The 111,864-nt window shown below is 66.1% G+C and carries 120 protein-coding genes, 4 tRNA genes and 3 pseudogenes (1 of these 127 only partly in view); 53 read left to right on the top strand and 74 right to left on the bottom strand.

The genetic code is table 11. The features are described 5' to 3' along the window. Together AU197_RS09385 and yajC are read right to left on the bottom strand one after the other, a co-directional pair. Positions 1–601 (bottom strand): annotated as a pseudogene (locus tag AU197_RS09385) (protein translocase subunit SecD); the annotation flags it as partial. Between the two features lie 79 nt (positions 602–680). Further along, complete coding sequence (gene yajC, locus AU197_RS09390; protein WP_064402280.1) at positions 681–1,016, bottom strand: preprotein translocase subunit YajC; 336 nt, start codon at positions 1,014–1,016, stop codon at positions 681–683. A gap of 361 nt (positions 1,017–1,377) precedes the next feature. Between yajC and AU197_RS09395 the strand changes: the two genes are divergently transcribed. Further along, complete coding sequence (locus AU197_RS09395) at positions 1,378–2,820, top strand: gamma-aminobutyraldehyde dehydrogenase (RefSeq protein ID WP_064402281.1); 1,443 nt, start codon at positions 1,378–1,380, stop codon at positions 2,818–2,820. A 69-nt stretch (positions 2,821–2,889) separates the two neighbouring features. On the opposite strand, the gene AU197_RS09400 is transcribed toward AU197_RS09395, so the two are convergent. Further along, on the bottom strand, positions 2,890–3,198 hold the full coding sequence (locus tag AU197_RS09400) for a cytochrome P450 family protein (protein ID WP_064402282.1): 309 nt from the start codon (positions 3,196–3,198) through the stop codon (positions 2,890–2,892). Positions 3,199–3,449: 251 nt separating this feature from the next. Then, on the bottom strand, positions 3,450–4,196 hold the full coding sequence (locus AU197_RS09405) for a hypothetical protein (protein WP_064402283.1): 747 nt from the start codon (positions 4,194–4,196) through the stop codon (positions 3,450–3,452). 190 nt (positions 4,197–4,386) lie between these two features. Here AU197_RS09405 and car point away from each other — a divergent pair, with 190 nt between their 5' ends. Further along, on the top strand, positions 4,387–7,908 hold the full coding sequence (gene car, locus AU197_RS09410; protein WP_064402842.1) for a carboxylic acid reductase: 3,522 nt from the start codon (positions 4,387–4,389) through the stop codon (positions 7,906–7,908). Between the two features lie 14 nt (positions 7,909–7,922). Here car and AU197_RS09415 read toward each other — a convergent pair whose 3' ends face one another. The 6 genes from AU197_RS09415 to AU197_RS09440 form a co-directional block, all read right to left on the bottom strand. Then, the gene (locus AU197_RS09415; RefSeq protein ID WP_064402284.1) at positions 7,923–8,309 is read right to left on the bottom strand and encodes a DUF1304 domain-containing protein; all 387 of its coding nucleotides are present in this window, start codon (positions 8,307–8,309) and stop codon (positions 7,923–7,925) included. Beyond that, positions 8,309–8,947: a hypothetical protein gene (locus AU197_RS09420; RefSeq protein ID WP_064402285.1), complete on the bottom strand. Its 639-nt coding sequence runs from the start codon at positions 8,945–8,947 to the stop codon at positions 8,309–8,311. Before AU197_RS09420 ends, AU197_RS09415 begins: the two co-directional genes overlap by 1 nt. Positions 8,948–8,959: 12 nt before the next feature. Beyond that, a complete protein-coding gene (gene ruvB / locus AU197_RS09425) occupies positions 8,960–10,027 on the bottom strand; it encodes a Holliday junction branch migration DNA helicase RuvB (protein ID WP_064402286.1) in 1,068 nt (355 codons plus the stop codon). Further along, positions 10,024–10,611 carry a Holliday junction branch migration protein RuvA gene (gene ruvA, locus AU197_RS09430; RefSeq protein ID WP_064402287.1) on the bottom strand — a complete coding sequence of 196 codons (588 nt, stop codon included), beginning with the start codon at positions 10,609–10,611 and terminating at the stop codon, positions 10,024–10,026. The genes ruvB and ruvA overlap by 4 nt, the downstream gene beginning before the upstream one ends. Continuing rightward, a complete protein-coding gene (gene ruvC, locus AU197_RS09435) occupies positions 10,608–11,174 on the bottom strand; it encodes a crossover junction endodeoxyribonuclease RuvC (protein ID WP_064402843.1) in 567 nt (188 codons plus the stop codon). The genes ruvA and ruvC overlap by 4 nt, the downstream gene beginning before the upstream one ends. Positions 11,175–11,249: 75 nt before the next feature. Beyond that, positions 11,250–11,558 (bottom strand): hypothetical protein, encoded by a 309-nt coding sequence (locus AU197_RS09440; protein WP_082696585.1) that lies wholly within the window; start codon positions 11,556–11,558, stop codon positions 11,250–11,252. 128 nt (positions 11,559–11,686) lie between these two features. Here AU197_RS09440 and AU197_RS09445 point away from each other — a divergent pair, with 128 nt between their 5' ends. Further along, positions 11,687–12,916: a mechanosensitive ion channel family protein gene (locus tag AU197_RS09445; RefSeq protein WP_064402288.1), complete on the top strand. Its 1,230-nt coding sequence runs from the start codon at positions 11,687–11,689 to the stop codon at positions 12,914–12,916. 7 nt (positions 12,917–12,923) lie between these two features. On the opposite strand, the gene AU197_RS09450 is transcribed toward AU197_RS09445, so the two are convergent. Then, positions 12,924–13,265 (bottom strand): hypothetical protein, encoded by a 342-nt coding sequence (locus AU197_RS09450; RefSeq protein ID WP_064402289.1) that lies wholly within the window; start codon positions 13,263–13,265, stop codon positions 12,924–12,926. Positions 13,266–13,311: 46 nt separating this feature from the next. Between AU197_RS09450 and AU197_RS09455 the strand changes: the two genes are divergently transcribed. After that, positions 13,312–13,713: a YybH family protein gene (locus AU197_RS09455; RefSeq protein WP_064402290.1), complete on the top strand. Its 402-nt coding sequence runs from the start codon at positions 13,312–13,314 to the stop codon at positions 13,711–13,713. Between the two features lie 3 nt (positions 13,714–13,716). Here the strand turns inward: AU197_RS09455 and AU197_RS09460 are convergent, their stop codons facing one another. Further along, a complete protein-coding gene (locus tag AU197_RS09460) occupies positions 13,717–14,475 on the bottom strand; it encodes a YebC/PmpR family DNA-binding transcriptional regulator (RefSeq protein ID WP_064402291.1) in 759 nt (252 codons plus the stop codon). Positions 14,476–14,560: 85 nt separating this feature from the next. Next, positions 14,561–14,995, bottom strand: a complete 435-nt coding sequence (locus tag AU197_RS09465) for a hypothetical protein (RefSeq protein ID WP_064402292.1) — start codon at positions 14,993–14,995, stop codon at positions 14,561–14,563. A gap of 80 nt (positions 14,996–15,075) precedes the next feature. Between AU197_RS09465 and AU197_RS09470 the strand changes: the two genes are divergently transcribed. Continuing rightward, positions 15,076–16,287, top strand: a complete 1,212-nt coding sequence (locus AU197_RS09470; protein ID WP_064402293.1) for an acyl-CoA dehydrogenase family protein — start codon at positions 15,076–15,078, stop codon at positions 16,285–16,287. 68 nt (positions 16,288–16,355) lie between these two features. On the opposite strand, the gene pdxT is transcribed toward AU197_RS09470, so the two are convergent. From pdxT to pdxS, 3 genes are read right to left on the bottom strand one after another with little or no spacing between them, the layout of a single operon-like run. Continuing rightward, positions 16,356–16,940, bottom strand: a complete 585-nt coding sequence (gene pdxT, locus AU197_RS09475; RefSeq protein WP_064402294.1) for a pyridoxal 5'-phosphate synthase glutaminase subunit PdxT — start codon at positions 16,938–16,940, stop codon at positions 16,356–16,358. Continuing rightward, on the bottom strand, positions 16,937–17,773 hold the full coding sequence (gene tesB / locus AU197_RS09480; protein ID WP_064402295.1) for an acyl-CoA thioesterase II: 837 nt from the start codon (positions 17,771–17,773) through the stop codon (positions 16,937–16,939). Before tesB ends, pdxT begins: the two co-directional genes overlap by 4 nt. A gap of 8 nt (positions 17,774–17,781) precedes the next feature. Beyond that, positions 17,782–18,702 carry a pyridoxal 5'-phosphate synthase lyase subunit PdxS gene (pdxS, locus tag AU197_RS09485; protein ID WP_064402296.1) on the bottom strand — a complete coding sequence of 307 codons (921 nt, stop codon included), beginning with the start codon at positions 18,700–18,702 and terminating at the stop codon, positions 17,782–17,784. 375 nt (positions 18,703–19,077) lie between these two features. On the opposite strand from pdxS, the gene AU197_RS09490 reads away from it, so the two are divergent. Further along, positions 19,078–19,797: a C39 family peptidase gene (locus AU197_RS09490; protein WP_064402297.1), complete on the top strand. Its 720-nt coding sequence runs from the start codon at positions 19,078–19,080 to the stop codon at positions 19,795–19,797. A 7-nt stretch (positions 19,798–19,804) separates the two neighbouring features. Here the strand turns inward: AU197_RS09490 and AU197_RS09495 are convergent. The 9 genes and pseudogenes from AU197_RS09495 to AU197_RS09535 form a co-directional block, all read right to left on the bottom strand. Continuing rightward, positions 19,805–20,829: pseudogene (locus tag AU197_RS09495) on the bottom strand (NUDIX hydrolase). Next, positions 20,829–22,016 (bottom strand): glycosyltransferase family 4 protein, encoded by a 1,188-nt coding sequence (locus tag AU197_RS09500; protein ID WP_064402298.1) that lies wholly within the window; start codon positions 22,014–22,016, stop codon positions 20,829–20,831. The pseudogene AU197_RS09495 and the gene AU197_RS09500 overlap by 1 nt, the downstream one beginning before the upstream one ends. Further along, the gene (locus tag AU197_RS09505; protein ID WP_064402299.1) at positions 22,013–22,951 is read right to left on the bottom strand and encodes a phosphatidylinositol mannoside acyltransferase; all 939 of its coding nucleotides are present in this window, start codon (positions 22,949–22,951) and stop codon (positions 22,013–22,015) included. Before AU197_RS09505 ends, AU197_RS09500 begins: the two co-directional genes overlap by 4 nt. Next, positions 22,948–23,625 (bottom strand): phosphatidylinositol phosphate synthase, encoded by a 678-nt coding sequence (gene pgsA, locus AU197_RS09510; protein WP_064402300.1) that lies wholly within the window; start codon positions 23,623–23,625, stop codon positions 22,948–22,950. The genes AU197_RS09505 and pgsA overlap by 4 nt, the downstream gene beginning before the upstream one ends. Beyond that, positions 23,622–24,182: an ATP adenylyltransferase gene (locus AU197_RS09515; protein ID WP_502687872.1), complete on the bottom strand. Its 561-nt coding sequence runs from the start codon at positions 24,180–24,182 to the stop codon at positions 23,622–23,624. Before AU197_RS09515 ends, pgsA begins: the two co-directional genes overlap by 4 nt. 26 nt (positions 24,183–24,208) lie before the next feature. Beyond that, positions 24,209–26,263 carry a threonine--tRNA ligase gene (gene thrS / locus AU197_RS09520; protein ID WP_064402302.1) on the bottom strand — a complete coding sequence of 685 codons (2,055 nt, stop codon included), beginning with the start codon at positions 26,261–26,263 and terminating at the stop codon, positions 24,209–24,211. Between the two features lie 77 nt (positions 26,264–26,340). Continuing rightward, complete coding sequence (locus tag AU197_RS26615) at positions 26,341–26,760, bottom strand: TIGR02611 family protein (RefSeq protein WP_064402303.1); 420 nt, start codon at positions 26,758–26,760, stop codon at positions 26,341–26,343. Continuing rightward, the gene (locus AU197_RS26620) at positions 26,757–27,374 is read right to left on the bottom strand and encodes a PaaI family thioesterase (RefSeq protein WP_064402304.1); all 618 of its coding nucleotides are present in this window, start codon (positions 27,372–27,374) and stop codon (positions 26,757–26,759) included. The genes AU197_RS26615 and AU197_RS26620 overlap by 4 nt, the downstream gene beginning before the upstream one ends. Positions 27,375–27,395: 21 nt before the next feature. Next, the gene (locus AU197_RS09535) at positions 27,396–28,262 is read right to left on the bottom strand and encodes an aldo/keto reductase (RefSeq protein ID WP_064402305.1); all 867 of its coding nucleotides are present in this window, start codon (positions 28,260–28,262) and stop codon (positions 27,396–27,398) included. A gap of 38 nt (positions 28,263–28,300) precedes the next feature. Here AU197_RS09535 and AU197_RS09540 point away from each other — a divergent pair, with 38 nt between their 5' ends. After that, entirely contained in the window at positions 28,301–28,798 is a 498-nt protein-coding gene (locus AU197_RS09540; RefSeq protein ID WP_064402306.1) for a DUF1990 domain-containing protein, read from the top strand. Positions 28,799–28,924: 126 nt separating this feature from the next. Further along, positions 28,925–29,626 carry a GAF and ANTAR domain-containing protein gene (locus tag AU197_RS09545; protein ID WP_064402307.1) on the top strand — a complete coding sequence of 234 codons (702 nt, stop codon included), beginning with the start codon at positions 28,925–28,927 and terminating at the stop codon, positions 29,624–29,626. 12 nt (positions 29,627–29,638) lie between these two features. On the opposite strand, the gene AU197_RS09550 is transcribed toward AU197_RS09545, so the two are convergent. After that, entirely contained in the window at positions 29,639–30,505 is an 867-nt protein-coding gene (locus AU197_RS09550) for a L,D-transpeptidase (RefSeq protein ID WP_064402308.1), read from the bottom strand. Positions 30,506–30,735: 230 nt separating this feature from the next. Beyond that, positions 30,736–31,227: a hypothetical protein gene (locus tag AU197_RS25960; RefSeq protein ID WP_082696586.1), complete on the bottom strand. Its 492-nt coding sequence runs from the start codon at positions 31,225–31,227 to the stop codon at positions 30,736–30,738. Between the two features lie 352 nt (positions 31,228–31,579). On the opposite strand from AU197_RS25960, the gene AU197_RS09555 reads away from it, so the two are divergent. Together AU197_RS09555 and AU197_RS09560 are read left to right on the top strand one after the other, a co-directional pair. Further along, positions 31,580–31,981, top strand: coding sequence for a phage holin family protein (locus AU197_RS09555; RefSeq protein WP_197415502.1), 402 nt, complete (start codon positions 31,580–31,582; stop codon positions 31,979–31,981). Then, positions 31,978–32,274, top strand: coding sequence for a DUF3618 domain-containing protein (locus AU197_RS09560; RefSeq protein ID WP_064402310.1), 297 nt, complete (start codon positions 31,978–31,980; stop codon positions 32,272–32,274). The genes AU197_RS09555 and AU197_RS09560 overlap by 4 nt, the downstream gene beginning before the upstream one ends. An 8-nt stretch (positions 32,275–32,282) precedes the next feature. Here AU197_RS09560 and AU197_RS09565 read toward each other — a convergent pair whose 3' ends face one another. Beyond that, positions 32,283–32,690, bottom strand: coding sequence for a pyridoxamine 5'-phosphate oxidase family protein (locus AU197_RS09565; protein WP_064402311.1), 408 nt, complete (start codon positions 32,688–32,690; stop codon positions 32,283–32,285). 176 nt (positions 32,691–32,866) lie between these two features. Between AU197_RS09565 and AU197_RS09570 the strand changes: the two genes are divergently transcribed. Continuing rightward, complete coding sequence (locus AU197_RS09570; RefSeq protein WP_064402312.1) at positions 32,867–33,160, top strand: hypothetical protein; 294 nt, start codon at positions 32,867–32,869, stop codon at positions 33,158–33,160. Between the two features lie 52 nt (positions 33,161–33,212). Here AU197_RS09570 and AU197_RS09575 read toward each other — a convergent pair whose 3' ends face one another. Both AU197_RS09575 and AU197_RS09580 read right to left on the bottom strand, forming a co-directional pair. Continuing rightward, positions 33,213–35,942, bottom strand: coding sequence for a helix-turn-helix transcriptional regulator (locus AU197_RS09575; protein ID WP_064402313.1), 2,730 nt, complete (start codon positions 35,940–35,942; stop codon positions 33,213–33,215). Positions 35,943–36,125: 183 nt separating this feature from the next. Further along, positions 36,126–36,200, bottom strand: a tRNA-Val gene (locus AU197_RS09580). Positions 36,201–36,499: 299 nt separating this feature from the next. Between AU197_RS09580 and AU197_RS09585 the strand changes: the two genes are divergently transcribed. The 6 genes from AU197_RS09585 (at position 36,500) to AU197_RS26885 (ending at position 37,856) form a co-directional block, all read left to right on the top strand. After that, positions 36,500–36,572 (top strand) — tRNA-Gly (locus AU197_RS09585). A gap of 27 nt (positions 36,573–36,599) precedes the next feature. Further along, positions 36,600–36,670: transfer RNA gene (locus AU197_RS09590), tRNA-Cys, on the top strand. A 13-nt stretch (positions 36,671–36,683) separates the two neighbouring features. Next, positions 36,684–36,758, top strand: a tRNA-Val gene (locus AU197_RS09595). 101 nt (positions 36,759–36,859) lie between these two features. After that, entirely contained in the window at positions 36,860–37,186 is a 327-nt protein-coding gene (locus AU197_RS09600; RefSeq protein ID WP_064402314.1) for a hypothetical protein, read from the top strand. Beyond that, on the top strand, positions 37,183–37,491 hold the full coding sequence (locus tag AU197_RS09605) for a hypothetical protein (RefSeq protein ID WP_064402315.1): 309 nt from the start codon (positions 37,183–37,185) through the stop codon (positions 37,489–37,491). The genes AU197_RS09600 and AU197_RS09605 overlap by 4 nt, the downstream gene beginning before the upstream one ends. A gap of 41 nt (positions 37,492–37,532) precedes the next feature. Then, the gene (locus AU197_RS26885) at positions 37,533–37,856 is read left to right on the top strand and encodes a DUF6907 domain-containing protein (protein ID WP_502687873.1); all 324 of its coding nucleotides are present in this window, start codon (positions 37,533–37,535) and stop codon (positions 37,854–37,856) included. 64 nt (positions 37,857–37,920) lie between these two features. Here AU197_RS26885 and AU197_RS26815 read toward each other — a convergent pair whose 3' ends face one another. The 7 genes from AU197_RS26815 to AU197_RS09640 form a co-directional block, all read right to left on the bottom strand. Further along, positions 37,921–38,235 carry a GNAT family N-acetyltransferase gene (locus tag AU197_RS26815; RefSeq protein ID WP_197415503.1) on the bottom strand — a complete coding sequence of 105 codons (315 nt, stop codon included), beginning with the start codon at positions 38,233–38,235 and terminating at the stop codon, positions 37,921–37,923. Between the two features lie 174 nt (positions 38,236–38,409). Continuing rightward, positions 38,410–38,877, bottom strand: a complete 468-nt coding sequence (locus AU197_RS09620; protein ID WP_064402318.1) for a hypothetical protein — start codon at positions 38,875–38,877, stop codon at positions 38,410–38,412. Positions 38,878–39,481: 604 nt separating this feature from the next. Further along, a complete protein-coding gene (locus AU197_RS26820) occupies positions 39,482–40,570 on the bottom strand; it encodes an MBL fold metallo-hydrolase (RefSeq protein WP_197415504.1) in 1,089 nt (362 codons plus the stop codon). After that, on the bottom strand, positions 40,563–41,201 hold the full coding sequence (locus tag AU197_RS26250) for a hypothetical protein (RefSeq protein ID WP_156434365.1): 639 nt from the start codon (positions 41,199–41,201) through the stop codon (positions 40,563–40,565). Before AU197_RS26250 ends, AU197_RS26820 begins: the two co-directional genes overlap by 8 nt. Further along, a complete protein-coding gene (locus AU197_RS09630) occupies positions 41,198–41,917 on the bottom strand; it encodes a hypothetical protein (RefSeq protein ID WP_064402320.1) in 720 nt (239 codons plus the stop codon). The genes AU197_RS26250 and AU197_RS09630 overlap by 4 nt, the downstream gene beginning before the upstream one ends. 135 nt (positions 41,918–42,052) lie before the next feature. Beyond that, a complete protein-coding gene (locus AU197_RS09635) occupies positions 42,053–42,268 on the bottom strand; it encodes a hypothetical protein (protein ID WP_156434366.1) in 216 nt (71 codons plus the stop codon). Further along, a complete protein-coding gene (locus AU197_RS09640) occupies positions 42,268–42,609 on the bottom strand; it encodes a hypothetical protein (protein ID WP_156434367.1) in 342 nt (113 codons plus the stop codon). The genes AU197_RS09635 and AU197_RS09640 overlap by 1 nt, the downstream gene beginning before the upstream one ends. Positions 42,610–42,792: 183 nt before the next feature. On the opposite strand from AU197_RS09640, the gene AU197_RS09645 reads away from it, so the two are divergent. Continuing rightward, the gene (locus tag AU197_RS09645) at positions 42,793–43,329 is read left to right on the top strand and encodes a hypothetical protein (protein ID WP_156434368.1); all 537 of its coding nucleotides are present in this window, start codon (positions 42,793–42,795) and stop codon (positions 43,327–43,329) included. A gap of 87 nt (positions 43,330–43,416) precedes the next feature. Here AU197_RS09645 and AU197_RS09650 read toward each other — a convergent pair whose 3' ends face one another. From AU197_RS09650 to AU197_RS09690, 10 genes are all read right to left on the bottom strand, one after another. After that, a complete protein-coding gene (locus tag AU197_RS09650; protein ID WP_064402324.1) occupies positions 43,417–44,229 on the bottom strand; it encodes a hypothetical protein in 813 nt (270 codons plus the stop codon). 3 nt (positions 44,230–44,232) lie between these two features. Continuing rightward, a complete protein-coding gene (locus tag AU197_RS09655; RefSeq protein ID WP_064402325.1) occupies positions 44,233–44,418 on the bottom strand; it encodes a hypothetical protein in 186 nt (61 codons plus the stop codon). Next, a complete protein-coding gene (locus AU197_RS09660; protein ID WP_064402326.1) occupies positions 44,400–44,783 on the bottom strand; it encodes a hypothetical protein in 384 nt (127 codons plus the stop codon). The genes AU197_RS09655 and AU197_RS09660 overlap by 19 nt, the downstream gene beginning before the upstream one ends. Further along, complete coding sequence (locus AU197_RS09665; protein WP_064402327.1) at positions 44,780–45,082, bottom strand: hypothetical protein; 303 nt, start codon at positions 45,080–45,082, stop codon at positions 44,780–44,782. Before AU197_RS09665 ends, AU197_RS09660 begins: the two co-directional genes overlap by 4 nt. Continuing rightward, entirely contained in the window at positions 45,079–46,032 is a 954-nt protein-coding gene (locus AU197_RS09670; RefSeq protein WP_197415505.1) for a P-loop NTPase family protein, read from the bottom strand. The genes AU197_RS09665 and AU197_RS09670 overlap by 4 nt, the downstream gene beginning before the upstream one ends. 233 nt (positions 46,033–46,265) lie before the next feature. Beyond that, positions 46,266–46,550 carry a hypothetical protein gene (locus tag AU197_RS09675; RefSeq protein WP_156434369.1) on the bottom strand — a complete coding sequence of 95 codons (285 nt, stop codon included), beginning with the start codon at positions 46,548–46,550 and terminating at the stop codon, positions 46,266–46,268. Positions 46,551–46,746: 196 nt separating this feature from the next. After that, positions 46,747–46,938: a helix-turn-helix transcriptional regulator gene (locus AU197_RS25975; protein ID WP_082696589.1), complete on the bottom strand. Its 192-nt coding sequence runs from the start codon at positions 46,936–46,938 to the stop codon at positions 46,747–46,749. A 233-nt stretch (positions 46,939–47,171) separates the two neighbouring features. Continuing rightward, positions 47,172–48,329, bottom strand: coding sequence for a tyrosine-type recombinase/integrase (locus AU197_RS09680; protein WP_064402329.1), 1,158 nt, complete (start codon positions 48,327–48,329; stop codon positions 47,172–47,174). 292 nt (positions 48,330–48,621) lie between these two features. After that, complete coding sequence (locus AU197_RS09685) at positions 48,622–49,284, bottom strand: hypothetical protein (RefSeq protein ID WP_064402330.1); 663 nt, start codon at positions 49,282–49,284, stop codon at positions 48,622–48,624. Between the two features lie 153 nt (positions 49,285–49,437). Beyond that, positions 49,438–49,719, bottom strand: a complete 282-nt coding sequence (locus AU197_RS09690) for a hypothetical protein (protein WP_231744881.1) — start codon at positions 49,717–49,719, stop codon at positions 49,438–49,440. Positions 49,720–49,963: 244 nt separating this feature from the next. On the opposite strand from AU197_RS09690, the gene AU197_RS09695 reads away from it, so the two are divergent. After that, a complete protein-coding gene (locus AU197_RS09695) occupies positions 49,964–50,389 on the top strand; it encodes a hypothetical protein (RefSeq protein ID WP_064402332.1) in 426 nt (141 codons plus the stop codon). A gap of 4 nt (positions 50,390–50,393) precedes the next feature. Here the strand turns inward: AU197_RS09695 and AU197_RS09700 are convergent, their stop codons facing one another. Continuing rightward, positions 50,394–50,747, bottom strand: coding sequence for a helix-turn-helix transcriptional regulator (locus AU197_RS09700; protein WP_064402333.1), 354 nt, complete (start codon positions 50,745–50,747; stop codon positions 50,394–50,396). Between the two features lie 76 nt (positions 50,748–50,823). On the opposite strand from AU197_RS09700, the gene AU197_RS09705 reads away from it, so the two are divergent. From AU197_RS09705 to AU197_RS09730, 6 genes are all read left to right on the top strand, one after another. Then, a complete protein-coding gene (locus AU197_RS09705; RefSeq protein WP_064402334.1) occupies positions 50,824–51,312 on the top strand; it encodes an SRPBCC family protein in 489 nt (162 codons plus the stop codon). A 33-nt stretch (positions 51,313–51,345) separates the two neighbouring features. Then, positions 51,346–52,071 carry a Clp protease N-terminal domain-containing protein gene (locus AU197_RS09710; RefSeq protein WP_064402335.1) on the top strand — a complete coding sequence of 242 codons (726 nt, stop codon included), beginning with the start codon at positions 51,346–51,348 and terminating at the stop codon, positions 52,069–52,071. 41 nt (positions 52,072–52,112) lie between these two features. Next, positions 52,113–52,589, top strand: a complete 477-nt coding sequence (locus tag AU197_RS09715; RefSeq protein WP_064402337.1) for an RNA polymerase sigma factor — start codon at positions 52,113–52,115, stop codon at positions 52,587–52,589. Next, entirely contained in the window at positions 52,586–53,179 is a 594-nt protein-coding gene (locus AU197_RS09720; RefSeq protein WP_064402338.1) for a methylated-DNA--[protein]-cysteine S-methyltransferase, read from the top strand. The genes AU197_RS09715 and AU197_RS09720 overlap by 4 nt, the downstream gene beginning before the upstream one ends. Before the next feature lie 85 nt (positions 53,180–53,264). Continuing rightward, complete coding sequence (locus AU197_RS09725; protein WP_064402340.1) at positions 53,265–53,756, top strand: hypothetical protein; 492 nt, start codon at positions 53,265–53,267, stop codon at positions 53,754–53,756. 6 nt (positions 53,757–53,762) lie between these two features. Then, entirely contained in the window at positions 53,763–54,293 is a 531-nt protein-coding gene (locus tag AU197_RS09730; protein WP_064402342.1) for a GNAT family N-acetyltransferase, read from the top strand. A 67-nt stretch (positions 54,294–54,360) separates the two neighbouring features. Here the strand turns inward: AU197_RS09730 and zapE are convergent, their stop codons facing one another. Continuing rightward, positions 54,361–55,380 carry a cell division protein ZapE gene (gene zapE / locus AU197_RS09735; RefSeq protein ID WP_064402343.1) on the bottom strand — a complete coding sequence of 340 codons (1,020 nt, stop codon included), beginning with the start codon at positions 55,378–55,380 and terminating at the stop codon, positions 54,361–54,363. Between the two features lie 34 nt (positions 55,381–55,414). Here zapE and AU197_RS09740 point away from each other — a divergent pair, with 34 nt between their 5' ends. The 6 genes from AU197_RS09740 (at position 55,415) to msrB (ending at position 71,450) form a co-directional block, all read left to right on the top strand. After that, positions 55,415–56,197: a pyrimidine reductase family protein gene (locus tag AU197_RS09740; RefSeq protein ID WP_064402845.1), complete on the top strand. Its 783-nt coding sequence runs from the start codon at positions 55,415–55,417 to the stop codon at positions 56,195–56,197. Positions 56,198–56,222: 25 nt separating this feature from the next. Further along, the gene (locus AU197_RS09745; RefSeq protein WP_064402846.1) at positions 56,223–57,788 is read left to right on the top strand and encodes an alpha/beta fold hydrolase; all 1,566 of its coding nucleotides are present in this window, start codon (positions 56,223–56,225) and stop codon (positions 57,786–57,788) included. Positions 57,789–57,824: 36 nt separating this feature from the next. Continuing rightward, entirely contained in the window at positions 57,825–59,138 is a 1,314-nt protein-coding gene (gene aftC / locus AU197_RS09750) for an arabinofuranan 3-O-arabinosyltransferase (protein ID WP_082696621.1), read from the top strand. 134 nt (positions 59,139–59,272) lie between these two features. Further along, positions 59,273–60,340 (top strand): protein kinase family protein, encoded by a 1,068-nt coding sequence (locus AU197_RS09755; RefSeq protein ID WP_064402344.1) that lies wholly within the window; start codon positions 59,273–59,275, stop codon positions 60,338–60,340. A 2-nt stretch (positions 60,341–60,342) separates the two neighbouring features. Then, complete coding sequence (locus AU197_RS09760) at positions 60,343–71,040, top strand: nuclear transport factor 2 family protein (RefSeq protein WP_082696590.1); 10,698 nt, start codon at positions 60,343–60,345, stop codon at positions 71,038–71,040. After that, entirely contained in the window at positions 71,037–71,450 is a 414-nt protein-coding gene (gene msrB, locus AU197_RS09765) for a peptide-methionine (R)-S-oxide reductase MsrB (RefSeq protein ID WP_064402346.1), read from the top strand. The genes AU197_RS09760 and msrB overlap by 4 nt, the downstream gene beginning before the upstream one ends. A gap of 42 nt (positions 71,451–71,492) precedes the next feature. Here the strand turns inward: msrB and AU197_RS09770 are convergent, their stop codons facing one another. From AU197_RS09770 to hemE, 4 genes are read right to left on the bottom strand one after another with little or no spacing between them, the layout of a single operon-like run. Then, positions 71,493–71,816 carry a hypothetical protein gene (locus AU197_RS09770; protein ID WP_156434370.1) on the bottom strand — a complete coding sequence of 108 codons (324 nt, stop codon included), beginning with the start codon at positions 71,814–71,816 and terminating at the stop codon, positions 71,493–71,495. A gap of 27 nt (positions 71,817–71,843) precedes the next feature. Next, positions 71,844–72,539, bottom strand: coding sequence for a hydrogen peroxide-dependent heme synthase (gene hemQ / locus AU197_RS09775; protein ID WP_064402347.1), 696 nt, complete (start codon positions 72,537–72,539; stop codon positions 71,844–71,846). A gap of 4 nt (positions 72,540–72,543) precedes the next feature. Then, entirely contained in the window at positions 72,544–73,899 is a 1,356-nt protein-coding gene (locus AU197_RS09780) for a protoporphyrinogen oxidase (RefSeq protein ID WP_064402349.1), read from the bottom strand. Beyond that, positions 73,896–74,960, bottom strand: a complete 1,065-nt coding sequence (gene hemE, locus AU197_RS09785; RefSeq protein ID WP_064402351.1) for a uroporphyrinogen decarboxylase — start codon at positions 74,958–74,960, stop codon at positions 73,896–73,898. The genes AU197_RS09780 and hemE overlap by 4 nt, the downstream gene beginning before the upstream one ends. Before the next feature lie 164 nt (positions 74,961–75,124). Between hemE and AU197_RS09790 the strand changes: the two genes are divergently transcribed. Together AU197_RS09790 and AU197_RS09795 are read left to right on the top strand one after the other, a co-directional pair. Next, on the top strand, positions 75,125–75,661 hold the full coding sequence (locus AU197_RS09790; RefSeq protein ID WP_231744895.1) for a DUF3000 domain-containing protein: 537 nt from the start codon (positions 75,125–75,127) through the stop codon (positions 75,659–75,661). 2 nt (positions 75,662–75,663) lie between these two features. Further along, a complete protein-coding gene (locus AU197_RS09795; protein WP_064402353.1) occupies positions 75,664–76,959 on the top strand; it encodes an HRDC domain-containing protein in 1,296 nt (431 codons plus the stop codon). On the opposite strand, the gene AU197_RS09800 is transcribed toward AU197_RS09795, so the two are convergent. After that, positions 76,929–77,870 (bottom strand): alpha/beta fold hydrolase, encoded by a 942-nt coding sequence (locus AU197_RS09800; protein ID WP_064402355.1) that lies wholly within the window; start codon positions 77,868–77,870, stop codon positions 76,929–76,931. The genes AU197_RS09795 and AU197_RS09800 overlap by 31 nt on opposite strands. 65 nt (positions 77,871–77,935) lie before the next feature. Between AU197_RS09800 and AU197_RS09805 the strand changes: the two genes are divergently transcribed. After that, a complete protein-coding gene (locus AU197_RS09805; protein ID WP_064402357.1) occupies positions 77,936–78,442 on the top strand; it encodes a phosphate-starvation-inducible PsiE family protein in 507 nt (168 codons plus the stop codon). 4 nt (positions 78,443–78,446) lie between these two features. Here the strand turns inward: AU197_RS09805 and dxs are convergent, their stop codons facing one another. The 5 genes from dxs to AU197_RS09830 form a co-directional block, all read right to left on the bottom strand. After that, entirely contained in the window at positions 78,447–80,360 is a 1,914-nt protein-coding gene (gene dxs, locus AU197_RS09810) for a 1-deoxy-D-xylulose-5-phosphate synthase (RefSeq protein ID WP_064402359.1), read from the bottom strand. Positions 80,361–80,388: 28 nt separating this feature from the next. Then, on the bottom strand, positions 80,389–81,717 hold the full coding sequence (gene nhaA, locus AU197_RS09815; RefSeq protein ID WP_064402361.1) for a Na+/H+ antiporter NhaA: 1,329 nt from the start codon (positions 81,715–81,717) through the stop codon (positions 80,389–80,391). Positions 81,718–81,846: 129 nt separating this feature from the next. Beyond that, positions 81,847–82,326, bottom strand: a complete 480-nt coding sequence (locus AU197_RS09820; RefSeq protein WP_064402363.1) for an MSMEG_6728 family protein — start codon at positions 82,324–82,326, stop codon at positions 81,847–81,849. Between the two features lie 18 nt (positions 82,327–82,344). Further along, the gene (locus AU197_RS09825; protein WP_064402365.1) at positions 82,345–83,565 is read right to left on the bottom strand and encodes a class I SAM-dependent RNA methyltransferase; all 1,221 of its coding nucleotides are present in this window, start codon (positions 83,563–83,565) and stop codon (positions 82,345–82,347) included. Next, positions 83,562–85,556, bottom strand: a complete 1,995-nt coding sequence (locus AU197_RS09830; protein WP_064402849.1) for an APC family permease — start codon at positions 85,554–85,556, stop codon at positions 83,562–83,564. The genes AU197_RS09825 and AU197_RS09830 overlap by 4 nt, the downstream gene beginning before the upstream one ends. Positions 85,557–85,641: 85 nt before the next feature. Here AU197_RS09830 and AU197_RS09835 point away from each other — a divergent pair, with 85 nt between their 5' ends. Together AU197_RS09835 and AU197_RS09840 are read left to right on the top strand one after the other, a co-directional pair. Beyond that, entirely contained in the window at positions 85,642–86,313 is a 672-nt protein-coding gene (locus AU197_RS09835; protein WP_082696591.1) for a potassium channel family protein, read from the top strand. Then, the gene (locus tag AU197_RS09840; protein ID WP_064402366.1) at positions 86,310–86,975 is read left to right on the top strand and encodes a potassium channel family protein; all 666 of its coding nucleotides are present in this window, start codon (positions 86,310–86,312) and stop codon (positions 86,973–86,975) included. Before AU197_RS09835 ends, AU197_RS09840 begins: the two co-directional genes overlap by 4 nt. Positions 86,976–86,977: 2 nt before the next feature. Here AU197_RS09840 and AU197_RS09845 read toward each other — a convergent pair whose 3' ends face one another. Both AU197_RS09845 and AU197_RS09850 read right to left on the bottom strand, forming a co-directional pair. Continuing rightward, positions 86,978–87,661: a DUF3159 domain-containing protein gene (locus AU197_RS09845; protein ID WP_064402368.1), complete on the bottom strand. Its 684-nt coding sequence runs from the start codon at positions 87,659–87,661 to the stop codon at positions 86,978–86,980. Then, on the bottom strand, positions 87,658–88,029 hold the full coding sequence (locus AU197_RS09850; protein ID WP_064402369.1) for an OB-fold nucleic acid binding domain-containing protein: 372 nt from the start codon (positions 88,027–88,029) through the stop codon (positions 87,658–87,660). Before AU197_RS09850 ends, AU197_RS09845 begins: the two co-directional genes overlap by 4 nt. A gap of 135 nt (positions 88,030–88,164) precedes the next feature. Between AU197_RS09850 and AU197_RS09855 the strand changes: the two genes are divergently transcribed. After that, the gene (locus AU197_RS09855; protein ID WP_064402371.1) at positions 88,165–88,863 is read left to right on the top strand and encodes a serine aminopeptidase domain-containing protein; all 699 of its coding nucleotides are present in this window, start codon (positions 88,165–88,167) and stop codon (positions 88,861–88,863) included. Between the two features lie 90 nt (positions 88,864–88,953). On the opposite strand, the gene AU197_RS09860 is transcribed toward AU197_RS09855, so the two are convergent. Further along, positions 88,954–89,730: a DUF3710 domain-containing protein gene (locus AU197_RS09860; protein WP_064402373.1), complete on the bottom strand. Its 777-nt coding sequence runs from the start codon at positions 89,728–89,730 to the stop codon at positions 88,954–88,956. Then, complete coding sequence (gene dut / locus AU197_RS09865) at positions 89,730–90,194, bottom strand: dUTP diphosphatase (protein ID WP_064402375.1); 465 nt, start codon at positions 90,192–90,194, stop codon at positions 89,730–89,732. The genes AU197_RS09860 and dut overlap by 1 nt, the downstream gene beginning before the upstream one ends. 25 nt (positions 90,195–90,219) lie before the next feature. Here dut and AU197_RS09870 point away from each other — a divergent pair, with 25 nt between their 5' ends. After that, complete coding sequence (locus tag AU197_RS09870; protein WP_064402377.1) at positions 90,220–90,696, top strand: DUF3093 domain-containing protein; 477 nt, start codon at positions 90,220–90,222, stop codon at positions 90,694–90,696. 105 nt (positions 90,697–90,801) lie between these two features. On the opposite strand, the gene AU197_RS09875 is transcribed toward AU197_RS09870, so the two are convergent. Further along, positions 90,802–91,104, bottom strand: a complete 303-nt coding sequence (locus tag AU197_RS09875; RefSeq protein WP_064350907.1) for a DUF4193 domain-containing protein — start codon at positions 91,102–91,104, stop codon at positions 90,802–90,804. A 166-nt stretch (positions 91,105–91,270) separates the two neighbouring features. On the opposite strand from AU197_RS09875, the gene cei reads away from it, so the two are divergent. After that, on the top strand, positions 91,271–91,927 hold the full coding sequence (gene cei, locus AU197_RS09880; protein WP_064402379.1) for an envelope integrity protein Cei: 657 nt from the start codon (positions 91,271–91,273) through the stop codon (positions 91,925–91,927). Between the two features lie 37 nt (positions 91,928–91,964). Here the strand turns inward: cei and AU197_RS09885 are convergent, their stop codons facing one another. Beyond that, a complete protein-coding gene (locus tag AU197_RS09885) occupies positions 91,965–92,813 on the bottom strand; it encodes an inositol monophosphatase family protein (RefSeq protein WP_064402380.1) in 849 nt (282 codons plus the stop codon). A 137-nt stretch (positions 92,814–92,950) separates the two neighbouring features. Between AU197_RS09885 and ppgK the strand changes: the two genes are divergently transcribed. Beyond that, positions 92,951–93,757 (top strand): polyphosphate--glucose phosphotransferase, encoded by an 807-nt coding sequence (ppgK, locus tag AU197_RS09890; protein WP_064402382.1) that lies wholly within the window; start codon positions 92,951–92,953, stop codon positions 93,755–93,757. A 179-nt stretch (positions 93,758–93,936) separates the two neighbouring features. Then, positions 93,937–95,427, top strand: coding sequence for an RNA polymerase sigma factor (locus AU197_RS09895; RefSeq protein WP_082696623.1), 1,491 nt, complete (start codon positions 93,937–93,939; stop codon positions 95,425–95,427). A 169-nt stretch (positions 95,428–95,596) separates the two neighbouring features. On the opposite strand, the gene AU197_RS09900 is transcribed toward AU197_RS09895, so the two are convergent. After that, a complete protein-coding gene (locus AU197_RS09900) occupies positions 95,597–96,289 on the bottom strand; it encodes a hypothetical protein (protein WP_064402385.1) in 693 nt (230 codons plus the stop codon). A gap of 290 nt (positions 96,290–96,579) precedes the next feature. Beyond that, entirely contained in the window at positions 96,580–97,065 is a 486-nt protein-coding gene (locus AU197_RS09905; protein WP_156434371.1) for a hypothetical protein, read from the bottom strand. A 184-nt stretch (positions 97,066–97,249) separates the two neighbouring features. On the opposite strand from AU197_RS09905, the gene AU197_RS09910 reads away from it, so the two are divergent. After that, on the top strand, positions 97,250–98,368 hold the full coding sequence (locus AU197_RS09910; protein ID WP_064402390.1) for a methyltransferase: 1,119 nt from the start codon (positions 97,250–97,252) through the stop codon (positions 98,366–98,368). An 11-nt stretch (positions 98,369–98,379) separates the two neighbouring features. On the opposite strand, the gene AU197_RS09915 is transcribed toward AU197_RS09910, so the two are convergent. Then, positions 98,380–99,162: a hypothetical protein gene (locus AU197_RS09915; RefSeq protein WP_064402392.1), complete on the bottom strand. Its 783-nt coding sequence runs from the start codon at positions 99,160–99,162 to the stop codon at positions 98,380–98,382. A 93-nt stretch (positions 99,163–99,255) separates the two neighbouring features. On the opposite strand from AU197_RS09915, the pseudogene AU197_RS25980 reads away from it, so the two are divergent. Continuing rightward, a pseudogene (locus tag AU197_RS25980) lies at positions 99,256–99,447 on the top strand (Rid family hydrolase); the annotation flags it as partial. Here AU197_RS25980 and AU197_RS09920 read toward each other — a convergent pair. After that, positions 99,395–99,754, bottom strand: coding sequence for a DUF952 domain-containing protein (locus tag AU197_RS09920; protein ID WP_064402393.1), 360 nt, complete (start codon positions 99,752–99,754; stop codon positions 99,395–99,397). The pseudogene AU197_RS25980 and the gene AU197_RS09920 overlap by 53 nt on opposite strands. 130 nt (positions 99,755–99,884) lie before the next feature. Here AU197_RS09920 and AU197_RS09925 point away from each other — a divergent pair, with 130 nt between their 5' ends. Together AU197_RS09925 and AU197_RS09930 are read left to right on the top strand one after the other, a co-directional pair. After that, the gene (locus tag AU197_RS09925; protein ID WP_064350917.1) at positions 99,885–100,079 is read left to right on the top strand and encodes a DUF7455 domain-containing protein; all 195 of its coding nucleotides are present in this window, start codon (positions 99,885–99,887) and stop codon (positions 100,077–100,079) included. Between the two features lie 64 nt (positions 100,080–100,143). After that, positions 100,144–101,172, top strand: coding sequence for a YihY/virulence factor BrkB family protein (locus tag AU197_RS09930; RefSeq protein WP_064402395.1), 1,029 nt, complete (start codon positions 100,144–100,146; stop codon positions 101,170–101,172). Here AU197_RS09930 and AU197_RS09935 read toward each other — a convergent pair. Then, complete coding sequence (locus AU197_RS09935) at positions 101,162–101,398, bottom strand: DUF3039 domain-containing protein (protein WP_064402851.1); 237 nt, start codon at positions 101,396–101,398, stop codon at positions 101,162–101,164. The two genes, AU197_RS09930 and AU197_RS09935, sit on opposite strands and share 11 nt — an antisense overlap. Before the next feature lie 66 nt (positions 101,399–101,464). Here AU197_RS09935 and AU197_RS09940 point away from each other — a divergent pair, with 66 nt between their 5' ends. The 3 genes from AU197_RS09940 (at position 101,465) to AU197_RS09950 (ending at position 103,803) form a co-directional block, all read left to right on the top strand. Beyond that, the gene (locus tag AU197_RS09940) at positions 101,465–101,866 is read left to right on the top strand and encodes a DUF3099 domain-containing protein (RefSeq protein WP_156434372.1); all 402 of its coding nucleotides are present in this window, start codon (positions 101,465–101,467) and stop codon (positions 101,864–101,866) included. A 147-nt stretch (positions 101,867–102,013) separates the two neighbouring features. Next, positions 102,014–102,973: a sigma-70 family RNA polymerase sigma factor SigB gene (gene sigB, locus AU197_RS09945; RefSeq protein ID WP_064350920.1), complete on the top strand. Its 960-nt coding sequence runs from the start codon at positions 102,014–102,016 to the stop codon at positions 102,971–102,973. 134 nt (positions 102,974–103,107) lie between these two features. After that, on the top strand, positions 103,108–103,803 hold the full coding sequence (locus AU197_RS09950; protein ID WP_064402400.1) for an iron-dependent transcriptional repressor DtxR: 696 nt from the start codon (positions 103,108–103,110) through the stop codon (positions 103,801–103,803). A gap of 25 nt (positions 103,804–103,828) precedes the next feature. Here AU197_RS09950 and AU197_RS09955 read toward each other — a convergent pair whose 3' ends face one another. Further along, a complete protein-coding gene (locus tag AU197_RS09955; RefSeq protein WP_064402402.1) occupies positions 103,829–104,869 on the bottom strand; it encodes a DUF4192 domain-containing protein in 1,041 nt (346 codons plus the stop codon). A 162-nt stretch (positions 104,870–105,031) separates the two neighbouring features. Here AU197_RS09955 and sthA point away from each other — a divergent pair, with 162 nt between their 5' ends. From sthA to AU197_RS09975, 4 genes are all read left to right on the top strand, one after another. Further along, positions 105,032–106,438, top strand: a complete 1,407-nt coding sequence (gene sthA / locus AU197_RS09960) for a Si-specific NAD(P)(+) transhydrogenase (RefSeq protein ID WP_156434383.1) — start codon at positions 105,032–105,034, stop codon at positions 106,436–106,438. Between the two features lie 135 nt (positions 106,439–106,573). Beyond that, a complete protein-coding gene (locus tag AU197_RS09965) occupies positions 106,574–107,563 on the top strand; it encodes a proteasome assembly chaperone family protein (RefSeq protein WP_064402405.1) in 990 nt (329 codons plus the stop codon). A gap of 66 nt (positions 107,564–107,629) precedes the next feature. Next, positions 107,630–108,652, top strand: a complete 1,023-nt coding sequence (locus tag AU197_RS09970; protein ID WP_064402407.1) for an alpha/beta fold hydrolase — start codon at positions 107,630–107,632, stop codon at positions 108,650–108,652. Between the two features lie 58 nt (positions 108,653–108,710). Continuing rightward, positions 108,711–109,397: a PhzF family phenazine biosynthesis protein gene (locus tag AU197_RS09975; protein WP_064402409.1), complete on the top strand. Its 687-nt coding sequence runs from the start codon at positions 108,711–108,713 to the stop codon at positions 109,395–109,397. A 20-nt stretch (positions 109,398–109,417) separates the two neighbouring features. Here the strand turns inward: AU197_RS09975 and nrdR are convergent, their stop codons facing one another. Beyond that, entirely contained in the window at positions 109,418–109,888 is a 471-nt protein-coding gene (gene nrdR / locus AU197_RS09980; RefSeq protein WP_064402852.1) for a transcriptional regulator NrdR, read from the bottom strand. A 162-nt stretch (positions 109,889–110,050) separates the two neighbouring features. After that, complete coding sequence (locus tag AU197_RS09985; RefSeq protein ID WP_064402411.1) at positions 110,051–110,506, bottom strand: LysM peptidoglycan-binding domain-containing protein; 456 nt, start codon at positions 110,504–110,506, stop codon at positions 110,051–110,053. Positions 110,507–110,725: 219 nt separating this feature from the next. Between AU197_RS09985 and lexA the strand changes: the two genes are divergently transcribed. Continuing rightward, positions 110,726–111,421 carry a transcriptional repressor LexA gene (gene lexA / locus AU197_RS09990; RefSeq protein ID WP_064402413.1) on the top strand — a complete coding sequence of 232 codons (696 nt, stop codon included), beginning with the start codon at positions 110,726–110,728 and terminating at the stop codon, positions 111,419–111,421. Here the strand turns inward: lexA and AU197_RS09995 are convergent. Next, on the bottom strand, positions 111,418–111,864 hold the end of the coding sequence (locus tag AU197_RS09995) for an LGFP repeat-containing protein (protein WP_064402414.1). Its footprint extends 1,746 nt past the window's final position; only the last 447 of its 2,193 coding nucleotides appear in the window; its start codon lies beyond the right edge, outside the window — the gene reads right to left on this strand; the stop codon is at positions 111,418–111,420. The genes lexA and AU197_RS09995 overlap by 4 nt on opposite strands.

Genomic DNA, 111,864 nt, shown 5'->3' on the forward strand with positions numbered 1-111,864 from the left:
GTGCGGGCTGGGCAGGCGGGTCCTGGGGATAGGGACGCGGCTGCGGGGCCGGCGGAGCAGCGGGCTCGGTAGGAGGCTGCTCACCAGCCGGCGGCTGCTCACCAGGGGGCGCTGGGCTGCCCGGCATACCCGGGATCGGCCCGCCCGGCATCCCGGGAATCGGACCCCCCGGAGGTGCACCCGCCGGCCCCTCCGTCGGGGGCTGCTGGCCCGGCATCTCGGCGGGCATCACATGCACGACCGGGCGGATGTACAGGCGTGCCGTCTGGCCGAGGTTGCGGGCGTCGCTGCTCTCGCTGCCCGGCACCGTGATGACGAGGTTGTTGCCGTCGATGATCACCTCGGAGCCGGACACGCCGAGACCGTTGACGCGGTCGTTGATGATCTGCTGCGCCTGGCTCAGCGCTTCGCGGGTGGGCGGCGATCCGTCGGGCGTGCGTGCGGTGAGGGTGACGCGGGTACCGCCCTGCAGATCAATGCCGAGTTTGGGTTCGGGCTTCTTGTCTCCGGTCAAAAAGACCAGGCAGTAGGCGCCGACAAGCAACACCAAAAAGAGCGAGAGGTAGCGGGCAGGGTGCACCGGCGTCGAAGACGATGCCACGTTTTGTCAGGTCTCCTCGGAATCGGTTCGTCAGCACCGCAGAGATTACGGGCTTCAGCTGTGAAGATCGCCCGCGGACTCAGCCGTCGGTCTTGGTGTTCGGGCTTTCGGTGAGCTCGGTCGCGGTCGATTCGGGCTCGTCGTCGTCGAACTCGTCGTCGTCGGTGATGCGGTCGCGCACCGCGAGCTTCATCCAGGTGGTGACGACACCCGGGGCGATCTCGAGTTCCACCTCGTCGTCGCTGATGGCCTTGACGGTCCCGACCAGACCGGAGGTGGTGTGCACCCGGTCGTCGATCTGAAGCGAATTGTGCAGGTCGATGGTGGCCTGCATGGCCTTCTTCTGTCGGCGGGACGCGAAGAACATGAATGCGCCCAACACGATGAGCAGGGGAAGGAAGACAACCAAATCCATGGCGACAAAGTCTTTCGTTAGGTCATGTGGTCACGGCGCAGCGCCGGTCCGGGCGCGCACCCATAAGTGACCAGTGTGCCATTGCGGTCTCACTCGGCGACCAGCCCACCGCGATGAGACCGCGAATTGCCAGGGCCGCAACTCAGCCGAGGCGCTCCAGGGCATCGGCGTTCAACGGATTCCGTCGCAATCCCGCCTAATGACAGCGGAACACACCGTATCCCCCGGTGGTTGCCAACCGGATCAGTGCTGTCTTGGTTAGGCTCGTGCTCAATGAGCATCGTCGAACAAAGCCGGTGGGCGTGACCGGGTTGTCGCGCTCGCCGATGTTCTCGGCGCCGGTAACCGAAGAGAGGATCGAATGACCAGCGACTTCAAGGTCCAGAACTTCATCGGCGGCGAAAGTGTCGACTCGGCCGGCGGCGCCAGCATGCCGCTGGTCGATCCGTCGACCGGTGAGCGGTACGGCAGCGCGCCGATCTCCAACGAGGCCGACATCGACCATGCGTACGCGGCCGCGTCGAAGGCGTTCGCCGACTGGAAGCGCACCACCCCGTCGGTGCGGCAGAAAGCGCTGCTCGACTTCGCCGACGACGTCGAGGCGAGTGCCCAGGCGCTGGTCGAAGCCGAGGGACGCAACACCGGTAAGCCCAACCACGTCACGATGGCCGAAGAGATCCCCCCGATGGTGGACCAGATCCGCTTCTTCGCAGGCGCGGCGCGAATGCTGGAGGGCAAGTCGGCCGGCGAGTACATGGAGAACCACACCTCGTGGATCCGCCGCGAACCGGTCGGGGTCATCGGGCAGGTGGCCCCCTGGAACTACCCGATGATGATGGCGATCTGGAAGTTCGTGCCCGCTGTCGCGGCGGGCAACACCGTCGTCATCAAGCCCAGCGACACGACCCCGGTGACGACGGTGATGCTGGCCCAGATCGCCGCCAGGCACTTTCCGCCCGGAGTGCTGAATGTCGTTTGCGGAGACCGGGAAACCGGCGCCGCCGTCGTGGCGCACCCGACTCCGCAGATGGTGTCGATCACCGGTTCGGTCGCCGCGGGCCGCGCGGTGGCGGTCAGCGCGGGCGGACACCTCAAGCGCACGCACCTGGAGTTGGGCGGCAAGGCGCCCGTGATCGTGTTCGACGACAGCGACATCGCATCGGCGGCCGAAGGCATCGCGACGGCGGGCTATTTCAACGCCGGACAGGACTGCACAGCGGCCACGCGCGTGCTTGCGACGGCCCGGGTGGCCTCGGACCTGACCGAGGCGCTGGCCGAGCAGGCGCGCAGTGCGCACACGACGTACGGCAGGCCCGCCGACGACGAGGACGCGTGGGTGCCGCCGGTGAACAACGCCGCTCAATTGGAGCGGGTGCTCGGGTTTCTGGGAGACGTGCCGTCACATGCCTCGGTCGCGGTCGGCGGAGGACGCCAGGGCGCCAAGGGTTTCTACGTTGAACCGACGGTGATCGGCGGCCTGCGGCAGAACGACAGGCTGGTTCAGCAGGAGATCTTCGGGCCGGTCATCACCGTGCAGGAGTTCTCCGATGAGGACGAGGCGATCGCGTGGGCCAACGGCACCGAATACGGGTTAGCGTCATCGGTGTGGACGCGCGATGTGTCACGCGCACTACGGGTTTCGGCGGCCCTCGATTTCGGCTGTGTGTGGATCAACACGCATATTCCGTTGGTGGCAGAGATGCCGCACGGCGGGTTCAAGTCGTCGGGCCACGGTAAGGACCTGTCGATGTACGGCTTCGAGGAGTACACCCGCATCAAGCACGTCATGGCCTACACGGGCTGACGTCCCGTCGCAATTTGTGGAGCGTCAGCGGCGCTGACCGCCGGTGCGGCTCCACAAATCGCTGATGGGTCAGAAGACCCTGACGTCGATCAGCGTGGAGACGAAGCGGTAGATGTCGTCGACGGTCAGTTCGGTGCCGTCGACCTCGACGTCGATCAGGTTGGACAACAAGTCGTCGGTCGGCTTCCAGCAGCGCTCGGCGATCTTGACGTCGATGTATTGGTACAGCGCTTCTTCGTCGTGAGGCGTCGTCGGGCCGCCGGCCAGGCGGGCGAACAGCGGCCAGTCCTCCTGGGGGAAGCCGAACGCCTCACACACCGCGGTTGCCGAATTCTGCCGCGCAACAACGGAATCAGTGATACCAGGCCTATCGGACATGGTTGGGCCTCCTGACAAGTTTGACGTCGACATCGAACGCCGTTGACCGAGTTCAACCGAAAGGCGCACGTCGAGTGGATTACCTAGCCAGGCTAGCTTCAACTCCTGATGCACGGCAGTCATCCGAGTCACAGTGACGCGGTGAAACTCGTCGCATGAGCAGGTATTTGGGATCCACGTCACCCGCGCGGCCCCGTGACACGCAAAGCGCCCCACAACCTGTGTGGGGCGCCTTGTGGTTGTGCTGATGGTTACCGGTGTGCGAGCCGACCGCCACGATGGCCGCGCGAGCGGAACCTGTCGAGCAAGCCGCGGCGACGCGGTTTTGCGGCCTCTGCCGTGGGCCCGATGACCTCGGTTCGCTGCTCGGCCATCGCCGGCTGCCCGGCGGTGTGTGGAGTGTGGCCGGGGGCCGGAGCGGGTTCGGCCGCAGCAACCGGCGCGTGGGTGGCCGGTGCGGGTTCGTGGGCAACGGTGTTCGCGGTGTCCGCGGCCAGCGGACGATCTGCCCATTCGACGTCGCGGACACTTCGCACCGAGATGCGGCCGAGCGCCGCCGCGCCCAGGAACACGATCAGCGCGCCCAGACCGTAGAAGTACGTCAACTCCAGCGCGATGCGCTTGGCTTCGGTGGCGGCGACGGGCACGCCCGCGTCACCCATACCCAACGGGCCCGCCAGAGCGCGACCGATGATGAACCAGACGCCACCAGCCACAGCGAGCCATCCGCCGAGCGATGCTGTCGCACGGTTACGCGACATCAGCAGGAGCAGGCCGCCCAGCAGCGTCACCACGCCGGGCAGCACCTCCAGCCAGCCCCGGCCGGTCGTCCACGTCCACGCCTGGTCGGGGCTGTACGCGAAGTTGAACAGGGGCCCGATGAAGGGGGCCAGTGCGCCCCACGCACCCAACAGGATCAACAGGAATCCACTCGTGGCGCCGCGACTGCGCGGCATTCGCATACGCCCACCTCGGGGGTGTACTCGCGTATCGGTCATGATGCCTCCTTGGTCGTGAGGCGTGGTTACCCGCGCTGACGCATCCGTAACCGGCGTCAGCGGAAAAGCGCTGCTGCCGCTCACAGCAGGCTCCCAGCCAGGGCGGGAATAGTTTTTATATCGACTATCGATGTTTTTGGTGGACGCAACGGCGCGCCCCGCAGTCCACGCTCGTCCGAAGGATTTCTCGATGACGACCAATACCCGTGAGGCGCGCCTCGAGCGCCGTATCTCCGATTTGTTCCAGACCGACCCGCAGTTCGCCGCTGCGCGCCCCTTGGTGAGGATCACCAACGCGATCGAACAACCCGGTCTGCCTCTGCCCCAACTCATCCAGACGGTCTTCGACGGCTACGCCGACCGACCCGCGCTCGGTGCGCGCGCCGTCGAATTCGTCACAGACCCGGACACCGGACGCACCTCAACCCAGCTCCTGTCGCGCTTCAACACCATCACCTACCGCGACCTGTCCAAGCGTGCCGCAGCCGTCGCCGCGACACTGACAGACGCTGGGGTCCAACCCGGCGACCGCGTGGCCATCGTGGGCTTCACCAGCGTCGACTACGTGACCGTCGACTTGGCGCTCATCCACCTGGGAGCGGTCTCGGTGCCGCTTCAGACCAGCGCGACCGTGGCGCAATTGCGGCCCATCGTCGCCGAAACCGAACCTGTCGCCGTGGCCTCGAGTGTCGACTTCCTCGACGACGCGGTTGAATTGATCACCAACGGCCCTGTCCCCCAACGCCTGCTCGTGTTCGACTACCACCACCAGGATGACGACCACCGCGCGGCGATCGATGCCGCCACGGCTCGTCTCGACGGAACCGGTGTGCACATCGAGACGTTGACCGACGTCCTGAGTCGCGGCCGTGCACTGCCCGTTCCTCGGCCCGCCGACGTGGCCCAGGACGAACTCGCGCTGCTGATCTACACGTCGGGCAGCACGGGCGCACCCAAAGGCGCGATGTACCAACGCGAGATGGTGGCGAACTTCTGGCGTCGCGCGAGCATGGCCACATGGGGTGGCGGACCGGCGCTTCCGTCGATCACCCTGAACTTCATGCCGATGAGCCACGTGATGGGCCGCGGCGTCCTCTACGCCACCCTCGGCGCCGGCGGTACCGGGTATTTCGTTGCCAAAAGCGACCTGTCGACACTGCTTGAAGACCTATCGCTCGTACGCCCCACCCAATTGAGCTTCGTCCCGCGGATCTGGGACATGATGTTTCAGCGGTATCAAAGCGATGTCGACCGCCGCACCGCCGACGGTGTCGATCGCTGGGTCGCCGAAACCGATGTGTCGGCCGATTTCCGACAGCGCGTGCTGGGCGGGCGCTTCATCTCCGCGATGACGGGATCGGCCCCCATCTCGCCGGAGATGAAGGAGTTCGTCGAAACACTTCTCGACCTCCACCTGACCGACGGTTACGGATCCACTGAAGCCGGTTCCGTCTTCGCCGACGGGCATGTCAACCGCCCGCCGGTCATCGACTACCGGCTGGTCGACGTCCCCGATCTCGGCTACTACCGCACCGACCGCCCTTATCCGCGAGGCGAACTGCTGGTCAAGTCGGAGACGATGTTCCCCGGTTACTACAAGCGCCCAGAGATCACCGCATCGGTGTTCGACGCGGACGGCTACTACAAAACCGGCGACATCGTGGCCGAGGTCGGTCCGGACCAGTTGGTCTACCTCGACCGACGCAACAACGTGCTCAAGCTGTCGCAGGGTGAGTTCGTCACGGTCGCCAAACTCGAAGCTGCGTTCGGCACCAGCCCGCTGATTCGCCAGATCTTCATCTACGGCAACAGCGCTCGTTCCTACCTGCTGGCGGTGATCGTGCCGACCGAGAATGCGCTGGCCCGCTACGACGGTGGTGAATTGAGGTCCGCGCTCGCCGAGTCGCTGCAGGACGTGGCCAGGACCGCGGGGCTCCAGTCGTATGAGATCCCCCGCGACTTCATCGTGGAGACGACGCCGTTCACGCTCGAGAACGGTCTGCTCACCGGTATTCGCAAGCTCGCGCGCCCGGCACTCAAGGAGCGCTACGGCATTCGGCTGGAGGCGCTCTACACCGAGCTCGCCGACAGCCAGGCCGCCGAGCTGCAGGCCCTGCGTCAGCACGGCGCCGAGCGTCCCGTCATCGAGACGATCAGCCGGGCCGCCGGTGCCCTGCTGGGCGCCACCGCGACCGAGCTGCAGCCCGATGCGCACTTCACCGACCTCGGTGGTGACTCCTTGTCGGCGTTGACTTTCGGCAACCTACTGAACGAGATCTACGACATCGAGGTGCCCGTCGGCGTCATCGTCAGCCCTGCCACTGACCTGGCCGCGCTCGCCGCCTACATCGAGTCCGCGCGCCAACCGGGTTCCAAGAGGCCGACATTCGCTTCGGTGCACGGCCGTGACGCCACCGAGGTCCACGCGAGTGACTTGACATTGAACAAGTTCGTCGACGACCGCGCTCTGGCCGCCGCACCCGCGCTGCCGGGTCCGAGCACCGAGGTGCGCACGGTGCTGCTGACCGGTGCGACCGGCTTTCTGGGCCGCTATTTGGCGCTGGAGTGGCTCGAGCGGATGGCCATGGTCGGAGGAACGGTGATCTGCCTGGTCCGCGGGAAGGACGATGCCTCGGCGCGCAACCGCTTGGATCGGACCTTCGACTCGGGAGACCCCGAATTGCTGTGCCACTACCGGGAATTGGCCGCCGATCATCTCGAGGTCATCGCCGGGGACAAGGGCGAGCCCGATCTGGGACTCGATCGTCAGACCTGGCAGCGGCTCGCCGACACCGTCGACCTGATCGTCGATCCGGCTGCGCTGGTCAACCACGTGTTGCCCTACAGCCAGCTGTTCGGCCCCAACGCCCTCGGCACCGCGGAGCTGATCCGCATCGCCGTGACGACGAAGATCAAGCCGTTCGTCTATGTGTCCACGATCGGTGTCGGCGCGGGCATCGCACCCGGTCGGTTCACCGAGGACGGCGATATCCGGCTGATCAGCCCGACACGCAGGGTCGACGACAGCTACGCCAACGGGTACAGCAACAGCAAGTGGGCCGGTGAGGTGTTGCTGCGCGAAGCGCACGACCTGTGCGGGCTGCCGGTCGCCGTGTTTCGTTGCGACATGATCCTGGCCGACACCACCTACGCGGGCCAGCTCAATGTGCCGGACATGTTCACGCGCCTGATCCTGAGCCTCGTCGCGACCGGAATCGCGCCGTTCTCGTTCTATGAGGTCGACGAGGAGGGTCGTCGCCAACGCGCGCACTACGACGGGCTTCCCGTCGAGTTCATCGCCGAGGCCATCTCGACGCTGGGAGCGCAGGTCGGCCACGATGCCGAACCGGGTTTCGAGACCTACCACGTCATGAACCCCTACGACGACGGCATCGGGCTCGACGAGTTCGTCGACTGGTTGATCGATGCGGGTCATCCGATCGAACGCGTCGGCGACTACGCCACGTGGCTGCAGCGATTCGAGACCGCGATGCGCGGGTTGCCCGAACGGCAGCGGCAGGCGTCGCTGCTTCCGCTGCTGCACAACTATCAGCGGCCCGAGACCCCGATCCGGGGTTCGATCGCCCCGACAGAGCGGTTCCGTACGGCGGTGCAGAACGCGAAGATCGGCCCGGACAAGGACATTCCGCACGTGACGCGCGAGGTCATCGTCAAGTACGCCACCGATCTGGAACTGTTGGGGCTGCTGTGAGACGACGCACGCGGCTACAGCGTGACCGCCACGGCCAACAGCACTATCGCGATCAACGGGAAGATGCCCTGCGTGACGGCGGCCTTCGCCTTGTCCGGTGACGACACCAACAACACCAGCGCCGCCGCGAGCATCGACCCGACACCGGCGAAGATCAACGCGATGCCGACCCAGTTGTAGCCGATGGCGCCGATCACGATTCCAGCGAGCGTGACGATGGCCAGAAACAGGTTGTAGAAGCCCTGGTTGAAGGCCAACTCCTTGGTGGCCAGCGCTTCTTCCTCGGTGAGACCGAAGGTCGCTCTGGTGCGCGCCGACGTCCACGTCAGCGACTCCATCACCCAGATGTAGATGTGCAGGAGGGCAGCGAGGCCCGCGAAGAACAACCCGACGAATCCCATTACGCGACCACGCTTTCCACTCGCACCACCGGCGGTATTGCCAACATGACCAGACCGGTCATCGCGATCCAGGCCACCACGCTGTACGCGCCGGGCAGCCCGATCCAGGTGTGCAGCAGCGCGGGCAGCCCCAGCACCGCGAGGACCGCCGACCACTTGGGCAGCACGCCGGTACGCCACACGATGTATGCGGTGGCGAAAATCAATGCGGCCGAACCGATATGGCTGTAGTGGTACAGCCATACCGCCAGGCCGAGGAACGGTTGTGAGTACGACGTCACGGTGAGGTCGTCGAACCGCACGATGGCGGCGGGCACGGCGACCTCGGCGGCCAGACCGGCCGCGGTCAGCGCGAGGAACACCGTTCCGCCGATCGCGGCGGTGTAGACCGCGCCGGTGGGCCCGGCCGCCGACCGCAGCATCGACACGAGCACTCCGAGGAAGAGCAGGCCGAACAGCAGGTGCAGTAGCGCAAGCGTGCCGTTGAGCGTGAGAAACGTTGCTGCACTGTCGAAGTAGGCGTCCACCCCGCCGGCGTCCTTCGGCGTCTCCGGCGAGCCGACCAGATACGCCGGCACGATCACGCCGGCACAGGCCACGCCGAGCAGACCGCCCAGCCTGATCGTGCCGCTGCCCATTTGCGCTCCCCCTCAGTCGAAAAGACCCACCTGGCCGAGACCGGTGACTCCGCTCGGCGGGGTCAGGCCCAGGTGCGTCCAGGCCTGCGCGGTGGCCACGCGTCCCCTCGGTGTGCGCGCGATCATCCCGGCGCGCACGAGGAACGGCTCGCACACCTCTTCGACGGTCGTCGCCTCCTCGCCGACCGCGACCGCCAGCGTGGAGACACCGACCGGTCCCCCACCGAAACTGCGTGTCAGCGCGGACAACACGGCGCGGTCGAGGCGGTCAAGCCCGAGCTCGTCGACGTCGTAGACCTCCAGCGCCGCCTTGGCGATATCGCGGGTGATCACCCCGTCGGCGCGGACCTCGGCGTAGTCGCGGACCCGGCGCAGCAGCCGGTTGGCGATGCGCGGTGTGCCTCGCGACCGGCGTGCGATCTCTGCACCCGCGTCGGCGCCCAATTCGATGCCGAGAATTCCCGCCGAACGCGCCAACACCCGCTCGAGTTCTGCCGGCTCGTAGAAGTCCATGTGAGCGGTGAAGCCGAACCGGTCACGCAACGGCCCGGTCAGCGCACCCGAGCGGGTGGTCGCCCCCACGAGCGTGAACGGAGCGACATCGAGCGGAATCGACGTCGCACCGGGACCCTTTCCGACCACGACGTCGACGCGGAAGTCCTCCATCGCCAGGTACAACATCTCCTCGGCGGGCCGCGCGATGCGGTGAATCTCGTCGATGAACAGGACGTCGTGCTCGACCAGGTTGGACAACATCGCGGCCAGATCGCCTGCCCGCTCGAGCGCCGGTCCGGAGGTGACCCGCAGCGACGAGCCCAGTTCGGCGGCGATGATCATCGCCAGCGACGTCTTGCCCAACCCGGGTGGACCCGACAGCAGGATGTGATCCGGTGTGCCGCCACGGTTCTTGGCGCCCTCGATGACCAGCTGCAGCTGCTCGCGGACGCGCGGTTGCCCGATGAACTCGTGCAGCGACCGCGGGCGCAGGCTCGCGTCGATGTCACCCTCGCCGACCGTCAGCGCCGGGGAGACCTCGCGTTCGTCGGCGTCGCCGGCGTCGTCGTCGGTGAATCTGCTCATTTGTTGCCCAGCATCGAGAGCGCCGCCCGCAGCGCGGTCGACTGATTCGCTTCGGGGTCGTTGGCCAACACCTTGTCGGTGGCCTCTTCAGCCTGTTTGGCCGCGAACCCGAGCCCGACGAGCGCCTCCACCACCGGGCCGCGCACCGCATGGCCGGTCGCGGTCGCCGCGCCGGACGGCGAGACGGCGCCCACCTTGTCGCGCAGGCTCAAGGCCATCAACTCGGCGGTCTTCTTACCCACCTTGGGAATCCGCGTCAGTGCCGTGATGTCGGCATCGCCGATGGCCTGGCGCAAGGTCGGCCCGTCGTACATCGCCAGCGCGCCGAGCGCGATGCTGGGGCCGATTCCCGACACCCCGAGCAGGGTCAGGAAGAGGTCGCGGGCGTCGCCGTCGGCGAAGCCGTAGAGCGTCTGGGAGTCTTCGCGCACGATCATCGCGGTGATCAGCCGTGCCTCGGTGCCGCGGCGCAGGGTGGCCAACGTCGACGGGGTGGCCATCACCTTGTAGCCGACCCCGCCGGCCTCGATCACGACGTGGTCGAGTGCGATGTCGAGAACCTCACCGCGAACGGACGCGATCATCGTGCCGCCTTCGCTTTCGCCTTGAGCGTGGCCTTGTACTTGCGTTGTTGTTCGGCGGCCAGCGCTTCGGCCGCCGCCATCCTGGCGATCATCGGCGCCCGCCAACAGTGGCAGATCGCCAGGGCCAGCGCGTCGGCGGCGTCGGCCGGAGTCGGTTTGGCCTGCAGCGCAAGGATTCTGGTGACCATCGCGGTCACCTGCGCCTTGTCGGCGTTGCCGTTGCCGGTGACCGCGGCCTTGACCTCGCTGGGCGTGTGGAAGTGCACGTCGATGTCGCGGCGGGCGGCCGCGAGCGCGATCACTCCGCCGGCCTGTGCGGTGCCCATGACGGTGGAGACGTTCTGTTGGGAGAACACCCGCTCGATGGCGATCACGTCGGGTTTGTGGGTGTCCATCCAGTACTCCACGGCCTCGCTGATGGCCAACAGGCGCCGGTGCAGCGGATCGCCCGACGGGGTGCGGACCACGTCGACGTCGAGCGCGGTGACCTGCCGGCCTGTGCCGCCCTCGATGACGGACAGGCCGCAGCGCGTCAACCCGGGGTCGACTCCCATCACCCGCACGTCCGGCCCTTCTGTGAACACTTGTTCGAGAGCTTAGCCGCCCGGAGGCGCGAGACCCGACAGGGACACGCCCGCTCAGATGACGAACTGACCGCCGCGTCCGCCCGCGGTGATCTCCAGCGCGATCTCGCTCATGCGGCCCTTCGACCTGTTCCAGCCGCGCACCAGTTCGCGGCCCACCTGGTGCCCGTCGCGCTCGATGGTGATCACCCAGCGCACGCCGCAGAATTTGGCGAGCAACCAGAACGGCCACAGCACCAGAAACAGCGCGCCGACGAGGATCTCCAGCCATCCGAACGTCAGGTCGAGCGCGTCGCCGGGAAACGGCCACCACCGCCTGCTGATCTGCCACTCGGTGCCGACTGTGTCGCGTACCACTGCCACCCGCCAATTGTGCTTGTGGGAGGGCTGAATCCGCGTTCGACGCCCCGAAGCCGATGTTTCCGTGCGCGGCAACACGGCTACCGTCGATTGAGGACCTGACCCCGATTCGTGGAGTTGACCTCATCCCCATGCCCGACGAGACCGAACTGCAGACTGCAAGCAACATCGCCGTCACCCTGGCCTGGGCGGCTGGAGCGATCGCCGCCGTGTACGTGTTCGGGGTGCTGCTGACCTGGCTGATGGCGCGCATCAGCCGTCGCAGCGCGCTGATCAAGGACATCGAGGTGCTCACCCGCAAGCCGGTGCGCATGCTGTTGATGGTGATCGCGGCCACGGTCGCGGTGCGACGGACCTCCGACACTGCCGACTCGTGGCGCGGCTGGGTGGACCACTGGCTGCTGATCCTGCTGATCGCGTCGATCACCTGGCTGGTCACGGGCTTTGTCCGCGTGGCCGAGCGGCGCATGATCGCCCGCTACGGCGGCGGCGGTGAGGAAATCTCGGACGCCGACCGGTTGTGGCGCCGGGTCCGGACGCAGGTGACCGTGCTGCGCAGGCTCGCGATCGCAATCGTCGTCATCCTCGGCGGTGCGGCGATCCTGATGACGTTCCCGTCGTTCTCCGACATCGGCACCACGGTGTTCGCCTCCGCCGGTGTGTTGTCGGTGGTGGCCGGTCTGGCCGCGCAGACGTCACTGGGCGCGGTCTTCGCCGGGATGCAGATCGCGTTCTCCGGGGCGATTCGCGTCGGCGACATCGTCCAGCTCGAGAACGGTCAGTGGTGGGGTCGCATCGAGGAGATCACGCTGACGTACGTCGTCGTGCGCATCTGGGACGAGCGCCGGCTCGTGCTGCCCTCCACCTATTTCACCACCGAGCCGTTCGAGAACTGGACCCGCAGCGCCACCGAGATCATGGGCACCGTCGAATTCGACGTCGACTTCAACGTCCCGTTCAACGACATGCGTGCCGAGTTGGACCGGCTGCTGGCCGAAAGCGACCTGTGGGACGGCCGGCGCGGCGTCCTGCAGGTGACCGACGCGGTCGGCGGTGTGGTGCGGGTGCGAGTCGTGGTCAGCGCACACAACGCGGGTGCGCTCTACGACCTGCAGTGCGCGGTGCGCGAAGGGCTCGTCGACTGGGTGCAACGCACCGGCGGCGTGGTCCCGATCCATCGCATCCAGCCCGCGGAAGCGGCTCCGGAACCGCAGACCGGTGGTGAGGTCGCCGGCGAGACCAAGCGCGTTGCGGCGGGGATGTTCTCCGGCAGCCCCGAAGCCGAGGAGCGTGCCAAGGCGTTCGACCACACCATCGACTGCGACGACGACGAGCTGGTGCGGACAAACGGCAGGGGCTGAGGCGCCGTCAGGACGCCGCGGGCTCCTCGACCGGGTCGACGGGATCGAGCGGGTATGTGCCCGCCTGCACGGAGGCAGCGATCTCGTGAATACGCTCGCCGGACCGGCGCCACCCGCGCACGCGTTCGCGGCCGACCCGCAAGCCGTCACGTTCGATGACGATCTTCCACGACACGCCGAGCCACTTCAACGCCAGCCAGACCGGCCACATCACCAGGAACGGCAACATGAGCAGAAAGAAGAACGTGTCCAAGGTGTCGAATCCGGTCTGCCACGGCAGGGTGCGCCACCACCAGCGCCGCACCGTCACTGTCTCGCCCTCCGGGTCGGTCACCGTCACCCTGGCCATCCCCGCGTCCTCCGCTCGTTGAAGTGGTCATCCCGATAATGAGCGAATGACGTTCAGCGGGCCGGCCGAAGACAGGCAACTCATTCGAGAGCGACTCGAAATCTACAGCGACGCAGTCACCCGCAAGGACCGTGACACGTATCTGGCCTGCTGGACCGAGGACGGCCGCCGAACGGGTTCAGGCGGCGAGTGCCATGGCAGGAGCGAACTGCGCGACCATTGGGACGGCATCTTCGGAGCCATCGAGCAGATGGCGTTCTTCACTCAGATGGCGTCGCTGGCGGTGCGTGGTGATCGGGCCGAGGCACGGTCGTACTGCCTGGAGTTCCTGAAGCTGCGCGACCAACCGGTACGCCAGTTGGTCGGCGAGTACGTCGACCAACTGGTGCGCGTCGACGGGACCTGGCTGTTCGCCCACCGCCACTACCGGGTGGCCCTGACGGTCTAGTCTTCAGTCCTCGGCGTCGAGCTCGGCGGCGACCTCGTCGGGGACGTCGATGTTGGTGTAGACGTCCTGGACGTCGTCGAGGTCTTCGAGCGCGTCGACCAACTTCATGATCTTGCGAGCGCCGTCGGCGTCCAGCGGCACGCTCACCGAGGGCACGAATCCGGCTTCGGCCGACTCGTAGTCGATGCCCGCATCCTGCAGCGCTGTGCGCACCGCAACGAGATCAGTTGGCTCGCAGATGATCTCGAATGAATCACCGAGATCGTTGACGTCTTCGGCTCCGGCGTCGAGCACCGCCATCAACACGTCGTCCTCGGTGAGGTCGTTCTTGTCGAGGGTGATGACACCTTTGCGCGAGAAGAGATAGGCCACCGAACCCGGATCGGCCATGCTGCCACCGTTGCGCGTCATCGCCACGCGCACCTCGCCTGCCGCCCGGTTGCGGTTGTCGGTCAGGCATTCGATCAGGACCGCAACGCCGTTGGGCCCGTACCCCTCGTAGGTGATGTTCTGGTACTCGGCGCCGCCGGCTTCCTCACCGCTGCCGCGCTTGCGGGCGCGTTCGATGTTGTCGTTGGGCACCGACGACTTCTTGGCCTTCTGGATCGCGTCGTACAGCGTGGGGTTGCCCGCCGGGTCGCCGCCGCCCACGCGCGCCGCGACCTCGACGTTTTTGATCAATTTGGCGAACATCTTGCCCCGGCGGGCGTCGATGACGGCTTTCTTGTGCTTGGTGGTGGCCCACTTGGAATGGCCGCTCATGCAGGTAGTACCTCTCCGTGCGCTTTCGGGCGCCAAGTTTTCGTGCGTTGAGTCCGCCCGACGAGTCTACGTGGACGTTTGCGTCCTACCGAACCGCGTCGGGCGACGTCAGCGCGATGACGCGGTAGCCGACGGCGGCCGGCCAGCCGATGTGACCGTGCACGTGCAACTGCAGCCAGGTCGGCGCGCCCGACGGGTCATCGGTGAACGTCGCGGCGGCATCGACGATCGCGCCGGTCTCACCGGAGGCCTGCAGGACAACCGACACGGACAGCGTCGCGCCGGCCAGCGAGGCCCGGTCGTACGGGAGGCTGTCGGGAAGGAAGAACGACGCCGAGAAGTTCGGCGTGCGGATGCCTTTGGGCGCGTTCGGCGCTCTGCGCAACGCCAGACCGGACACTTGCGGTTTGCCGTCGAACCAGGCGGTTCCGGTGTACTCGGTGCGCCGCGCCTCGCCGCCGCCCGGGGTCGTGACCAGGGTGTCGATGCGTGGTTGCGGCTCGACTTCGACCATCGTCATCGCGGCGTCCCCGTCCTGCCGGCGCTGTTAGGTGTGCCACACTACTTCGCCGCTATCTTACTCCGCAGTAAGATAGCGGCATGTCCTTCTCGCTCGAGCTTTCGCCGGATCTCATCCACGTCCGCGACTGGGTGCACGAATTCGCCGCAGACGTCGTCCGCCCCGCCGCCGCGGAGTGGGACGAACGCGAAGAGACGCCGTGGCCGATCATTCAGGAGGCCGCGAAGGTCGGCTTGTACTCGATGGAGTTCTTCGCCGAGCAGGCGGGCGAACCGTCGGGTCTGGGCATGCTCGTCGCGTTCGAGGAGATGTTCTGGGGCGACGCGGGTATCGCGCTGTCCATCCTGGGCACCGGCCTGGCAGCGGCGTCGTTGGCCGCCAACGGCACCCCCGAGCAGATGGCCGAATGGCTGCCGCAGATGTTCGGCAGCGTCAACGAACCGAAGGTCGCGTCGTTCTGCTCGTCGGAACCCGGCGCGGGGTCCGACGTCGGCGCCATCCTCACCCGCGCCCGCTACGACGAGGCCACCGATGAGTGGGTGCTCAACGGCACCAAGACCTGGGCCACCAACGGCGGTATCGCCGAGGTGCACATCGTGGTCGCGTCGGTGTATCCGGAACTGGGCACCCGCGGGCAGGCCACGTTCATCATCCCGCCGAACACCCCCGGCTTCCGGCAGGGACAGAAGTTCCTCAAGCACGGCATTCGCGCCTCACACACCGCCGAGGTGGTGCTCGAGGACGTCCGCATCCCCGGCAACCTGATCGTTGGTGGCCGCGAGAAGTTCGAGGAGCGCATCGCGCGGGTGCGCGAGGGCAAGAGATCCAAGAGCCAGGCCGCGTTGGCGACGTTCGAGCGCACGCGACCCACCGTCGGCGCCATGGCCGTCGGCGTGGCGCGTGCGGCCTATGAGTACGCGCTCGAGTACGCGCTGCAGCGCGAGCAGTTCGGCCGCAAGATCGGCGAGTTCCAGGCCATCGCATTCAAGTTGGCCGATATGAAGGCCCGCATCGACGCCGCCCGGATGCTGGTCTGGCGGGCCGGCTGGATGGCGCGCAACGGCAAGGCATTCGAGAACGCCGAGGGTTCGATGGCCAAGCTGGTGGCCAGCGAGACCGCCGTGTACGTCACCGATGAGGCGATCCAGATCCTCGGCGGCAACGGCTACACCCGCGAGTACCCCGTCGAGCGGATGCACCGCGACGCCAAGATCTTCACGATCTTCGAGGGCACCAGCGAGATTCAGCGCCTGGTGATCGGCCGCGCGGTCACCGGCCTCGAAATCCGCTAGCTTTCCCGGCGATTTGTGAGTGAAAACGTTCGCCTAGCGATCGGAATCACTCACAAATCGCTCGGGAACTAGAGCATGTCGACGAACAGTTTGTGGATCCGACGGTCGCCGGTCATCTCCGGGTGGAAGGCCGTCGCGAGCCGCTTGCCGTGTCGCACCGCGACGATGTGACCGGCGGCCTCGGCGAGCACCTCGACCTCCGGGCCGACACGTTCGACCCACGGCGCGCGGATGAACACGGCGTGCACCGGCCCGTCGACGCCACCGAAGGCGATGTCGTCTTCGAACGAGTCGACTTGGCGGCCGAATGCATTGCGCCGCACCGTCATATCGATGCCCTTCAGCGGGGTGGCCTCCCGGCCCGTCGATCCGGCATCCAGGATCTCCGAGGCCAGCAGGATCATCCCCGCGCACGAGCCGTAGGCCGGCATACCGTCGGCCAGTCGCGACCGCAGCGGTTCGAGCAGATCGAGTTCGCGCAGCAGATGGCTCATCGCGGTGGACTCCCCGCCCGGGATCACCAGCGCGTCGACAACTTCAAGTTCGCGCACCCGCCGCACGGTGGAGGCCGCCGCCCCGGCCTCGCGCAGCGCCGCCAGGTGTTCGCGGGTGTCGCCTTGTAGCGCAAGGACACCGACGTGCGCGGTGCTCACGGTGTGTAGTCGCGTTTGAAGCGGGTCAGCCCCTCCTGCATGACCGCCGCCACCATCTCGCCGTACTGGTTGAAGATCTTGCCCTGACACAACGACCGGCCACCGGAGGCCGACGGCGAAGACTGGTCGTAGAGCAGCCACTCGTCGGCGCGGAACGACCGCATGAACCACATCGCGTGATCGAGCGAGGCCACCTGCAGATGCGCGCGCTCCCCGGAGTGGTGGACCTGCGCCGAACCCAGCAGCGTCAGATCGCTCATGTAGGCCAGCGCACAAATGTGCAGCACATAGTCGTCAGGCAGCGGATCGCGATGACGGAACCACACCTGCTGCTGAGAAGCCTTGCCGGGCAACCGGGTCAGCTTCTCCTGCGGCACGATGCGAACGTCCCACTCGGCGAACTGGTTGAAGCCCGCGTCGTCGAACGCCTTGATCTCGGTCAGTCCCGGACAGTCCTCGGGCGGGGGCGCCACCGGCATCGCGTCCTGGTGCTCGATTCCGCTCTGGTCGGTCTGGAAGGAGGCCGACATCGAGAAGATGGTCTCGCCGTGCTGGATCGCGTTGACCCGACGGGTGATGAACGAGCCACCGTCGCGCAACCGCTCGACGATGTAGACCGTCGGCGTCTTGGCATCCCCGGGACGAAGGAAGTAGCCGTGCAGGGAATGCACCTGAAACTGCGGGTCGACCGTGCGCACCGCCGACACCAGCGACTGCCCCGCCACGTGTCCACCGAAAGTGCGCTGCAGGAAACCGGATTCGGGGCTGAACACGCTTCCCCGATAGATGTTGACCTCGAGTTGTTCGAGATCGAGGATCTGTTCGATCGCCATTCGGCCCGTTACCAGCCGCGTTCGGCGAGCCGGTGTGGCGCAGCGACGCTCTCCACGTTGATGCCGACCATCGGCTCGCCAAGGCCGCGCGACACCTTCGCCAACACGTCGGGGTCGTCGTAGAACGTGGTGGCCTTGACGATGGCCGCGGCACGCGCTGCCGGGTCGCCGGACTTGAAGATCCCCGAGCCGACGAACACGCCCTCGGCGCCCAGCTGCATCATCATCGCCGCATCCGCCGGCGTGGCGATGCCGCCTGCGGTGAACAGCGTCACCGGCAGCTTCCCGGCGCGAGCCACCTCGACCACGAGGTCGTAAGGAGCCTGCAGTTCCTTGGCCGCGACATACAGCTCGTCCTCCGACAGCGAGGTCAGCCGACGGATCTCACCGCCGATCTGCCGCATGTGGGTGGTCGCGTTGGACACGTCGCCCGTGCCGGCCTCGCCCTTCGAGCGGATCATCGCCGCGCCCTCGGTGATGCGCCGCAGCGCCTCGCCGAGATTGGTCGCACCACACACGAACGGAACGGTGAACTTCCACTTGTCGATGTGGTGGGTGTAGTCGGCGGGGGTCAGCACCTCGGACTCGTCGATGTAGTCGACGCCGAGGCTCTGCAGGATCTGCGCCTCCACGAAGTGGCCGATGCGGACCTTGGCCATCACCGGGATGGTGACCGCCGAGATGATCCCTTCGATGAGGTCGGGATCGCTCATGCGCGCGACGCCACCCTGAGCCCGGATGTCGGCGGGCACTCGCTCGAGCGCCATGACCGCCACCGCACCGGCGCCCTCGGCGATCTTGGCCTGCTCGGGCGTGACCACGTCCATGATCACGCCGCCCTTGAGCATCTCGGCCATGCCGCGCTTCACCCGGGCTGTTCCGGTCTGCCCCGAGCCGTTGCGATGCGAGCCGTTCGGTGCGGTTTCCACTGCTATCTCCTCCGAATTACTACTGATCCAGTCTAGTGGGGCCCGCCAAATCAATTGAATCCGCAGTTCGCGGGCTGTGACTTGCGAACCGTTGCCGGGACGGCTCCCCCACCGGGAAATCAGTTCAGATGCCATTGTCTCATCACCCCGGTGAGAGCCGACAATCCAGCAGCTCTCGGGTGACCCATGCTGGACTGGCGTGGCCGGAAGCCGGGGATGGCGCCGCCGCGTCACCTGGCGTCGCCGCTCCCTGCCGAACATCGCCCGATGCGCTGACGCCCGCGATCCCCGGACGATAAGCTGCCCGCGCAAAAGCTGGGAGCCGACTGGCTGTCCGCTGTGATTCTGGGTCCGGGGAACGACAGGAGCGGGCAGATGACAAGCACTCCCATCGGTTTCACGTCGCTGGTGGCCGCCGTGGCGCTGGGCGTCTGGGGCGTCGGCGCCGTGGACGTCGCGCCCGAGGTCGCACTCGCCTCTGTGGGGTCACACGGTGTCGCGGAGAGCCCGATGCTGCCGACGGAGATGCACGGTGATCCCGACGCGGCGAGCAACTACTGGAGCCAGCAGAACTTCCAGGACTGCGGCCTGATGGCGGTTGCCACGGTCGTCGGCCTGACCACCGGAAAGGCACCCACGGAGCAGGAGATCGTGGCGGTGGCCTCGAGCCTCAAGAGCCCCGGCAGCGACCGGCCGATCTACACACCGCCCAATCCGAACGATCCGAACTCCGACAACGGAACCGACTCCGACGACCAGGTACTCCTTTTGAAGCACTATGGAGTCAACGCCACCGCCACCGACGATGATCTGGCTGCCCAGACCGGCTTGGCCACCGGCATGCCCGCGCTCATCACCTACCTCGACAGCGGACGTCGACTGATCGCGGGCGTCAACTCCGAGACGATCTGGGCGGAGGAGGGCAGCCACACCGAGGACGACCACTCCGTCGTCGTCAGCGGTGTCGACCCGGAGGCGGGAATCGTCTACCTCTCCGACAGCGGGAGCGAGGACGGCGACGGCGAACAAGTGCCCATCGACGTCTTCGAGAAGGCGTGGGCACCCGGTGCGCACGATTTGATCGTGGCCGGCTGACAACTCGTCAGCGGATCTGCACGGCCTGCCCCGTGGGGCGGGCCGGCCCGTCGGCCAGCACACCGGCCTGATCGAGCAGTTCGCCCAGTTGCAGCGGGTAGACGGTCTGGCCATCGGCGACCAGTTCCTGAATCACTGTCGCATCACACCAGCGGTAGCCGTGAATCGTGCGCCGTTCCAGCGCGGTATGACCACCCAGCGTCGGCTCGAATCGTGTTGTGCGATAGACGAAGAACAACTCTTGGCTGCGGATCACCGAACCGTCGAACTCGAATACGGCCTGGCGCCGCCACAGCGGCCCCACCAGGTCGGTGGCGGCCACCCGCAGACCGGTCTCCTCGCCGACCTCCCGCGCGGCGGCGACCGCAAGCTCCTCCCCCGCCTCCACGGCACCGCCGACGGTGAACCACCATCGCGGCGCGTCGGCCAGCGCCGGGTCCGAGCCGCAAAACAGCAGCACAGCGCCGGCCTCGTCGAGCAGAATCACCCGCGCCGAGGTGCGCCAGCTCACCTCCGACCGCCCTCCGGTACTGTTTCGATTCGCTCGACGATCTCGAAATACGTTGGCAGCGCGGCGGTTCCACCGAGCCGCAACATGCGAACCACCGGACGTTCGCGCAGCGCGAGGGTGTCGCGCACCGCGTCATTGTGGAAGCGGCGGGCCAGCACCACCCGCGCTTCGGCGTCGGCCAGCTCGGTGACCAGGGGCTGCGGCAGCGACGCCGGGTCCACCTGGGCCAGCGCCGCGGACAGGTCGTTCTCGGCGCCCTCGCGGGCAGATCTCGGTGCCCGTTCGGCGGCGTCGGCCAGCACCGCCAGCCGCGTGGCTTGCGGACCGTCACCGTAGGCGTCGACGGCGACGGCGCGAGCGACGACGGCGCGGCGGGCCAGCGCTCCGTCGAGCGCCTGCCATGACAGGTCATATCGCACATGGAGCCGGTCGAGTCGGTTGGCCGTCTGCAACGCCCATCCGCCGACCGCCAGGATGGCCACGACCAGTATCACCAGCGTGATCACGACGATCCAGGTGATCACCGGACGCCTCCGGTCGCCTTCCTGGCCCTCGCCGTCGCCCTGGCCCTGCCGGCACCGTCACCGCCGGAAACCGTCACCGTGGTGCCCGACCCGGAGACCGTGTCGTACACCCGCATGATCTGTCGGGCCACCACCGACCAGTCGTAACGCCCAACCGCTCGGGTGGCCGCGGCGACATAGCGTTCGCGCACCGCATCGTCGGCAAGTATCTCGATCAGCCCGTCGGCGAGCGCCGCCGCGTCGTCGACCGGGACGAGGCGGCCGGCCTTGCCGTCGTCGAGCACCTGGCGGAACGCGTCGAGGTCGCTGGCGACCACGGCGGTGCCTGCGGCCATCGCCTCGACGAGCACGATGCCGAAGCTCTCGCCGCCCGTGTGGGGCGCGCAGTACACGTCGGCGCTGCGCATCGCCGACGCCTTGGCCACGTCATCGACCTGACCGAGGAAGCGCAGGTGCGACGCGAGATCACCGGCGTCCTCACGCAGTTCGTCCTCGTCACCGCGGCCGACGACGAGGATCTCGACATCGGGGAAGCGTTCGACCAGCGTCGGTAGCGCACGCAGTAGCACCGCCATGCCCTTGCGGGGCTCGTCGAAGCGGCCCAGGAACAACACCGACCTGCCCGCGCGGGGATAGCCGTCGAGCCGCGGCGCGGACGCGAACGCGGTCACGTCCACCCCGTTGGGGATGACGACGGCGTCGCTGCCCAACGCCTCCATCTGCCAGCGCCGGGCCAGGTCCGATACCGCGATGCGCCCGACGATCTTCTCGTGCATCGGCCGCAGGATGGGCTCGAACACGGTGAGCGTCAACGATTTCGTGGTCGACGTGTGGAACGTCGCGATGATCGGGCCCTCGGCGATGTTGAGGGCCAGCATCGACAGGCTGGGGGCGTTGGGCTCGTGTAGGTGCAGCACGTCGAAGTCGCCCTCGGCCAGCCAGCGCTTCACCAGGCGGTGCGTGGCGGGCCCGAACCGCAGGCGTGCGACCGATCCGTTGTACGGGATCGGTACGGCCTTGCCGCCGGAGACGACGTAGTCGGGCAGTTGCGCGCCCGGCGAGGACGGGGCGAGGACGCTGACGTGGTGGCCCAGGCGGTTCATCACCTCGGCGAGCTGCAACACGTGCGACTGCACCCCACCGGGCACGTCGAACGAGTACGGGCAGACCATGCCGATTCTCACGGGCTGGCCTCCAGCCGCGCGCGTCGCTCCGCCGACAGGTCGGCCAGCCACTGCGGTTGCATCATGTGCCAGTCGGCCGGGTGGGCGGCGATGTTGCGGGCGAACCGGTCGGCCAACGCCTGGGTGATGACGGTGACGTCGCCCGACGATGTGTCGATCTCGGGAAACACCCGCATGCCCCACCCATCGCCCTCGAACCAGCAGTGCACCGGGAACAGTGCGGCCCCGGTCTCGATCGCGAGTTTGGCCGAGCCGGCGGGCATGCGCGTGGGTTCGCCGAAGAAATCCACCTCGACCCCGCTGCGACTGAGGTCGCGCTCGGCCATCAGGCATACCGGCCGGTTGTCGCGCAACCGCTCGGCGAGTACCTCGAACGGCGGCCGGTCGCCGCCGGTCAGGGGAACGACCTCGAAACCCAGACCCTCGCGGTACGCGACGAAGCGGTTGTACAGCGACTCGGGCTTGAGGCGTTCGGCAACGGTGGTGAACGTGCCGTAGTTCTGAACCAGCCAGACCCCGGCCATGTCCCAGTTGCCGCTGTGCGGCAGGGACAACACCGCACCGCGGCCGGCGTCCAATGCCGCCCACAGCAGGTCGACGTCGTCCACCACCAGCTCGCGGCCGAGCGCCTCGTGGTCCATCGTCGGCAACCGGAAAGCCTCCCGCCAGTATCGGGCGTAGGAGGCAAGCGAAGCACGGATCAGACCGTCGGGCACCTGCTCGGGTGGTACGCCGACGACACGGGCCAGGTTGTTACGCAGCTGTTCGGGCCCGCCGCCGCGCGCGGCGAAGTGGGCGCCGGCATCGAAAGTGTTGCGCGCGAAGAACTCCGGCATCGCGCGCACCATCCGCCAGCCGGCCGCGTACCCCCAGTCCGCCAGCCGGCCGCCCAACGGATTGGCGCTGGCCGTCGGTCCCGAGGGAGTGGTGGTCACGGCTTACCGGCCTCCGGTTGGTCCCGGCCGGTGTCGGGGTCGTCGGGTTTGGCGATCCGATCCATCGCCCCCGGCGACGTCCGCACGCTGTGCACGCGCTGCCCCAGCGTCACCAGGCTGGTCACCGCGAGCACCCACATCGCGATGTGCAGCAGCCACACCACACCGAACAAACCGGACAGTCCCGCACCGACCAGCACGATGATCAGCCGCTCCGGACGCTCGATGAGACCGCCCTCGGCCGACAATCCACTGGCTTCGGCCCTGGCCTTGATGTAGGAGATGACCTGCGAGGTCACCAGGCAGATCATCGTCGCGACCACGAGCGACGTGCTCTGCAGCCCGAACGCCGCCCACCACAGCAGCCCGCAGAAGATGGCGCCGTCGCTGATGCGGTCACAGGTGGCGTCCAGCACCGACCCGAACCGGGTGCCGCCGCCGCGCTGGCGCGCCATCGCGCCGTCGAGCATGTCGGCGAGCACGAAGAGCCACACGGCGACCGAACCCCACCACAGATGACCGATCGGGTACAGCGTCAAGGCCCCCAGCACCGACCCCGCCGTACCCAGGATCGTGATGCTGTCCGGGGTGAAGCCCGCACGCAGCGCACCCTTGGCGATCGGCGTGCTGATCTTCTCGTACGCCGCCCGGGTCATCAGGTAGAAGTTGCTCACTGCTGTCTCGCCCATTCGGAGGCGAGCAGTTCACGGGTCTCACGCAGCAACTGCGGCACCGCCTTCGAGCCGCCGATGATCGTGATGAAGTTCGCGTCACCACTCCAGCGCGGTACCACGTGCATGTGCAGGTGGTCGGCCAGCGAGCCGCCCGCTGACTGTCCGAGGTTGAGCCCGACGTTGAAACCGTGCGGGTGGGAGACCGACTTGATCACGCGAATCAGCTTCTGGGTGAACGAGATCAGCTCAAAACTCTCGTCGGGGGTGAGGTCTTCCAACTCCGAGACTCGCCGATAGGGCACCACCATCGAGTGCCCCGGGTTGTACGGGTAGAGGTTGAGCACGATGTAGACGGACTCGCCGCGCGCCACGACCAGCCCCTCTTCGTCGGGCATCGTGGGGATGTCGGTGAACGGCTGGCGCGATTTACCCGAACCCGCGGACCCGCCCTTCATGGGCGCCTCGGCGATGTAGCTCATCCGGTGCGGGGTCCACAGCCGCTGCAGATGGTCGGGGTCACCGGCACCGCGGTCGATCACCGTGTGCTCGTTGTCGATGCCGCTGTCGGCCCGCTCGTCGGCGCTCACTTGGCTGTGTCCACCTCGAGCAGTTCGGCTGTGGGAGTGGCGTTTCGACGGCTGGCGATCCAGTCGGTGATCGCGTCGACGGCCTTGTCGCGGGGGACGCCGTTGATCTGGGTGCGGTCGCCGAAGCGGAAGCTGACGGCGTCGGCCTCGACGTCGCGGTCTCCTGCCACCAACATGAACGGCACCTTCTGGTTGGTGTGGTTGACGATCTTCTTGGCCATCCGGTCGTCGCTGGCGTCCACCTCGGCCCGGACACCCTTCATCTTCAGTTGCGTCGCAAGGCCGTTCAGGTAGGGAACGTGGTCGTCGGATACGGGAATGCCGACCACCTGCACGGGCGAGAGCCAGGCCGGGAAGGCTCCGGCGTAGTGCTCGGTGAGGATGCCGAAGAACCGCTCGATGGACCCGAAGAGCGCGCGGTGGATCATCACCGGCCGCTGCCGCGACCCGTCCGCCGCGGTGTACTCCAGCTCGAAGCGCTCCGGGAAGTTGAAGTCCAGCTGGATGGTCGACATCTGCCAGCTGCGACCGAGCGCGTCTTTGACCTGTACCGAGATCTTCGGGCCGTAGAACGCCGCACCACCCGGATCGGGCACGAGGTCGAGCCCCGATGCGGCGCCGACTTCGGCCAGCACGTTGGTGGCCTCCTCCCACAGCTCGTCGGAACCGACGAACTTTTCGGGGTCCTTGGTCGACAGCTCGAGGTAGAAGTCGGTCAGGCCGTAGTCGGCGAGCAGGTCGAGGATGAAGCGGAGCAACGAGGTCAGCTCGCCGCGCATCTGTTCGCGGGTGCAGTAGATGTGCGAGTCGTCCATCGTCAGCCCGCGCACCCGCGTCAACCCGTGCACGACGCCGGAGAGCTCGTAGCGGTACACGGTGCCGAATTCGAAGAGCCGCAAAGGAAGTTCGCGGTACGAACGCCCACGCGAACCAAAGATCAGGCAGTGCATGGGGCAGTTCATCGGCTTGAGGTAGTAGTCCTGGCCGGGTTTACGCACGGTCCCGTCGGGGTTGAGTTCCGCGTCGAGGTGCATGGGCGGAAACATGCCGTCGGCGTACCAATCGAGGTGCCCGGAGATCTTGAACAGCTCGGCCTTGGTGATGTGCGGGGTGTTGACGAACTGATAACCCGCCTCGATGTGCTTGCGCCGCGAGTAGTCCTCGAGCTCGCGCCGGATGATTCCACCCTTGGGATGGAAAACCGCCAGGCCCGAACCGATTTCGTCGGGGAAGCTGAACAGGTCGAGCTCTGCGCCCAGCTTGCGGTGGTCGCGGCGTTGCGCCTCCTCGATGAACTCGAGGTGCTTGTCGAGCGCTTCCTGCGATTCCCAGGCCGTGCCGTAGATGCGTTGCAGGCTGGCGTTGTTCTGGTTGCCGCGCCAGTAGGCCGCCGAGCTGCGGGTGAGCTTGAACGCCGGGATGTACTTCGTCGTCGGGATGTGCGGACCGCGGCACAGATCGCCCCATTCCCGTTCGCGGGTACGGGGATTGAGGTTGTCGTAGGCGGTCAGCTCGTCGCCACCGACCTCCATCACGTCGGGGTCGCCGGACTTGTCGTCCACCAGTTCGAGCTTGTACGGCTCGTTGGCGAGTTCTTCGCGCGCTTGGTCTTTCGACTCGTAGACGCGCCGGGAGAACAGCTGGCCCTCCTTGACGATCTGGCGCATGCGCTTCTCCAGCGCAGCAAGGTCGTCGGGGGTGAACGCGCGCTCCACGTCGAAGTCGTAATAGAACCCGTCGGTGATCGGCGGACCGATGCCGAGCTTGGCCTGCGGGAAGAGGTCCTGTACGGCCTGGGCCAGCACATGCGCCGTGGAGTGCCGAAGAACGCTGCGGCCGTCGTCGGTGTCGGCGGGCACGGGAGTCACCTCGACGTCGGTGTCGGGCACCCATGACAGGTCGCGTAGCCGGCCTTCGGCATCGCGGACGACGACGATCGCGTCGGGCGCGCCCCGGCTCGGAAGGCCCGCCTCGCGCACCGCCTCCCCCGCAGTGGTCCCGGCAGCGACCCGGATCGGGGCTGCTGGGGTGCGGTTGGTGGCGGCGCTCATCGGTGACTCTCCAGTTTCATTGTCAACAGACTCGAGGACGCGACCATGCTATCGGGGCCCACCTGCGGGCGGCCTCGTCAGGACCCGATGCCCAGAGGGCTCTGAAGCAGCTTGTGCTCCAACCCGACGAGGTCTCCGAAGAAGTGGACCGCACCCAACAGCCACAGGGTCGCGAACACCACCAGGGCGGTGAGCACGCCGCCGAGGATCTGCACGGCGCTGTGTTGACGGTGAAACCAGTCCATCGCCTTGTCGTAGCGCTCCTTGGCGTAGGCCAGCAGCCGCTGTGCCCACGCGAACTCCGTGGCCAGGATGCCCAGGCCGACGAAGACGATCGCCCAGCCCGGGCCCGGGTACGGGATGGCCAGGATGCCCAGCCCGAGGACCACAACACCGACGACACCAACCCCGATGCGGTAGGCGAAGTTCATCGTGCGTCGTTGCCGGATCCCGTCGCGCCACCGCCCGAGGCGCCGTTTGACCGCGGCGGCGTTCACGGCTGGCCCGGTTTGAGTTTGACGAACAAGGCGTGTGCCTCGGCCAGCAAGGCGTCGCCGTCGAGCAGACGCCCGGAGACGAAGATCTTGCGACCCTCGATCCGGTCGATCTCCGCCTGTACCTGAAACTGCCTGTCGATGTGCGCGATCTGCCGGTAGTCGATGTGCAGGAAGGCCGTGCGCTGGGCCTTGCTGCCGCTGAGCTTGAACGCGGTGAAACCCAGCAGGGCGTCGAACAGCTGCGCGATGCTGCCGCCGTGCGCCGCGCCGTTGCGGCCGAGGTGGAAGCGGCGGAACTGGGCGGTGCCTTCGATGCGCTGGTCTTCGGTGATGTGCACGTCGAGCGGGATCGCCAGCACGTTGCCGCGACCCGGCAGGTCCATCCGCCGGCCGGACGGCGAGGACCATTCATCGGCGTAATAGGGAGCGAGAAGTTGTGACACCTTCTCGATCTGGTCGGCGGCTTCGCTGATGACGTCGTCGGGCGCATCGGCGGCGCGGGCGTGGTCCTGCAGCGTGCGGACGGCTTCGATGAAGCGCCCGTAGTCGGGTCCGCCGCGGTCGGTTGCGATCGGCGGGTTGAAGCCACCACCGGGCGGCCGCTCAGAGCTCACCCGTCCACCGTATTGCCTCGGTCAGTCTTCGGAGGCTCCGGCTTTGCTCAACGTGTCGAACTCGTCGTCGGTCAGCTCGATTTCGGCCGCGGCCACGTTCTCCTCCAGGTGGGCCACCTTGGAGGTGCCCGGGATCGGCAGCATCACCGGCGAACGTTTGAGCAGCCACGCCAACGCCAGCTGCGAGGCAGTGGCGTGATGGTCGGCGGCGATGCGCTGCAGTGGCCCGCCGGGTGCGGCCAACGGCCCCGCGGCCAGCGGAAACCATGGAATGAACCCGATCTCGCGGGCCGCGCAGGCCTCGAGCACCGGCTCGGCGGTGCGGGCGCTGACGTTGTACATGTTCTGCACGGTCACGATCGGGGCCACCTGCTGCGCGGCCTCGAGCTGTTCGACGGTGACCTCGGACAGGCCGATATGGCGGATCTTGCCCTCTTGTTGCAGCTTGAGCAGTTCGCCGACCTGGTCCTCGGCGGGAAACTTGGTGTCGATGCGGTGCAGCTGGAACAGGTCGATGGTGTCGACTCCGAGGCGACGCAGGCTCATCTCGCACTCCTGGCGCAGATACTGCGGGTAGCCGAGCACCGGCCACACGTCGGGCCCGGTGCGCAGCAACCCCGCCTTGGTCGCGACCACGACCCCGTCGTAGGGGTGCAGTGCCTCGTGGATCAGCTCCTCGGACACGTAGGGACCGTAGGAGTTGGCGGTGTCGATGAAGTTGATCCCGAGTTCGACGGCGCGACGCAGGACCCGCAGGCATTCGTCGCGGTCCTGAGGCGGACCCCAGACTCCCTTGCCGGTCAGGCGCATCGCGCCGAATCCGAGCCGGTTGACCGTCAGGTCGCCGATGGTGAAGGTGCCGGATTGCTGCGCGACGGAAGGAGCCATGTCCGAAACCGTACGCCGACGATGGCAAGGTAGCGCGGGTGAGACTCAGCGATCTGGCCGCGCTCCCGCTGACGTATTCCGAGGTGGGTGCCACCGTCGGCCCGCTGCCGCCCGGTTACCACCATGTGCACAAGACCGCCGTCATCGGCCATGGCCGCGACCGCTTCGATGCGGCCGCGGCGGCCGGGATGCGGTGGGGCATGTTGCGCGGCGCGGGGGTGCGGGTCGAGGCGACGACGGAGGTCGCGCAGGTCGGCTCGGAGGTTCTCGTACACCTCGGACCGATCGCCGCACCCTGTCGCGTCGTCTACGTCGTCGACGAACAGCACGCCCGCGGATTCGCATACGGCACCCTGCCCGGCCACGCCGAGTCAGGCGAGGAATTGTTCCTGGTCCGCTACGACCCGAGTTCTGGTGAGGTGTCGGCCGTGGTCACGGCGTTCTCCCGGCATGCGACCTGGTGGAGTCGCCTCGGGTCACCGGTGACGTCGCTGGTTCAGCGGGTGGTCACGGACCGGTATCTGAGGGCGCTGTAACGCGCGGATCTGCGGTGGGGGCGAAAATGTATCAGCGACGGGTTTCGTCACCGATAATTACGACCTGTCGGCAAGGTCCATCGTGAGCTTGTGCGCGTAATCTGGAACGACGGTGAAGGACTCCCCATGGTGATGGCGAACAAACCCGACGAACGCGAGGATGCGCACCTGCGCATCGCAGAGTTGGTGCGCGGGCTCTACAGCCGACCCGATGCGGACACCGTGATCGCGGAGCTGGCCGAACATGCGGCCGTCGAAATTCCCGGGGCCCAGTACGCCGGCATCACGATCACCCGCAAGCCCAAGAGCGTCGAGACGCCTGCGGCGACGCACATGTATCCGATGCTGTTGGACAAGATTCAGCAGCGCCACCAGCAGGGCCCGTGCCTGACCGCGGCGTGGGACAAGAAGGTCGTCTACGTCGCCGATCTCGAGACCGACGACAGATTCCCTCAATATCGCCAGGATGCCTTGGCGGAGACGCCGATTCGCTCGATCATGGCGTTCCAGCTGTTCATCGAAGGTGAGACGATGGGCGCGCTCAACGTCTATTCCGAGGAGCCCGACGCCTTCGGCGAGGAGGCCAGAAGCCTGGGGCTGGTGTTCGCCGCCCATTCGTCGGTGGCCTGGAACGCCGCCCGCCGAGACGAACAGTTCCGGCAGGCCCTGGCCAGCCGGGACATGATCGGCCAGGCGAAGGGCATGATGATGGAACGTTACGGCGTTGATGCGGTGCAGGCGTTTGACCTGCTACGCAAGCTGTCGCAGGACTCCAATGTGCCGCTGGTCCAGGTCGCGAAGGACATCGTCGACAAGTCGCGCGCCTGAGCCCGCAGCGCCCTACCGGGCGATCACCCGCGGAACCTCTGGATTCGCCGGTTCGACGCGTGGTCGTGGCACCTCGATGTTGTTCTCCTGCACCAGAACCGGGTCTCCAACCTTGACGTTCTCGAAGTACCACTCGGCGTCTTCGGGGCTCAGGCTGATGCACCCGTGGCTGACGTTTTCATGTCCGAGGGAATTGATCGCCCAGGGCGCCGAATGCACGAAGATGCCGCGCCTGGTGAGCCGGACAGCCCATTCCACGTCGAGCAGGTAGCCGTCGTCCGCGGTCACCGGGATGCCGACGCTGCTCGAATCCATCTTCACGTCGCGTTCTTTGGCCAACACGGGGAAGGTGCCCACGGGCGTCGGGTACTCGGGCCGGCCCATCGTGGCCGGGAAGACCCCGGGCTTACCGAAGAAGGGCCGGTGGTGCGGCGAGGGGAGCTTGTCCGGTGGGACGCCGTCGACGGTGACCGTGAAGGTGTGCTCGGCGATGTTGGCGACGGCGACGACCGCGGCGCCGGTGGCGATGTTCGTCTTGAAGCCGCCGACCGACAGCGCAATTGTGCTGTGGGCGGGCCAGAATTCGTCAGGGGACCAGTGGACCGTCTTGGCGTCGAGCCACTCGAACGTGCCCGTCATCGGGGGTGTCGAGGTGATATCGAGCGATCGCTCGGCCGCATCCCTGTCGACGACGGGTTGCTTGAACGTCACCACCACGGGATGGGCGATCCCGACGATCTGACCTTGTGCAGGCGCTATGGAGGCGATGGTGCTTCTCACCGCCTGGTTAGCGGCCGCCGCACCTTCTCCGGCCGGCCCCACCACCACACTGGTGGCGACGACGACAGCAGCAAGAACACACCGAAGTACAGCACGCAATCTTGGTGCCTCCCTTGAAATTACAACGATGTCAATAATGGTAGGTCAGTCGGAACGCTTTACGACCAAGAGCGCGTGGGCAATTCGATTAAGTCTCCGTCACGGTTCGGCCACAACGCCTGGACCCCTTGCCGATGTCACTCAAATTCATTGTCGGTCAATGAATTTGGCCCGGCAGCGAGACTTGCTCGCCGCCGGGCCAAACCGGAGGGACTATCCTCGGTGGTCCGTCAGGTCACCGGTCCTGGCGGAGTGGGCTGACCCGGCACGGGTGCCCCGGGCGCCGGTGGGCGGGACGGGTCTCCCTTGCCCTTTCCGGCCAGCCCACCCATCTCGGTGAGCGGGGCGCCGACCACTGCGGGAGCGCCTCCCACAATCGGGGCTCCGGCCACCGGCGGCACCAGCGGCGGGGGCACCAGCGGCGGCACGAGGGGCGGGGGCACCAGCGGCGGCACCAGGGGCGGGGGCACGACGGGTGGCACCAGGGGCGGTGCGATAGGCGGCGGGCCGGGAAGTGCCATCGGCACGCCGGCCATGTCCGTCAGCGGAGCACAAACGGGTGCCCCCGGTGCGCCGGCAGGCGCCTGCCCGGTCGCCGATTCGACGCACTCATATCCCCCGGCCAGGGCTGTCGGACTCAATGCGATGGCCACTCCGATGGCCGCACCTATCAATCCAGCCCCCACAGCTGCCGCGATGTTGACTCCTCTAAAGGTCGTCATCGACGTTGATCCCTCCACTCACGCTCACACTTTCGTTCAACCGAGGCAGCAGACGTTGCATGCCGTACCGAGGTCGCGTCCATACGACCGCGTTAATATCAACAGGCAGTCGTCAAGGACACGCCACGCCGCACCGCGCCGTTTCCAAATGGTGACCGGTTCGGCATGGTAGAGCCGCATTGGACCTCCGCCGCGAACTCGATACGGTTCTCACCTGCGATTCCGCGGGCATTCACCGTCGCCACAGAGATCACGATCGGGAGATGCATTCAAAGGCGACTAGGGGTTTCGGCCCTGCTGACCACGGGCATCACTGTCGCGACAGGTCAGACAAGTCAGAGGTTGGTATGTGATGACGGTGGAATCGAGACCTAGCGCCGACGCGTCGATCGGCGAGTTGATGAGCCAGTTGTCGACGCAGACGTCGCGGTTGATCCGCGACGAAATGCGCTTGGCGCAGAAGGAATTTCAGGAATCAGCCAAACATGCCGGGATCGGCGCGGGCTTGTTCAGTGTGGCGGGCTTGCTGGCCTTCTTCGGCGCGGCGACGTTGATCGCCGCGGGCGTGGCGGCGTTGTCTCTCGTGCTGCCGGTATGGGCCGCGGCACTGATCGTCGCAGCGGTGCTGTTCGTGATCGCGGGCATCGCGGCTCTGGTGGGACGCAACCAGGCTCGCGAGGTCACGCCGGCGGCGCCGAAGACAGTCGAGACGGTGAAGGCCGACATCCAGGAACTGAAGGACGCCCGATCATGACCGCACCGACTCCACGCCCCGAGCCAGGACCGGATGCGGGCGTCGACGACATCCAGGCCGACATCGAACAGACCCGCCACGAACTCGGCGAGACCGTCGAGGCGCTACAGGCCAAGCTGGATGTGAAGACGCGCGCGAAGGAGAAGGTCGACGAGACCAAGGAGCGCGTCGCCGAGAAGGCGGACACGCTGCGGCATACGGCCACCGACAACCCGAAGCAGACGGTGCCGGTCGCAGCGATCGTCGCGATCCTCGCGGTGGTCGGGATCATTGTGTGGCGGCGAAGGCGCTAGAGCGTCCGTTACGACCCGAAGCGGAAGCGACGGCCGGTGACACGTCGCGGAAGCACGCGGATGTAGTGGTCCTTGATGTGCGCGGTCCACGGCAGTAGTTGCGCGCTTTTCGCTTCCTCGAGGTCGTCATCGTCGTGAACGGTGCGTGCGACGCCTCGAACGATCACGCTCCAACCTTCGGCGACGTTGTGATCGTCGGCTTCGAAGAGCACGTCGCGGTTGACCGCAGTGCTGACCAACTTGGTGCCCTGCGCCGTGCGAAACAGCAGCGTCTTGCGCTGGACGACGAAGTTCACCGGAAAGATCTCGGGAACCCCGTCAGCGCTGGTGACCAGTCGCCCCAATGACACGCTGCCCAACAGGCTCCAGCATTCGCTTTCGGGAAGGATCTCGCCGGGCGGCTTCTCTTCAGACATGACGGCTTGCGCGCTTCGCGCCGATGGCTACAGGCATGGTGCGAGTCTAGGGAGGTGAGGGGGCGTAGCGCGTGCCGAGGGAGGTGCGGCGTGGTCGGTCGGGCCGCGCGCTCTGAACCCTCAAAGTAGGGAATCTCCCGATTCCTTGTCATCCGGTTCCGCATAGCGTGCGGGACATGGATGCTTCGGTGGGTTGCGCTTCGTGCTATTTCGCAGAGTGGTATCTGGCGAACTTGTCTCAGGACGCGGTGGAGCGCCTGGTTACGAGGCTGCAGGCGGCATTGGAGAACAGCGACGGCGAGATCAGTGTGGTGCGCCTCGTGGGTGCGGTGGCGGTACCCGAGGACGAGGTCTTCTACGGCGTATTCGCGGCGACGTCGGCGGAGATTGTCACCGAGGTTTGCGGGCGTATTGGGATGCCGCCGGGACGGCTCACGGCCAGTGTGGGAGCGTGGTTTGCGTCAGCTTGATTCGGAGGATCGGCGCGCGCACTTCGTCCGCCGACCTCAGTCCGCGCCGGTGCTAGCGATGTGGGGCCATACGCCTGCCCAGTTCAGCGCGGGTGCGAATACCCAACTTGCGGTAGACCCGGCTCAAGTGATGTTCCACCGTTTTCGCGCTGATGAACAAGGTCGATGCGATGTCACGGTTGGTCATTCCGGTAGCGGCCAGTTCGGCTACTCGCTGTTCGGTTGAGGTGAGTATCGATTCGCCGGCGCGGCTGCTCTTGGCGCGGGACAATTCGGCACGCGTGCGCTCGGCCCATATCGAGGCGCCCGTGTCTTCGAAAGTTTTCAGCGTTTCTCGGAGGGTATTTGCCGCTGCCTCTTTCAGGCGCTGGCGCCGCTGCAGCTGACCGAGGAGCAACCGAGTGCGCGCAAGTTCAAATGGCATCGAAGTCCGTTCATGTTCCGCAAGCGCCTCACGAGCAAGTTTTTCTGCCTCGGTCAGATCACCCTTCGTCGCAGTGAGCATTGCTCGACAGCGCAGGGCGGCCGCAATCATCCAAGCGCGGTCCAGACGGTGTCCATTGCTCTCCAACAGATCGGTCACCGCTGCAGCGTCTGTGACGTTGCCCAGGTTGATCATCGCCTCGGCGGCGTAGGGCGCCCACCAGGCCGTTATCAATTCTGTACCCGGCGGTGTCGAGCCCAGGCACGCCAGAGCCGGTTCGAAATGACACATGGCCTCGGCATGGTTGCCAAGCGACACCTCGAGAAACCCCAAGATCATGTGCGGCCAATTCTCAACCCCCGGCGCCCCGCATCGCCGCGCAGCGACCAGAGCGGAGTGCGCGGCGTCGCGGGTGTCTTGCTCGCGACCGGTGAAGGCCGACACGGCGGCAGTGACGGTGCCCGCAATGGCCAACGGGTGGTCCCCGCCGAGTTGTTGGGCGCGTTGCATCGAATCCTCGGCGATTCGTGTCGCCTCCGCAAAGCGGCTCTGCCAGATCTCCATCAGGGTCGCATGGATGGCGATGAACAGGATCTCGCTATCGGAACCACGCTCCTCGCAGGAGCCCCGCAACGACTCGGCATACGCGCGGGCGGCGTCGAATTCCCCGGCCCACGACAGCACCTGGAGTGCGGCAGCTCGTGCACACAATGGCACCGGCACGTCGCTGCTCTCATCGTCCAGCTGCAGTGCCCGCTCAAGCGCAGTGAAGTCAATTCCATTGCCGTACAGGGCGTTTACGGTCACATAAGTCGCCAAGGCTTGGCTGATCAGGCCGGGTTCCTCGAGAGAGTCGGCGATCGCGGTTCCCTCCGCGGCGTTACGCAGGGCAGCCTCGTAGTGAGTGGCGGTGGCCTGTGCGAAGGAAAGCATCAGCAGAGCACGCACCCTGATAGCGGGATGATCCGCGGCATTGTCCAGGGCTCGCTCAAGTTGTACGGCCGCTTCATCGAACGTGTTGTCGTACACGAGAATGCCGCCATGCAGGATCAGTGCCAGGGCTCGTAGCGGTCCGTCCTCCAGCTCAACCAACGCAGGCCGCAGCACCTCTGCGGCCCGTTGGGTGTTCCCGGCACGCAGGTGATGTTCGGCCGCCCGCATTCGGCGCATCGGTGTGCCGCCGCCCAGGTTGATCACGAATTCAAGCAGTTCGGCCGCGGCCGCAGGCGCGCCGCGATGCCGAGTCGCCTCGGCTGCTGAGTCCAGGGTCGCGAAAGTCGCCTCGTCGGCAGTCGTAGCGGCAAGTGCAAGATGGCGCGCTTTGAGTTCCGGCTGCACTTCGACGGACGCCAAGGCACGATGCATGGCTCGGCGACTGGCCGCAGAAGCCTCGCTGTACACCCCGTAGGCGAGCAAGGGATGCGCGAAGCGGACCCGGCTGCCCTCTATCTCGACGACGCCATCGGATTCGACGGCTTCGAGTACCTCCATAACGTGTTCGACGGTCGAGTCGGTGACCCGGGCCAAGAGGTCGACAGTGGGCGCCGCCACAGACGCCGCGGCTAGCAAGACCCGCTTGAGGTCCCCGTCGAGTCGCCCGACGCGCATGCGTACCAAGTCGGCCAGGGTGGCGGGTAGACCCGGGCCGGCGGGTGGTTCGCTTCCGTCGATCACACGAGCGAGTTCAAGAGCATAGAAGGGATTGCCGCCCGATATTTCTGCGATTCGCACGAGCACCACGCGGCTGAAGGAATGCCCGATTCTCTGCAACAGCAACTGATGTAGAGCACCAAGACTCAACGGCTGCAGCCGGATTCGAGCCATCTGTTCGGCGCTACTTAAAGTCAGCCACTCCTCTGCACGGCCCTGCCCAGGATCGCAGCGTTCGGTGGCCAGCACACCGATGCGGCCGCGTAGGCGGCGGATGACGAAGCCGAGCACCACGCGGCTGGATGCATCCAGCCACTGCACGTCATCGATCGCCACCAGCAGCGGTGCGGCCGCCGCGAGGTGTTCGAGAAGCGTGCCCACGGCGGCGGCTACGACGCGGTGATCGATGGGTGGACCGTCGCCGTCTGCACGCAAGAGCACCCGGTTCACGGCAAGTTGCTGGAGCTTTGGCAGTTCGTCGATGGTCGCGGTGTCGATGTCGGCGAGCAGATCTGCCACGGCGGCGTAGGCCAGCACCGACTCGGTCTGATGTCCGCGTGCGGAGAGGGCCCGAAAGCCCCGTCCCGATGCGGCATCCAAGACATTCAGCCAGGCGGTGGTCTTACCGATACCCGCTTCACCCTCGACGAGGAGTCCCGCTGGCTTGATCTGAGCCGCTGTGAGAAGCCGTTCAGCAGCCTCCTGCATCGCGGGACTTCCCCCAGCCGCCATAGGCCACATAATCGCAGCATCGTTGCTGTTCGCGCGGGTAAACCTCGAACGGAGGGCAGATCGAATCGCCGGTGAGATATGCGCGCCGACCCCTTCGGAGGGCGTCACTGAAGGCAACCGTCATGTCGGGCTGTAAAGCAACGAGTGCACTTTTGCTGTTGGTGGTCCCGGCTGGGTTCGAACCAGCGACCTTCCGCGTGTGAGGCGGACGCTCTCCCACTGAGCTACGAGACCGGAGAGTCGACCGAACGGCCGAACGACGTCGAACACTAGCACGATCAGCATCGCGGCCCGAATCCACCGACGGGGATCAGCGCCGATGGCTGGGTGATTTCGGCCGGCCGCGCCGGGTTGCCGAAGTGGGGTCGCGTGATGTCGGCTCGATGCGCAGATTCTTCGTCTCTCGCGAGCCGTACCAGCCGTTTTGCGATGTGAACGGGCAGCGACGCACCGGCGAACGTCGGGATTTGTGCAGCTACACTTTGGTGGACTATCGTCGTCCTTCGCGACGGGCGACGAGTCGTTCGTGGCGCGCGGATGTAGCGCAGTTGGTAGCGCATCACCTTGCCAAGGTGAGGGTCGCGGGTTCGAATCCCGTCATCCGCTCGAAGGTGCAGTGGCATCAACCCCAGCGGTGGAGTGGCCGAGTGGTGAGGCAACGGCCTGCAAAGCCGTGCACACGGGTTCGATTCCCGTCTCCACCTCTACGAAGGTTCGGCGCGATTAGCTCAGCGGGAGAGCGCTTCCCTGACACGGAAGAGGTCACTGGTTCAATCCCAGTATCGCGCACCACTGTTTGTGCAGTTCAGAAGCTGTTTCTCAGCCGACGAACGGGCGGCGTGCAATAAACGTGCAATAGCTCCGGTGTCAGACCGACCCGAGAGGATGCACGCATGACCACCACCACCACCACTCCGCCTATCCCCTGGCCCCTCGGCGCAACCCAGGTCACCGACTGGGCCGACGTCGGCAAGCCCGATCAGTTCCGTTGCTTTGCCGGCCCCATCCGCCGGGTCCCGGAGATCTGCTATGAGGACGGCACGCCAGCCACCGTTTCAATCGACGGCACTCAACTTTTCGACGACACAGTAGAGGAACGCTGCATCCGCCTTGCGGGTGTGTCGTGGGAGGACATGATCACGAGCGAAGTGGCGCGGAAGCTCGCTACCGCGCTCTTGGGGGCAGCGGATGACCTCGACCGGCTGGAGGGTCCCCGATGAGCACGACCACCATCCCCGACATGCCGCTCCCTCCCGGAGCGCACACCCTCAGCACGTGGGCTGACTGGGACTACAAGTATCGAGTCGTGTGGACTGAAGACCGATCGCTGGAGGGCCACGACGCAACCGTCCTCGGCGCGGCAATACAGATGGCAGACGGCCACATCGACGACGGCACCCTCGAAGAAGCGCCCGGAGTCCATATCGAGGTCACGTCAGCGCAGATGACTACCGAGCAAGCCCGCCGGTTCGCCGCCCTGGCCCTTGCGACGGCCGACGAACTCGACCAGTGGGTTCAGAAGTGAACACCACACTGCACCTTGTGCCCAACCCTGTGCAGCCAATCGTGTGCACGCCCTGGTGCGGCCGCGGGGATGGCCACCTGGACGAGTGGTGCCGCGAGGATCAAAGCTGCTGGGGACCGGCTGACTACGTCGAGCTGGAGTTGGAACCGGCGGAAGTCGAGGCGGCGGGGAGGTTCCCGACGAGGTTTGGTGTCATGCCGCACCGCCAACACGACGACGCGCCCGTCGACTGCTACCTGCACATCGAGCTGCCGGGGCGGGACGTCGACACCTCCGCCCGTCTCACGCCCCCCGAGGCGCGGAGACTCGCTGACGCCCTTATCGCTGTCGCCGACATGCTCGAAGGAACCGAACCCATCACCTGAACGTGTTGTCAGATATCTGACACCTGTTCGGCCCGCCATCTTCTCTCCTGATGGCGGGCCGAACCTATACGTGCCTAATAAAGAGCGTGCGGTAGAACTGCGGCTCGGTTGGATGGTAGTAACGCCGCCACCGCAGCGAGGTCCAGAACTCGTCAGCCTCTTCGCTGAACGCGACGAGCGTTCGACTCGGATGGTCGGCTTCCAGTCGGCGGATGATCTCGGTGCCAATCCCTTGCCGTCGGCATTGCTTCGATACCTCGATGAACTGGATCTCAAGAGCGTTTCGTTCGAAGCCGGCGTCAACGCCGTAATGCGCGAAGTGCACACTGTCATCCAGCTCTACCCTCCCCACCTCGCAATCGCCGCGGAGCACCTGCAAGTACCACGGGTCATCTCGTAGGTAAGGCGGGTTGTCCCACCAATCGGCGGTGAAATCCTCGGAGTGCTCGAACGGCGTCCAGTCTGTACTTGCTCGCCCGCCGCGCCGCGCTCGACCAGTCGAATAGTCACGGCTTCAGGTTCTCTCTTCGAAAACGACTCGAGTGGTCGCTCGTCAGTCAATCAACTCGTATGGCACTTGGTTGTAATACCTCTCGAAGCCGCGGTGCCCCGCTAATTCGTCTAGGAGTCGGGCGACGCTGTAGTCGTAGCGCGTGATGCGCAGCCCTTGGTGACCTTCACCGAGGGGAAGGATGCATCGGGCCCCATCGACATATACGTAGTTGATTCGATCGACCAGCGATCCTCGCCAGAACACGTCAACGATGCTGATGTGCCGAATCTCTTGATCAGGGAATGCCTTGGACCACTCGAAGTTGAGTCCTTCTCGGTGCGCACTCTCCGGCATCCCGTAGGCGATTGTGAGGTCGATGTCAGGCATATAGACCGCCACCTCGGAGTGACTGTCGGTTTCGATTCCCGATGTGTCACCGGGACCGGTCCATGAGCCGAACCGGTAGCGGTAGGTACTGCCGATGCGATTTATCCTGTGCCACTCCGATGCAGTGGAGTCGGTGATCATCCTGCGCAGTTGATGGAATTCCAATGGTGTCCCCCACGATGTTGGCTATTCGCATCGCGATGATACGAGTGACCTGCCGTAGCGGTTGGGGGAATCTACTTAAGTCTCTCCCTCTTGTTGGGCTTCGAAGATTCGGTCGTAGCACCATTGCTTGACTCCTTCGTCACCGGCAGCGCCGGCCAATGCGCGACGGACATTGTTTGTGAGGCGTTGACGCATAGCTTCAAAGCCTCCCGGTGGTCATCCGCCGACTGGCTCACCGCCTTTGGTGCCGTCCTATTGGACTGGCTTGTACGGCCGGCTGCCCGGAGTCGGGTGACCACCGGGTCTCTTGGACGGGTAGGGGTCCGGGGGGTGGCCCGAGATGACGATCATCGGGATGGATGCCCATAAGTGCACGCGCATGCTGGTGCTATTGACAGTGGCGGACGGAAGCTCGCTCAGAAGACTGTCACCGCAACCACTGGCGATGCCGAGGCGGTCCATTGGGCGACAACTCGTTCGGCCAACTAGCGCATGCCAACCCAGTAGAGGTCTTGTGTTTGATGAGCGGGGGCGGGTGTAAACCGCCATAGAAAGTGCGCGTACCCAGCCCTGGGTTTCGTTAGAGTTGCAGTGCCGGTGCGAACGTCTCAACCCTCCAACTTTCACTACCGCAAACTTTGCGAGCTCTTACTTGGCCGGCGTAGCCCCAGGCCCGAACATCGGCCGCAATGGTGGTAAGCGCGGCACGAGTGGTCCGTAGTGCCTTTGACGGAGCTGGCGGCCTCGGATTCGCGGAGCAGTAGACCGCCGTCGAGAGGCGCTTCAAGCGTTGAATGTCGTCGGGTGCTGGACGCGGCTTTCTTCCCGCCCGGAACGGGGCGAGCAGTGATATCACCTCGCCGGAGACGAGTTGAGTCCAGACTTCGTCATGATGGGCGTTCGGCGACCCATGGTGAGGAATCTTGAAGACCGATGCGAGCGGGTCTGGTCGAAAGGTTGCTAAGACGGCCTGCCATCCGCAGTTGGTTGGTCCCTCGAGCAAATCTGCTCCGAGGAGCACCGCTGTATCTCCCACAACTACGAGCAGAGCTACGGCGAGTTCGTTGGGGTCCCTCCCACCAAGGCGCCGTCGGTCTTCGGCCTTCGCAAGCCCAGCCTCCAGGGCGACTCGAGCACGCTCTACAGCGTGATCAGATGGCGAAAGTGCGGTAATGGATACTTCCGGTCGGTCCCCTGTCGGCTCTCGCTTAAGCAATGGGCGCTCTTCAATCGCTTTCTTGAGCGTCTTTCCCGATCGCCTTTTAACTTCTGCGAAGATCGCGCGATATTCGCTACGGATTGACTGGCGTAGGCGCTCTTCAATCGCTTTGTCCGCTTCCAAATCTCTAAAGAATTCCTCCGCAGTCAGCGCAACAGAACATACGAATGTTGCGGCTCGGCATGCTTCGAAGACGCGACCGAGCCCGGCTATATGGTCATCATGAGCATGAGTACCCACCACCAACTTGACATCAGTCGAGACGTTGACACCAATGCTCGCGAGATATTCAAGAGCCGGGATCTGATTCGTCTGCTGATCGATACAGGAGTCAACGATTATCCACTCGCCGCCTCCAATGTGGAGGGCGATAGACTCACCTTTGCCTGGACCGAAAATCGAAACTTCGATCTCGTCAGGCCTCGGCGGAGGCAAACGAGAATCAGTCAATATAGCGAGCCATCTCGATTAGCTCGTCCTTCGCCCGTCGAGTCTGCTCCGCTACTTCGTCCGCCGTCCACGTTCCTAGCCTGCGCAGTCGAATGGTCGATGTGTCATGGGGACCAGTTTCGTCGCGAATCGTACGTACGGTGACATACACCACGTCACCCCTCTGTAGGTCTTCTTCGTCGGACAACCGGTCCCGCGTGAAATCGGCTATCACCTCAAGACCGCCGCCGAAGGGAGTCATCGCAACGGAGAAGAAGTCTTCATCTACGTCCAAAACCCTCCCTTCCCATTTCCGGAGACCCGTGACTCGATAGGCTGGCGGCGGTTCCCAGAACTCATCTTCCCGATTCCCTGACCCTCGAGAACGGGATTGCAGCTTGTCGGCCAATTTGTTGATCCGGCGCAACGTCAGCTCAGCCGAAAAGGAGCCAGCCTGCGTCTGTCCCTGATCACGGCCGATGGCCGTCTCCGTCTCAGCCGAAGACCGATCCTTGGGTTCATTAGTCGTCGTATTGGGGAGAGTCCCGAATCGATGCGGGACTTCGCGAACCAACCGGCGCCGAAAGTTCTTTAGCTTCTCCGAAGCATCTCGATCAGTGGCGTCTGCACGGCGTTGCTCGACTACCGTCATCCGATCCTCGCTATCGCGTTAACCGCTGCATTAGACCGCTCAATGCTTGATTCCCAATTGTTAAGTAAAATTTCGGTCACCACGGGGATATTGCTCGCTGATGGTTCTATCGGCTTAGCTTCTTGTGCTTGAGCCCAAGCCTGTTGGCGTGTCTTCGGGTGTTCCTCAACAACTTCGAGACTGAAGTGGTCATTGTGCGAGACGTAGACGTGGCCCGGGAACCTCAGTGAGGGCTCCACCCGGATCTGAACTCGCCCGCCGAACTTGTCAGGTCGCTGACCCCATACCACGACATCCCGTGTTACCGGCAGCGATACCAGATCCTCCCAGAATGCCTTCGGCACAAGCTGATCACCAATAGCGTGATACTGCTCGGTATCGCGCGGAGCGAAGTGAAGATGTCGGTTGATGCCCAAGGCGCCAACCGGCGTGTGAGGAAGCGCATTCAATATGCCAACGACAACGTCCCGAGCGCGCTCAAAATCGGCTGGATCCATAACGTTAGCCTGCAATGCGTCACTGGCTACTTGGCAGTTGAGCCAGCCCGTCGAGAAGGAAGCGAAGTCGCTTGTAATAACGTCGATGCTCGCAGTTGTGAAGTCCCTAGCACCTATCAATTCCTGCTGCAGCAACCACAACGGCGAGAAGATTGCAGCGTTGAAGTGACCTCTTACGACGACCGCCACCCCGTCAAGGGCTACGTCAGCCTTGATCACGGTCGAACCCCGCCACCCGGCACCCGTACATGATTGCATACAGGAGATTCCTTCGACGTGACGACGCGGATCATCGCAGGCGCCAGCGCCGCACTCTAACGCAACTCAATTCCTGGAGCTACTGTGTGGCTTCCCTCAATTCCAGAGCATCAAACTGCCCGCTTCCGTACCGCGCAGGCTGTCCACATGCGCCGCCGCCTCGCCTGCGCTCAACCCGCGTCGATCCACCAGGTACGCCGCCACCTCCTGCGGCGTCATCCGGTCCCAAAGCAAGCCCGCCGACTCTGCCCACTCGACGTTCGCCGGCTTATGACTCGCACTCGTCGTCGACTTCTCCGCTTCGCGGGCCATCACGCCTCCCGATTCCAGCGATAATTGGCCGCCCGCTGATGCCGATCCGACTTCGCCTTGCCGTCCCGGAACTCCAGCCGCGACAACAAGTCCACGACCGTCTTGTCGAGCAGCCGCAACTCCCCCGACAACGACACCAGCACCGTCGGCCGCGCATCACCGGCACGCTCAGCGTCGAAGACCGCCCGCACCACCTCAGCTCGGTCGGCCGTCGCCGCAGCACGTTCAATCACATCCAGCTCAAGTTCTGACCACTCGAGCTGCTTGCCCAACTGACGAGACGCAGCCGCGAGCGCCTTATCGACATCCCTGCGGATACGCTGACCAGCACTAACAGTCATCGCGCCACCTCAGAACTTTTCTGAGCATTGCATCGTGGCAGGCACGCTTTGCCGACCGCGCCCCTAGTCCGGACGTGCTGGGGGACTACCCCCCTCGGTCGATTCGGCTTCGTCTGACAAGAGGCGAGGATTTTTGAGAACATCGCAGCGGCCGATTCGGCAAATCCGCGAAAGGTTATCAAATTGAATACAGCGAACATTGACCTCGCGAATGTGGTCGCGGCGCTCGCGGCCGTGGTCGCCTTGGCCCTGTCGATCCTCACCTGGCGGCGCCAGAACGCGCAAGAACAGAAGGCGTACCTAGTACTGGCTTTAGAGCTCGAGCGTGTCAGCACCCATCGGCTGATAGCGCATACATCACTCGAGAACCGTTCGCCAACGGTAAAGCACCTCGACACCGTATTCCTGCTTGTTTGTCCCCACAACGAGGAGGCCATCGATGCCTGCAGGACGCTGACGGCCGAACGCTTCGGCGAAGTGAACGAATACAACGACCTGTGCGGGCTCGCCTTGAGGGAACCAGTCATTGACGATCACCGAATGCTAATGCCGCTCGACTACTACACCCAGGAAAATGTTGAGGTTGCCGATGAAGTGCTGACCTACGGAGCGGTGATCGACGTCGAAAAGCTCTCTCCGGGTGACGCCTATAGCGTGAGATTGATCCTGTTTGGTCCCGACCGATTACACCGGGTTGTTCACAGAGCTTTCGTTCGCTGACTTTCAGTCGCTCGAGCGGACGGCGGCGCACCTGGTCAAACCTTCTGCGAGACAACGGCCAAGAAAACAGTGTCTCTCCTTTCTTTCTCACGAGATCGGTTGCGCCTCAGACGACTCGCTGTCTTCGGGGTCGATAACGGTGCGCCGCCACTGCCCCCGTCCGACTTCTTGGTGCCGCTCTTCGAGGGGTTTCGCCTTGCGGTAGGCCGTGATGTTGTCGAGGTCGGCGGCTCGGATGGTGGCGCCGAGTCGGATGAGTGCGCCCCATCTGCCGGTGCGTCCGTCGGTGGTGTTCCAGGCTTCCCACACTTGGCGGCGGTGTAGGCCAGATGTGTCGGCGGTGAGTGGTATCAGGACTTCGTCGGTGTTGGCGCGGATGCCGGCGAGGGTGGCTGCTGCTACCAGTGCCGGCAGGGTGGCGTTGAGTTGTGCTGCGAGTTGTTGTGCGTCGGACCAGGCGGTGCGGCACTTGCTGTCCGCGGTGACGATCTGATCGGGTTCGGTATCTGGGTCGATGACGCGCATGGCCGCCGCGAGTTTGGTTGCGGTGTTGGTGAAGGATTCAGCTAGCTGCTGGTAGTTGGGTTGCGCGTGTGGGGCGTAGATGTCGCGGAGTCGGGCGAGTACAGCGGCGCGGACGCTGGCGGTGACTTGCGCTTCGGCGGGTGGGAGTGCGGTGGCTTCGGCGAGGGCTTGGGCGCGTAGGCCTGCGATGGTGGACTCATCGGTGCCGTCGATGATCGCGTTGGAGAGCGTCGTCAGCGTGGGTGCTTGCAGCATCGTGTAGTTCAGGAAGTTGTTTTGGACCTGCGCCCAGGTTTCGGGTGGTTCGACACCCGCGGCGGCGAGTGTGTCGACAGCGCCGGTGTGGGCGTCGTAGGGGTCTTGATGGTGGAGCATTGGTCAGTCTCCTAAAGCTGCGCGAGTAAGGGCGTCGGAGTTGTTGAGTGCGTTTGGGTCTTTTGCGAGTTCGCGTTCGATGAGGGACTTCACGTCGACTGTGAGGCCGGTGCGGGCTTCGGTGACGAGTTCACCGAACTCGGAGTCGGTGAGGCTGGCCAGGATGCGTGTCAGTTCCCGTCGGTCCACTGCCGGCCCTCTCTGTGTTCGTCGATGGCTTGCTGGTCGAGTAGCCACCGGCCGTTGATACGTCGACCGCCGAGCTTGAGGGCGAGGCGACGAACTTGCCGACCTGACAACCCCAATTGCTGAGCTGCTTCGTTGACTTCCACTGTCGGAACAGACTGCACCGCAACCGTTTCGCCGACGTCCATGTGTCCATTTGCGGACGCGTGGGCGAGGGCTTCGGCCAGCTCGAGGTAGAGGCGGCTCTCAGGCAGACCCGAGAGGCGCCGTGATCGGATTCCGATCTTCACGGCGTCGAACGCCGCCCGCAGCGCCGACCCCTGCAACAGGACAACACCGGGCCACACTTGAATTTCGGGTCTGCTCATTGCGGGTGTTCCCCGTCATTCGGCCTGACCAGCCGCAGTTGCGGAGGTGGTTTGGTCGCTTCGTCATAGCCGGCGATCGCTGCGCGTAGCCGTTCGATGTCGGCCCGGTCGAGTGAGTACGGGCCGAGTTCGAGGTGGAAGTCGGCGGCCTGATCATGCACCAGCCGCAACGGCATCGCACACCAGCCGTCAGTCTCTTCGAGGTGTGGTTCGACGTAGCCGTAGTGGTCGAGGATGACGCGGCCGTACTCCGCAGTTGCGTGGCTGTAGGCGCTGTCAAGGATCGGGAAGTCAGTCATGAGTTGTCTCCGTTCGGTTGTGTGCGTTGTTCGCGCCATGCGCGGAGCGCGTTGGCTGCTCTTTGTCTGCGCCACTTGAGGCGGCTCTGTACGTCATCGACACTTTCGGGTGGCGGGTCAAGGGTGTCGATTGCGGCGATGTCCTCCGCGGGTGCGGACTCATCGTCATTGCGCTCGCCGTCGGCCGGCGGATAGATCGCCCACTCCAGAAGCCCTTCGCTGAAGGCCAGCAGCTTGAAGGTGCCTGCGACTGGTTCGCGGTCACCAACAGGGCAGTGTTTCCGTAGTCCGCCGTGGCGGTCCTTATTGATGACGAGGGTGGCGCTGCCGCCGTGGTCCGGGGTGAATGGCTGTTTGGCCTTTACCCGTAGTGAAACCCCGCCGATAGCGCGTCGTTTGGCGGCTGTGCCGCCTGGGCCGACTGCGCGCGAGTCGGCGCTTTTCGCGAGGTGATCGACTGCAAGCACTGCAGACCCGGCCTTGGCCAATGGCTTCAACACGTAGGAGTGCGTTGTGGTGAAGTCATCCGCGGAGTTCGAGCTGGACCCGTACATCGGCAGCAGCTCGCCGACAGAGTCCACGATCGCGACTGCGGGCCGCCAGAGTTGAGCGTCGTCAACAACCTGCCGAAGCTCGATCCGGTCCTCGGGTTCGCAGTAGCGAAATCTGTTGATATCGCGGAGGGCGTCTTGTGGCGCCCCGAGGTCGAGCAGGCGGGCGGCTGTCGCGTCGGGACCGTTGTGGTCGAGGTCGATGATCAGTCCGCTGCGGCCGTCCCGCAGCGCCTCTACGAGGGCGACCATGCACAGCCACGTCTTGCCCGATTCGGGATCACCGAACACCCAATTGACTTGCCCCGCATAGAAGAGGCAGTGGCCATCGGTGCGTCGCCCGAGGACCGGCGCCGGCGGTTCCGGGCGCGTCCCATCGAGCAGAGCGGAAAAGTCCACGTAGAGCGGCTTTTCGTCTGCGGTTCCCGGTTCCCGCAATAGGGGTTGGGAACCGGGAACCGGGGATTCCGCTACGTGGCTCCTGGTTCCGTTGTGGTTCCGGGAACCGGGAACTTCTGCGGTTCCCGGTTCCGTACATACGTTGCGGGAACCGGGAACCGCGGCAGGTTCGTCCGGGAACCGCTGTCTTCGTTCGGCAATGGCCTTGCCGTGAGCAGCCATAATGGGGTCAGTCATGCCACCAACCCCTGAGTTCGGGCGTCGACCTCGACGGCGCGGTCACGGGAACCGATGCGCCACATGGCTCGGCAGGTGTCTCGGTCGAGCAGACCAGGTGTGCCCATCTCGTCGAGGTGCTCGATGGCAGCGGCGGCGGCCTCGGCTTGCTTGTCGCTGATCGCGTTACCGCAACGGTGTCTGTCGACTTCGGGGTGGCGGATGCACCCGCATGGCTCTAGGGGTGGCATCCTGCGGGATGCCAGCCAGGCGCGCCGCCGTTGGCTCAGTTGATCGGTCATGCCGCTACCGCCTCCGCGCGGAGGACGCGGTAGCACCGCCAACCACATCCCCGCGACACCGCCACGTTCGCTCGCAAGGGTCGGCGGCAGCGGCGGCAGCGGATAGTAGACTTGGTTGCATCCGCTGTGGTGGTGGTGATGTTTCTATGAGAGGGCCGGTTCCCTGTGGCGGGGGCCGGTTCTCTTTTTGTTTGACTCACACCGCACCGCCAATCGGCTGCTTGAGTGCCTCAAGGTCAGCGCGGTTGATCCGGATTAGCCGAGATCCCTTAAGCCGGTACGCCGGCAGGCTGCCGTCAGCAATACGACGACGAATGAACTTCTCAGAAACGCCAAGCTCGGTTGCCGATTCGGCAATGTCGACGAAGCTTGTTGCGGATTTTGACATGGCTCGCTCCAAGGGTGATGCCTTGGGACGGCCTGAATATCAGGTTAAGGCCGGACATTTGGCGGCTCCAAGGCATAGGTAGTCAGGGACTACGGCCTCTGGCGTCGCGCGGCCCGGTCCATCGCAGATCCGGGTCCCCCTTGTCGGGGTGTCCAGCCGAACCACTTGGGACCATCGCGGTCCTAGCAGTAGCCCGAAGCTACCACGAACACCCGTTCGAGGACGATAGCGCCCTACTTTGGCGTGTCGCCGACCATCCGTGACAGGGCAGCCGCTATCTGTTTGTCACGGCCCTGGGCGGCGTGCTGGTAGCGCATCGCGGCCTGCGGTGTGGAATGACCAAGCCTCTGCATCAATTCAGCCAAAGTGGCGCCGGTTTGAGCGGCCAGTACCGCCCCGGAATGCCGTAAGTCGTGCCAACGGAGGTCTTCTCGTTTGGCCTTCGTCCGCGCCCGATAAAAGTGCCGGTAGAGCGTTGAGGGTTGCAGGTGCCCCCCTGATTTGGCTGGGAACAACAGCGCGTCCTGCTTCGCGGCTACGTGATTCTTCAAGTGATGTTCGATAGCGGGTACAACGTGGGGTGGCAGGGCAACGTCTCTGACGCCGGCATCGGATTTTGGGCTGCCGATCACCCATCCTCCGTCAACACGCACGGCTGCTCGACGTACCTTGATTACCCCGTCGTCGAGATCGATGTCCTTGCGCCGGAGTTCGACTAGTTCGCCGAATCGCAGCGCGCCCCAACATGCCAGCAGCGTCATCGCTTGGTATTGCTCGGGCATCTCCGTCACCAGAGCGGCGAGCTGGTCCGGGTGGAGCGGTTTGGGTTTCACCTTCCGCTCGGCTGTTCCCGCACCGTCGATAAGGCACGGGTTGACCTCGATGAGCCGGTTGCGGCTTTTTCGCGCCGATTCGAAGATCGTCCGCAGCAGCGAATAGGCGTGGGCACGAAGCGTCGGCGTCTCCGTGGCGGTCTTGGCGTACCACTTGTCGACCATCTCGGGTGTGATCGAGCGCAGCGGCTTCTTACCGAAGGTCGGCAGGATGTGTTGCTTCAATAGCTTCTCGTAGTGTTCGCGTGTGCGCGGCCGCAACGGGCGCCCCTTAACGGTGCGGTTGTCGACCCATGTCTCCGCGAACTCCGCGAAGGTCACATCGGGCTTCCGTTTCGTCTCCTGCCCCGCGCCGGGGTTCCACAGTTCGCGGTCGATCTCTTTTCGGCGATCGGACAGCCAGCTTTCGGCGTCGACCTTCGCTGCGAAGGTGCGTGGCGCGGTGTGGAGTTGGTTATCGGGGCCAAGGTATGAGGCTTGGTACCGCCCCGAGGGGAGCTTGCGGAGGCGTCCGAATCCGCGTCGGCTGCGCGTCACTGTTTCCTCTCGGCGTGCAATAAACGTGCAATAGCAGACTACACGGGAGGGTACTTGCGTCCACTCGCGTCTATGGGTACTGTTTGCCGTGTTGCCAGTTCAAAGGCCTTTTGATGCTGGTCAGACACACACCGGGGCTTTGCATAGGTACAGGTTCAATCCCAGTATCGCGCACCACAGTTTGTGCAGCTCAGCGGTTTGCAGACCGGACCGACGTCGCCGCACGGGGTACAGACTCCGTTCACCAGACTGATGAAGCGCGCAGAAGGTGCCCTGCGACAAACTCGGTCGGTGCTTCAACAAAACCGCGGCGCTAATCCGTCTCTACGCCGTAGCCACCACGGAGATCCTTGTGGGCGGCCTTCAAGAGTTGCTTGCAGAGCTCCACCAGCGCCTCGACGTCAAGTTCCGACTCATCGCCGAGTCTCTTGAGCCATGACCCCTCTTCTTCTTTGAGCTCATCCCACTTGCGCTCCGCAAAGATCGCTTGTTCGTCGGTCGGCGCGAGGTCGCCTGCGGTCTGGATGAGGCGCCTCTTGCATGCATCCAGTTGTGCCAGTGAGTAGCCATGCTCACGGAACTGGCGGTCCCATTCGTCGAGCATCAACTCCGTGAGGTCGCGAACCGGCTCCGCGGCATAGATCATCAACTCAGCTATTCCGTCATCCATCCCCAGCCGCACACGGAATTCATACAGCTGCCGGATGGCCTCGGCCCGCCGTTGGCTGAGGCTTTGTTCGGCTCCAGCAAGATGTTCGGCCCCGCGCTTGAGGTGCAGAGTCGCTGAGATGAGGCGCTTCAACGCCGCCTTCTTGTCCTCGCCAGCCCGCTTCTCGTAGTCCAGGACCAGCGCGTGATCCCGTTCCTCTTTCTTGGTTCTCGCGTCGATGCGCTTGGTCCAGATCGCCACGGCCGCAGTCGATGTGACCGACGCGAACGGCACCAACGTGGTGGTCACCGTGGTCGCCCAACTCATCGGATCGAGCGTCGTCGTCGGACCTGCACAGACGCGCCGCAGGTGTGCACGTCGCAGTGGTGATCTCCCACGCCGGTCAGTCTGCCTGACCTGGCCTGAGCGCAGGAAAGGTTTGGACCTATCGCTGCTATCCGAACGCCGGCTCAGCGCGCACTACACCATGGCGGTGACGAATGACAGCAGCGCGAGCGTCAGGATGACAAGCCCAACCAGGACGCAGAAGGCGCCGGTCGCCGTCAACTTCTCGGGCCGCTGTGCGTCGTCGTTCAGCATGTCTTTGACTGACGTCTTCATCCGCCCGAACAGCTCTCTCCACGAGATTCGCCCTAGCCCCTCTCGAGTGGCCGCCGGGTCACGACCAGGCTCGTCGGGAACCGTGCCGACGCCGTTGCCGTAGAGCACGACGCCGAACACGATGAAAACAGCCGCCGACATCAGTAGCACCACCGCGATTGCAATCAATTGCCGCGTTCCTCACCGAATCGAAAATCGTAGGGCCGAACGCCTCGTGACGCGCAGTCACGTGCCGTCGGTTACAAGTGAGGCTTCCCGGTGATCGCGAAGTTGAATCGCGACCACCTTCGGTGTTCTGCCGTCCGTGGCGGGAAAAGGCTCGGCGGCCCTGTCGCACCTACTACGCTTTGCGAAGACCGACCGGTCCTGACATCGAGGGTGGGACATGATTCGCCAACTGCTCGCCGCCGCCGCGATCGCCGGCGCCGCCATCTGCGCGGCGCCGTTCGCCTCCGCTGATGACACCGACTACCCCGACACCCCGGGCCGCTACGCCTCCGACGTACCGGGCATGAACTACGACGCCCACCTGACCGGGCCGTGTTTCAACCTCGAGCGATTCACCTTCGGGCGCGGCCCCGGGGGTGAAGTGCTGCAGTGCCGCTGGATCGAGAACCAGTGGCCGCCGATCCCGACCAATCAAGGCTTCTGGCAAGCCTCCTACGAACTGTTCGGCGTGCAGGATGTCGGCGCACCCTGCCCCAAGCCTCAAGCGGCCGCCCAGACGCCCGACGGCCGCCCGATGCTGTGCCTGGGCGCGCGCGGTTGGCAGCCCGGCTTCTTCACTCGCGAAGGCTTCTTCCCGAGATAACGCCTCAGGCCCGGAGGGTCTCGCTTGGCGCAGTCCCGTAGGTGCGCTTGTACACACCACTGAACCGGCCCGCGTGAGTGAATCCCCAGCGTCCCGCGATCGCCATCACGGTGTCGCTGCGCGGGTCCGCTGTTTGCAGTTCGCGGTGCGCTCGATCGAGTCGTACACGCCGGAGATACTCCAGCGGCGTGGTGCCCAGATGTCGACGAAACGCGTACTGCACCGAGCGGGGCGTCACATTGACGGCGGTGGCAATATCTCTGAGTGTTATTTCCCTGTGGGCGTTCTCGTTGATGAAGGTGATCGCGCGCCGCAGCAGGGCGGACTGAACACGAGCCGGGTCCACATGGTTGCGCATAGCACTGGGCGAGTACCCCGACGGCCATGGCCGAAACAGCCTCCGGCACGTTCCACATCCGAGGCATGATTTGCTGATGACCGATCGCATCGAAGTCCAGCGGACCATCGCAGCACCCGCACCCGCCATCTTCGCCGTGCTGACCGACCCCCAGGGCCACGTCGCGATCGACGCGTCGGGGATGCTGCAGGACGCCGAGGGCGAACCGGTGCGCGCCGCGGGGGACAGCTTCGTCGTGCACATGGACCGCGAAGCACTCAACGACTTCCCCATGGGCAAGTACGACGTCACCGTCTCGATCCGCGAGTTCGAGCAGGACCGCCTGATCTCGTGGACGATCCTGGGCCGGATCCGCCCGCAGATCGGCCACGTCTACGGCTATCGCCTCGAACCGACCGCCGACGGCACGTTGGTCACCTCGTTCTACGACTGGACGGACATCGACCAGCACTGGCGCGATGCGGGCATCTTCCCCGTCATTTCCGAAAGCGCGCTGCGCGCGACGCTGGGCATCCTCGACCGCACGGTCAGACGCGGATACCCGCGATCGTCAACCACCAGTTGACGCATAGCGTAGCGTCAACCTAGGGTTGACGCTATGACGCGACCCGCCAAGATCACCAACCCGGTCCGGCTCGACGACCTCATCGACGTCATCAAGACGGTGCACTCCGAACCCCTCGACCAGCTCACCGACGCGGTGCTGGCGGCGGAATCACTCGGCGAGATCGCCGACCACCTGATCGGACATTTCGTCGATCAAGCCCGCCGCTCGGGTGCGTCGTGGACCGACATCGGCAAGTGCATGGGCGTCACCAAGCAGGCCGCACAGAAGCGCTTCGTCCCGAAGACACCCACCGATGCCGAACTCCTCGACCCCAACGCGGGCTTCGGCCGGTTCACTCCTCGCGCCCGCAACGTCGTCGTCGAGGCCCAGAACATCGCACACGCGGCGGGCAACGCCGAGATCGGATCGGATCACCTCCTGCTCGGATTGTTCAAGGATTCCGACGGACTGGCCGCCAAGCTGCTCGCCGGCCAGGGCGTCGACTTGGAAGCGGTGTCGAAGGTGGTTTCCCTGCCGTCTCGGCTCGACGGGGAGCTCCCCACGCTGATCCCGTTCAGCAGCGACGCCAAGAAGGTGCTCGAGCTGACATTTCGTCAGGCACTTCGGTTGGGGCACAACTACGTCGGGACCGAGCACATCCTGCTGGCCCTGTGGGAGGCCGAGGACGACGCCGGACCGCTGCACCGCGTCGGCGTCGACAAAGACCGCTTCGAGACCGAACTCCTCGACGCGTTGCGGGCGTTCACCAAAGACTGATCTCACAGTCGGTCATCCGTCGACGTCTTCATGATGTGAGGGTGCGACCGTTCGAAGACGTGGTGGCCGAGCACGGTCCGACCGTGCTGCGAGTCTGCCGCGCGGTCGTCGGTCCCGTCGACGCCGAAGACGCCTGGTCGGAGACGTTCCTGTCGGCGGTGCGGGCCTACCCGCAGTTGCCGGCCGACGCCAATGTCCAGGCGTGGCTCGTCACGATCGCGCACCGCCGCGCCCTCGACGTCGGCCGCGCCCGCTCCCGCAGGCCCACGCCCACCGACTCGGTGCCGGACCGGCCGTCGCCGCGGGCGGACCCCGCGTCCCGCGACCCCGACCTGTGGGACGCCCTGGCGCGACTGCCCGCCAAGCAGCGCCAGGCCGTCGCCTACCACCACCTCGCGGGCCTGCCGTTCGCCGAGATCGCCGGGCTGCTCGGCAACTCCCCCGAGGCTGCGCGCCGCGCCGCGGCCGACGGCATCAAGACCCTTCGTAAGAGCTACCGTGAGGACCAAAGCCGATGACCGCCAGCATGTTCGATGAACTGAACCCCGACGGCCATACCCTCGACCGCTTGCACCGGCGGCTGGAACGCGCCGCCGACGATCAGGGTGTGCTCGACGTCGCCTACCGCATGGTCGAGAGCCCCGTCGGCCCGCTCCTGCTGGCCGCCACCACCGTCGGACTGGTCCGGGTCGCGTTCGACGTCGAGGGCCACGACGCGGTGCTCACCCGATTGGCGGAGGTCGTCAGTCCCCGCATCCTCGATTCGCCCGCGCGACTCGACACCGTCGCACGCCAACTCGACGAATACTTCGCCAAGCAACGCACCGCGTTCGAAGTGCCGGTCGACCTACGGTTGGCCGCGGGTTTCCGGCGAAGCGTGATCGAACACCTCCGCGACATCGGCTACGGACAGCGGGCAAGCTACGCCAGCGTCGCCGCCGCCGTCGGCAACCCCCGCGCGGTGCGGGCGGTGGGCAGCGCCTGTGCCCACAATCCCCTACCGGTGGTGATCCCATGCCATCGCGTCGTGCGCTCAGACGGATCACCCGGACAGTACGTCGGCGGACCCGACGCGAAGTCGACGCTGCTGAGCCTGGAGGCCGCCTGAGGACGTGAATCGGCGGCATCGGATCGTGGTGCGTCCTGACCTGGAAGCGTCTGTAACAGGTTTCAGTTTGTGCGATCATCTGGGGATGCGTCGCTGGTTCGTGCTCCTCGTGGTCGCCATGGCGACTGCCGCCGGGGTGGTCGCTGCGCCCGCATCGGCGGTCACCGCCCCGATCGGCAGGCTCGGGGACACCTTGCAGGTGAAGTTCAAGGGTTTGGTCGCCGACATCACCGTGCACAGCGTTGATCCGTCCCCGATCCCGCCGGGCTTCGGTTATCCCCCGCGGCCTCCGCGTCAGCAGGTCTGGCGGGCCTGGGTGACCGTGCACTCCGTCCAGGTGCCCACGCCGTACGCGCAGTCGATCACCTACAGCTTCCGTGGTGTGACGCCGACGGGCGACAGCTACGAACCGCGCAACACCGACGCCCCGGACGCATTGCAACCGCAACTGAACAACGCACCGGCCGGGTCGACGGTCAGCGGCGCCGTGTTCTGGGATTGCTATCGCGACCTGGTGTCCAACGTGGTGCTGCTGGACAAGATCACCGGCGAACATCTGGCTCAGTGGAACGTGTAGTCGCCGTTGGGCATTGACGTCGCGAGGGCTGTCGACGCCGACCTGCGCGATCTGGCCGACGTCGCCGCCCGCACCTTTCCGCTCGCCTGTCCGCCGGAGGTGACTCCCGACGACGTCGCTGCGTTCATCGAGGAGAACCTGGCCGAATCGCGCTTCGGCGACTACCTTCATGACCCCGATCGGGTGGTGCTCGTCGCACGCACCGGTGCTTGTCTCACCGGCTACGCCATGCTGATTCGCGGTGTGCCCGACGACCCCGACGTCCACCGTGCGGTCGAGCCTCGCCCCGCGGTCGAGGTGTCGAAGATCTATGTGCTGCCCGAGCACCACGGCTCCGGTGTGGCGACCGCGCTGATGACCGAGGCGCTGCGGACGGCCGCAGACGTGGGCGCCGCGGTCGTGTGGCTGGGTGTCAATCAGCAGAACCGGCGTGCGCAGCGGTTCTACGCCAAGCACGGGTTCGCCGTCAGCGGGACGAAGACCTTCCGGTTGGGCGCGGCGATCGAAGACGATTTCGTGATGGTGCGGACGCTGTAGCGGGGCCGAGTGTGGGCCCGACGCACGTGCCGGGCGCCAACTGCGTGCGGGTAACCCACGTTCGCGATCAAAGGGGGGGCCGCGACAACGCGAGCAACCGGGACATCGCCCGCAGGTACTTCTTGCGGAAACCGCCCGCCAGCATCTCGTCGCTGAAGATGGTGTCGAGCTTGGCGCCTGACGCCACGACCGGGATCCCCGCGTCGTAGAGCCGGTCGGTCAGCGACACCAGCCGCAAGGCCACATTCTGGTCGTCGACCGTATGCACCCCGGTGAGGTAGACCGCCGCGACGCCCTCGATCAACGTCAGATATCGCGAGGGGTGCATGGTGGCCAGATGCGCGCACAGTGCGTCGAAGTCGTCGAGCGTCGCACCCGGTGACCGCGCGGCACGCTCGCGGACCTCGGTGTCGCCCAGCGGCTCGGGAGCCGGCGGAAGATCGCGGTGACGGTAATCCGGCCCGTCGATGCGCACCGTCTCGAAAATCGCTGCCAGAGTGTTGATCTCACGCAGGAAGTCCTGCGCGGCGAACCGGCCCTCCCCCAGCTGCTCGGGCAGCGTGTTCGACGTGGCGGCCACCGACACCCCGCGCTCGACGAGCTGCGAAAGCAACCGAGAGATCAGCGTCGTGTTGCCCGGGTCGTCGAGCTCGAACTCGTCGATACAGACCACCACGTAGTCGGCCAGCAGCTCGATGCACTCGACGAAACCGAAAACACTTGCCAGCTGGGTTAATTCACCGAAGGTGGCGAACGCCTTCGGTTCCGGCAGCCGGTAGTACGACGACGCCAGCAGGTGCGTCTTGCCGACCCCGAAGCCGCCGTCGAGATACAGCCCGACACCGGGCAGCACCTCACGGCGGCCGAACAGCTTCTTCTTGCCCTCCCGACGCTGCACCGCCTGCTCGCAGAACCGCACACACCTGTCGACGGCCGCGGCCTGTGACGGCTGGGCGGGATCAGGGATGTAGGTGTCGAAGCTGACGTCGGAGAACGTGGGTGGCGGCACGAGTTGGGCGATCAGCCGGTCCGGGGTGACGTCGGGGTGGCGGTCGACCAGATGCTGCACCGCGCCGGACCCGTCCATGCACGCACCCTATCGACGTGCTGCAATCATCTTCATGCCCGATACCGCCGCTGCGGCGCACTTCACAGTGCTCGGGCCCGACGGCGACCGCATCGACGGCGCCGACGGGCGGCTGGCCGACTTCTACGCCTACCCCGCCGACCTGGACAGGTGCTGGGTGCGCGGCAACATGATCGCCAGCATCGACGGCGGAGCGACCGCCGGCGGCAAGACCGCGGCGCTCGGCGGGGCCGGCGACCGCAGCGTCTTCGAGCAGATGCGCTACGCCGCCGACGTGATCCTCGTCGGCGCCGAAACCGTGCGCACCGAGAACTACTCCGGCGCGCAGGTGCCCGTAACGCAGCGCGGCGCCCGGCAAGCGCGCGGCCAGGCGGAGGTGCCGCCGATCGCCGTCCTCACCCGCTCGGGCAACCTCGACCCCGACGCCCGGTTCTTCACCCGCACCGAGGTGCCGCCGCTGATCCTGACGCCCACCGCCGCATACGACGACACCCGCAAGCGCCTCGGCGGGGTCGCTGAGGTGATTGACGCCTCGGGCCCTCGACCCGACGAGGTGGACGCCGCGACCGCGCTGCACGCGCTGGCCGAACGCAAGCTGGTGCGGGTGCTCACCGAGGGAGGCCCGCTGATTTTGAGCCTGCTGATAGAGAGCGACCTGCTCGACGAGCTGTGTGTGACGGTGGCCCCGTTCCTGCTTGGCGGCAAAGCGCGGCGCATCGCATCGGGTCCCGGTGAGGTGCTGACCCGGATGCGTCCGGCGCATGTGCTGACCGACGACGACGGCTATCTCTACACCCGTTACGTGCGGCTCGGCTGAGCCGCCGGTCAGTACTGTGGTCGGCATGCATCGGCGTGGTCAGCTGGTTCGGCTTCTCAGCCTGGCGTCCGTCGTGGCGTTCGTCGCGGCGTGCTCGCCGGGCCTTGCCGCCAATCCCCGCTTCGCCACCGACTCCGGGGCGGGACCTCAGGGCGAGCCCCAGACGACCAACCCCGCCGAGGGCCCGCCGGCCATCGAGGCACCGAAGAACGACCTGGCCTGGCGGGACTGCACCTCGCGGGTCTTCAGCGATGCCGCCGTGCCCGCCGTGCCGGGTGTGACGCTGGACTGCGCCACCTACGACGCCGACCTCGACCCGATCAACGGCGCGTCGGGCTCGGTCAGCATCGGGGTGGTGCGCGCACGCGGCGCGCAGACTCCGGATGACGCCGGCCCCTTGGTGATGACCACCGGTTCGGATCTGCCGTCGTCACTGCAGCTGCCGGTGTGGCTGTCGCGCGCGGGCGCCGACGTTCTCAACAGTCATCCGGTCGTCGCCGTCGACCGCCGCGGGATGGGAATGTCCGGGGCACTGGACTGCCGCGACCTGTTCGATCGCCAGGAGATGCTGGACCAGGCGCAGTTCCAGTCCGGCGACGATCCGGTGGCGAACCTGGGCGCCATCGTTCAGACGGCGACCACAAGCTGCACCGACACCATCGCCCCCGGCGACTCGGCCTACGACAACTCCCACGCGGCCGAGGACCTCGAGCGGCTGCGCAGCACCTGGGACGTGCCCACCCTCGCGCTCCTGGGCGTCGGAAACGGCGCGCAGGTGGCACTCGCATACGCCGGGTCGCATCCCAACAAGGTCGCGCGCCTGGTGCTCGATTCCCCGCTGCCGCTGGGCATCGCCGCCGAGGCCGCGATGGAGCAGCGGGTCAAGGGCGAGCAGGCCGCGCTCGACGCCTGGGCCGCGCAGTGCGCCGCGACCAACTGCGCGCTGGGCCCGGACCCGAAAGCGGCGGTGGACGCGCTGCTGTCGGCCTCACGTCAGGGCCGCGGACCCAACGGCGCTGCCGTCGCGACCGTGGCCAACGCGATCTCGACCGCGCTGGCCTACCCCCGCGGCGACCGCATCGAGTCGGGTAATGCGCTGGCAGCGGCGATCGCGGCCGCGCAGTCGGGCGATTCCGCGCCCTTCACCGAGCTGATCACGCGGGCCGAGAGCCTGCGGAACACCGACGGCCAGTTCGTCAACGGCTGCAGCGACTCGCTGAACCGGCCCACCCCCGACCGCGTGCGAGAACTGGTCGTGGCCTGGAACAAGCTGTATCCGCAGTTCGGCACGGTCGGCGCGCTGAACCTGGTCGATTGCCTGAACTGGCCGAGCGGTTCGACACCCCAGCAGCCGGAGAACCTCAAGATCCCGGTGCTGCTGCTCGGCACGCAGAACGATCCGATCGTCGGCAATGAGGGCGTCGCCGCCGTCGCGGCCACGGTGATCAACGCCGGGTCGGCCAACAGGCGGGTGATGTGGCAGGGCATCGGGCACGGGGCCTCGATCTACTCACCGTGTGCGCTGCCGCCGGTCGTGGGCTACCTCGACAGCGGCAACCTGCCGGACACCGATACGTTCTGCCCTGCCTGACGCCTGACCTCGACGGTGGTCGGGTACCGTGCGGTCGTGCGCGATCTTGTGGCCAGTTCGTTGACGACACCCTTCCGGCCCCGGACCTCCCCACCCAGCGTTGCGTCGGTGTTGAAGGTGATCCTGTGGCCGTTGGCGATTCTGTTCATCATCCACCGCAGCTACGTGCTGGCGACCAACGGCTACATCACCGACGACTACGGGCCCGTCTACCGTGCGGTCGTCAATTTCAAGATGGGCTGGGACATCTACAACGAGCACTTCAACCACGTCGACCCGCACTATCTGTATCCGCCGGGTGGGACGTTGTTGATGGCGCCGTTCGGCTACCTTCCCGTCGACGCGTCGCGGTACTGGTTCATCTTCTTCAACACTGTGGCGATCGTGCTGGCCGCCTACTTCCTGGTGCGGCTCTTCGGTTACGGCTTCCGTTCGGTCGCGCTGCCCGCGCTGCTGGCCGCGATGTTCTGCACCGAAAGCGTGATCAACACACTGGTTTTCGGCAATATCAACGGCTGCATCCTGCTGGCGGAGGTGCTGTTCTTCCGCTGGCTGCTTGACGGGAAGCGCAACCATGAATGGTTGGCGGGTGTTGCGATCGGGTTGACGTTGGTGGTCAAACCGCTTCTGGCGCCGCTGTTGTTGCTGCCGCTGCTGAATCGCCAATGGCGCGCGCTGGTGGCCGCCTTCGTGGTGCCGCTGGTCTTCAACGTCGCGGCGTGGCCGTTGATCAGCGACCCGATGAGCTTTTTCACCCGCACCGTTCCCTACATCATGACCACCCGCGACTACTTCAACAGCTCGATCGCCGGCAACGGCATCTATTACGGCCTTCCGACATGGCTGATCCTGTTGTTGCGCATCGCCTTTGTCGTGATCGCCGTGATTTCGCTGTGGCTGTTGTACAAGTACTACCGCACCCGCGATCCGCTCTTCTGGATGACAACGTCGTCGGGCGTGCTGCTGATCACCTCGTTCCTGGTACTGTCCCTGGGGCAGGGCTACTACTCGATGATGTTGTTCCCGTTCCTGATGACGGTGGTGCTGCCGAACTCGGTGCTGCGCAATTGGCCTGCGTGGCTGGCGATCTACGGGTTCATGAGCGCCGACCGCTGGCTGCTCGGACACTGGCCGACGACGGGTCGGTTCCTCGAGTACATGAAGTTCACCTACGGCTGGGGCCTGATGCTGGTCGTCGTCTTCTCGGTGCTGTACTTCCGCTATCTGGACGCCAAGTCGGACGGCCGTCTCGACGATGGAATCGACCCGACGTGGCTGAAGAAACCGCCGCCCTCGGATCCGGATGCTGCGGCAGAACCGGCACGGCCGGTCGCGCCACCGATCAGCTGACGCCGTTTACGGCTCCGACAGTATTTGCCAACGCAAGGTCTTGGCTCGGGTTCGGGGCCCTATACCAGTGCTGTCGCGCCTTTGATCTCGTACGATTGATTCGCTCACGGGGGTGGTCTACAGGGGAGGCGCAAATGCCGAGAATCCCGGTAGATCCGCAGTCCATCACGGCGGAATGGTTGAGCGAGGTTCTCGACGCTGACGTGCGGGTCTGCAAGCTCGAGCAGTTCGGGATCGGCTATGGGCTTCTCGGGGGCCTCTATCGGGCCCATCTCGATGGCGACCCGGACCTACCGCCCACTGTCGTGGTCAAGCTGCCGACGCTGGACACGACCGCGCGGACCCACCTGTGCGAAGACCTGGAGTTCTACCGACGAGAGGTCCGGTTCTACCAGGAGATCGGCCTGTCGAATCCGCTGCCACCCGCCCGGCCGTATTTCGCGGCCATCGACGAAGCCACCCACGATTTCGTCCTGGTGCTCGAGGATCTGGGTCGGCTCCGCAACGTCGACCAGCTCGTCGGCTGCTCGGTCGCTGACGCTGAAACCGTCGTCGACGCGATCGCCCGCCACCACGCGTACTGGTGGGAAAGCGATCGCCTCGCGTCGCTGCCGTGGCTGAAGGCGCATACAGAACCGCCATTTCCCGATGTAGCCATCAGCAACTACCACGCCGCCTGGCCCAAGTGTGTCGCGCGGCTGGGCTCGGAGTTGACGCCGGCGGTCCGCGACTACGGCGACCGGTTCGCGACGTTGATGCCGTGGTTCCTGGCGCAGGTCTCCCGGGCACCTCAGACCTTCCTGCACGGCGATCTCCGGTTGGATCAGTTGTTTTTCGCCGTGGACGCCGGGGATCCACCGCTCACAGTTCTGGACTGGCAAGTCACGAACCGGGGCCGGGGCGCCTACGACGTCGGCTACTTCCTCAGCCAGAGCCTCACTCCCGACACTCGGCGTGGTTGCGAGCACCAGCTACTCGACCGCTATCGCACGCGTCTTGCCGGGTACGGAATCGACTATCCCGCAGACCAACTGAACCGGGATTACCGGATCGCCGTCGCATGGTGCTTCGTCTATCCCGTCATGGCCGAGGGTCGAATCGAGATCGTCAACGACCGCAATGCACGGCTGGCCCGCTTGATGTTCCGCCGTGCGGTCGCGGCCCTGGAAGACCACGACGCATTCTCCCTGGGACCGGACTGACCATGGCCGAGAACCGCCGTACCTGCGCCTCCTGCGGGACGGCGAACGAGGAGGATGCGCGCTTCTGCGAGGGATGCGGTGGATCACTCGCGCGGGTCTGCGCGACCTGCGGCCTGGAGGCCAGAGCGACCGCTCGGTTCTGTCGCGGCTGCGGCTCTCCACTTGACGAACTGGCCACTCCCACAACGGAATCGCCCATCGCGGGTCCGGCGCGCAAGACCGTCACGGTGATGTTCGCCGATCTGGCCGGATCGACCACCTTCGAGGAACGGGTCGACGCCGAGACCGCACGTGAGGTGATCGGCCGTTACCACGAGCTGTTGCGGTCGACCGCGCAGCGACACCGCGCGGGCGTCACGAAGTACATCGGCGACGGCTTCATGGCCGTCTGGGGTGTTCCCGAAATCGGTCCCGAGGATGCGCTGCGCGCCGTCGACGCCGCGGTCGAACTGCAGGACCGGTTCGTCGACCTGGCCGCCCGGGTCGCCGAGACGCACCGCACCGAGTTGGCGCTGCGTGTCGCCGTGAACACCGGCGAAGTCGTTGTCGGCGCGGGTGACGCCGACCTGGTGGGCGACGCGCTCAACGTCGGCGCTCGCCTCGAAGCCGAGTGTCCGCGCGGCCGCGTGGTGGTCGGTGAGGAGACCTGGCGGGCGACGCGCGGGCGATACGGCTACGAATCGCTCGGCCAGGTACAGGTGAAGGGCCGTCTTGCGCCGGTTGCGGTGTACCAGTGGCTCGGAAGGCATTCGGATGTTGCCGACGCCGCACCGTTTGTCGGTCGGTCGCAAGAAGTGCGGCGCCTTCAGGCCGTCCTCGACGACGCGATCGCGGTGCGCACGGCGCGGCTGGTGACCGTCATCGGCGACCCCGGTGTCGGCAAGAGCCGCCTGGCCACCGAATTCCTTGGCGCCCAGACTGATGCGCGCGTTGTTCAGGCTCGGTGCGCCGTCGAGGGGTCGGTTGCACTGGCGCCGATCGTCGAGATGTTGCGGGCCCGCGACCTGGAATCCGACATCCCTGCAGGAACCTCAGAGCGAGATCGTCTGCTGCGCGACCTCAACGGCCTCGCGACCGGCGTACCGGGCTCGGTCGAAGAGAACTTCTGGGCGCTGCGCAGATTCGTCGAGGTGCTGGCGTTCAGCGGTCCAGTTGTGTTCACCCTCGACGACATTCAATGGGCCGACAGCTTGCTACTGGACTTCATCGAGCATGTGGTCGAGTGGATCAAGGACGTGCCGGTGCTGGTGTTGGCGTTGGCCCGGCCCGAGCTGCGCGAGATCCGGCCCGACCTCGTCGCCGCGAGCCGCTGGGTCGCCGACACCGTCCACCTCGACGGCCTCGACGCCGGGGCGACGGCCGAGCTTGCCGCCAAGGTGTTGGGCGCTACCGAACTACCACCCGAGCTGCTGCATCGCCTCCCCGCGTCCACCGGCGGCAATCCCCTGTTCGTCCGGGAATTTGTCGGGATGCTCGCCCACGACGGCGTTCTCGTGGAGCACGCGAGCGGCTGGCGACTGACCATCGACGTCGAGGCCATCGCCATTCCACCGACGATTCATGCCCTGCTCGCGTCGCGACTGGAACGGCTGGACACCGGTGACCGACGCATACTGGAGATCGCCTCGGTGATCGGCAGCGACTTCTCGGTCGGTACGGTTCGGGCACTCGCCGGCGGCCATGCGGACGCGATCAAACTGTCGCTCAATCGGCTTCGGCGTCTCGAACTCGCTCAACCCACGGGGACGTACGTCGGCGACGAGGCCGTCTGGCGCTTCCATCACGTGCTCATCCGCGACGTCGCCTACCGGCGGCTGTTGAAGTCAGAACGCGCAGAACTGCACGAGCGCCTCGCCGATTGGGTCGAATCGGGCGGCGCCAGTGTGGCGTTCGAGGCTGACGAGATGATCGCCCGCCACTTGGAGGCCGCACACACCTATCGAAGCGAACTGGGGACGCTTGACGAGCACACCAACGATCTTGCCCTGCGTGCCGCCCGCCATTACTCGGTATCCGCGCGACGCGCACTGGACCGCGACGAGTTGGTCTCCGCCGGCACCCAGGCCGCGCGAGGCGCGGCGCTCGCCGGCGCCACCGAGTCGATACACGCCGAGCTTCTGTTGACGGGGTGCGAGGCACTTCTGTCCGCAGGCGACGTGACCGCCGCCGCGGCCCTTGTCGAGGATCTCGAACGCATCGCCGGAGACGCGTTGGCCCCATGGGCGACGTGCTATCGGTGCCAGTTCGGCGTGTACACCGACCCGGACCGGTTGTTGGAATACGACGCGCTCCTCCAGGGCGCCATCGACGAGTTCGCCCGTCGCGCAGACCCCGCGGGACTCGCCAAGGCGCACCGCGTCCGAGCGAGCGCGCGGCTGCGTCTGGGACGGGTCGGCGACGGCGAAGTCGACCTCTTCGAGGCCCTGATCGCGGCTCGACAGAGTAAAGACCACCGACAGATCACCGCGGCGTTGAGCGCGGCACCGGGAGCCGCGCTGTGGGGGCCGAGCCCCGTGCCCAAGGCCGGCGGCCGATGCCTCGACGTGGTTCGAATGCAACGGATGACGACGGCCGCACCGTCTCTCGAAGCGACGTCGTTGCGCCATCTGGCTGTACTGGAACTCCTGCGCGGACGACCGGACAAGGCGCGCAAGATGCTTGGCGAGGCGCGCCAGATCGTGGCCGACCTGGGTCTGCGGCACGGGCTGATGGAGACGGAGCTTTTCGCTGGGATCATCGAATCGATGAGCGGCGAACCCGTCGCTGCCGAACCGCACTTCCGGATGGCGCTCGAAGGCCTCGACGCGTTGGGTGCCGGTGCCGACGCGGGTTTGGCCGCCGCCCTGTTGGCGAGATCGGTTCTCGCGCAAGGCCGCCTCGACGAAGCCGACCGTTATGCGTCCGAAAGTGAGCGCCTCGCCGGCCATAACCTGAAGACGGCGATCGCGTGGCGCGCAGTGCGAGGCGAGATTCTCGCAGCGCAAGGACGCCACGATGAGGCGCCCGCAATGGCCCGGGATGCGGTGACGGTCGCCAGTGGGACCGACATCGTGCTCGACCACGCCGAGGCCTGCCTGGCACTGAGCCGTGTACTGGACCAGGCGGGTGACGCCAGGGGCGCCAGGTCGGCCCGAGCCGATGCCCGAGCGCTGTACGCGGCGAAGGAGGCCTCGATCTCGGTCGGACTCGTCGACGAGCCCGTTGTCGTGCCATCGGATGAACCCGCCCGGACAGCACCCGGCCACGCAGGGGAACGTGCGACCGCGACGTCCAGCCGGCTCGCCGTCGACAATGACTCGTGCCGACTACTGCCGATGTTCATCCGGGCAATCAAGGAACACGACGTCGAGAGCGCCCTGCTCTGGTTCTCGGAGGGATTCGTCTACGACGACCGGCGACGACTGAGCGGCGACCCCGTCATCGGTTTGGACGCAATGCGGACCGCGATGGAGCGAGTCTCCGAGCAGTACACGCAATTCGAGTTCCGTGTCCTGGCTGTCCGCGGCCGCCATCTGCATCTCCTGTGGAGTCGCTGGGCCGATGACGACGGGAATGCCGCAACCACGCTGTACGTCAATGAAACCGGTGACGACGGGCGCATCGTCTATCACATCCGCTTCGACGAGGATGACTTTGAAGGCGCCTATCTCGAGCTAGAGCGGCGATATTACGCTGGGGACGGTTCGACCCACGCTGAAGCTGCAGCCGTAGCAACGGAGGTCGTCACCGCGCTGAACCGGAAGGATTACGACCGAACCTTCGGCGATCTCCTTGTCCCGACCTTCCGGCTCGAGAATCGTTCCCACGCGGCACACCCCGAGCTTTCAGCCATGGAATTTCGCGGAACCTTGGAGGAACTCGACGCGATCGTTGCATGGTCCCGCGTCTGGGTCTCAGCCATCCAGTGGCTCTCACCGAACTGGCTTGTTTTTCGCTTCGCACGAAAGGCTGTGGGTCACGAGTCCGAGGAATACGAGTGGGTCAGCCTTCAGGTAGCCGAAATCCGGGACGGTCGGTTGGTTTCGATATGTCAGTTCGAAACCGACGACGAGGCAGCCGCTTTCGCTTATGCGGACGAGCGAGTGCGGGCAGCCAGCAGTCGACTCGCCGTGGAAAACGAGGCAACCCGGCTATTGCCGCCATTCGTCGGAGCGCTGCGGTCACATGATGTCGACGGCGTCGTCTCGAGCTATGCGGACGACTTCGTTTGTGACGATCACAGACGACTCAGCGGCGCACCGATCGTCGGACACGACGCATTGCGTGCCGCGGTCACCCGAATCTTCGATCAGTACACGCAATTCGACATTCGCGCGTTGGCCGTTCGCGGCGATCGCCTCTTCATGGCTCAGAGTCGTTGGACCGATGAATCCGACAACATGACCGAGTATCTCCACGTCACCGAGGTGAACGAGGCCGGCCAGACGGTCTACGACGGCCGCTTCGACGTGGACGATTTCGATGGCGCGTATCGGGAGCTCGAGCGCCGCTACTACGTCGGAGAAGGCGCGGCTTACGCCGAGGCGGGGGCCGTGACGACGGAGTGGATCACCGCGCTCAATCGTCGCGACTACAACCGGCTGATCGATGAGTTGACGTCTTCGTCCTATCGCCTCGAGAACCGGTCGAGCTCGGTTTTCGGCCACCGCACCGCAACGGATGTCAGGAGCTCGTTTGAAGACTTCGACGCCGCGGTGGCTTCAGCGCGGTCGTGGGAGGCCGCCGTGTGCTGGCTGTCGCCGAGTGTGGCGGTTTTCCGCTTCGAGCGTGAAGCTGTGGGCCGCGACGGTGAACCCTATTCGTGGACCTGGCTCGATGTGTGCGAGATTCGCGACGGCCGGGTCGCCTCCGCGTGCCGTTTCGACCTCGACGAGGAGGATGCGGCGTTCGCATACGCCGAGGAACGAATACGTGTCACCACCAGCCGACTCGCAGTAACAAACCGGGCCAGTGAGCAAGTCGATGATGCTTGGCGCAAAGGGACTGCCGGTCATGTCGATAGCGCGATGGCATGGTACTCGGATCGGTTTGTTTACGACGACCGTCGAAGGCTGAGCGGGAACCCGATCGAGGGTCCTAGTGAATTACGCGCCGCCTCAGCGCGAATCAACGAGCAGTATCCCCACTCCGATTGGCGAACCATGGCGGTCCGCGGTGACCGACTGGAATTGCGTTGGGGTCGTTGGTGGGATGACGCGGGGAACGAAACGGTCGGCCTACACCTTCACGAGATCGACGCTGACGGGCGGGTCGTCTTTCACGGGCGGTTCGACGAAGACGACTTTGAAGGCGCTTACCGAGAACTGGAACGCCGTTACTACGCTGGTGAAGGTGCGGCGTTCGCAGACGCCGGTGCTGCGTCGGCGGATTATTCGACCGCGCTGGACCACGGTGATTTCGACCGGGTATTCGGTGAGCTCTTCGCCGCCGACATGCGGGTTGAGAACAGGTCGAGTTCGCCGTTCCCGAACCGTTCTCTCGAAGACCTACGCGCCAGCTATGAAGATCTGCATTCGAGGGTCTTGTCGTCACGAACGTGGTTCTCAGTGGTTCGCTGGCTGTCGCCTTCCTGGGCTATCGTGCGGTTCGAACGAGAGGCGATCGGCCGGGACAACGAAACCTACTCGTGGACCTGGCTTCACGTCACCGAGTGGCGCGCGGCTCGCGTCTCCTTGATCTGCCGCTTCGACCTCGACGACGAAGATGCGGCGTTCGCGTACGCCGAGGAACGAATTCGGGCCAGCAGTAGCCGACTCACAGTCGCGAACCGAGCCAGTGACGTCGCTAACGCCTCGTGGTGGGGAATGCATGCCCACGACATCGACGCCGCGGTGGCGCCCCTCTCGGATCGGGTCGTCGTGGAAGATCGGCGGCAGTTGAGCGGTGACCCATTGGAGGGAATCGCGCACCTGCACGAGGGTATGGGGCGTGTGCTCGAGCAATACCCTCACAGCGAGCTGACCACGTTGGCGGTGCGAGGCGAACGGTTGGATCTGCGCCGGATACGCATGTGGGATGACAGCGGCAACGAATCCACGACGCTCAACGTGCTCGAGATCGACGACACCGGTCGGATCGCGCATTTCGTCCGCTTCGACGAGCACGACTTCGAAAGCGCACTCGGTGAACTCGAGAAACGGTACTACGCCGGTGAAGGTGCGCAGTTCGCCGAGGGTGAATCGGTATCGGTAGCAATATTCGCGGCCCTCAACCGTGGCGAGTATGACCGAGTGTTCAGTGACCTCGCCGTGCCGGAGATGCGTATCGAGAACCGTTCACGCTCAGCGTTTCCTGATCGTTCAGCCGGCGACCTGCGGTCCAGTTGGGGGCACTTGGACGCGATGGTTTCGTCGTCGCGAATATGGCCTTCGGCGGTCTGCTGGGTTTCACCGCACTGGAGCGTCAGCCGCGTCGAACGCGAGGCGATCGGACACGACGGCGAGAAGTACGCGTGGACTTTCCTCCTTGCCGGTGAAATCAGGGACGACCGGATTACGGCACTGTGCCAATTCGACATCGAGGATGAAGAGGCCGCGTTCGCGTACGCCGAAGAGCGGGTCCGAGCCGCCAAGAGCCGACTGGCAGTCAAGAATAGCGCTACCGAGGTCGTTGAAGCCGGCTGGCAAGCATTGCGGAGTCACGATGTCGAGGGCCTTGTGGCCACCTACGCCGATGCCTTCGTCTACGTCGATCGACGGCGTTTGAGTGGCGACCCGATCGTCGGACGTGACGCGATACGTACAGCGATCCAGCGGGTTCTCGATCAGTACAGCCGATTCGACGTGCGCGTGCTGGCGGTACGTGGAGACCGACTGACGATGGTGCGCAGTCGCTGGTGGGACGAGGCGGGTAACGAGACGACACAGCTTCATGTGTCCGAAATCGGTGACGATGATTTGTGCGTCTGCGACTGCCGCTTCGACGGCGACGACTTCGAAGGCGCCTATCGAGAGCTGGAACAGCGCTACAGAGCCGGTGAAGGCGAGGCATACGCCGAGGGAATCACTGTTTTGGCCGAGTATGCCTGCGCCGAGAACCGGGGTGACTTCGACCGCGTCTTCGGCGAACTCGCCAGCGCCGACTTGCGAATCGAGAACCGTTCACGCTCGGCATTACCGGATCGGTCCGCGGCCGAATTCCGGGCCAGCCGCGAAGAGCTCCAGGCGATGGTCGAGTCCGTACAGTCCTGGCACTCGGCGATGCGCTGGCTGTCATCGAGTGTCGTCGTCGGCCGCTTGGAGCGTGAAGCAGTCGGCCGTGACGGCGAAATGTACGTCTGGAGTTTCATCACCGTCGCCGGTATCGACGATCAGCGTCTCGCGTGGACATGCATTTTCGAGCTGGATGACGAAGACGCCGCGTTCGCCTACGCCGAAGAGCGGGTCCGGGCGGCCACGAGCCGGCTGACGCTGACAAATCACGCCTGCGAGGTGGGCCGTCGAGTCCTTCATGCGAGCGAGAGCGGGGATGTCGACACCGCCGTCGCCAATTTCTCCGAGCACTTTGTCTACGTCGATCACCGGCGGTTGAGCGGTGAGCCCGTGACAGATCCTGTCGGGCTCAGGACCGCTCTGCAACGAATGTTCGTACACTACAACCACTTCGACGCTCGTGTGCTGGCCGTCCGCGGGGACCGGCTTCAGTTGGCACATACCCGGTGGTCCGACGACGCCGGAAACGAGACCTCTCGTCTCGTCGTCATCGAACTCGACACCGACGGACGGATCGCGCTGCAGGCCAGTTATGACGAAGATGATTTCGTCACCGCGTACCGCAAGCTGGAGACCCGCTACTTTGCGGGCGAGGGCGCCGCGTTCGCCGAGGCGGGCGCTGTAACCATCGAGTACGCGACGGCCCTCAACACCCGCGATCTGGACCGCCTTTTCGGCGATCTCAGTGTTGACGATATGCGCGTACAGAACCACTCACGATCGATCTTTCCCGATCGCTCGGCCGCGGAGCTACGTGCCACCGTCGAAGATCTCGATGCAATGGTCGCGTCGTTGCGGCAGTGGCATTCGGCAACGCAATGGCTCTCAGCGAATGTATGCGTCGGGCGTCACGAGCGCGAGGCGATCGGACACGACGGTGAGCACTACTCGTGGACACGTTTGATGGTCTTCGAAGTCCGCGACGGGCGGATGGCGTCGATGTGCATTTTCGAACCCGACGACGAGGACGCCGCATTCGCGTACGCCGAGGAACTCGTCCATGAGGCCGCGACTCGTTTGCCGGTCGCCAACAAGGCCACTCGAGCGTTCTTCGCCGCAGGCGAAGCGGCGAACGCGCGCGATGTCGACGCGATGGTCAGCGCGTATGCCGAACACTTCGAATACGACGATCGGCGAAAGCTGGCGGGAAACCCACTACCCGATGTGCGCGTTGGCGCAGAAGGCATCTTGGCGCAGTACAGCCACTTCGGGGGACGCACATTGGCCGTCCGCGGTGACGGGCTGCATCTGGCGTCGAGCCGCTGGTTGACCGACGCCGGATTCGAAACGACCCTCCTGATTCTGCAAGAGGTCGATGACAGCGGGCGCATCACCTACGAGGGTCGCTTCGACGAGGACGACTTCGAAAGCGCCTACCGCGAACTCACGCGGCGCTACTGCTTGGGTGAAGGTGCGCCGGTCGCCGAGGCAGAGGCGACACTCGCGGAGTATCCGATCGGATTCATGAACGGTGAGATCGACGGAGCCTTCGATCGGCTTACTGCTCCGGGGTTCCGTATCGACGACCGGTCGCGCTCGGTTTTCGGCGACCGCACGGTCGCCGAGTTTCGCGCCACCTATGACGAACTGTTCACCATGGTGTCCTCACTACGGGTATGGCACGCGGCGGTCTGCTGGCTGTCACCGGCGGTCGTCGTCGCTCGCTTCGAACAGACCGGCGTCGGACACGATGGCGAACGGTTCGCGTGGACGCACATCGACGTCGCCGAGATCCGCGACGGCCAGTTCAGCTCGGTCTGCCTGTTCGAAATCGACGATGAGGAGGCGGCATTCGCGTACGCCGAGGAGTTGGTGCGATCTGCGGACAGCCGGCTCACGGTGACCAATCTGGCGACCCGAACCGTCAAGAGGCTCTTTCGGCTCATGCAGGCGGGGGATGTTGATGCCGCTGCGCAGCTCGCCGCGGAGTCGTTTGAATACGGCGATCACCGCCGCCTACACGGAAACCCGGTCGGAGATACGCGCACGGCACTGGCACGCATCCTCGAGGACTACACGTCCTTCGAAACGCGCACGCTCGCGGTACGCGGCCAGCGCCTCGACCTCGGTTGGACGCGTTGGTCGAACGACGACGGTTTCGAGGTTCGCTACCTCACCGTTCACGAGGTCGATGCCGCCGGACGGATTCTGTACCACGGTCGCTTCGACGAGGACGATTTCGAGGGCGCCTACCGGGAGCTCACCCGCCGCTATTGCCAGGGCGAAGGCGCAGCTGTCGCCCAGTCGGTGACGCTCGCCGCCGAGTGGGTGATTGCGCTGAACGCCGGTGATTTCGACCGAGCGTTCGGAGAGCTCACCTCCCGCGACTTCCGTGTCGAAAATCGTTCCAGCACAGGGTTTCCGAACCGCTCCGCAGCCGAACTCCGAGCGAGCCTCGAGGAGTTGAGGTCGATGATGGCTTCGGTTCGGCAATGGGACGTCGCCGAATGTTGGCTGTCGTCAGACTGTGTCGTCGCTCGAAATGAAAGGCAAGCCGTCGGCGAGGACGGCGAGCTGTATACCTGGTCCAGCATCGACGTCTGCGAGATTCGCGATGGGCGCGCCGCGCTCGACTGTCGATTCGATGTCGACGACGAGGACGCGGCATTCGCCTACGCTGAGGAGCGCGCCCACAGCGTCCACAGCCGACTGGCACTGACCAACCGATCCTGCCAGGCCGTCGCGACCCTCCAAACCGCTCTATGCGCCAGAGATCTCGACGGGGGTATCGGCTGCTACGCCAACCCATCTGTGTACGAGGATCGACGCCGGCTCAGTGGGGATCCCATTCGGAGTGCCGCAGGGTTGCGGCTTGCGGGTGAACGGATCTTGGCCCAGTACAACCAATTCGAATGGCGCACTCTTGCGGTTCGGGGAAATCTGCTGAGCATGCATTCCAGCGTCTGGTCGGACGACTCCGGCAACGAAACGTCCTATCTGCATGTCTACGAAATCGACCACACCGGACATTTCACCTACGAGGGCCGTTTCGACGAGGACGACTTCGAAAGCGCCTACGAGGAACTCACGCGCCGGTACTGCGTCGGCGAGGGGGCGGCGGTCGCTGCGGGCACGGCGCATATCGCCAAGTACCTGATGGCCATCAATCGACGGGAGTGGGACACGGTGTTCGAGGAGATGGCCGCCCCGGACATGCACGCCGTCAGCCACTCGCGGTCTGGCTTCCCCGACCGCTCCGTCGCCGATCTCCGCGCCAGCTACGAGGATCTGTGCGCACTGGTCGCCTCGATGAGGTCATGGCATTCGGCCGAAGCCTGGGTATCACCGACGGTGGCGGTGACCCGCCATGAGCGTGAGGCCACGGGCCACGACGGAGAGCGTTACGAGTGGACCCGCCTCCTCGTCGGCGAATTCCGCGACGGACGCACCAGGCATCTGTGCGAGTTCGATGTCGACGACGAAGACTCCGCGTTCGCGTACGCCGACGACATGGTGCGTCGTACCGGCACTAGTACCGTGGTGACATGACCACACCGGCTCCCAAACTGCAGCTGACCGATGACGAGTGGCGCAAGAAGCTCACCCCCGAGGAGTTCCACGTCCTGCGCGAGGCCGGCACCGAGCGTCCCTTCACCGGGGAGTACACCGACACCAAGACCGAGGGCATCTACGAGTGCCGCGCCTGCGGCGCCGAACTGTTCCGCAGCACCGAGAAGTTCGAATCGCACTGCGGTTGGCCGTCGTTCTTCGACCCCGCCGACTCCGACGCCGTCATCCTGCGCTCCGACGACTCGCTGGGCATGCATCGTGTCGAGGTGCTCTGCGCCACCTGCCACAGTCACCTCGGCCACGTCTTCGAGGGCGAGGGCTACCCCACTCCGACCGACCAGCGCTATTGCATCAACTCGATCTCGCTGCGGCTCAAGCCGACCTCCTGACGCGAATGTGCGCTCGGCGGAAAAAGTCGCGCGAGCAATGAGCTAGGCCGGGTAGACGGCGAACTCGGCGCGGTCCTCGGTGTCGGCGACACACTGGAACAACAGCGGCGCCGTCATCGCGTTACCCGAGTAACACGTGAACGGGCCAATGACCTGGTATTTGTCGCCGTTCACGTTGTATTGGACCGCGTAGTCCGATGCGGTGATGCAGTCAATGTCGCCGGCGGTGATGTCGATGACCTGACCGAAGCGCGGCGCGCACTTTTCGCTGTCCGCCAATTGAGCGAGGCTGCTCGGCGCCGCGATCAGCGCGCCGATGGACAGGGTTGCGGCGACCGTCGCGGTGGCCAGTGCCTTCGTCGTCATCGGTCAATGATGACCGAGCATCGCCGGTTACGGCAGGCGATCGATCAACTGCTCCGCGCTGATGCGCGGACCGGTGAAGAACGGCGTCTCCTCGCGGACATGCCGCCGCGCATCCGTGGCACGCAGATCACGCATCAGGTCGACGATGCGGTGCAGTTCCGGCGCCTCGAACGCCAGGATCCATTCGTAGTCGCCCAGCGCGAACGCCGGAACGGTGTTGGCCCGCACGTCCTTGTAGCCGCGCGCCGCCATGCCGTGCTCGGAGAGCATGCGACGGCGCTCCTCGTCGGGCAGCAGATACCAGTCCAGTGACCGCACGAAGGGATACACGCAGATGTAGTTGCCCGGTTCCTCGCCCGCGAGGAACGCCGGGATGTGGCTCTTGTTGAACTCCGCCGGGCGGTGCAGTGCGACGTTGCTCCACACCGGATTACTGGCGCGGCCCAAGGTGGTGCTGCGACGGAAGTCGGCGTAGGTGCCCTGCAGGGCCTCGACGTTGTCGGCGTGCGTCCAGATCATGAAGTCGGCGTCGGCGCGCATCCCCGCGATGTCGTACAGGCCGCGCACCACCACACCGCGTTCCTCCTGCTGTTTGAGGAACGTCGCGGTCTCGTCGGCGACGGCCGCGCGGTCCTCGCCCAGTTCCCCCGGACGCACGGAGAACACCGAGAACATCAGGTAGCGAAGGGTGGAGTTGAGCGCGTCAAAGTCGAGCTTGGCCATGGTTCTATCGTGCCACGCGCGAGGTGACCAACGACGCCGCCGCCCTCGTGGCCGCCGACACACACGCCGGAACGCCGATGCCGTCCAGGAATCCGCCCGCCACCGCAATCGTCGGCGGCAATCCCGCCCGCAGTTCGGCCACCAGCGCACCGTGACCGGGGCCGTACTGCGGCATGGCGTCGATCCACCGCTGCACGTGGAAGTCGACGGGCTCCGTCCTGACACCGAAGAGCGTGGCGAGATCCTCTGCCGCCCACCCGAGCAGCTCCTCGTCGCCCGCGCTGCGGGCCAGATTGTCGCCGAACCTTCCGAACGAGAGCCGGACCAGCTCGACGTTGCCGCGCGGACCCCATTTGCGCGACGTCAGCGTCACCGCCTTCGACCGCAGGTGTTCGCCACTCGCCACCAGGACGCCGGACTGCTGCGGCAGCGGCGTACCGCCGGGCAGGGCCAACGCCACCAACGCCGTCGACGCCACCGGGATGCGCTGGGCCGCGGCCGCGCTTCGGGGAGCCACCTCGGCGACGAGCCGTGCCAGGCGCGGTGCCGGTACCGCGAGCACCACCGCGTCGGCGTGGTGGCGCGAGCCCTCGTCGTCGACGAGTTCCCAGCCCTGTGCGCCGCGGTGCAGCGCTTCGACGGTGACCTGGCGCCAGTGCGCCGCGGCGCGGTGGACGAGCTCGTCGATCAGCACCCGGTAGCCGCCGTCGACCGCGCCGAAGACCGACCCGGTGACCGGCGGCGGCGCGGCTTCGCGGACGGCCTCGGTGAGGTTTCTCGCGCCACGGTCGAGGGCGACTGCCAGCGGCGGCACCGCCGAACGGACCCCGATCGTCGCCGCGTTACCGGCGTAGACACCGGCCAGCAGGGGTTCGACCGAACGCGTGACCACCTGCTCGCCGAACCGGTCGCCGACCAGCTCGGCGACGGACGGGTCGGCGCCTGGACGCCACGAGAACGGCCGACCGGGTTCGCCGTGCATCCAGGCGATCGTCGCGTCGTCCACCAGCCCGGCCAGCGCGGACGGCTGCGCCGGGATCCCCTGCAGCGTGCCGGTGGGCAGCGGGTGCAGCCGGGCCTGGCTGTAGATCAGCGGCCGTGCGCCGGTCGTGCCGATCTGCCGGTTCGCCAGGCCCAACTCGGCCAGCAAGGCGGGCACCTCGGGTCGTCGAGCGACGAACGCCTCGGCGCCGACGTCCATCGATTGACCGCCGATCCGCTCGGTGCGCAGCACGCCGCCCAGCCGGTCCGCGGGGTCGAACACCGTGATCGACGCGTCCGGGCCGGCCGCGACACGCAGCCGATACGCGGCGACGAGACCCGAAATACCACCGCCCACAACGCAGTACGACGCAGTCACAGCGAGTGCACCAACGCCACCACTTCGGTGATCACCTCGGGGTCGGTCGCGGGGAGCACGCCGTGGCCGAGGTTGAACACATGCCCGGCGGCGCCCGCATCGACCGCGCGCCGGCCGTCGTCGACGACCGCGCGAGCCGCACGTTCGGCCACCGCCGGGCCTGCCAGCAACACCACCGGATCGAGGTTGCCCTGCAACGCCGTCCCAGGGACCACCCGGGCGGCGGCGTCGGACAGCGAGGTGCGCCAGTCGACCCCGACCACGGCCGGGGCGCCGTGGCCGGAGGCGGCCTGCGACATCGCACCCAGCAGTTCGGCGGTACCGACACCGAAGTGCGTCATCGGGACTCCGGCGGCGGCCAGCGTCGCGAACACGCGGGTGCTGTGCGGCAGCACATAGCTGCGGTAGTCGGCCAACGACAGCGTCCCGGCCCACGAGTCGAACACCTGGATCGCGTCGACACCCGCGTCCACTTGAACCTGCAGGAACGCGATCGTCACATCGGTCAGCGCGGCCATCAGCGCGTGCCACGTCTCGGGTTCTGAGAACATCATCGCCTTGGTGCGCTCGTGGTTGCGGCTCGGCCCGCCCTCGACCAGGTAGGAGGCCAGCGTGAACGGCGCGCCCGCGAACCCGATCAACGGCACCTCGCCGAGTTCGGTCACCAGCGTCCCGACGGCCTCGGCGACCGGCGCCACCTGCTCGCGCTCCAGCGATCTCATCGCGGCGACATCCGCGGCGGTGCGAATCGGGTGCTCGATCACCGGGCCGACGTCGGGAACGATGTCGAGGTCGATGCCCGCAGCGCGCAACGGCACCACGATGTCGGAGAACAGGATCGCGGCGTCCACACCGTGCCTGCGGACCGGCTGCAGGGTGATCTCGGTGATCAGCTCGGCATCGAAACAGGCCTGCATCATCGTGTTCTTCGCCCGCAACGCGCGGTACTCGGGCAGCGAACGGCCCGCCTGCCGCATGAACCACACCGGCACGCGACCGGGTTTGCGGCCGCCGGCGGCGGCCAGATAGGGCGAGTCGGGCAGCTCACGGCGCGTGTTCATCGCTGTCAATGCTGCCATGCGGACCGGGCGGCGCCCGTCTCGCCTCGTCCGGACCGGTGCCCGACAAGATCGGCGCGCCACACGCATAGACCTGCTCGGATCCGCTAGCGTCAAACGTCGTGACCACCGCCGAACCGGCTCAGTTCCGTGAAGCGGTGGCGGCGATGAATGCCACCACCGTCCGACCGGAGATCGAGCTCGGCCCGATCCGCCCGCCGCAGCGGCTGGCGCCGTTCAGCTATGCGCTGGGCGCCGAGGTCCGCCATCCCGAGACGGCGATCGTGCCGGAGCGCTCCGAGGGTGACGCATTCGGCCGCCTGATCCTGCTGCACGACCCCGAGGGCGCCGACGCCTGGGACGGCACCATGCGGCTGGTCGCCTACATCCAGGCCGATCTGGACTCCAGCGAAGCCGTCGACCCGCTGCTGCCGGAGGTGGCGTGGAGCTGGCTCGTCGACGCCCTCGCAGAACGCGCCGAGCATGTCACCGCCCTGGGCGGCACCGTCACCGCCACCACGTCGGTGCGTTACGGCGACATCTCCGGCCCGCCCCGGGCTCACCAGCTAGAACTGCGTGCCTCGTGGACGGCGACGACACTCGAGTTGGGCCCGCACGTCGAGGCGTTCTGTGAGGTGCTCGAGCACGCCGCCGGGCTGCCGCCCCAGGGCGTGACCGACCTCGGCTCCCGTACCCGCGCTTGACGATGCCCGATCCCGACGAGGCCGTCCCGGAGGCGGCCGCGCCCGAGCAGACCGAGCCGGAGGCGACGCCGCTGCTGGCGCCCCGCGACGGCGTGCCCGCGTTGTCGACCAGTGTCAGCGAGATCCGCAAGGCCGCCGAGCTCTTGGCGTCCGGCTCCGGCCCCTTCGCGGTCGACGCCGAACGCGCCTCGGGCTTCCGCTACTCCAACCGTGCTTATCTCGTGCAGATCCGACGCGAAGGCGCCGGCACCGTGTTGATCGATCCGGTGAGCCACGGCGCCGATCCGGTCGACGCACTGGCCCCGGTCGCAGAGGTGCTGGCCACCGACGAATGGGTGCTGCACGCCGCCGACCAGGATCTGCCGTGTCTGGCCGATCTCGGCATCCGGCCGGTCAGCCTGTACGACACGGAGTTGGCGGGCCGACTCGCCGGTTATGACAAGGTCAACCTCGCCGCGATGGTGCAGCGGTTGCTCGGCCTACAGCTGATGAAGGGCCACGGCGCAGCCGACTGGTCCAAGCGGCCGCTGCCTGACGAGTGGCTCAACTACGCCGCTCTCGATGTCGAGGTGCTCGTCGACCTACGCGACGCGGTGGCCGCGGTTCTCGAGGAACAGGGCAAAACTGACTGGGCGGCACAGGAATTCGAGCACCTCAGGAAGTTCGAGGCAACACCGACCCGTCGGGACCGCTGGCGGCGCACGTCGGGCATCCACAAGATTCGTGATGCCCGCGCCCTAGCCGCCGTGCGCGAACTGTGGACCACCCGTGACCACATCGCGCAGCGCCGCGACATCGCGCCGGGCCGGATTCTGCCGGACTCGGCCATCATCAACGCCGCCACCGCCGATCCCGACACCGTCGAGAAGTTGACGGCGCTTCCGGTGTTCGGCGGTAATCGGCAGCGCCGCAGCGCCAAGGTGTGGCTCGAGGCGCTCGCCCGGGCACGCACCACCCGTGACCTGCCGACATCGCAGGAGCCGGCGAACGGCCCTCCACCCGCGTCCCGTTGGGCCAGGCGCAAACCCGAGGCCGCCGCCCGACTGGATGCGGTGCGCGCCGCGCTCAGCGATGTGTCACAACGGGTTTGCGTGCCGACCGAGAACCTGCTCTCCCCCGACACCGTGCGCCGACTGTGTTGGGATTGGGAGCCCGTCGACGACAGGGCGAGCGTGATCGAGGCGTTTCTGCGGGATGCGGGCGCGCGGCCATGGCAACGCGAGCTGACGGTGCCACCCCTGAGCGAGGCGCTGTCCAAGGCCGACGCTCAGCTTGCCGAGGGACCCGCCGGGAGCTGAGCGGTCGCCTTCTCGACGTGAGCCAGGAAGTGCCGCAACACTTCCTCGGGTGCCTCGATTTGCGGCCAGTGTCCGATGTCGGCGGCAAGCATCACCACGTCGGCGTCGGGGATCACTTCGGCGTAGCGGCGCGCCATGTGTGCGCCGGAGTTCGGGTCGACGGGCCCGTCGATGAGCCGCATGGGCACGGCGGTTTGGCGCATGGCGCGCACCCACCGGTTGCGGTGGGTGTACCGGTCCCCCAGGAATCGACCGACCTTGTGCAGCACGCGTTTACCGTCGTTGTATTCCAGAATCTGGTGAAAGCGGTTCATCAGCTCGCGTGAGGGCTTCGTGTTCGGGCCGAACATCTCGTCGAGCGTTCGCTCGAGTATCTTGCGCGAAATCGGACTGCGCCCTTGCAGAGGACTCATCAAGTCGCCCAGCGGAGTTCCCGACATGAGCTTCTGCATGGTGCGCGGGGTGTACGCCTCGTTGAACAGCCCCCCGTTCAACCAGGTGATCGATTGATAGTGCACTGATCCGTACGACTGCTGCCCGAATTCACTGCGGGCCAGGAGTTCTTGGCCTACCGAGTCACCGAGGTCGTGCGCCAACACGTGGCACCGCTCGACGTTGAGGTGCTCCAGTAACGCCTCGTGGATGTTGGCGTGATCGGGCACCGAGTATTCGTAGGCGACCGGTTTCGCCGAGAAGCCCATGCCGATCATGTCCGCTGCGATGACGGTGAAGTGTTCGGTGAGCGTCGGCCAGATCAGTGACCAGTCCCACGAGTTGAACGGATAGCCGTGGATCGTCAACAGCGTCGGAGCCTCACCCAGCGGCGGGCCGTCGACCCGGTAGAAGATCTCGAACCCCAGGTAGTCGAAGTAGCGGCCCGCGGCCTTCCAGCGCTCCAGCTCGGCATCCATGACCGCAGCCTAGGCGATCGGGCATTTTGCGTCGGCGCGCGCTTCAGACGGCTTAGCGTGACCGAATGGCGGAACAGGACGAGTCCGAGAACGAAGAAGATCGGCAGCGGTTCGCCGACCGCGTGCTGAGCTTCGCCGAGGACGCGGTGTACTGGGCCATCGCGACCGTTCTGCTCGCCGGGTCGGTGGCGCTCCTGGTCGCCCAGGTCAATGTTCTACTGCGCCTGCGCAATACGCCGGCGAGCACGATCATGCTGGAGGTGCTCGACGGGCTGCTGCTGATCTTCATCTTCGTCGAACTGCTCTATGCGGTGCGGACGTCGCTGCGCTCACATGAGATCGTCGCCGAGCCGTTTTTGATCGTCGGCATCCTGGCGTGCATCAAAGAGATCGTCGTGCTGTCGGTCGAGGCGGCGAAGCTGCTGTCCAACGGCCCCGAGTTCGCCCGCGCGATCGTCCAGGTGGGCGTGCTCGGGGGTCTGGTGCTGGTGTTGTCGCTGGCGATTTTCGTGCTGCGGGTGCAACGCCACGGCGTCTCCGACGAAGCCGCCGAGCTGGCCGACAAGAACTAGCGCACTAGTCGAGTCGCTCGCTGACCTCGGTTTCGCTGACGGGGGCGCCCTGAGCCGCGACCCAGCCGGTGATCTGGCGGGCCACGGTGCGATCGGTCAAGCCGACCTCGGCGAGCACCTCGCCGCGGGACGCCTGCGCGAAGAACTCCTGCGGCAGACCGACGTCGCGGCAGGGCACGTCGATCTCGGCGCGGCGCAACGCCGCCGACACCGCCGAACCGATGCCGCCGTTGACGCCGTTGTCCTCGAGCGTGACGACGAGCTTGTGTTCGCGGGCCAGCGCGTTGATCGCCTCGGGCACCGGCAGCACCCAGCGCGGGTCGACGACCGTCACACCGATGCCCTGGTTGCGCAAGAGTTCGGCGACCGCCAACGCCATCGACGCGAACGGCCCGACCGCCACCAACAGCACGTCGCCGGTGAACCCGTCGGCCGGCACCGCCAGCACATCGACACCGTCACGCCGTTCGACCGCCGGAATGTCCTCGCCGACATCGCCTTTCGGGAACCGGATGGCGGTCGGACCGTCGTTGACGTCGAGCGCTTCGCCGAGTTCCTCGCGCAGCCGGACGCCGTCGCGCGGTGCGGCCACCCGCATACCGGGCACGATGCCCAGCATCGACAGGTCCCACATGCCGTTGTGGCTCGCGCCGTCGGGGCCGGTGATACCCGAGCGGTCCAACACCATCGTCACCGGCAGCTTGTGAAGGGCCACATCCATCATGACCTGGTCGAATGCGCGGTTCAGGAACGTCGAGTAGATCGCGACGACAGGATGCAGGCCGCCCATCGCCAGCCCGGCCGCCGACGTCATCGCATGCTGTTCGGCGATGCCGACGTCGAAGAACCGGTCCGGGAAGCGCTGCCGGAATGCGGTCAGCCCAGTGGGGCCGGGCATCGCCGCGGTGATCGCAACCACGTCGCGTCGGCGGGCCGCGTAGCCGATCAGCGCCTCGGAGAATGTCGACGTCCAGCCCGGACCGGGGACCGACGTCGCCAATCCGGTCTCGGGGTCGATGACACCGCACGCGTGCATCTGGTCGGCCTCGTCGTTCTCCGCGGGCGCGTAGCCCATGCCCTTGCGGGTGACGATGTGCACGATCACCGGCATGTTGAAGCCGCGCGCCCGGCGCAGCGCGACCTCGACGGCGTGCTCGTCATGGCCGTCGATGGGGCCGACATACTTCAGGCCCAGATCGGTGAACATCACCTGCGGCGCCAGCGCGTCCTTGATGCCGGCCTTGATGGAGTGCATGCACTGGTAGCACACCTCGCCGATGACCGGCACGCCGCGCACCGCCTTGCGGCCCTCCTCGAGGACACGTTCGTAGCCGGGCTGCAATCGCAGGCCGGCCAGGTGTTCGGCGAACCCGCCGATCGTCGGTGCGTAGCTGCGGCCGTTGTCGTTGACGACGATCACCACCGGCCGTCGCGCCGCGGCGATGTTGTTCAACGCCTCCCAGCACATGCCGCCGGTCAGCGCACCGTCGCCGACGACGGCGACCACATGGCGGTTGCGGTGTCCGGACAGCTCGAACGCCTTGGCCAGCCCGTCGGCGTAGGACAGCGCGGAACTGGCGTGGCTGGATTCCACCCAGTCGTGTTCGCTCTCCTCGCGCGAGGGGTAGCCCGACAGACCGCCCTTCTTGCGCAGGCTCTCGAAGTCGTGGCAGCGGCCCGTCAGCATCTTGTGCACGTAGGACTGGTGCCCGGTGTCGAAGATGATGGGATCGTGGGGCGAATCGAACACCCTGTGCAGCGCCAGCGTCAGCTCGACGACGCCGAGGTTCGGGCCGAGATGCCCGCCGGTGGCAGCCACCTTGTGGATCAGGAATTCGCGGATCTCACGTGCCAGATCGCTCAGTTGCGACTGCGATAGGTGCTGCAGATCTGCGGGCCCGCGGATCTGTTCAAGCATTCGTTCAGTCTACGCACGGCCGTCGTAGTCAGTCCTGCCGAGCTTGGTAGATGTCGGGCACACCGTCGTGATCGGAATCGGCGGTCTCCTGCTCGTGGATGGCACGATATTGCCTGTTCCGCAGCCTCAACAGGACCGCCGCAAGGGTCGCGGAGGCCAGCGATCCCGTCAGCACCCCGATCTTCACGAATTCGTCACGTTCGGACCCGCTGCCGTAGGCCAAATCGCCGATGAGCAGCGACACGGTGAAACCGATACCCGCCAGCATGGCGATTCCCAGCACGTCGATCCACCGGACCGCCGGGTCCAGGTCGGCGCGCGTGACCGACGCCAGCACCCGCGTGGTCAAAAAGATTCCGACCGGCTTTCCGACGACCAGCCCGAGGACGATGCCCAGCGTGATGGGGTCGGCCATCGCCTCGGCGAAGCCCGTGTAGCCGCCGATGCTCACCCCGGCGGCGAAGAACGCGAAGACCGGTATCGCCACTCCCGCCGACAGCGGACGGATGCGGTGCTCGAAGTGCTCGGCGAGGCCCGGTCCGGCCTCCGGCCCGCCGGCGGCCTGCGAACGCTTCACCGGTACCGCGAAACCGAGCAGAACCCCCGCCACCGTCGCATGGACGCCCGATTCGTGCATCAGGACCCACGTGGCCAGCGCCAGGGGTACCAACAACCACCACGACTGGATCCTGCGCTGGACACACACCGCGAACAGCGCCAGCGGAACGAGCGTCGCCAGCAGCGCAGGCACGTTGATGTCCTCGGTGTAGAACACCGCGATCACGCTCACGGCGAGCAGATCGTCCACCACGGCGAGAGTGAGCAGGAAGATCCGGAGCGCGGACGGCAGGTGCGTGGAGATGACTGCCAGCACCGCGACGGCGAACGCGATGTCGGTCGCGGTCGGGATGGCCCAGCCCCGCAGGGCGCCGTCGCCGACGTGGGCGGTCACCGCGACGAAGATGAGCGCCGGCACGACCATTCCGCCGACCGCGGCGGCGATCGGCAGCGCCGCGCGGGCGGGGTCACGCAGGTCCCCGGCGACGAACTCCCGTTTGAGCTCCAACCCGACCACGAAGAAGAACAGGGCCAACAATCCGTCGGCCGCCCAGGTGCCGACAGTGAGGTCCAGGTGCAGGCCCAACGGTTGGCCGCCGACCTTCAAATCGCGCAGGGCGAAGTAGCTTTCCGACCACGGCGAGTTGGCCCACACGAGCGCGACGGTCGCCGCCACCAGCAGGATCGCGCCTCCGACGGTCTCCCGGCGCAGGATCGAGGCCACCCGGCTGGTCTCGGACCACGATCCGCGGGCGAACAGCGTCCGCCGTGCGAAGCGGCGCAGGGGGTTGGCGGTCACGGTGAGTCCCGATCTGTAGGGGTCGACAGATGAATTGCCGACCAGACTTCCCGGCACACCCTGCCGCTCAACGTATCAACGTCGACGGTGTCGAGCATGCGCGGTGGCGGACGGCGCTTCGGCTGACCGTCAGATCGCGATGCGGCGCGGACGGTCCGAGCCCGGCCACACGTAGTCGAGGTCGTCGGGCACGTCGGGAAAGAACTGGCGGTAGTGCTGCGGGTCCTTGCGGACGAGGACCGACTGGTGGCTGCGATGAAACTCCGGATCACCCAGCCACGGCGGCACCTCCCCCGCGGCGACCAACGCGTCCTGGGTGCGCGGGGTGCCGATGCCGGTCTCGCGGGCGAGGTCGGTGACCATGGTGGTCGCGCAGGTGTCGGCGTGCCCCAGCGCGCACCATGCGGCGCAGACGTCGAGCCCGTAGCGGACCAGGGCTTCCTCGTAGCCGGCCCACATCGCCGCCGCGGGGTGGTGGCGCCAGCCATAACCGGGCACGGTCAGTGCGCGGACGACCTGGATGGTCTCGACCCGCTGTTTGCCGAGCCGCTTCGTGTCGAGGACGCGGGCGGTGTCGTCGAAACCCGGGCAGGGCAGAAACGTCTGCATCCTGCAGGGGATACCCGTTTAGCGACTCAACACCGCGACGCACTCGACGTGATGTGTGAGGGGGAACGAGTCGAAGACCCGTAACTCCTCGACCGCGTACCCGTGCCCCCGATACAGGCCGACATCGCGTGCGAACGACGCTGCCTCGCAACCGATGTGGACGACACGCGGTATCTCTGCGGCCGCCAGCAGGTCGATCACCTCGCGACCTGCCCCGGTCCGCGGCGGATCGAGCACCGCGACATCGGCCCGCTTCCGCTGGGCGGTGAGCGCGCGGCGCACCGAGTCGGTGACCACCGACACCCAACTCATATCCCCCAAGGCGGCCCGCGCGGCGCGAGATGCTCCCCGCGAGGTGTCCACCGTGACGACCTTCCCGGTCTCCCCGACCGCTTCGGCGAGCACGGCCGCGAACACCCCTGCCCCGCCGTACAGATCCCACGCCCTCATCCCGGGGCTCAGCTGCGCCCACCCGGCCACCAACTCGCTGTAGAGCCGCGCCGCGTCTCGGTGCGACTGCCAGAAGGCGGTCACGGGCACCCGCCACGTCCTCCCCGCGACCCGCTGAACGGCTTCATAGTCGCCCTCGATCACCTGGGTGGCGGCCCTGCCCCTGGGCCCCGATTTGGGTCCGGACTGCACGACGTGACGGGTGCCTTCGTCGTCGAGCGCAACGTGCAGATGGGCCCCGGGCGGCCAGGTCCGATCGGCCAGCCCCTCGACCATGCCGTCGGGCAACTGCGCGCAGTTCAGGTCGGTGATCAGCTCGGCGCTGTGGAACCGGTGGAATCCGGGCCGCCCGTCGTCGGTGGTGTCGAGCCGCACCCGCGTCCGCCACCCCGTCGGGCCCACCTCACCGACGGGGTCGGCGGCGGCGTCGGCCTCGTCGCGCCAGTGGTACCCGCCCAACCGTGTCAACTGATTGGCGACGACGGCGCCCTTGAGCCTGCGGACCGCGGCGGGCTCGGCGAACGCCATGTCACAGCAGCCGGCGCCCTCCGCACCGGCGATCGGGCAGATCGATTCGACGCGGTCCGCGGACGGTTCGATGACCTCGACGGTGTCGGCGTGCAGGTACGTGCCGCGGTCGGCGACCACCCGGACCCTGACCCGCTCGCCGGGCAACGCGTAGCGGACGAACACGACCCGCCCGTCGTCGCGCGCCACACAGCTGCCGCCGTTGGCGGGCGGCCCTGCGGTCACCGTCAGTTCCGCGGGAACAGCCGCGACACCGGTCACTCCAGGAATCCCCTGCGTGCGTCGCCGGGCGCCGACTGTGGTTGAAGGGTCTTGAGCCGCTCCGAGGAACTCAATTGCCACGGCACCGATGTCACCATCACATTCGGCTCGAACAGCAGGCGGCCCTTGAGCCGCAACGCGCTCTGGTTGTGCAAGACCTGCTCCCACCAATGACCCACCACGTATTCGGGGATGAAGACCGTCACGACGGTCCGTGGCGACTCCTTGCTGATCCGCTTGACGTAGTCGAGCACCGGGCGGGTTATCTCCCGGTAGGGCGAGGCGATGACCTTCAGCGGGACGCTGATGTCGCTGTCCTCCCACTTGTGCACCAGCGCACGGGTCTCACCGTCGTCGACGCTGACCGTGATCGCCTCGAGGATGTCGGGTCTGGTGGCCCTGGCGTATGCCAGTGCGCGCATCGTGGGCAGGTGCAGTTTGGAGACAAGCACGATCGCGTGGTTGCGGCTGGGAAGCACCATGTCGGTGTCTGCGGCGGCTTGCTCCTCGAGTTCGCGCGTCACCGTGTCGTAGTGCTTGTGGATGAGCTTCATGATCACGAACAAGCTACTCATGGCGAGGATCGCGATCCACGCTCCAGCAACGAATTTCGTCACCACCACGATCAGCAGCACTGTGGCGGTGCAGGCGCAGCCGATCGCGTTGATCACCCGCGATCTCTTCATCTTGCGCCGCACGATGGTGTCGGTCTCCGTGCGCAGCAGCCGCGTCCAGTGCCGCACCATTCCGACCTGGCTGAAGGTGAACGAGACGAACACCCCGACGATGTAGAGCTGGATCAGCGCGGTCACTTCGGCGCGGAACGCGACGACGAACGCGATCGCGGCGAAGGCCAGGAAAAGGATGCCGTTGGAGAACGCGAGCCGGTCTCCGCGGGTGTGCAATTGCCTTGGCAGGTAACGATCCTGCGCGAGGATCGACCCGAGCACCGGGAAGCCGTTGAACGCGGTGTTGGCGGCCAGCAACAGGATCAGCGCCGTGACGCCAGCGATGAGGAAGAGCCCCGCGGTGAAGTCGTGGAACACCGCCTCGGCCAGTTGCGCGATCAGCGTCTTCTGGTGGTAGTCCGGCGGGGCGCCGACGAGTTGTTCGTGCGGTCGCTCCGCGATCTGCACGCCGGTTTCCTTCGCCAGCATGATGATGCCCATGAACAGGGTGACGGCGAACAGGCCGAGCAGCGCCAGCGTCGTTGCGGCGTTGCGCGACTTCGGTTTGCGGAACGCCGGCACCCCGTTGCTGATCGCCTCCACACCCGTCAACGCCGCGCTACCCGACGAGAACGCTCGTGCGACAAGAAAAACGAGCGCGAAACCGAGGATTTCGCCGTGTTCCGAATGCATCTCGAATCCCGCGGATTCGGCCTGTAATGGTTCGCCGAGCACATAGATCTGGAAGAAGCCCCAGCCGAGCATCGCGAACATCCCGACCATGAACGCATACGTCGGGATCGCGAAGGCAGTTCCGGATTCCCGGACGCCGCGCAGGTTTATCGCCGCCAGCAGCAGGATCGCGATCACGGCGAACAGCACCTTGTGATGGTTGACAAACGGCACCGCCGAGCCGATGTTCGACATCGCCGAAGACATCGACACCGCGACCGTGAGCACGTAGTCGACCAGCAGCGCGCTCGCAACGGTCAGGCCGGCCGTCGGCCCGAGGTTGGTGGTGACGACCTCGTAATCCCCGCCGCCGGAGGGGTAGGCGTGCACGTTCTGCCGGTAGCTGGCGATGACGATCACCATCACCACGGCCACGGCGAGCCCGATCCATGGCGTCATCGAGTACGCGGCCAGGCCGGCGACCGACAGCACCAGAAAGATTTCCTCGGGAGCGTAGGCCACCGACGACAGGGCATCGGAGGCGAAGACGGGAAGGGCTATCCGCTTCGGCAGCAGAGTGTGCGAAATCCTGTCGCTGCGAAACGGCCTGCCGAGGACCACCCGCCGCGCGAACCTGGATAGCTTGGACACGAGTGCCAAGAGTAAGCCCAGCAGCAATTGCCCGTCGGAAAGCTGTAGCGTTCGACTGCACGGGTTCGACAGGAAGGACCGTGGAGTGCGAGTAGTGGTGATGGGCTGCGGCCGGGTCGGCGCGTCGCTCTCGGACAGCCTCTCCCGGATCGGTCACGACGTCGCGGTCATCGACCGCGACGGCACGGCATTCCACCGGCTCTCTCCGGAGTTCTCCGGCGAGCGGGTGCTCGGCATGGGCTTCGACCGCGACGTGCTGCTGCGAGCGGGCATCGAGGAAGCCGGGGCGTTCGCCGCGGTGTCCTCGGGTGACAACTCCAACATCATCTCGGCGCGGGTGGCCCGCGAAACCTTCGGTGTCGAGCGGGTGGTCGCCCGCATCTACGACGCCAAACGCGCGGCGGTCTACGAACGTTTGGGCATCCCGACGGTGGCCACCGTGCCGTGGACGACCGACCGTCTGCTCAACGTGCTCACCCGCGAGACCGAGACCACCAAGTGGCGCGACCCCACCGGCAACGTCGGCGTCACCGAACTGGCGCTGCACGAGGCGTGGGTCGGCCGCCGGATCACCGACCTCGAGACGGCCACCGGCGGCCGGGTGGCGTTCCTGATCCGGTTCGGCGCCGGGCTGCTGCCCGATGCGAAAACCGTCATCCAGGCCAGCGACCAGGTGTTCGTGGCCGCGATCGCCGGGCATATCGCCGAGGCGCTGGCCATCGCGGCCCTGCCGCCGAGCGAGGATCTCGACGGATGAAAGTCGCCATCGCCGGGGCCGGCGCCGTCGGCCGGTCCATTGCCCGCGAACTCGTCGACACCCACGAGGTGACGCTGCTGGAACGCAATCCCGACCACATCGACGTCGATGCGATTCCGGCGGCGCAGTGGCGGCTGGGCGATGCATGTGAGCTGTCTCTGCTCGAATCCGTTCAGCTCGAGCAGTTCGACGTGGTGATCGCGGCGACCGGCGACGACAAGGTCAACGTCGTCGTCAGCCTCCTGGCCAAGACCGAGTTCGCGGTGCAGCGGGTGGTGGCCCGCGTCAACGACCCGCGCAACGAGTGGTTGTTCGACGAGAGCTGGGGAGTCGACGTGGCGGTGTCGACGCCGCGGATGCTGGCCTCGCTCGTGGAGGAGGCGGTCGCGGTCGGCGATCTGGTGCGGCTCATGGAGTTCCGCAAGGGACAGGCCAACCTCGTCGAGATCACGCTGCCCGACGACACCCCGTGGGGCGGCAAGCCGGTCAAGCGCCTCGAACTGCCCCGCGACTGCACGCTCGTGACGATCCTGCGTGGTCCGCGGGTGATCGTGCCCGAGTCGGACGAACCGCTCGAGGGTGGCGACGAGTTGCTGTTCGTGGTCGTCGCCGAGGTGGAAGACCAGTTGCAGGACCTGTTGCTCCACCCGCAGCCGCGCTGACTTCAGCCCCCGGTCGGGGTGCTGACGTCGTCGGAGGACTCGCGAGCGTTGATGGCTTTCTGCGCGGTGCGGATCGCCAGATAGGTCACCACGGCGGCGACCGCGGTCAACGGCCAGCCCATCGAGATTCGCGCGACGCCCAACCACCCCGTCTGGTCGGCGTCGTAGAGATGCCGTTGGACGATGAAACGCGAGGCGAAAACCGCCACCCAGAACAGGGTTGCGACGTCGAAAGCCGTCACCGCCCTGCGCACCCGACGCCAGTCCCGGCCGTGTCCGTTGACCCAGCCCCAGACGTAACCGACGACCGGCCGGCGGATCACGACTGACACGGTGAACACCGCCGCCCAGAACAGTGACGTCCAAATGCCAAGCAGGAAGTAGCCTTTCGACTCCCCCATCACGTAAGCGATCAATGCGCAGATCCCCACGCCGAAGAAGCCGGAGATCGCGGGCTGCGCAGACTCCCGCCGGGCGAGCCGCCACGCGAGGATGATGCCGGCCACGCCGAGTGCGGCGACGATGGCGGGGATGAGCCCGACCGTCTGCGAGATCGGAACGAACGCCACGACAGGCAACGTCGAATAGATCAGGCCGCTGACCCCGCCCATCTGGTCGAGGACGGCGTTGGCCTTGGTCGACTGCTGGGTTCTCGGCTGCTCCGGTTCGGTTCCGGGCTCGCTCACTTCTGAATCTCGTAGTGCGGGTTGTAGATGGCCTTGGCTCCGCTGTCGAGCTTGCCGACGCGACCGTGCACCTTGAGGGTGCGGCCGGACTCGATACCGGGGATGCGGCGCTGGCCGAGCCAGACCAGCATCACCGAGTCGGTGCCGTCGAACAGTTCGGCCTTCACGCCGCCGGCGCACGCTTTGCCGTTGCATTCGACGCTGCGCAAGGTGCCGATCATGGTGACTTCCTGGCCGCGTTGGCAGTCGATCGCCTTCTGGGCGCCGGTGGAGGCGGCTTCGTCGCTGAGCTCTTCGACGTCGAGTTGCTCCGGGTCTTCTGTCAACCGTCGCGTGAGCCGGCGCAGATACCCTTCGGCCGTTGCCATGGCCTCTCCTGACCTATACGCAGATGCACCTTGGACCTACCCAAGTAATCGCCACGTTAACCCTGTGAGTTACGAGATGCCACGTGGGGTCACCTCGCCACGCCGGACGCATTTCGCCCAAGGCACGATCAGGTCATGACGGTTACTCTCCGCGGCGTCACGACGGTCCTGCTACCGGGCACCGGATCCGACGACGACTTCGTCTACCGGGCGTTTTCCGCGGCGCTGCACGGCCAGGGTGCGACTCTGGTCACACCGGCGCCTCAACCGCACCGGCTCGTGGCCGGTTACCGTGACGCACTCGACGACGCCGCGCGCGGCGGGCCCATCGCGGTGGGTGGCGTGTCGATCGGCGCCGCGGTCGCGACGGCGTGGGCGCTGGCCCATCCCAGCCGGACGGTGGCGGTGCTCGCGGCACTTCCGGCGTGGGCCGGCTCCCCGCAGCACGCACCCGCGGCGGCCGCGGCACGTCACTCCGCAGAACTGCTGCGCCGCGACGGGCTGGCGGCCACCAGCGCGGCGATGCGCGCGTCGAGCCCGCGGTGGTTGGGCGACGAGCTGACCCGGTCATGGCTCGGGCAATGGCCGTCCCTGCCGGAGGCTATGGAGGAGGCGGCGAACTACGTCGCGCCCACCGGCGCCGAACTGGCGCGGTTGGCCGTCCCGCTGGGCGTGGCCGCCGCCTCCGACGATCCCGTGCATCCGATCGAAGTGGCCGCCGAGTGGGTGACGGCGGCACCGCGGGCGGCGTTGCGCACGGTCACGCTCGATGAACTGGGCGCCGACCCGTCGTTGTTGGGAGCCGCGTGTGTGGCCGCCCTGCTGGAGGCCTGACGGTCGGCACGTCGAACGGCAGGGCCTTACTGGCTGGATCGCAACAGCCACCTGGTGCGTGGGACCAACCCGTCAAGGCGGAGTCTCGTGTCAGCCGCCGGTGATCGTCCGCAGCTGCTGCATCGCCGACCCCTGGGCGCTGCGGCGCGCGACCGGTTCCTGCTGGCCGGGTGGCTGAGCCTGTTGCGCCTGCTGGGCGGCGGCCTGCTGGGCGGCGGCCTCGCGCAGTTGGTTCGCCATCGGCTCGGGTAACTCGACCGCTAGCGGGGTACGCACCGGCAACGGGGTGTCTCCGCGACGAACCACGGTGTCGGCCAGGGCTTCTCGCGCTTCGGCCGCGAGTGCGTCGATGTGTTCCTGCGGACCGTTGACCACGCAGCGGATCATCCACCGGTAACCGTCGACGCCGATGAACCGCACCACGCCGGGTTGTCCCTGCTGCGCTGCCTGGGCCTGCTGCGCGGAGGCCACGCCGACGACCTCGCGGCCCCATGGCCCGTCCTTGATCGACACCTGGGCGCCGTCCTTGCGCAGCGAGTCGGCGAGTTCTCCGGCGATCTCTCGCCACAGGCCGCTGCTCTTGGGAGCGGCGTAGGCGGCGACGGTGAAGCGGCCGTGCGGAGTGACGACCCATACCGCACTGGGCACCCCCTGCGGGGTGAGCTCGACCTGCACCTGGCCACCGGCCGGCAGTGGGATCAGGACCGAGCCCAGATCCAACCGGCCCGCGGCGGCCGTCTCGGCGTCGTCGAAGTCCTCGATGTCGAACGGGCCTTCGAGCTCGTCGTCGACGGCGCCACCCGTCTCCTGCCCGGCGACATCGTCGACGTCACCGATCTGGTTGTCTTTGCGTTTACCGAATGCCATCACAAACTCGCATGTCCGCCGGAGGAACCGTGGCCACCTTCGCCACGGGTGCTTTCACCGAGACCAGCCTCGTCGAAAGACGTGACCTCGACCAGTTCGGGCAGTTCGACCCGCTGGACCAGCAGCTGAGCGATGCGGTCCCCTCGGTTCACGACGATCGGCACCTTCGGATCGAGGTTGATCAGCGAAACCTTGATCTCGCCCCGGTAGCCTGCGTCGATGGTGCCCGGACTGTTGACGATCGAAAGCCCCACGCGGGCAGCCAAACCCGAGCGGGGATGCACCAGCCCGACCATCCCGTGCGGGATCGCCACCGCGATGCCCGTGGGAACCAGCGCACGTTCACCGGGCGCCAGTTCGACGTCGAGCGCGCTGAACAGGTCGACGCCCGCATCGCCGTCATGGGCGCGGCTGGGCATCGGCAGATCAGGGTCGAGGCGAACGACCGCCAGAGAAGTGGGCACGACGTCAGAGATTACTCTTGGCCGCGTGTCCGACACGCGCGCCACGACCCAAACCGTTCGCTACCGCGAGCGGCTATGGGTGCCGTGGTGGTGGTGGCCGCCGGGCCTGGGCCTCGCGGCGCTCATCGCGCTCGAGATCGATATGGGCATTCCCGGCATACCCGGATGGTTGCCGTACGCGCTGCTTCTGCCCGTCGCCGTCGTCGTCCTGCTGTGGCTGGGCCGCACGGAGGTGCGGGTCGTCGGCGGCCCAGCAGGCATCGAGCTGTGGGCAGGTCCCGCGCACCTGCCCGCCGACGTGATCACCCGGTCGGCCGAGGTGCCACGCAGCGCCAAATCCGCTGCTCTGGGGCGTCAACTGGATCCGGCCGCCTACGTGGTTCATCGGGCATGGGTGGGCCCGATGGTTCTGGTGGTGCTCAACGATCCCGACGATCCGACGCCGTACTGGCTGGTCAGTTGCCGTCAGCCGGGGAAGGTGCTGGCGGCGCTCCGCAGTTGAACTGCGAATCAAGCTTGAGCAGTTGAACTGCGAATCAAGCTGGGCAGTTGAACTGCGAATCAAGCTTGAGCAGTTGAACTGCGAATCAAGCTTGAGCAGTTGAACCTAGGCAGCGCAGTCCGAACAGATCATCATGCCGTTCTTCTCGCTGGCCAGACGGCTGCGGTGGTGCACAAGGAAGCAACTCGAGCAGGTGAACTCGTCGGCCTGCTTGGGGACCACCCGCACCGACAGCTCTTCACCGGACAGGTCGGCACCTGGCAATTCGAAGGACTCGGCGGACTCCGACTCGTCGACGTCGACGACCGCTGACTGGGCCTCGTTACGCCGCGCCTTCAACTCTTCGAGCGAATCTTCCGAGACATCGTCGGTCTCGGTACGCCGTGGGGCGTCGTAATCGGTAGCCATTGCGGTCCCCTCCGAATAATCCTTGTGCAGCAGAGCTTTGTACCAGCGTCGAACGCATCCGCCAAACGATTCGTGCCCGTATGAGTACCCGATGCACTGTGATTTATGTCACATGAGGGCTCGTCCCATGCGGGGTTCGCAGGAACGGGACCTCTAGAGTGCAGGCGTGGTCGCGCAAATCACAGAGGGAACCGCGTTCGACGAACACGGTCGCCCTTTCCGGCGGCGGAACTACCTGCCCGCCATCCTGCTGTTCGTCGCCCTCTCGGTGGTGACGTTGATGGTGTGGGTCATCGCCCTGAGCCGCCCCGCCGAAGTGCCGGAGGCCGCCATCTGCAATCCGCCGCCTGCGCCCAGCGACCCCAGCGCGCCCGCCCCGACGCTGGGCCAGCAGGTGTCGAGTGCCGACATGGTCGATGTGAGCCCCGCCCGCCTCTCCGATACCAAGATCAGGGTGCTCAACGCGAGCGGTCAGGGTGGTCAGGCCGCCGAGGTGGCCAGCGCGCTGAAGGATCTCGGGTTCGCCGAACCGACCGCGGCAAACGATCCGATCTACACGACGGCGCGGCTGGAATGCCAGGGTCAGATCCGGTTCGGCGAAGCCGGCCGTGCCGCTGCCGCCGCGGTGTGGCTGGTGGCGCCGTGCGTCGAACTTTTCGAGGACGAGCGCGGCGACGACAGCGTCGATCTGGCGCTGGGCACCGAGTTCACCGAGTTGAGCAGCAGCGACGACATCGAGGCGGTGCTGGCCAGTCTGCGGCCCGACGCCACCCAGGCGTCCGACTCGTCGCTGCTGTCAAAGATCCACTCGGGAACCTGCTGAGCCTCGATCACGCCTTCCGGCAGCAGATTTCGGGTGCCTACGGCGCGCCCGCACGGCGCAGCACGTCGTCCAGGGCGGCCGCGATGCCCGGCGCGGCGGCAGTGATGAACCCCGGCCCGCCCGTTGCCCCGCTTCCCCGCGGCAGCTGCAGCGTGGCCCCGGCCTCCGCGGCGATCAGCGCTCCGGCGGCCCAGTCCCACAAGTGGACGCCGTCCTCGTAGTAGGCGTCGAGTTGACCCGCGGCCACCATGCACAGATCCAGCGCGCACGATCCGATGCGGCGCACATCGCGCACCTCGGGCAGAACGTGTGTCAACACCGCGGCCTGGCGTGCGCGCTGTTCACGGTCGTACGAGAATCCCGTGCCCAACAACGACATTGACAGCTCGTCGGCGGCGCTGGTGTGCAGTTCTGCGGCGCCTTCGGCGTTGCGCAGATACGCGCCGTGGCCGAGCGCAGCGGAGTAGACCGCGCCGGCGGGCACGTTCGCGACCGCACCCGCCACCGATCTCCCGTTTCGCTGCACGGCCACCGACACTGCGTAGGCCTCCAGTCCGTAGACGAAGTTGACCGTGCCGTCGATCGGATCGAGCACCCAGGTGAGGTCGTCGCCGTGTGCGGGGGTTCCGCCCTCTTCCTCGCCGAGCACATGCTCGCCGGGCCGCAGCTCGGCCAATCTGTCGCGAATCAGCCGCTCGGTCTCGGTGTCGACGACCGTGACGGGATCGGTGGGCGAGCTCTTGGTCCGCAGACCCGAATTGTCCCTAGCGGGGCCGGGAGCGCCGAAAACCTCGGCGCGGCGCTGCCGCACGAAGGTCGCCGCTTCGGTGGCCAACTGCTCGGCGACCGAACGCAGCAGGACGGGATCGGCGTCGTTGTCGGGCATGCACCCATCGCAGCACGTTTCGGCCGCCGTTGTCGCCGAGCGTCTGTCCGACAGACCCGCGCAGCCACTTGCGACCCACTAAGGTGTGGGGCGCATGACGTGGCTGCGGCCCGCCTGCCCGAGGTAGAGGAGCGCTCATGACCGCGACCAATTCACCCGCCGTCGCCCAGAGCGTCAATGGCGGCCAGCGGCGCGGATTCGGAATCGACGTCGGTGGCAGCGGCGTCAAGGGCGGCATCGTTGACCTGAACACCGGACAACTGATCGGCGAGCGGTTCAAGCTGCCGACCCCGCAGCCCGCGACTCCCGAGGCGGTCAGCAAGACGGTCGCGGCCGTGGTCCGTGAGTTCGGCTGGACCGAGAAGGTGGGCGTCACCTACCCCGGCGTGGTCACCGACGGGATCGTGCGCACCGCGGCCAACGTCGACAAGGGCTGGATCGGCAGCAATGCCGCCCAGTTCTACCGCAATGCGCTCGACGGACAGCCGGTCACGGTTCTCAACGACGCCGACGCGGCCGGACTGGCCGAAGAGAAATTCGGCGCCGGCCGGGACAACACCGGGGTCATCGTGCTGTTGACCTTCGGCACCGGCATCGGTTCGGCGGTGATCCACAACGGCGCGCTACTGCCGAACACCGAGTTCGGTCACCTCGAGGTCGGCGGCAAGGAAGCTGAGCACCGCGCGGCGTCCTCAGTGAAGGAACGCAAGGGCTGGAGTTACGAGCGCTGGACCGTCGAAGTGACGAAGGTGCTGGTAGCGGTCGAAAACGCGATCTGGCCGGACCTGTTCATCGCCGGCGGCGGCATCAGCCGCAAGGCCGAGAAATGGATTCCGCTGCTCAAGAACCGCACCCCGGTGGTGGCCGCGGCTCTCCAGAACACTGCGGGCATCGTGGGCGCCGCGATGGCCGCTGAGGTGGACGTCACAGCTACCGCCAAGTAGCCACGCCCGAGACCCCGGATTTGCCGCTGGAGGCGGTGTTCTCGCACACTGTCGTTACAATGGTCGACGGCGGCCGCAGCCTGGATAGCGACGATTATCAACCGCCATTATTCGACAGCCGACGCTCATCGATGGGGCTTACCCTGCCCGTGATGAGGTAGCACGAGGAAAGGGTGTACGTGGCAGCGACAAAGGCAAGCCCGGCGACCGACGAGCCGGTGAAGCGCACCGCTACCAAAACCGCCCCCGCCAAAAAGACTGCGGCGAAGTCGGCCAACGGGACGGCGCCGGCCAAGAAAGCCGCCAAGACCCGAACCAGCAAGACGCCCCCCAAGACCGCGGCAAAGGCGAGCACCGCGGCCAAGGCACCGGCGAAGGCTTCGAAGGCCGCCAAGACCGCCGCGCCCCGCGGTCGCGCCAAGAAGGCCACCGCGGCCGAGCCCGACAGCACCAAGGTCGATGTCGAGGCCGAGGACCTCGAGAGCGACGACATCGAAGCCGAGCCCGGCGAGGACCTAGCGGTCGAGGAGACCGAGATCGACCTGGAAGATCTCGAGGTCGACGACGAACCCGCCGAGGACAGCGCCGAGGCCGCCGAAGGCGAGGCACCCGCCGCGGAAGCCGACGCCGCCGCGGAGGACGACGAGATCGCCGAGCCGTCGGAAAAGGACAAGGCGTCCGGCGACTTCGTCTGGGACGAAGAGGAATCCGAGGCACTTCGGCAGGCCCGCAAGGACGCCGAGCTGACCGCGTCGGCCGACTCGGTGCGTGCCTACCTCAAGCAGATCGGCAAGGTCGCGCTGCTGAACGCCGAGGAAGAGGTCGAGCTCGCCAAGCGTATCGAGGCCGGGTTGTACGCAACCCAGTTGATGGCCGAATTCGCCGAGAAGGGCGAGAAGCTGCCCGCCGCGCAGCGCCGCGACATGATGTGGATCTGTCGCGATGGCGATCGCGCGAAAAATCATCTGCTGGAGGCGAACCTGCGTCTGGTGGTGTCGCTGGCCAAGCGCTACACCGGTCGCGGCATGGCGTTCCTCGACCTCATCCAGGAAGGCAACCTGGGTCTGATTCGCGCCGTCGAGAAGTTCGACTACACCAAGGGCTACAAGTTCTCCACCTATGCCACCTGGTGGATCCGCCAGGCCATCACGCGCGCGATGGCCGACCAGGCTCGCACCATCCGCATCCCCGTGCACATGGTCGAGGTGATCAACAAGCTCGGCCGCATTCAGCGTGAGCTGCTTCAGGACCTGGGCCGCGAGCCCACCCCGGAAGAGCTGGCCAAGGAGATGGACATCACGCCGGAGAAGGTGCTGGAGATCCAGCAGTACGCGCGTGAGCCGATTTCGCTGGACCAGACCATCGGCGACGAGGGCGATTCGCAGCTGGGCGATTTCATCGAGGATTCCGAGGCCGTGGTGGCCGTGGACGCGGTGTCGTTCACGCTGCTGCAGGATCAGCTGCAGTCGGTGCTGGAAACGTTGTCCGAGCGTGAAGCCGGCGTGGTGCGGCTGCGGTTCGGCCTCACCGACGGGCAACCGCGCACGCTCGACGAGATCGGTCAGGTGTACGGGGTGACGCGCGAGCGCATCCGCCAGATCGAGTCGAAGACCATGTCAAAGTTGCGCCACCCCAGCCGCTCTCAGGTTCTGCGCGACTACCTGGACTAGACAACACCTTGCGGTCATCGCGTTGGGGGAACTTCGGAATCAGCAGCCGGAGCCGACTACCCGCGGTGAATACGGGCGCTTTTCGGCGTCGGAGCTGAAATCAGTGAAAGGGCAGGTGTTCCATGTGGAACACCTGCCCTCACGCACCGAACTCCCTAGTGGCCACCCGTCATTCGTCAATCACCTCCTGGCAGGCCGGGCCGCAGTTGGGGTCCGTGTCGGGGGAAGGACCGGGGAAGGGGACGTACTCGCCCAGAGCCGGGTGGGACGTGGCGGTTTGGGAGGGACTCTGCAGCAACTCCGGAACCATGTTGCCCTGGACATGGTTGTCGCCGGCGGCCGGCGGTTCGAGCTTGACGCCGGGAATCACGTGAGCGTGGACGACCTGGGAGTCATCAGCGAGCGGCGGCTCGAGCTCGACACCGGGGATCAGGTGAGCGTGGACCTCGGTGTTATCAGCGGCCGGCGGCATCAACGTCACACCGGGAATCAGGTGACTGTGAATCTCGGTGCCGCCGCTCGAAGGAGCCGGTGCGGCGTTCTGCTCAGGGGCTGATACCTCGGCGTGCTGCGCCGAGGGCACGGTCTCGGCGTGCTGCGCCGAGGGCACCGACTCGGCATGCTGCGCCGACGGCGCTGACTCGGCATGCTGCGCCGACGGCGCTGACTCGGCGTGCTGCTCAGAGGCCGATGCGGAGTTCGTCGACCCGGAGTGATCGGCAGGTGCTGCAGACGCGGCGCCGGCCACGCCGAGCGCGGCAAGCCCCATGGCACCCGCGATGAGGGCAGCCGTGGCGAGTTTCTTGATCGCGCCGACGGTGGTGATGGTCGTTGCGGACTGGGCGGACGGGGTGGTGGTCATCGGACTTCCTTTTCTCGAAGCCACAGCGTGTCTGTGGTTGAGAAGAGATTCACGCGTTGCCCTCAACAGATTCTCAATACGCCGACCGGCGCGCCGCAACCCCACCAGACGGGGTGGGCGCAGGCACCGGGGAAATGATGACCGGGGCGACGATAGGTAGTACGCCAGGATCGCGAATCATCTTGTCAGTCAAGGAAGTTAGAACAGCTGATGCTGCGCGGCGACGTGCGTCGACCCCGCCGCGGGCCAGCGCATACCGGCCCCTGGCCCGCGGCTAGCCCGATAAGCGCCTACACCGGCGGTGGCGGTAACGGTGGCGGCCCCACCCTGCTCAGCTTGAACCCGTTGGCACCGTTGTAGGCGTCACCGCATATCCCTGGTTCGTGGTAGGAGCGCACGCCCTTGCCGTTTGCGGCATCCCAGGCGTAATTCATGGGCAGATCGTGCTGCGACCCGTCCTCGCACGTGAGCGCGTCGGGTGTCGGTACGTCCCGCATGATCCACCAACCGACCTGCCAGTAGGCGTTCGCGCTCCATCCTGGCGACGTGCGCTCGGTGTCGCCCGCGCCGTATTCGGTGACGCGCACACACTGAAACGCATCGCCTTCGCAAGGCGTGACGACCCACGTCGTCGGGCCCCACTCGTAGGCGGCTTCATAGGTGCCGAGCGCATTTGCCGTGATCTGGTCCGTGCCGTTCGCGGGAGCCGCAAATCCCACCGCGACCATGCCTGCCGCGAGGACGGACGCCGCCGCGGTCACCCCCCTGCTTCCCATTGGCACTCCTTCGTGTCCGGCTGGCGTCTTAGGCAGTATGCCTCGCGAGGGACCGCTGCCAACGCGATTTCCAGTCAACGCGACGCGTCGTGCCCTGCGGTGCGATGACGCGCCGAGCGTGTACAGAAGCACCTGCCGGCGAACACGCCGCGCCGCCGTCCATCCGCCGGGCGGCAAACAAGCGATGCCGCCTGTAGTGTTTCGCGCCGTGCCGAATAAGCCCGCGAAGGTGCCGCCGATGCCCGTGGTCCGCGTTCTCGACCGACTGCGCGCGGCCCTACAACATATCCATCGCTCGACGGTGCCCCCGAGCGTCGCGATCCTCGAGATGGCAACCGGTGCATGGACGACGCAGACGATGTACGTCGCGGCGAGGCTCGGTGTCGCCGACGAACTCGCGAAGGGGCCGGCGCGCGCCGCCGACATCGCCGAGCGAGCGGGGGCCGACCCAGACGCCCTGTACCGGCTGATGCGTGCGCTGACGTCCAAGGGTCTGCTCGAGCATCGCCGCGACGACACCTTCAGCCTGACGAAAGTCGGGGAAACCTTGCGCACCGACCACCCGGAGTCGATGCGCGACATGGTCTTGTTCATCGGGCACCGGGCCCGCTGGGAGGACTGGGGCAACCTGCTGCATTCGGTGCAGACCGGCGAACCGTCGGTCATCAAGCTGCGCGGCATGCCGTACTTCGACTACCTGGAGACCGACCCCGAGCTGGCCCAGGTGTTCAACAAAGCGATGACCGCGACGAGCGGAATCACCAACGAAATCGCCCTCAGCCAATACGATTTCAGAGCCTTCAAGCTGATCGTCGACGTCGGCGGCGGGCACGGCCTGCTGCTGTCGACGATACTCAATCGGGCGCCGGACGCCCGCGGCATCGTTTACGACCTGCCCTCGGTCGTCGCGGGCGCCGCGACCACGTTCACGGCCGCGGGAGTGGCGGACCGCTGCACGGCCGAAGGCGGCTCATTCCTCGACCGGGTGCCCGAAGGCGGCGACGCCTATGTGATGAAGAACATCATCCACGACTGGGACGACGCCACCTCGCTGACGATCCTGCGCAACATCCGCACCGCGATCGCACCTCACGGCAAGCTGCTCCTACTGGAAATGGTTCTGCCGCACCGGGCTACGCCGTTCATCGGCTTCCAGCTCGACCTGGAGATGCTCGTCACCGTGGGCGGCAGGGAACGTACCCGCGCCGACTACGCAGACCTGATGCGCAGCGCGGGCTTCCGACTGGACCGCGTCATCGACACCGTCACACCGATCTCGATCGTGGAAGCCTCCCCCATTTAGCGGCGGGCCAGTCACCGCCTCTTGTCGCGCACCTTGTACGTCGAGGGCCACGATTCGCGCGTCTCGTCACCGGTCAACGGAATGCCCTTGCTGCCGATCTTGATGTCGTAGGCCTCCTTGCCCGGGCCGACCTCTCGATTGGCGTGCTCGGTGGCCAGGTACATCAACTGGTCGATCTCGGCTTCAGCGAATGCGACGAACGACGTCTTGCGCACGATGTCATCCGCACCGGCGGCGATGCGGTCCGGCAGCACCCGCGTCGCGAACGCCGCGCCCGCCAACAACACGAACGGGATGACCCAGTAGCAGATGTACGACAGCGGCGAGTCGGTGTCCAGAATCGTCGCATCGCGGTCGACGATCGGCGGGATCGCCGAGGACAGCGTCATACCGCCGAACACCGCCAGCCAGATCCACGTCAGCTGTGAGGTGACGCGCGCGAACAGGTCGCTCTTGACGACGTGGGGTTGCTGCCCGGCCTCGGCGAACTCACGCACGAACGGCTTGCCGATCAAGACGCCGGTGAGCACCACGAGGAAGATCCCTAAATTGCTCAGCGGAAAGATCCAGCGTTCGAGGAACGATTGGTCGAGCGCAAAGGTCAGCACCGTCAAAACCAAAAACGTTGTCACCGCGCCGATTTCGAGTATCCGACCAGGTCCGCCGCGAACCTGTCCGAGCACGAATGCGGCAAGCGCGACCGCCAGAGCGATCAGCGCCGCGACAGCGAACGGAACGTTGCCGACGAGCACCCAGTACACGATCCACGGTGCGAGACCTAACAAAATGCCCATGATTTGTAAGTGTACGTAGGGCCCTCCGGCCGGTGGAAGTGATCCAGTTTTATGCGGTGCGAGAGCGACGCAACGTGTCCTCCGGCTCGGCGTACGAGGTGGCGCGAGGTGGGCGCCGTGCACGCCGAGGTCTTCGGCGACATCGGTCCGGTCACCACGATGGTGGAGGTGTCCGCGCTGATCGCTCCAGACCTGTTGGTGGAGATCGAGGCCGACGCCTATGTCGAGAGGGTCAGTGCGCCACCGGAGCGAACCGGCCCTCGGAATCCGGCAGATACGACGTGACGCGGATCACAGCTCCGATTGGCAAAGGGCCGTACAGATGTGGGAACTCCATCCCCACGGGATCAGCGGGCACACCGGCTTCCCAGCGAACCGGAGAGGACAGTCGTGCGGCGTCGATGTGGAGCAGCACCAGGTCGGTACGACCGGCGTACAGCCGGTTGGCCGGCAGGTGCACCTGCTCGGGTGTCGACAGATGCACGAAGCCGCCCGCGGTCAACGAAGCGGGACGATGCTCGCCGCACGCTTGAGCGGACTGCCATTCGTCTTTGCTACACAAGTGGACCAGTACGGTGGGCGGCGGGCTCATATAGTCAGCCTGCCGCGTCGGCAACTCGGGGTGACGGTGAGACACGACACACCGGTAGAGCCTTTGGGAACAACGCCGAAACCCAAAACGTCTGAGACAGTAGATGCACGCGACAGTACGGAGGTCCGCAATGACGAACGCAACGCTCACCAGTCCCCCACTGACCCGGGCTGACCGCTGCGATCGTTGCGGCGCCGCAGCGCGGGTGCGCGCGAAGCTCCCGTCGGGAGCGGAGTTGCTCTTCTGCCAACACCACGCCAATGAGCACGAGGCCAAGCTGATCGAGTTGGCGGCCGTGCTCGAGGTCAGCCCGGTGGAGGCATAGCACTCGACACGGCTGACAGCCGCTCTGGGCGGGAGCACCTTTCGTCAGGAATGCTGGACTGGTCATGAGTGACCAGCCCCGGCCGCTGCCGACGAAGCCGTCGCGCCACCACATTCGCCACATCCTGCGGCGCACCTTGTCCAAGAGCTGGGACGACTCGATCTTCTCGGAGTCCGCGCAGGCGGCGTTCTGGTCGGCGCTGTCGCTGCCACCGCTGCTGCTGGGAATGCTCGGGAGCCTGGCTTACATCGCTCCGTTGTTCGGACCCGACACGCTTCCGATGATCGAGAACCAGATCATCGACACGGCTGCGCGGTTCTTCTCCACCAACGTGGTGACCGAGATCATCGAGCCGACGGTCCGCGACATCGTCAAGGGCGCGCGCGGTGAAGTGGTGTCGTTGGGATTCGTGATCTCGTTGTGGGCCGGGTCCTCGGCCATCTCGGCGTTCGTCGACTCGATCACCGAGGCGCACGGCCAGACGCCGCTGCGCCACCCGGTCCGTCAGCGGTTCTATGCGCTCGGCCTCTACGTGGTGATGTTGGTGGGCGCGATCCTCGCGGCGCCGTTCATCGCGTTGGGGCCGCGCAAGATCGCCACGTACATACCCGACAGCTGGGACCACGTTCTGCGGTTCGGCTACTACCCCGTGTTGGTCCTGGCGCTGATCGTGTCCGTCAATCTGCTCTACCGGGTCTCGCTGCCCAAGCCGTTGCCGTCGCACCGGTTACTGCTGGGCTCGATCCTTGCCACCCTGGTGTTCCTATTGGCGACGTTCGGTTTGCGCTTCTACCTGACTTGGATCACCGCGACCGGCTACACCTACGGCGCATTGGCGACGCCGATCGCCTTCTTGTTGTTCGCGTTCTTCCTCGGGTTCGCGATCATGATCGGCGCTGAACTCAACGCGGCGGTCCAGGAAGAGTGGCCGGCGGCCGACACACACGCCAAGCGTTTCCACTGGTGGCTGAAGGGAAAAGCCGAATCACTCAACGGCGTCGTGGCCGAGGAGGCAGCGCCCGCGGCTCCAGCAGCTGGTCCGGCGTCTCCGGCGGGGGCTGCCGGAGCGGCGAGCGACCGGGCTATTTCTTGAGCTTTTCGTAGATGCGCTTGCAGTCCGGGCACACCGGCGACCCGGGCTTGGCCGACTTCGTCACCGGAAACACCTCGCCGCACAGCGCGACGACGTGGGTGCCCATCACCGCGCTTTCGGCGATCTTGTCCTTCTTGACATAGTGGAAGAACTTCGGGGTATCGCTGTCAGTCCCGTCGTCGACGCGTTCGTCGGTGTCGGTGCGCTCGATCGTCTGGGTTTGCATGACAACCATTTTGCCCGTAAGAAAACCGACCCGTACAGCGGAGCCGCAATGTGGGACAGTGAAGGTATGAAACAAAGCCCCGAGCTGAGTTTCGACGACGACGGCCGACCCGTCCTGATCACTCGCGCCGCGCCGGCCTACGAGGAACAGCACCGCCAACGGGTTCGCAAGTACTTGACGCTCATGTCGTTTCGCATTCCGGCCCTCGTGCTGGCCGCGGTCGCCTACGGCATCTGGCACAACGGCCTGATCTCGTTGGCGATTCTCGTCGGCTCGATTCCGTTGCCGTGGATCGCCGTGCTCATCGCGAACGACCGCCCGCCGCGGCGTCCGGAGGAGCCGCGTCGATACGACAACCGCCGTCACTCCCCCGAGGTCGCGACCGCGGATCGGCCGGCGCTCGAGCAGCACACCACGGCACCGCCGCAACCCGAGGGGCGGGGCTCGAATGGTGATGTTCCCAGCTGAGACGCTTCTATCCCTTTTCTAAGGACATTCTCAGGTCGACTCCGAGAAACCGCTGATCAGAAGGTGTGAACCAGCCAATGGCTGGGAACTCTTTGGACCTCGTGGGCGTTGTAGCTCATGACAGTTCGACTTGATCAGGAGGCCGTCATGGCAAATGCCAGCACCATCCGCGTCGACCAGGACCTGGACGCCCAGAGTCCAGCGGCTGACCTCGTACGCGTGTATCTCAATGGTATTGGCAAAACTGCCTTGCTCAACGCCGCCGATGAGGTGGAACTCGCCAAGCGCATCGAGGCCGGGCTCTACGCCAAGCACCTGTTGGAGACGCGGAAGCGCTTGGGCGAGAATCGCAAACGTGATCTTGCTGCAGTGGTCCGTGACGGTGAAGCCGCGCGGCGCCACCTTCTCGAGGCCAACCTGCGCCTCGTCGTCTCGCTGGCGAAGCGCTACACCGGCCGCGGGATGCCGTTGCTCGACCTGATCCAGGAAGGCAATCTGGGTTTGATCCGGGCGATGGAAAAGTTCGACTACGCCAAGGGATTCAAGTTCTCGACGTACGCCACGTGGTGGATCCGCCAGGCGATCACCCGCGGCATGGCCGACCAGAGCCGCACGATCCGGCTGCCGGTGCACCTCGTCGAGCAGGTCAACAAGCTCGCTCGGATCAAGCGCGAGATGCACCAGAACCTCGGCCGCGAAGCCACCGATGACGAGTTGGCGGCCGAGTCCGGAATTCCGGTGGAGAAGATCACCGATCTGCTCGAGCACAGCCGCGACCCGGTGAGCCTCGACATGCCGGTGGGCAGCGACGAGGAAGCACCGCTGGGCGACTTCATCGAGGACGCCGAGGCGATGTCGGCGGAGAACGCGGTGATCTCCGAACTGCTGCACACCGACATCCGGCACGTGCTCGCCACCCTCGACGAACGCGAACAGCAGGTGATCCGGCTGCGGTTCGGCCTCGACGACGGCCAGCCCCGCACACTCGACCAGATCGGCAAGCTGTTCGGGCTCTCCCGCGAGCGGGTGCGCCAGATCGAGCGCGAGGTCATGGCCAAGCTCCGCAACGGCGAGCGTGCCGATCGCCTCCGTTCGTACGCCAGCTAGACGCCCCCGACACGATCCCCGCCGCTACGACCGGCGGGGATCGTGTCGTATCAGGCCATCCGGTGTCGCGGACGTAACAACGCTGTTCAGGCCCTTCAGCCGGTAGACTCGACCCCTGACGGAGGGTTAGCGCAATGAATGATCTGGTCGACACCACGGAGATGTACCTGCGGACGATCTACGACCTCGAGGAAGAGGGCGTGGTACCCCTGCGTGCGCGCATCGCAGAACGTCTCGATCAGAGTGGCCCCACCGTCAGCCAGACGGTGTCCCGGATGGAGCGCGACGGCCTGCTACACGTCGCAGGCGACCGACACCTCGAGCTGACCGACAAGGGCCGCGCCCTCGCCGTCGCCGTCATGCGCAAGCACCGCCTCGCCGAAAGGCTGCTCGTCGACGTCATCGGCCTGCCCTGGGAGGAAGTCCACGCCGAGGCCTGCCGCTGGGAACACGTGATGAGCGAGGACGTCGAACGCCGACTCGTCCAGGTCCTCAACAACCCGACCACCTCGCCGTTCGGTAACCCGATCCCGGGACTCTCGGAGCTGGGCCTGATCAGCACGACGACGGATCGCGACCGGCTGAACCTCGTCCGGCTGACCGAGTTGCCCGCCGGAATGCCCGTCGCGGTGGTGGTGCGGCAACTGACCGAGCACGTGCAGGGCGACGCCGACCTGATCAGCCGACTCAAGGACGCCGGTGTGGTGCCCAACGCCCGCGTGACCGTGCAGACCAACGACCACGGCGGGGTGATGATCGTGATCCCCGGTCACGAACAGGTCGAACTACCCCACCAGATGGCGCACGCCGTGAAGGTCGAGAAGGTCTGACCTGGCCCGAGCCGGTGACGTGCGCTCAACCGGCCCGTCGTCCGAACGCCTGCCTGGGCGGTAACCGGACGCCCAGCTGGTCGGCCAACCGGTAGCCCGTCGCGGCCAGCTCGCGGATCTGCTCCGGGCGCAGACCCGACTGCAGCGCGGTGTCGAGCATGCCGGCCATCCGGTGGGTGCCGTCGCAGCGCAGCGCCGCCTCCAGGGACACCCCGGCCAACGGGCCATCACCGCGGGCGTAGGCCGAGAACGCCAACAACGCCAGCGCTTCGGCGCGCCACGGCTCTGGGAGCCGGCGGGACAACTCCGCCCACAGCGACTCGGCGTGCGCCGCGCGCTCACCCACCGCCAGTGCGTACAGCGTGTCGCGCACCTGCAGATCGGTCAGAGCAGCCGCGATCCGGGCCACCGTCTCGTCGGGCAGGTCGTCACCTTCGGACATTCGCGCGGCCGCCGCGATCACGGCCTCGATCTCGGCGCACGCGTCGGCATCTGATCGACGTGCCTGCGAGTCCGCGATGAGTCCCGTCAATGCTTGTGCGCGAACGGGATCGGTGACCGCGATGACCTCCTGGAGTTCGGTACGGCGGGTATAGAGCCGGCGCCCGTCCAGCACGGCTGCCATCGCCAGCGGCGACGCCGACGGGTCGTCCACGATGCCCGACGCGCCGCACCCGTCGGCGCAGTGCCACCGCCCGCCGGCCGCGATCCGGTCGACGACATGGGCGGCGAGCAGTTCGATGTCCTGGTCGGCCAGGGCGGACGCCAGCATGGCGGCCAGCGCCCGGTATTCGTCGTTGCACAGCCGGCAGCCCGCCCCGTCCTCGTCGACGACGACGGCGATCGCCGAGTCCGGCCGCGCCGCTGCGGCGACCTCGGCGATGTGCTCGACCGAATCGGCCAGCTCGTCGGAGAGGTCCACCCGCATGACGCATCCCATGGCGCCGCGGTCGACGGTGACGAGCACGAGGGATTTCTCGGGAACGAAGCCGAGAACGGCGGGCAGGGCGGCGATCAGCACCGCCGGGCGGTCGAGGTAGAAATCGGGTGAGGGTGAGGTGGTCATGGGGTGACCTTCCCCGCCGCCTCGGACGGCAGTCGCCCGTCGACGCTCGCGGCCCGCGCCGCTGTGGATCAATCCGAGGTTGGGGATGAATTCAGCTTCAGTTGAGGCCAGTCGGCGTGCAGAACTCGCCCAACCGGCGTACACCTTGTTGCCATGGCTTCCATGCTCGAGTACGACCTCGTGGTCATCGGTTCGGGACCAGGCGGGCAGAAGGCGGCGATCGCCGCGGCGAAGCTCGGGAAGACGGTCGCCGTCGTCGAGCGCGGACGGATGCTCGGCGGGGTGTGCGTGAACACCGGCACCATCCCGTCGAAGACGCTGCGCGAGGCGGTCGTCTACCTCACCGGGATGAGCCAGCGCGAGCTCTATGGCGCCAGCTACCGGGTGAAAGAGAAGATCACGCCCGCCGACCTGCTGGCGCGAACCAGCCACGTGATCGGCAAGGAGCAGGACGTCGTCCGTTCGCAGTTGATGCGCAACCGCATCGACCTCATCCAGGGCCACGGCAGGTTCATCGACGCGCACACCGTCCTGGTCGAGGAACCCACCCGCGGTGAGCGCACCACCGTCAGCGGCGAGTACATCGTGATCGCCACCGGCACCAAACCGGCCCGTCCGGCGGGTGTCGAGTTCGACGAGGACCGTGTGCTGGACTCCGACGGGATCCTCGACCTCAAGTCGCTGCCCTCGACGATGGTGGTGGTCGGCGCCGGGGTGATCGGCATCGAGTACGCGTCGATGTTCGCCGCGCTGGGCACCAAGGTCACCGTCGTCGAGAAGCGCGACAACATGCTCGACTTCTGCGACCCCGAGATCGTCGAGGCACTCAAGTTCCATCTTCGCGACCTCGCCGTGACGTTCCGGTTCGGCGAGGAGGTGACGGCCGTGGACGTCGGGGCCGCAGGCACTGTGACCACGCTGGCCAGCGGCAAGCAGATTCCAGCCGAGACCGTGATGTACTCGGCGGGTCGGCAGGGCCAGACCGACCATCTCGATCTCGACAACGCCGGACTGCAGACCGACGCGCGCGGCCGCATCGACGTTGACAGCAACTTCCAGACCAAGGTCGACCACATCTACGCCGTGGGTGATGTGATCGGCTTTCCGGCGCTGGCGGCGACGTCGATGGACCAGGGCAGGCTGGCGGCCTACCACGCGTTCGGCGAGCCGGCGAAGGGCATCACCGACCTGCAGCCCATCGGTATCTACTCGATCCCGGAGGTGTCCTATGTCGGTGCCACCGAAGTCGAGTTGACCCGTAGCGCGATCCCCTACGAGGTCGGGGTCTCGCGCTATCGCGAGTTGGCCAGGGGTCAGATCGCCGGGGATTCGTACGGCATGCTCAAACTGCTGGTGTCGACCGACGATCTGCGCTTGCTCGGCGTGCACATATTCGGCACCAGCGCCACCGAGATGGTGCACATCGGCCAGGCCGTGATGGGCTGCGGAGGCACCATCGACTACCTCGTCGACGCCGTGTTCAACTACCCCACCTTCTCGGAGGCCTACAAGGTCGCGGCCCTGGACGTGATGAACAAGCTGCGGGCACTCAACCAGTTCCGCACCTGACAGTCGGACCCGCGGCAAACGTTTTCACCGCTGCGCGCATGGGATGCCCGCCAGCGGGAACGCAACGTGCGCGAGACTAGTTGTCACTGTACGAAGACGGTAACGGTCTGGCACCACCGTAAGGAGGCGAGGCTCATGGCTGACAACGCTGGTAATCCCGAACAGCACTACCAGCCGGAACACTCAGGCATGTACGAGTTGGAGTTCCCCGCGCCCCAACTGTCCTCCACGGACGGCCGGGGGCCGGTGCTCATCCACGCCCTCGAGGGCTTCTCCGATGCCGGGCACGCGATTCGCTTGGCCGCCCAGCATCTGAAGGACACGCTCGACACCGAGTTGGTGGCGTCGTTCGCGATCGACGAGCTGCTGGACTACAGGTCGCGGCGCCCGTTGATGACGTTCAAGACCGACCACTTCACCCATTACGAGGATCCGGAACTCAACCTGTACGCGATGCGCGACAGCGTCGGCACCCCGTTCCTGCTTCTGGCCGGCCTGGAACCCGACCTGCGCTGGGAGCGTTTCATCACCGCGGTCCGGCTTCTGGCCGAACGGCTCGACGTGCGCCGCGTGGTGGGGCTGGGCACCATTCCCATGGCGGTGCCGCACACTCGCCCCATCACGATGACCGCGCACTCGAGCGACAAGGAGCTCATCGCCGAACACCAGCCGTGGATCGGCGAGGTTCAGGTCCCCGCGAGCGCGTCGAACCTGCTCGAGTTCCGGATGTCGCAGCACGGGCACGAAGTGGTCGGCTTCACCGTCCACGTCCCGCACTATCTGGCCCAGACCGACTATCCCGCGGCGGCTGAGGCGTTGTTGGCCGAAGTCGCCAGGAGTGCGTCGTTGCAGATCCCGCTCGAGGCGTTGGTCACGGCCGGTGCGCAGGTGTTGACCAAGGTCAACGAGCAGGTCGAGCAGAGCCCCGAGGTGGCGCAGGTGGTCGCCGCTCTGGAACGCCAGTACGACGCCTACATGGCGGCCCAGGAGAACCGGTCCCTGCTCGCCAGCGACGAAGACCTGCCCAGCGGTGAGGAACTCGGCGCCGAGTTCGAGCGGTTCCTGGCCCAGCAGGCCGAGAAGAAATCGAAGGACCGATTCGAAGACGGCGACGACGCCAAATAAGGTGAGCCGTCCGGTCAATGGGCGACTCGAGGGGCGCGGCGCCGTGCGGCCCGCTAAGTTGACGCAATGCCGCCGCGAAAGCCGAACCTTCGCCCTGTACGGGACCTCACACCCGTCCTGCAGTTCAGCACGATTCACGGATACCGGCGCGCGTACCGGGTCGCCGGTTCGGGGCCCGCGATCCTGCTGATCCATGGAATCGGCGACAACTCCACCACGTGGGAAACGGTTCAGTCGAAGCTCGCGCAGCGGTTCACCGTGATCGCTCCGGATCTGTTGGGCCACGGCAAATCCGACAAACCCCGTGCCGATTATTCGGTAGCCGCTTACGCCAACGGCATGCGTGATTTGCTCAGCATCCTCGACATCGACCACGTCACCGTGATCGGTCATTCGCTGGGCGGCGGTGTGGCCATGCAATTCGCATACCAGTTCCCGCAGTTGGTCGACCGTCTCATCCTGGTCGGCGCAGGCGGGGTCACCAAGGACGTCAACATTGCGCTGCGCTTCGCCTCCCTGCCGATGGGCAGTGAAGCGCTGGCGCTGCTACGGTTGCCGTTCGTGCTGCCGGCACTGCAGGCGGTGGGCCGCGTCGCCGGCGGGGTGTTCGGCTCGACCGGCCTCGGTCGCGACCTGCCTCAGGTGCTACGCATCCTGAATGACCTGCCCGAACCGACCGCGTCATCGGCGTTCGCCCGTACCCTGCGCGCCGTCGTCGATTGGCGCGGCCAAGTGGTGACCATGCTGGACCGCTGCTACCTGACGCAGTCGGTTCCGGTTCAGCTGATCTGGGGCAGCTGCGACGCCGTGATCCCCGTCAGCCACGCCCGGATGGCCCACGCCGCGATGCCGGGATCGCGGTTGGAAATCTTCGATGGCTCCGGGCATTTCCCGTTCCACGACGACCCGGAGCGTTTCGTCGAGGTGGTGCAGAAGTTCATCGACAGCACCGAACCGGCGGTCTACGACCAGGAGTACCTGCGCGGACTGCTGCGGGCGGGGATCACCGAAGGCACCATCTCCGGATCGGCCGACACCCGGGTCGCGGTGCTCGACGCGATGGGAACCGACGAGCGCAGCGCGACCTGACCTTCCCGCGCACAGCGACCCGGCCAACGGCACGCGAATACGAAGTAGCATCGGGCCCATGGCCATCGACGTGACGGTGTTGCGAGTATTCGCCGACCCTGACGGCAATCACGGAAACCCCCTCGGTGTCGTCGACGCCAGCACGGTGGACCCGGACGATCGTCAACGGATCGCCACCCAATTGGGTTACAGCGAAACCATTTTCGTCGACCTGCCCGCACCGGGCACAAGCACGGCACACGCGCATATCCATACTCCGGTCGTCGAGATGCCGTTCGCCGGTCACCCGACCGTCGGTGCCGCGTGGTGGCTTCGCGAGCAGGGCACGCCCGTGCACACGTTGCGGGTTCCCGCCGGCATCGTCCAGGTTGCCCACGACGACGGCCTGACCTCCGTGCGGGCCCGCGCGGAGTGGGCACCCGAGTTCGCCATCCACGACATCGGCTCACTCGACGAGCTCTTGGCGCTCGACCCGTCGGATTATCCCGACGACATCAATCACTACCTGTGGACGTGGATCGACCGGGACAAGGGCGAATTGCGGTCACGGATGTTCGCCACCGATCTCGGTGTGCCCGAAGACGAGGCAACGGGAACCGCCGCCGTGCGGATCACCGACTACCTCAGTCGGGACCTGACAATCGTGCAGGGTCGGGGTTCGCACATCTACACCGAGTGGAGCCCCGAAGGCTGGGTGCGTGTCGCCGGCCGCGTCGTCAACGACGGCATCAAGCAGATCGACTGACGAGACGTTCGACCGGCTGTTCAGCTTGCGGTCGGTTGCGGCGAATTCCGGTGCGCCCGCAATGCCTCGATCTCGCGCTCGAAATCCTCGGCCGAGGTGAATCCGCGATACACCGAGGCGAAGCGCAGGTACGCGACCTCGTCGAGATCGCGCAGCGGCCCCAGGATTGCGAGTCCCACTTCGTGGCTGGGCACCTCGGGCGATCCGGCGGCGCGCACCGTGTCCTCCACCTGCTGGGCCAACAGGTTCAGCGCGTCCTCGTCGACCTGGCTGCCTTGGCACGCCCGCCGCACGCCCTTGATGACCTTCTCGCGGCTGAACGGCTCGGTGACACCGCTGCGCTTGACGACGGCCAGAATGGCGGTCTCGACCGTGGTGAACCGGCGTCCGCACTCCGGGCATGAACGGCGTCGCCGGATGGCCTGACCCTCATCGGTTTCACGCGAGTCGACCACCCGCGAATCCGGGTGACGGCAGAACGGACAGTGCATCACCGCTCCTTCGCCGCGCCAACAAATGATCAACTCGAACCTCTCCGAGCGTACCCGCGGCGGGTTGCGAAAGCCCAGCACCGGGCTGAACGGCACGTAGTCCGCCGATCTGTCGGTGAACATGTCTGCGCAACAAGCTGTTTGGACGGCGACCCGCGGCCGTCAGCCGACGGGCGCGATCAGCGTCTGCCCGGCATCCAGTGCGGGCGAATCGAGCTGGTTGAGCTCGCTGATCCGATCCATCACCTGCCCAACCGGAGCATCGGGGGCCACTCGCGTGGCCACCTGCTGCAGGCTCTCGCCGGTCTGCACCTGGACCACCGCGAGCCGCTCCGGCACCGCGGTCGAGGTGGTGCCCACGACGCCACCGAACTGCGCGACCAGGCCGAGCCACATCGTGATTCCCGCCGCGACCAAGGACAGGAGCACGGTGGTGGCGGGGGTGATCGGCCGCCGTCGGTGCGATGCGCGCGACATCAGTACCCCGGTGCCGCGATAACGCACCGCCGCCCCGGCCGGGCGGGTCGACGTGGGGCGCCGCCGACGGGCGTCTGCAGGCCGGATACCGGTCCTGACCACGCGCGGGGCCTGGAATTCATGGGTGTCGAGAACGGTCATCTGCCTGCCTTCCGATCCGCTGTTTTCGCTCTTGTGTTCGAAACATACTCGATCACATGTTCGAAAGATAGAACGTGTGATCGAACTGTTGTGAAACGATAGGACAAGGCACCGACAGAAAATGGGTCCGCGGTTTACGCGACTTCTCGAGGACCACGGCGCCGACACGCCTCGAACACATGTTTGATTAATCGTGTGCCGCGGGTTACATTCGGCGGCATGGACTCCAGCAGCGATAATCCGGACGGCACAAGCGGGGCCAGATCTGTGGACTCCGGGCTCACCGAACGTCAGCGCACCATCCTCGACGTGATCCGCGCATCGGTCACCAGCCGCGGCTATCCCCCGAGCATCAGGGAGATCGGCGATGCGGTCGGCCTGACCTCCACCTCGTCGGTCGCGCATCAATTGCGCACGCTGGAGCGCAAGGGCTACCTGCGCCGCGACCCCAACCGGCCGCGTGCAGTGGACGTGCGCGGCGCCGACGACCACGCGAGCCCCATCGTCGCCACCGACGTGGCCGGCTCCGATTCCCTACCGGAGCCGACATTCGTGCCGGTACTGGGGCGCATCGCCGCGGGCGGGCCGATTCTGGCCGAGGAGGCGGTCGAAGACGTCTTCCCGCTACCGCGCGAACTGGTCGGCGAGGGTTCGCTATTCCTACTCAAGGTGGTCGGCGACTCGATGGTCGACGCCGCGATCTGCGACGGCGACTGGGTGGTCGTGCGTCAACAAAACGTCGCCGACAACGGCGACATCGTGGCCGCGATGATCGACGGCGAAGCCACCGTCAAAACGTTCAAACGTACGCGCGGACAGGTGTGGTTGATGCCGCACAATCCGGCCTTCGATCCGATCCCGGGTAACGACGCCGCGGTCCTGGGCAAGGTCGTCACCGTCATACGAAAGGTTTAGTCGGCCCGGACGAACCCGTTCGTTATCGCGAATTCCTCGCTGGAGAACCAGATTTCGGCTTGGACGTCGTCGTAGTCGGCCGAGGTGGGAAGCCAGTAGAGGCCCGATTGGGTGTCGGCCTTGATCGGGTAACCCTCGGGGGCTTGCCCGGAGTCGCCGAACGGGAGGCGGAATGCGGGGCTGGGAACTTCCGGCTCGTCGATGACGATCTTGGCGTGACGTCCGGTGTCAGTCAGCGGATCCCGTTGCACAGGTTCGCGTTCCGCCGGCTCGGCGGGTATATCGCGGGCCTCGAACGTCGCACCGCGGGCATCGAACGTCGCGTCGTGATCCTCGAACACCGCCCCACGTTCCTCGAACGCCGCGCCGTGCTCGTCGGGCGCCGCCCAGGACTCATCGGACGCCGACCAAGGCTCCTCGGCGTCGGAGTCCTCGGGCCCGCT

It is taken from the genome of Mycobacterium sp. IS-1590, assembly GCF_001500025.1.
GTDB lineage: Bacteria > Actinomycetota > Actinomycetes > Mycobacteriales > Mycobacteriaceae > Mycobacterium.

Coding starts and splice junctions, on each gene's coding strand:
- AU197_RS09700 (WP_064402333.1), bottom strand. CDS start 50,747: ATGCGCAACCATGTGGACCCGGCTCGTGTTCAGTCCGCCCTGCTGCGG.
- AU197_RS09400 (WP_064402282.1), bottom strand. CDS start 3,198: ATGTCCGATAGGCCTGGTATCACTGATTCCGTTGTTGCGCGGCAGAAT.
- AU197_RS09905 (WP_156434371.1), bottom strand. CDS start 97,065: ATGGGAAGCAGGGGGGTGACCGCGGCGGCGTCCGTCCTCGCGGCAGGC.
- msrB (WP_064402346.1), top strand. CDS start 71,037: ATGACCACACCGGCTCCCAAACTGCAGCTGACCGATGACGAGTGGCGC.
- AU197_RS09885 (WP_064402380.1), bottom strand. CDS start 92,813: ATGCCCGACAACGACGCCGATCCCGTCCTGCTGCGTTCGGTCGCCGAG.
- AU197_RS09455 (WP_064402290.1), top strand. CDS start 13,312: ATGACGTTCAGCGGGCCGGCCGAAGACAGGCAACTCATTCGAGAGCGA.
- AU197_RS09970 (WP_064402407.1), top strand. CDS start 107,630: ATGCCGCCGCGAAAGCCGAACCTTCGCCCTGTACGGGACCTCACACCC.
- hemE (WP_064402351.1), bottom strand. CDS start 74,960: ATGAACACGCGCCGTGAGCTGCCCGACTCGCCCTATCTGGCCGCCGCC.
- AU197_RS09925 (WP_064350917.1), top strand. CDS start 99,885: ATGACGAACGCAACGCTCACCAGTCCCCCACTGACCCGGGCTGACCGC.
- AU197_RS09565 (WP_064402311.1), bottom strand. CDS start 32,690: ATGTCTGAAGAGAAGCCGCCCGGCGAGATCCTTCCCGAAAGCGAATGC.
- AU197_RS09955 (WP_064402402.1), bottom strand. CDS start 104,869: ATGACCACCTCACCCTCACCCGATTTCTACCTCGACCGCCCGGCGGTG.
- AU197_RS09860 (WP_064402373.1), bottom strand. CDS start 89,730: ATGGCATTCGGTAAACGCAAAGACAACCAGATCGGTGACGTCGACGAT.
- AU197_RS09640 (WP_156434367.1), bottom strand. CDS start 42,609: ATGACTGTTAGTGCTGGTCAGCGTATCCGCAGGGATGTCGATAAGGCG.
- AU197_RS09760 (WP_082696590.1), top strand. CDS start 60,343: ATGGCCGAGAACCGCCGTACCTGCGCCTCCTGCGGGACGGCGAACGAG.
- AU197_RS09710 (WP_064402335.1), top strand. CDS start 51,346: ATGACGCGACCCGCCAAGATCACCAACCCGGTCCGGCTCGACGACCTC.
- AU197_RS09915 (WP_064402392.1), bottom strand. CDS start 99,162: ATGGGCATTTTGTTAGGTCTCGCACCGTGGATCGTGTACTGGGTGCTC.
- AU197_RS09745 (WP_064402846.1), top strand. CDS start 56,223: ATGCATCGGCGTGGTCAGCTGGTTCGGCTTCTCAGCCTGGCGTCCGTC.
- nrdR (WP_064402852.1), bottom strand. CDS start 109,888: ATGCACTGTCCGTTCTGCCGTCACCCGGATTCGCGGGTGGTCGACTCG.
- ppgK (WP_064402382.1), top strand. CDS start 92,951: ATGACCGCGACCAATTCACCCGCCGTCGCCCAGAGCGTCAATGGCGGC.
- AU197_RS09695 (WP_064402332.1), top strand. CDS start 49,964: ATGATTCGCCAACTGCTCGCCGCCGCCGCGATCGCCGGCGCCGCCATC.
- AU197_RS09445 (WP_064402288.1), top strand. CDS start 11,687: ATGCCCGACGAGACCGAACTGCAGACTGCAAGCAACATCGCCGTCACC.
- hemQ (WP_064402347.1), bottom strand. CDS start 72,539: ATGGCCAAGCTCGACTTTGACGCGCTCAACTCCACCCTTCGCTACCTG.
- AU197_RS09405 (WP_064402283.1), bottom strand. CDS start 4,196: ATGACCGATACGCGAGTACACCCCCGAGGTGGGCGTATGCGAATGCCG.
- AU197_RS09740 (WP_064402845.1), top strand. CDS start 55,415: ATGCCCGATACCGCCGCTGCGGCGCACTTCACAGTGCTCGGGCCCGAC.
- AU197_RS09940 (WP_156434372.1), top strand. CDS start 101,465: ATGAAACAAAGCCCCGAGCTGAGTTTCGACGACGACGGCCGACCCGTC.
- AU197_RS09665 (WP_064402327.1), bottom strand. CDS start 45,082: ATGACTGACTTCCCGATCCTTGACAGCGCCTACAGCCACGCAACTGCG.
- AU197_RS09900 (WP_064402385.1), bottom strand. CDS start 96,289: ATGACCACCACCCCGTCCGCCCAGTCCGCAACGACCATCACCACCGTC.
- zapE (WP_064402343.1), bottom strand. CDS start 55,380: ATGGACGGGTCCGGCGCGGTGCAGCATCTGGTCGACCGCCACCCCGAC.
- AU197_RS09545 (WP_064402307.1), top strand. CDS start 28,925: ATGGTGATGGCGAACAAACCCGACGAACGCGAGGATGCGCACCTGCGC.
- AU197_RS09755 (WP_064402344.1), top strand. CDS start 59,273: ATGCCGAGAATCCCGGTAGATCCGCAGTCCATCACGGCGGAATGGTTG.
- AU197_RS09795 (WP_064402353.1), top strand. CDS start 75,664: ATGCCCGATCCCGACGAGGCCGTCCCGGAGGCGGCCGCGCCCGAGCAG.
- AU197_RS09725 (WP_064402340.1), top strand. CDS start 53,265: ATGCGTCGCTGGTTCGTGCTCCTCGTGGTCGCCATGGCGACTGCCGCC.
- AU197_RS09470 (WP_064402293.1), top strand. CDS start 15,076: ATGTCCTTCTCGCTCGAGCTTTCGCCGGATCTCATCCACGTCCGCGAC.
- AU197_RS09420 (WP_064402285.1), bottom strand. CDS start 8,947: ATGGGCAGCGGCACGATCAGGCTGGGCGGTCTGCTCGGCGTGGCCTGT.
- AU197_RS25960 (WP_082696586.1), bottom strand. CDS start 31,227: ATGACGACCTTTAGAGGAGTCAACATCGCGGCAGCTGTGGGGGCTGGA.
- lexA (WP_064402413.1), top strand. CDS start 110,726: ATGGACTCCAGCAGCGATAATCCGGACGGCACAAGCGGGGCCAGATCT.
- AU197_RS25975 (WP_082696589.1), bottom strand. CDS start 46,938: ATGTCAAAATCCGCAACAAGCTTCGTCGACATTGCCGAATCGGCAACC.
- thrS (WP_064402302.1), bottom strand. CDS start 26,263: ATGAGCGCCGCCACCAACCGCACCCCAGCAGCCCCGATCCGGGTCGCT.
- AU197_RS09805 (WP_064402357.1), top strand. CDS start 77,936: ATGGCGGAACAGGACGAGTCCGAGAACGAAGAAGATCGGCAGCGGTTC.
- AU197_RS09855 (WP_064402371.1), top strand. CDS start 88,165: ATGACGGTTACTCTCCGCGGCGTCACGACGGTCCTGCTACCGGGCACC.
- sigB (WP_064350920.1), top strand. CDS start 102,014: ATGGCAAATGCCAGCACCATCCGCGTCGACCAGGACCTGGACGCCCAG.
- AU197_RS09660 (WP_064402326.1), bottom strand. CDS start 44,783: ATGAGCAGACCCGAAATTCAAGTGTGGCCCGGTGTTGTCCTGTTGCAG.
- sthA (WP_156434383.1), top strand. CDS start 105,032: ATGCTCGAGTACGACCTCGTGGTCATCGGTTCGGGACCAGGCGGGCAG.
- AU197_RS09465 (WP_064402292.1), bottom strand. CDS start 14,995: ATGACGATGGTCGAAGTCGAGCCGCAACCACGCATCGACACCCTGGTC.
- AU197_RS09460 (WP_064402291.1), bottom strand. CDS start 14,475: ATGAGCGGCCATTCCAAGTGGGCCACCACCAAGCACAAGAAAGCCGTC.
- AU197_RS09965 (WP_064402405.1), top strand. CDS start 106,574: ATGGCTGACAACGCTGGTAATCCCGAACAGCACTACCAGCCGGAACAC.
- AU197_RS09850 (WP_064402369.1), bottom strand. CDS start 88,029: ATGGCAACGGCCGAAGGGTATCTGCGCCGGCTCACGCGACGGTTGACA.
- AU197_RS09395 (WP_064402281.1), top strand. CDS start 1,378: ATGACCAGCGACTTCAAGGTCCAGAACTTCATCGGCGGCGAAAGTGTC.
- AU197_RS09650 (WP_064402324.1), bottom strand. CDS start 44,229: ATGCTCCACCATCAAGACCCCTACGACGCCCACACCGGCGCTGTCGAC.
- dxs (WP_064402359.1), bottom strand. CDS start 80,360: ATGCTTGAACAGATCCGCGGGCCCGCAGATCTGCAGCACCTATCGCAG.
- AU197_RS09685 (WP_064402330.1), bottom strand. CDS start 49,284: ATGAGTTGGGCGACCACGGTGACCACCACGTTGGTGCCGTTCGCGTCG.
- AU197_RS09555 (WP_197415502.1), top strand. CDS start 31,580: ATGACGGTGGAATCGAGACCTAGCGCCGACGCGTCGATCGGCGAGTTG.
- AU197_RS09560 (WP_064402310.1), top strand. CDS start 31,978: ATGACCGCACCGACTCCACGCCCCGAGCCAGGACCGGATGCGGGCGTC.
- AU197_RS26250 (WP_156434365.1), bottom strand. CDS start 41,201: ATGACGGTAGTCGAGCAACGCCGTGCAGACGCCACTGATCGAGATGCT.
- ruvB (WP_064402286.1), bottom strand. CDS start 10,027: ATGAGCAGATTCACCGACGACGACGCCGGCGACGCCGACGAACGCGAG.
- AU197_RS09620 (WP_064402318.1), bottom strand. CDS start 38,877: ATGATCACCGACTCCACTGCATCGGAGTGGCACAGGATAAATCGCATC.
- AU197_RS09910 (WP_064402390.1), top strand. CDS start 97,250: ATGCCGCCTGTAGTGTTTCGCGCCGTGCCGAATAAGCCCGCGAAGGTG.
- AU197_RS09975 (WP_064402409.1), top strand. CDS start 108,711: ATGGCCATCGACGTGACGGTGTTGCGAGTATTCGCCGACCCTGACGGC.
- AU197_RS09490 (WP_064402297.1), top strand. CDS start 19,078: ATGACAAGCACTCCCATCGGTTTCACGTCGCTGGTGGCCGCCGTGGCG.
- AU197_RS09720 (WP_064402338.1), top strand. CDS start 52,586: ATGACCGCCAGCATGTTCGATGAACTGAACCCCGACGGCCATACCCTC.
- AU197_RS09690 (WP_231744881.1), bottom strand. CDS start 49,719: ATGTCGGCGGCTGTTTTCATCGTGTTCGGCGTCGTGCTCTACGGCAAC.
- AU197_RS09935 (WP_064402851.1), bottom strand. CDS start 101,398: ATGCAAACCCAGACGATCGAGCGCACCGACACCGACGAACGCGTCGAC.
- AU197_RS09605 (WP_064402315.1), top strand. CDS start 37,183: ATGAGCACGACCACCATCCCCGACATGCCGCTCCCTCCCGGAGCGCAC.
- AU197_RS09705 (WP_064402334.1), top strand. CDS start 50,824: ATGACCGATCGCATCGAAGTCCAGCGGACCATCGCAGCACCCGCACCC.
- AU197_RS09600 (WP_064402314.1), top strand. CDS start 36,860: ATGACCACCACCACCACCACTCCGCCTATCCCCTGGCCCCTCGGCGCA.
- AU197_RS09415 (WP_064402284.1), bottom strand. CDS start 8,309: ATGGGATTCGTCGGGTTGTTCTTCGCGGGCCTCGCTGCCCTCCTGCAC.
- AU197_RS09535 (WP_064402305.1), bottom strand. CDS start 28,262: ATGGCTCCTTCCGTCGCGCAGCAATCCGGCACCTTCACCATCGGCGAC.
- AU197_RS09635 (WP_156434366.1), bottom strand. CDS start 42,268: ATGGCCCGCGAAGCGGAGAAGTCGACGACGAGTGCGAGTCATAAGCCG.
- AU197_RS09800 (WP_064402355.1), bottom strand. CDS start 77,870: ATGGATGCCGAGCTGGAGCGCTGGAAGGCCGCGGGCCGCTACTTCGAC.
- AU197_RS09450 (WP_064402289.1), bottom strand. CDS start 13,265: ATGGCCAGGGTGACGGTGACCGACCCGGAGGGCGAGACAGTGACGGTG.
- AU197_RS09790 (WP_231744895.1), top strand. CDS start 75,125: ATGAATGCCACCACCGTCCGACCGGAGATCGAGCTCGGCCCGATCCGC.
- AU197_RS09930 (WP_064402395.1), top strand. CDS start 100,144: ATGAGTGACCAGCCCCGGCCGCTGCCGACGAAGCCGTCGCGCCACCAC.
- AU197_RS09770 (WP_156434370.1), bottom strand. CDS start 71,816: ATGACGACGAAGGCACTGGCCACCGCGACGGTCGCCGCAACCCTGTCC.
- AU197_RS09950 (WP_064402400.1), top strand. CDS start 103,108: ATGAATGATCTGGTCGACACCACGGAGATGTACCTGCGGACGATCTAC.
- tesB (WP_064402295.1), bottom strand. CDS start 17,773: ATGGCGATCGAACAGATCCTCGATCTCGAACAACTCGAGGTCAACATC.
- AU197_RS09570 (WP_064402312.1), top strand. CDS start 32,867: ATGGATGCTTCGGTGGGTTGCGCTTCGTGCTATTTCGCAGAGTGGTAT.
- car (WP_064402842.1), top strand. CDS start 4,387: ATGACGACCAATACCCGTGAGGCGCGCCTCGAGCGCCGTATCTCCGAT.
- AU197_RS09820 (WP_064402363.1), bottom strand. CDS start 82,326: ATGCAGACGTTTCTGCCCTGCCCGGGTTTCGACGACACCGCCCGCGTC.
- AU197_RS09840 (WP_064402366.1), top strand. CDS start 86,310: ATGAAAGTCGCCATCGCCGGGGCCGGCGCCGTCGGCCGGTCCATTGCC.
- ruvA (WP_064402287.1), bottom strand. CDS start 10,611: ATGATCGCGTCCGTTCGCGGTGAGGTTCTCGACATCGCACTCGACCAC.
- AU197_RS09575 (WP_064402313.1), bottom strand. CDS start 35,942: ATGCAGGAGGCTGCTGAACGGCTTCTCACAGCGGCTCAGATCAAGCCA.
- yajC (WP_064402280.1), bottom strand. CDS start 1,016: ATGGATTTGGTTGTCTTCCTTCCCCTGCTCATCGTGTTGGGCGCATTC.
- AU197_RS09985 (WP_064402411.1), bottom strand. CDS start 110,506: ATGACCGTTCTCGACACCCATGAATTCCAGGCCCCGCGCGTGGTCAGG.
- AU197_RS09920 (WP_064402393.1), bottom strand. CDS start 99,754: ATGAGCCCGCCGCCCACCGTACTGGTCCACTTGTGTAGCAAAGACGAA.
- AU197_RS09675 (WP_156434369.1), bottom strand. CDS start 46,550: ATGACCGATCAACTGAGCCAACGGCGGCGCGCCTGGCTGGCATCCCGC.
- AU197_RS09875 (WP_064350907.1), bottom strand. CDS start 91,104: ATGGCTACCGATTACGACGCCCCACGGCGTACCGAGACCGACGATGTC.